The sequence below is a fragment of the Micromonospora echinofusca genome (genome assembly GCF_900091445.1).
Taxonomy (GTDB): Bacteria; Actinomycetota; Actinomycetes; order Mycobacteriales; family Micromonosporaceae; genus Micromonospora; species Micromonospora echinofusca.
On record NZ_LT607733.1, the window covers coordinates 4965276 to 5080618 of the forward strand.

The 115343-nt window shown below is 74.3% G+C and carries 69 protein-coding genes and 2 pseudogenes (2 of these 71 cut by a window edge); 30 read left to right on the top strand and 41 right to left on the bottom strand.

Going from position 1 to position 115343, the window contains the following annotated elements:
• From GA0070610_RS21125 to GA0070610_RS21135, 3 genes are all read right to left on the bottom strand, one after another.
• A protein-coding gene (locus GA0070610_RS21125) for a cysteine desulfurase family protein (protein WP_089001650.1) crosses the window boundary here: on the bottom strand, positions 1-1142 show its 5' portion. The gene continues 34 nt to the left of window position 1, outside the view; only the first 1142 of its 1176 coding nucleotides appear in the window; its start codon is at positions 1140-1142; its stop codon lies beyond the left edge, outside the window.
• A gap of 190 nt (positions 1143-1332) precedes the next feature.
• A complete protein-coding gene (locus GA0070610_RS21130) occupies positions 1333-1998 on the bottom strand; it encodes a class F sortase (protein WP_089001651.1) in 666 nt (221 codons plus the stop codon).
• Positions 1995-2825 carry a DUF4397 domain-containing protein gene (locus tag GA0070610_RS21135; protein ID WP_089001652.1) on the bottom strand — a complete coding sequence of 277 codons (831 nt, stop codon included), beginning with the start codon at positions 2823-2825 and terminating at the stop codon, positions 1995-1997. Before GA0070610_RS21135 ends, GA0070610_RS21130 begins: the two co-directional genes overlap by 4 nt.
• Before the next feature lie 231 nt (positions 2826-3056).
• Between GA0070610_RS21135 and GA0070610_RS21140 the strand changes: the two genes are divergently transcribed.
• The gene (locus tag GA0070610_RS21140; protein WP_089001653.1) at positions 3057-3659 is read left to right on the top strand and encodes an RNA polymerase sigma factor; all 603 of its coding nucleotides are present in this window, start codon (positions 3057-3059) and stop codon (positions 3657-3659) included.
• Positions 3613-4410 carry an anti-sigma factor gene (locus tag GA0070610_RS21145; protein ID WP_089001654.1) on the top strand — a complete coding sequence of 266 codons (798 nt, stop codon included), beginning with the start codon at positions 3613-3615 and terminating at the stop codon, positions 4408-4410. The genes GA0070610_RS21140 and GA0070610_RS21145 overlap by 47 nt, the downstream gene beginning before the upstream one ends.
• 130 nt (positions 4411-4540) lie before the next feature.
• On the opposite strand, the gene GA0070610_RS21150 is transcribed toward GA0070610_RS21145, so the two are convergent.
• The 3 genes from GA0070610_RS21150 to GA0070610_RS21160 form a co-directional block, all read right to left on the bottom strand.
• Entirely contained in the window at positions 4541-7249 is a 2709-nt protein-coding gene (locus tag GA0070610_RS21150; protein ID WP_089003639.1) for an HAD-IC family P-type ATPase, read from the bottom strand.
• A gap of 176 nt (positions 7250-7425) precedes the next feature.
• Entirely contained in the window at positions 7426-8385 is a 960-nt protein-coding gene (locus tag GA0070610_RS21155) for an electron transfer flavoprotein subunit alpha/FixB family protein (RefSeq protein WP_089001655.1), read from the bottom strand.
• 11 nt (positions 8386-8396) lie between these two features.
• Entirely contained in the window at positions 8397-9176 is a 780-nt protein-coding gene (locus tag GA0070610_RS21160) for an electron transfer flavoprotein subunit beta/FixA family protein (RefSeq protein WP_089001656.1), read from the bottom strand.
• A gap of 218 nt (positions 9177-9394) precedes the next feature.
• Between GA0070610_RS21160 and GA0070610_RS21165 the strand changes: the two genes are divergently transcribed.
• Complete coding sequence (locus GA0070610_RS21165; protein ID WP_089001657.1) at positions 9395-9658, top strand: hypothetical protein; 264 nt, start codon at positions 9395-9397, stop codon at positions 9656-9658.
• Here GA0070610_RS21165 and GA0070610_RS21170 read toward each other — a convergent pair.
• The gene (locus GA0070610_RS21170; RefSeq protein ID WP_089001658.1) at positions 9646-10053 is read right to left on the bottom strand and encodes a hypothetical protein; all 408 of its coding nucleotides are present in this window, start codon (positions 10051-10053) and stop codon (positions 9646-9648) included. The genes GA0070610_RS21165 and GA0070610_RS21170 overlap by 13 nt on opposite strands.
• A gap of 2 nt (positions 10054-10055) precedes the next feature.
• On the bottom strand, positions 10056-10853 hold the full coding sequence (locus tag GA0070610_RS21175; protein WP_089001659.1) for a GNAT family N-acetyltransferase: 798 nt from the start codon (positions 10851-10853) through the stop codon (positions 10056-10058).
• A gap of 40 nt (positions 10854-10893) precedes the next feature.
• On the opposite strand from GA0070610_RS21175, the gene GA0070610_RS21180 reads away from it, so the two are divergent.
• Genes GA0070610_RS21180 through GA0070610_RS21190 form a run of 3 tightly spaced genes read left to right on the top strand, consistent with a single transcriptional unit; the run spans position 10894 to position 12104 of the window.
• Positions 10894-11277 carry a YidH family protein gene (locus tag GA0070610_RS21180; protein ID WP_089001660.1) on the top strand — a complete coding sequence of 128 codons (384 nt, stop codon included), beginning with the start codon at positions 10894-10896 and terminating at the stop codon, positions 11275-11277.
• Positions 11274-11642, top strand: a complete 369-nt coding sequence (locus GA0070610_RS21185; RefSeq protein WP_089001661.1) for a DUF202 domain-containing protein — start codon at positions 11274-11276, stop codon at positions 11640-11642. The genes GA0070610_RS21180 and GA0070610_RS21185 overlap by 4 nt, the downstream gene beginning before the upstream one ends.
• Positions 11643-11669: 27 nt before the next feature.
• Entirely contained in the window at positions 11670-12104 is a 435-nt protein-coding gene (locus GA0070610_RS21190; RefSeq protein ID WP_089001662.1) for a PLD nuclease N-terminal domain-containing protein, read from the top strand.
• Between the two features lie 52 nt (positions 12105-12156).
• On the opposite strand, the gene GA0070610_RS21195 is transcribed toward GA0070610_RS21190, so the two are convergent.
• Both GA0070610_RS21195 and GA0070610_RS21200 read right to left on the bottom strand, forming a co-directional pair.
• Positions 12157-13779: an acetolactate synthase gene (locus tag GA0070610_RS21195; protein WP_089001663.1), complete on the bottom strand. Its 1623-nt coding sequence runs from the start codon at positions 13777-13779 to the stop codon at positions 12157-12159.
• 118 nt (positions 13780-13897) lie between these two features.
• Positions 13898-14671 carry an enoyl-CoA hydratase-related protein gene (locus tag GA0070610_RS21200; RefSeq protein WP_089001664.1) on the bottom strand — a complete coding sequence of 258 codons (774 nt, stop codon included), beginning with the start codon at positions 14669-14671 and terminating at the stop codon, positions 13898-13900.
• A 99-nt stretch (positions 14672-14770) separates the two neighbouring features.
• Between GA0070610_RS21200 and GA0070610_RS21205 the strand changes: the two genes are divergently transcribed.
• Entirely contained in the window at positions 14771-15247 is a 477-nt protein-coding gene (locus tag GA0070610_RS21205) for a DUF6232 family protein (protein WP_089001665.1), read from the top strand.
• Here GA0070610_RS21205 and GA0070610_RS21210 read toward each other — a convergent pair.
• Entirely contained in the window at positions 15244-15645 is a 402-nt protein-coding gene (locus GA0070610_RS21210) for a nuclear transport factor 2 family protein (protein WP_231925753.1), read from the bottom strand. The two genes, GA0070610_RS21205 and GA0070610_RS21210, sit on opposite strands and share 4 nt — an antisense overlap.
• Positions 15646-16014: 369 nt before the next feature.
• Here GA0070610_RS21210 and GA0070610_RS21215 point away from each other — a divergent pair, with 369 nt between their 5' ends.
• Together GA0070610_RS21215 and GA0070610_RS21220 are read left to right on the top strand one after the other, a co-directional pair.
• Positions 16015-16494, top strand: coding sequence for a DUF6232 family protein (locus tag GA0070610_RS21215; RefSeq protein ID WP_089001667.1), 480 nt, complete (start codon positions 16015-16017; stop codon positions 16492-16494).
• A 58-nt stretch (positions 16495-16552) separates the two neighbouring features.
• Entirely contained in the window at positions 16553-17302 is a 750-nt protein-coding gene (locus GA0070610_RS21220) for a hypothetical protein (protein ID WP_089001668.1), read from the top strand.
• 31 nt (positions 17303-17333) lie between these two features.
• Here the strand turns inward: GA0070610_RS21220 and GA0070610_RS21225 are convergent, their stop codons facing one another.
• Both GA0070610_RS21225 and GA0070610_RS21230 read right to left on the bottom strand, forming a co-directional pair.
• Complete coding sequence (locus GA0070610_RS21225) at positions 17334-18230, bottom strand: ribokinase (RefSeq protein WP_089001669.1); 897 nt, start codon at positions 18228-18230, stop codon at positions 17334-17336.
• A 13-nt stretch (positions 18231-18243) separates the two neighbouring features.
• Positions 18244-19050 carry an ABC transporter ATP-binding protein gene (locus GA0070610_RS21230; protein ID WP_089001670.1) on the bottom strand — a complete coding sequence of 269 codons (807 nt, stop codon included), beginning with the start codon at positions 19048-19050 and terminating at the stop codon, positions 18244-18246.
• 119 nt (positions 19051-19169) lie between these two features.
• On the opposite strand from GA0070610_RS21230, the gene GA0070610_RS21235 reads away from it, so the two are divergent.
• Together GA0070610_RS21235 and GA0070610_RS21240 are read left to right on the top strand one after the other, a co-directional pair.
• Positions 19170-20180, top strand: coding sequence for an ABC transporter ATP-binding protein (locus tag GA0070610_RS21235; protein WP_089001671.1), 1011 nt, complete (start codon positions 19170-19172; stop codon positions 20178-20180).
• Complete coding sequence (locus GA0070610_RS21240) at positions 20177-21205, top strand: ABC transporter permease subunit (RefSeq protein WP_089001672.1); 1029 nt, start codon at positions 20177-20179, stop codon at positions 21203-21205. Before GA0070610_RS21235 ends, GA0070610_RS21240 begins: the two co-directional genes overlap by 4 nt.
• A gap of 195 nt (positions 21206-21400) precedes the next feature.
• Here the strand turns inward: GA0070610_RS21240 and GA0070610_RS21245 are convergent, their stop codons facing one another.
• Complete coding sequence (locus GA0070610_RS21245; RefSeq protein WP_089001673.1) at positions 21401-22576, bottom strand: ROK family transcriptional regulator; 1176 nt, start codon at positions 22574-22576, stop codon at positions 21401-21403.
• A gap of 167 nt (positions 22577-22743) precedes the next feature.
• Between GA0070610_RS21245 and GA0070610_RS21250 the strand changes: the two genes are divergently transcribed.
• Positions 22744-24195 carry a glycoside hydrolase family 3 N-terminal domain-containing protein gene (locus GA0070610_RS21250; protein WP_089001674.1) on the top strand — a complete coding sequence of 484 codons (1452 nt, stop codon included), beginning with the start codon at positions 22744-22746 and terminating at the stop codon, positions 24193-24195.
• A 75-nt stretch (positions 24196-24270) separates the two neighbouring features.
• Positions 24271-25473 carry a PP2C family protein-serine/threonine phosphatase gene (locus tag GA0070610_RS21255; RefSeq protein WP_089001675.1) on the top strand — a complete coding sequence of 401 codons (1203 nt, stop codon included), beginning with the start codon at positions 24271-24273 and terminating at the stop codon, positions 25471-25473.
• Between the two features lie 6 nt (positions 25474-25479).
• Here the strand turns inward: GA0070610_RS21255 and GA0070610_RS21260 are convergent, their stop codons facing one another.
• The gene (locus tag GA0070610_RS21260; RefSeq protein ID WP_089001676.1) at positions 25480-25836 is read right to left on the bottom strand and encodes an STAS domain-containing protein; all 357 of its coding nucleotides are present in this window, start codon (positions 25834-25836) and stop codon (positions 25480-25482) included.
• A 167-nt stretch (positions 25837-26003) separates the two neighbouring features.
• On the opposite strand from GA0070610_RS21260, the gene GA0070610_RS21265 reads away from it, so the two are divergent.
• The 3 genes from GA0070610_RS21265 to GA0070610_RS21275 are packed head-to-tail and all read left to right on the top strand — an operon-like array spanning position 26004 to position 27686.
• A complete protein-coding gene (locus tag GA0070610_RS21265) occupies positions 26004-26534 on the top strand; it encodes a hypothetical protein (RefSeq protein ID WP_089001677.1) in 531 nt (176 codons plus the stop codon).
• Positions 26531-27025 (top strand): thiol-disulfide oxidoreductase DCC family protein, encoded by a 495-nt coding sequence (locus GA0070610_RS21270; RefSeq protein ID WP_089001678.1) that lies wholly within the window; start codon positions 26531-26533, stop codon positions 27023-27025. The genes GA0070610_RS21265 and GA0070610_RS21270 overlap by 4 nt, the downstream gene beginning before the upstream one ends.
• Positions 26988-27686 carry a TetR family transcriptional regulator gene (locus GA0070610_RS21275; RefSeq protein WP_089003640.1) on the top strand — a complete coding sequence of 233 codons (699 nt, stop codon included), beginning with the start codon at positions 26988-26990 and terminating at the stop codon, positions 27684-27686. Before GA0070610_RS21270 ends, GA0070610_RS21275 begins: the two co-directional genes overlap by 38 nt.
• Before the next feature lie 200 nt (positions 27687-27886).
• Here the strand turns inward: GA0070610_RS21275 and GA0070610_RS21280 are convergent, their stop codons facing one another.
• On the bottom strand, positions 27887-28549 hold the full coding sequence (locus GA0070610_RS21280) for a GNAT family N-acetyltransferase (protein WP_089001679.1): 663 nt from the start codon (positions 28547-28549) through the stop codon (positions 27887-27889).
• A gap of 332 nt (positions 28550-28881) precedes the next feature.
• On the opposite strand from GA0070610_RS21280, the gene GA0070610_RS21285 reads away from it, so the two are divergent.
• The gene (locus tag GA0070610_RS21285; RefSeq protein WP_089003641.1) at positions 28882-29073 is read left to right on the top strand and encodes a DNA repair protein; all 192 of its coding nucleotides are present in this window, start codon (positions 28882-28884) and stop codon (positions 29071-29073) included.
• Positions 29074-29197: 124 nt separating this feature from the next.
• Complete coding sequence (locus tag GA0070610_RS21290; RefSeq protein ID WP_089001680.1) at positions 29198-29716, top strand: hypothetical protein; 519 nt, start codon at positions 29198-29200, stop codon at positions 29714-29716.
• A gap of 6 nt (positions 29717-29722) precedes the next feature.
• Here GA0070610_RS21290 and GA0070610_RS21295 read toward each other — a convergent pair whose 3' ends face one another.
• Positions 29723-30448 (bottom strand): Clp protease N-terminal domain-containing protein, encoded by a 726-nt coding sequence (locus tag GA0070610_RS21295; RefSeq protein WP_089001681.1) that lies wholly within the window; start codon positions 30446-30448, stop codon positions 29723-29725.
• 198 nt (positions 30449-30646) lie between these two features.
• Here GA0070610_RS21295 and GA0070610_RS21300 point away from each other — a divergent pair, with 198 nt between their 5' ends.
• Positions 30647-31615, top strand: coding sequence for a peptidoglycan DD-metalloendopeptidase family protein (locus GA0070610_RS21300; RefSeq protein WP_089001682.1), 969 nt, complete (start codon positions 30647-30649; stop codon positions 31613-31615).
• 9 nt (positions 31616-31624) lie between these two features.
• Here GA0070610_RS21300 and GA0070610_RS21305 read toward each other — a convergent pair whose 3' ends face one another.
• From GA0070610_RS21305 to GA0070610_RS30610, 6 genes are all read right to left on the bottom strand, one after another.
• Positions 31625-32230, bottom strand: a complete 606-nt coding sequence (locus tag GA0070610_RS21305) for a response regulator transcription factor (protein WP_089001683.1) — start codon at positions 32228-32230, stop codon at positions 31625-31627.
• Positions 32227-33420 carry a sensor histidine kinase gene (locus GA0070610_RS21310; protein ID WP_231925755.1) on the bottom strand — a complete coding sequence of 398 codons (1194 nt, stop codon included), beginning with the start codon at positions 33418-33420 and terminating at the stop codon, positions 32227-32229. The genes GA0070610_RS21305 and GA0070610_RS21310 overlap by 4 nt, the downstream gene beginning before the upstream one ends.
• Positions 33417-34247, bottom strand: a complete 831-nt coding sequence (locus tag GA0070610_RS21315) for an ABC transporter permease (protein ID WP_089001684.1) — start codon at positions 34245-34247, stop codon at positions 33417-33419. Before GA0070610_RS21315 ends, GA0070610_RS21310 begins: the two co-directional genes overlap by 4 nt.
• 8 nt (positions 34248-34255) lie before the next feature.
• Positions 34256-35239 carry an ABC transporter ATP-binding protein gene (locus GA0070610_RS21320; RefSeq protein WP_231925756.1) on the bottom strand — a complete coding sequence of 328 codons (984 nt, stop codon included), beginning with the start codon at positions 35237-35239 and terminating at the stop codon, positions 34256-34258.
• A gap of 133 nt (positions 35240-35372) precedes the next feature.
• Positions 35373-36848 (bottom strand): amidase, encoded by a 1476-nt coding sequence (locus GA0070610_RS21325; protein ID WP_089001685.1) that lies wholly within the window; start codon positions 36846-36848, stop codon positions 35373-35375.
• A gap of 1 nt (position 36849) precedes the next feature.
• The gene (locus GA0070610_RS30610) at positions 36850-37068 is read right to left on the bottom strand and encodes a hypothetical protein (protein ID WP_157747197.1); all 219 of its coding nucleotides are present in this window, start codon (positions 37066-37068) and stop codon (positions 36850-36852) included.
• A 232-nt stretch (positions 37069-37300) separates the two neighbouring features.
• Here GA0070610_RS30610 and GA0070610_RS21330 point away from each other — a divergent pair, with 232 nt between their 5' ends.
• The 8 genes from GA0070610_RS21330 to GA0070610_RS31240 all read left to right on the top strand — a co-directional run bounded on the left by GA0070610_RS21330 (position 37301) and on the right by GA0070610_RS31240 (position 60039).
• Positions 37301-38245: an ABC transporter ATP-binding protein gene (locus tag GA0070610_RS21330; RefSeq protein WP_089001686.1), complete on the top strand. Its 945-nt coding sequence runs from the start codon at positions 37301-37303 to the stop codon at positions 38243-38245.
• Complete coding sequence (locus GA0070610_RS21335; protein ID WP_089001687.1) at positions 38245-38982, top strand: ABC transporter permease; 738 nt, start codon at positions 38245-38247, stop codon at positions 38980-38982. Before GA0070610_RS21330 ends, GA0070610_RS21335 begins: the two co-directional genes overlap by 1 nt.
• Before the next feature lie 71 nt (positions 38983-39053).
• Entirely contained in the window at positions 39054-39875 is an 822-nt protein-coding gene (locus tag GA0070610_RS21340; protein WP_089001688.1) for a hypothetical protein, read from the top strand.
• Positions 39876-39879: 4 nt separating this feature from the next.
• Positions 39880-41670 (top strand): non-ribosomal peptide synthetase, encoded by a 1791-nt coding sequence (locus GA0070610_RS21345; protein ID WP_089001689.1) that lies wholly within the window; start codon positions 39880-39882, stop codon positions 41668-41670.
• A gap of 2 nt (positions 41671-41672) precedes the next feature.
• Positions 41673-44672: a condensation domain-containing protein gene (locus tag GA0070610_RS21350; protein ID WP_089001690.1), complete on the top strand. Its 3000-nt coding sequence runs from the start codon at positions 41673-41675 to the stop codon at positions 44670-44672.
• 50 nt (positions 44673-44722) lie between these two features.
• On the top strand, positions 44723-45718 hold the full coding sequence (locus tag GA0070610_RS21355; protein ID WP_231925757.1) for a TauD/TfdA family dioxygenase: 996 nt from the start codon (positions 44723-44725) through the stop codon (positions 45716-45718).
• Positions 45719-45858: 140 nt separating this feature from the next.
• Positions 45859-47031: a cytochrome P450 gene (locus GA0070610_RS21360; RefSeq protein WP_157747198.1), complete on the top strand. Its 1173-nt coding sequence runs from the start codon at positions 45859-45861 to the stop codon at positions 47029-47031.
• Between the two features lie 54 nt (positions 47032-47085).
• A complete protein-coding gene (locus GA0070610_RS31240; RefSeq protein WP_089001692.1) occupies positions 47086-60039 on the top strand; it encodes a type I polyketide synthase in 12954 nt (4317 codons plus the stop codon).
• A gap of 301 nt (positions 60040-60340) precedes the next feature.
• Here the strand turns inward: GA0070610_RS31240 and GA0070610_RS21370 are convergent, their stop codons facing one another.
• The 11 genes and pseudogenes from GA0070610_RS21370 to GA0070610_RS21420 all read right to left on the bottom strand — a co-directional run bounded on the left by GA0070610_RS21370 (position 60341) and on the right by GA0070610_RS21420 (position 103349).
• Positions 60341-60661: a ferredoxin gene (locus GA0070610_RS21370; RefSeq protein ID WP_231925758.1), complete on the bottom strand. Its 321-nt coding sequence runs from the start codon at positions 60659-60661 to the stop codon at positions 60341-60343.
• 1 nt (position 60662) lies between these two features.
• A complete protein-coding gene (locus GA0070610_RS21375) occupies positions 60663-61589 on the bottom strand; it encodes an FG-GAP repeat domain-containing protein (RefSeq protein WP_089001693.1) in 927 nt (308 codons plus the stop codon).
• A gap of 83 nt (positions 61590-61672) precedes the next feature.
• A complete protein-coding gene (locus GA0070610_RS21380; RefSeq protein WP_089001694.1) occupies positions 61673-62869 on the bottom strand; it encodes an alpha-hydroxy acid oxidase in 1197 nt (398 codons plus the stop codon).
• A gap of 63 nt (positions 62870-62932) precedes the next feature.
• Positions 62933-72184, bottom strand: coding sequence for a type I polyketide synthase (locus GA0070610_RS21385; protein WP_089001695.1), 9252 nt, complete (start codon positions 72182-72184; stop codon positions 62933-62935).
• Between the two features lie 26 nt (positions 72185-72210).
• Positions 72211-83058 (bottom strand): type I polyketide synthase, encoded by a 10848-nt coding sequence (locus tag GA0070610_RS21390; protein ID WP_089001696.1) that lies wholly within the window; start codon positions 83056-83058, stop codon positions 72211-72213.
• A gap of 22 nt (positions 83059-83080) precedes the next feature.
• Positions 83081-93418, bottom strand: a pseudogene (locus GA0070610_RS21395) (SDR family NAD(P)-dependent oxidoreductase); the annotation flags it as partial.
• A gap of 19 nt (positions 93419-93437) precedes the next feature.
• Positions 93438-98624: pseudogene (locus GA0070610_RS31725) on the bottom strand (SDR family NAD(P)-dependent oxidoreductase); the annotation flags it as partial.
• 51 nt (positions 98625-98675) lie between these two features.
• The gene (locus GA0070610_RS21405) at positions 98676-100085 is read right to left on the bottom strand and encodes a carboxyl transferase domain-containing protein (RefSeq protein WP_089001699.1); all 1410 of its coding nucleotides are present in this window, start codon (positions 100083-100085) and stop codon (positions 98676-98678) included.
• Positions 100086-100090: 5 nt separating this feature from the next.
• The gene (locus GA0070610_RS21410; protein WP_089001700.1) at positions 100091-101659 is read right to left on the bottom strand and encodes a long-chain-fatty-acid--CoA ligase; all 1569 of its coding nucleotides are present in this window, start codon (positions 101657-101659) and stop codon (positions 100091-100093) included.
• Between the two features lie 36 nt (positions 101660-101695).
• Positions 101696-102268: an FcoT family thioesterase gene (locus tag GA0070610_RS21415; protein ID WP_089001701.1), complete on the bottom strand. Its 573-nt coding sequence runs from the start codon at positions 102266-102268 to the stop codon at positions 101696-101698.
• A gap of 55 nt (positions 102269-102323) precedes the next feature.
• Positions 102324-103349: an AfsR/SARP family transcriptional regulator gene (locus tag GA0070610_RS21420; RefSeq protein WP_089001702.1), complete on the bottom strand. Its 1026-nt coding sequence runs from the start codon at positions 103347-103349 to the stop codon at positions 102324-102326.
• Positions 103350-103641: 292 nt separating this feature from the next.
• Here GA0070610_RS21420 and GA0070610_RS21425 point away from each other — a divergent pair, with 292 nt between their 5' ends.
• From GA0070610_RS21425 to GA0070610_RS21435, 3 genes are all read left to right on the top strand, one after another.
• A complete protein-coding gene (locus GA0070610_RS21425; RefSeq protein WP_089001703.1) occupies positions 103642-105945 on the top strand; it encodes a TOMM precursor leader peptide-binding protein in 2304 nt (767 codons plus the stop codon).
• 45 nt (positions 105946-105990) lie between these two features.
• Positions 105991-107460: a SagB family peptide dehydrogenase gene (locus GA0070610_RS21430; RefSeq protein ID WP_089001704.1), complete on the top strand. Its 1470-nt coding sequence runs from the start codon at positions 105991-105993 to the stop codon at positions 107458-107460.
• 140 nt (positions 107461-107600) lie between these two features.
• A complete protein-coding gene (locus GA0070610_RS21435) occupies positions 107601-108197 on the top strand; it encodes a response regulator transcription factor (protein WP_231926225.1) in 597 nt (198 codons plus the stop codon).
• Here the strand turns inward: GA0070610_RS21435 and GA0070610_RS21440 are convergent.
• The 7 genes from GA0070610_RS21440 to GA0070610_RS21470 all read right to left on the bottom strand — a co-directional run.
• The gene (locus GA0070610_RS21440; protein WP_089001706.1) at positions 108093-109292 is read right to left on the bottom strand and encodes a histidine kinase; all 1200 of its coding nucleotides are present in this window, start codon (positions 109290-109292) and stop codon (positions 108093-108095) included. The two genes, GA0070610_RS21435 and GA0070610_RS21440, sit on opposite strands and share 105 nt — an antisense overlap.
• A 466-nt stretch (positions 109293-109758) precedes the next feature.
• Positions 109759-110403, bottom strand: coding sequence for a sigma-70 family RNA polymerase sigma factor (locus tag GA0070610_RS21445; RefSeq protein WP_089001707.1), 645 nt, complete (start codon positions 110401-110403; stop codon positions 109759-109761).
• A gap of 256 nt (positions 110404-110659) precedes the next feature.
• Positions 110660-111439, bottom strand: a complete 780-nt coding sequence (locus GA0070610_RS21450; protein WP_089001708.1) for an ABC transporter ATP-binding protein — start codon at positions 111437-111439, stop codon at positions 110660-110662.
• Positions 111436-112527 carry a FecCD family ABC transporter permease gene (locus GA0070610_RS21455; protein ID WP_089003646.1) on the bottom strand — a complete coding sequence of 364 codons (1092 nt, stop codon included), beginning with the start codon at positions 112525-112527 and terminating at the stop codon, positions 111436-111438. Before GA0070610_RS21455 ends, GA0070610_RS21450 begins: the two co-directional genes overlap by 4 nt.
• A gap of 14 nt (positions 112528-112541) precedes the next feature.
• Entirely contained in the window at positions 112542-113570 is a 1029-nt protein-coding gene (locus GA0070610_RS21460; protein WP_089001709.1) for an ABC transporter substrate-binding protein, read from the bottom strand.
• A complete protein-coding gene (locus GA0070610_RS21465; RefSeq protein ID WP_089001710.1) occupies positions 113567-115048 on the bottom strand; it encodes an MFS transporter in 1482 nt (493 codons plus the stop codon). Before GA0070610_RS21465 ends, GA0070610_RS21460 begins: the two co-directional genes overlap by 4 nt.
• On the bottom strand, positions 115045-115343 hold the end of the coding sequence (locus tag GA0070610_RS21470) for a non-ribosomal peptide synthetase (RefSeq protein ID WP_089001711.1). 3535 nt of this gene lie beyond the right edge of the window; 299 of the gene's 3834 nt are visible here — the last part of the coding sequence; the start codon falls outside the window, past its right edge — the gene reads right to left on this strand; it ends in the stop codon at positions 115045-115047. Before GA0070610_RS21470 ends, GA0070610_RS21465 begins: the two co-directional genes overlap by 4 nt.

The following is a 115343-nucleotide window of genomic DNA, read 5'->3' on the forward strand; positions in this document are numbered from 1 at the left end:
GCGCGGTCGACGGCGGCCGGAAGGGCGGCGATCAGCGCGTCCACGTCGGCCGCCGTGCTGGTGTGGCCGAGGGTGAAGCGCAGTGAGGAGCGGGCGCGGTCGTCGTCGGCGCCCATGGCGATCAGCACGTGCGACGGCTGGGCCACCCCGGCGGAGCAGGCGGAACCCGTCGAGCAGGCGATGCCCCGCGCGTCCAGCAGGAGCAGCAGGGCGTCGCCCTCGCAGCCGGGGAAGGAGAAGTGCGCGTTGCCCGGCAGCCGGTCGGTCGGGTCGCCGTTGAAGACCACCTCGGGCACCGCGTGCCGGACCCGCTCCACCAGGTCGTCGCGGAGCGCGGCGATGCGGGCCGCGTACTCCTGCTGGCCCTTGACCGCCGCCTCCACGGCGACCGCGAAGGCCACGATGCCGGCGGTGTCGAGGGTGCCGGAGCGTACGTCCCGTTCCTGGCCGCCGCCGTGCAGCAGCGGGGTGGCCGACACGTCGCGGGCCAGCAGCAGGGCGCCCACCCCGGTGGGCCCGCCGAGCTTGTGCCCGGTGACGGTCAGCGCGGCGACCCCGGCGGCGGCGAAGTCGACCGGCACCTGCCCGACCGCCTGGATGGCGTCGGTGTGGAACGGCACCCCGTGCTCGGCGGCGACGGCGGCCAGCTCGGCGACCGGCTGCACGGTGCCGACCTCGTTGTTGGCCCACATCGCGGTCACCACGGCGACCCGGTCGCCGTGCGCGGCCAGCTCGGCGCGCAGCTCGTCGGGGCTGAGCCGGCCGGTGGCGTCGACGGTGAGCCAGCCCACGCCGGCGTCCTCGTGCTCGACGAGCCAGTCCACCGCGTCGAGCACGGCGTGGTGCTCGACGGCGCTGGAGACCACCCGGTCACGCCGCGCGTCGGCGGCGCGGCGGGACCAGAAGATGCCCTTCACCGCGAGGTTGTCGCTCTCGGTGCCGCCGCCGGTGAAGACGACCTCGGAGGGGCGGGCGCCCAGCGCGGCGGCCACCCGTTCCCGCGACTCCTCCACCCGCCGCCGGGCACGGCGGCCCGCCGCGTGCAGTGAGGACGCGTTGCCGACCTCGCGGGCGGTGGCGACGTACGCCTCGAGTGCCTCGTCGAGCATCGGAGTGGTCGCCGCGTGATCCAGGTAAGCCATCGCCGTTCAGCCTACGACCGGTTGGTGGCGGCCCGGATGCCGGAGGGCCCCGTGCGAGGGCCACGGATGCCGGCGCCGGGCGGGGAGGGCGCTCCTCCCCGCCCGACGCCGGGCCTGCCCGGTGCGAGGCCCCGCCGTGTCGCAGGCACCGCCGTGCGCCCGGTCGGGCGGGCACCGCCGTGCGCCCCGGTCAGGCGGGCACCGCCGTGACGACGATGTTGTCGCGGTACTTGCGGACCTTCGCGTCGAACGGCCCACCGCAGGTGATCAGGGTCAGCCGCGGCTTGCCGTCGCGGGCGAAGTACCGGTCCAACGGGATCCGGGTCTTGTCGTACTCCTCCCGGGCGACGACCCGGTACCGCCGGGCCTCCCCGTCGCTGCCGGTCGCGGTGAGGGTGTCGCCCTCGTCGAGCTCACGCAGGCGGTAGAAGGCGCCCTTGCCCTGCGTGGCGCTGTCCACGTGGCCGGCGACGACCACCGAGCCGGCGTCGGTCTCCAGGCCCGGCCCGTACCGGTACCAGCCGATCTGGTCGACGCTGGGCGGCACCTCGAACTCGTTGGTGCGCTCGTTGATGCCGACCGCGTTCACCGTGGCGGTGACGTCGATCGTGGGGATCTCCAGCCGTACCGGCGGGACGACCTTCGTACCGGCCGGCAGTTCCCCCGTGGTGACCGGGACGCTGGCGGCGTCGCCGGTGGTGACCGACGGGGCCGGCGTGGGGCTGGCCAGGGCCGCCGCCTCGTCGGCGCCGACGTCCTCGGCCGGCCGGGAGCCGCAGGCGACGAGGGTCGCGACGGTGAGCGCGGCGACGCCGGCGGCCATGGCCGCCAGCGCCCCGCGGTGGCGCACCGTCACCTGCGACCGGTCCGGGCGGTGGCCACCCGCGCCCCGCCGCCGATCAGCAGCAGCGCGCCGGCGCCGGTCAGCACGTACCACCAGGTGTCCACGCCGGTGCGGGCCTGGCCGCCGTCGCCGCTGGGCACCCCGGCCGGGGCCGAGTGCAGGCCGGTGATGGTCTGCGCCACGACGCCGAGGTTCTTCGCGTCGGCCGAGCCGATCGCGTACACGATCGTCGCGGTGCCCTCCTTGAGGTCGAGGTCCGCCGGCCCGATCGCCACGGTGTCGGTGCCGGCGAGCACCACGTCGGCCTTGACGGCACCCGCGTCGACGTCGCCCTTGGCCTCGTTCGGGTTGGTGAGGCCCTCGAAGACCGGGGTGCCGCCGGCGCGCACGTCCACTGCCGGGGCGGCCGCGGTGTGCCGGACGATCAGCCGGGCCTTGCCGGCGGCGACCTTGCCGGTGTCGTTGACGAACGGCGTGATCTTCGGCTTGCCGGCCGCGTCGAGGTGGGCGGCGATGCTGATGTTCGCGCCGCCCGGCACCGCGGCGTCGTCGACGCTGAGGATGGCCTGGGCGATCGGCTCGCCGGGCTTGGTGAGGGCGATGTCGTACGCGCCCTCCTCCAGGTTCAGCGGGCCGGCCACGTCGCCGGGCTTGAAGTTGTCCAGCGTCTTCTCGCCGTTGACGTACACGTCGACCGGGGTGTCCGGGATGCCGTGCACGACGGAGACCTTGGACGAGGCGGCGTACGCGGGGGTGGCGGTGAGGGCGCCGGCTCCGGCGAACGTCAGCGCGGCGACCGCGCCGCCCGCGGCGACCCGACGGAAGTACGAGAGCTGCATGTCTGCCTCCTGGTAGTTGGTACTGATTCGTCAGGCCTGGTGTGCAAAACGAGTTACGCCCGGCCCACCGTCGCCGGATGCGCCCGGGAGCAACTTCTTTTCGTCCGCCTGATCCGCATCCGGCGGCCGCCTCCGGAGCGAAGAGCTACCGAGACCAGACCGACCGGAAAGGCGGGGGCGATGACTGTGGGAGTTACAGTCGGGCATGCCCCCTGGAAGGCGAGCCGCCCTGTGACAGCGGCACGGCAGGAGCCGGACCCACCCGAGGACGACCTGGCCGCGCGTTTCCGCGCAGGCGACGAACTGGCGCTCCGGCAGGCGTACGACCGGTACGGCCGCGCCGTCCTGCACCTGGCCACCAGCACCCTGGCCAACCGCAGCGACGCCGAGGACGTGACCCAGACCACCTTCGTCGCCGCCTGGCTGGGGCGGGACACCTTCGACCCCGGCAAGGGCTCGCTGGTCGGCTGGCTGCTCGGCATCGCCCGCCGCAAGGTGATCGACCGGCTGCGGGCCTCGGCCCGCGAGACCCGGGTGGTCGAGACGGTCCGGCAACTGCCGGAGCAGGCGCGCACGGGCCCGGATCCGGACACCGTGGTCGACCGGCTGGTGGTCGCCGACGAGCTGGCCCGACTGCCCGACGACCAGCGGCGCATGCTGGAGTTGGCGTTCTTCGACGACCTCACCCACCAGCAGATAGCGACGGTGACCGGGGTGCCGCTCGGCACGGTCAAGAGCCACATCCGCCGCGGTATGGCGAGCTTGAAACGCAGATGGGAGGTGGACGGTGCCGCACCTGGACCACGACCGGCTGGTCTTCCTGGCGCTCGGTGAGACCGAGGCGGACGCCACGGAGACCACCCACCTCGACACCTGCGCGCACTGCCGGGCCGAGATGGACACCCTCCAACACGTCGCCGGCCTCGGCGCCGGCACCCAGGGCCTGCACGACCTGCCCGATCCGCCGGAGCACGTCTGGCAGGGCATCGTCGCGGAGATCCGCGCGGCGGAGGCCCTGCCGGCGCTGCCCGGGCCCCGCGCCGAGCGGTCCGCCGACGAGCGCCCCCCGACCGACCGGCCGGACGACGCCGACGGGGCGGGCGGCGTGGTCCTCGCCCCGGCCCGCCGGCGGGGCCGGTGGTCACGCTGGGCAACGACCGCCGTGACCGCGACGGCCGCCGCCGTGGTCGGCGTCGTCGGCACCCTCGTCGCGATCGACGGGACCGGGCCGGCGCCGGAGCCCGCCCCACCGCAGGTGGTGCTGGCCAGCGCGCCCCTGAAGGCGTACGGCGAGACGCCGCCGGACGCCAACGGCGAGGCCCGGGTGTTCGACAACGGCCGACTGCACCTGCACCTGGCGAATCTCCCGGACGTCCCGGGGTACTACGAGGTGTGGCTCATCAACCCGCGGAACATGCAGATGTTCTCGGTCGGTGTGCTCGGCGACGCGACGGACGAGCTGCTGCCGCTGCCACCGAACGTGGACCTTGAGGCATACTCGGTTGTCGACGTCTCCGCCGAGGCGTACGACAACAACACCGCCCACTCCGGCAAGAGCCTGTTGAGGGGCACCCTGACGGGCTGATCGGCGGGCCGGCTCAGCTCCCCGGCCCGCCGATCAGCTCCCATCGCGGCCCGGCCGCCGCCACCTCCGCAGGTCAGCCGAGGCGGCGGCCGGACCCACGCCCGGCCCGCTCGGCGGCCGGAGCGGAAGATCAGCCGAGGCGGCGGCCGAACCGGCCGAACCGCTTGTCGAGCGCGACGACGGCCGAAGCCACGACGGCTATGCCCAGGATCCGCAACCACGCCTGCCCGTCGATGGGCGCCGTACGGAACAGGTCGTTCATGACCGGCAGGTAGGTAAGGGCGAGCTGGCCGAGGGCCTGCACGAGCACCCCGGCGATCAGCCAGCGGTTGCTGAACAGGCCCAGGCGCCACGGCGAGCGGGTCAGGGAGCGGCAGCTGAACAGGTAGAACGCCATGACGGTGACGAAGAGGTTCACCGCGGCGGTCCGCGCCTGCGCCAGGTCGGCCCCGCCGGAGCGCTCCCACTCGAACAGCCACCAGGCGCCCACCACCAGCAGCGCGGAGACCAGCAGCACCCGGACCACCAGCGCGACGGTGAGCAGGGGCTGACCGGGATCGCGGGGCGGCCGGTCCATGATCCCGGGCTCCTTCGGCTCGAAGGCGAGCGTCAGGCCGAGGAACACCGCCGTGGTCATGTTGATCCAGAGGATCTGGCTCGGCAGGATCGGCAGCGCCGAGCCGAGCACGATCGCGACGAGGATGACCAGCCCCTCCGCCGCGTTGGTGGGCAGCGTCCAGGTGATGAACTTCGTCAGGTTGGCGAAGACGCCCCGCCCCTCCGAGACGGCCGCCTCGATGGTCGCGAAGTCGTCGTCGGTGAGCACGACGTCGGCGGCCTCCTTGGCCACCTCGGTGCCGCTGCGGCCCATCGCCACCCCGATGTTGGCCGCGCGCAGCGCGGGGGCGTCGTTGACCCCGTCGCCGGTCATCGCGACCACCTGGCCGTCGGCCTGCAACGCCTCCACCAGCCGGAGCTTCTGCTCGGGCGAGACCCGGGCGAACACCGACGCCCCCCGTACGGCCGCGGGCAGCTCCCCGGCGGGCAGCGCCGCCAGGTCGGCGCCGGTCAGCACGTCGCCCGGACCGGGCTCGGCGCGCAGCAGCCCGATCCGGCGCGCGATGGCGCTGGCGGTGGCGAGGTGGTCCCCGGTGATCATCTTCACGTCGATCCCGGCGCGGTGGCAGGACGTCACGGCCGCCGCCGCGGCGGCCCGGGGCGGGTCGAGCATCGCGTGCAGCCCGGTGAAGACCAGCGTGCCGGCCAGTTCCTCCTCGACGAGCCCGTCCGTCGGACCGACCGCCCGCATCGCGGTGGCGAGCACCCGCAGGCCCTCGCCGGCCAGCTCGTGGGCGGCGGCCAGCACGGCCGGGGCGTCGAGCGGTCCCGTCGAGCCGTCGGGGCGCAGGGCCGAGCCGGACCATTCGACCACCCGCTCCACCGCCCCTTTGACGAGCACCACCCGCCCGCCCTCGGGACGCTCGTGCAGGGTCGCCATGAACTGCCGCTCCGAGGTGAACGGGACGGCGGCCACCCGGGGCAGTTCGGCGGCGACCTCGTGCGCGTGCAGCCCCACCTTGGCGCCCGCCACGAGCATCGCGCCCTCGGTGGGGTCGCCGAGCACGACCCAGCGGCCGTCCTGCTCGTCGAGGCGGGCGTCGTTGCAGCCCACGCCGGCCAGCAGCGACCAGCGCAGCGGGCCCTCCCCCGTCGGGGCCGGGCCGCCCGCCGGATCCCGGATCTCGCCGGTGGGGACGTAGCCGGTCCCGCCGACCTCGTAGCGGCCCTGCGGGGTCCACAGCACCTGGACGGTCATCTGGTTCTCGGTGAGGGTGCCGGTCTTGTCGGTGCAGATCACCGTGGTGCTGCCCAGCGTCTCCACCGCCGGCAGCCGCCGGATCACCGCCCGGCGGCGGGCCATCCGGGACACGCCGATCGCCAGGGTGATCGTCACGGCGGCGGGCAGCCCCTCCGGGATCGCGCCCACGGCGAGTGCCACGGCGGCGGTGAACGTCTCCCCGGCGTCCTGCCCCCGCACCAGACCGATGCCGAAGGTCACCGCCGCGAGGAGCAGGATCGCCGCGGTGAGCAGCCGGCTGAACCGGGCGAGCTTCACCGTCAGCGGCGTGTCCAGCACCTGCGCGCCGCCGACCAGGCGGTGGATGCGGCCCAGTTCCGTGTCCGCCCCGGTGGCCACCGCGACGCCGACCGCCGTGCCGCCGGTGAGCAGGGTGCCGGAGTGCAGCAGGTTGCGGCGGTCGGCCACCGGCGCGTCGGCCGGCACCACCAGCTCGTCCTTGCGTACGGGCAGCGACTCGCCGGTCAGCGCCGACTCGTCGGCGCGCAGCTCGGCGGCGCGTACGAGCCGCAGGTCGGCGGGGACCTTCTCCCCCGCCTCCACGAGCACCACGTCCCCGGGGACCACGTCGTCGGACGACACGTGGCGTTGCCGGCCGGCGCGCAGCACCCGGGCCTGCGTACGCACCATCGCCCGCAGCGCGTCGAGGGCCGCCTCCGCGCGGGACTCCTGGAGGAAGCCGACGACGGCGTTGACGAGCACCACCCCGAAGATCACCGCCGAGTCGACGTACTCGGCGAGCAGCAGGGTGACCACGCCGGCGGCGACCAGCACGTAGATCAGCGGGTTGTGGAACTGCCGCAGCAGCCGGCGCAGCGCCCCGCCCTCGGCCGCGCTGGGCAGCACGTTGGGCCCGTACCGCTCGAGCCGCGCCGCCGCCTCCTCGTCGGTCAGCCCGTGCTCGGTGTCGGTGCCGAGCAGCAGCACGACCTCGTGCACGGCGAGCGCGTGGTGATCGCCCTCGGGCGTCCTGGCCGGCATCGGCACACTCCTGTTCGACACGGGGACGGCCGCGCTGGGGCACTCCGGGTAGAGCGCCTCCATGGTCGCAGGCCGACGCGGGACCCCGCGGGTCGTTCCGGGGTGCCGCCTGCGGAAAAAGGCGCGGGCCGGGAACCGCGTCGCGGTTCCCGGCCCGCGCCCGGACGGGCGTCAGCTCACTTGCGCTTGCGGATCTCGTCCGCGGCCTGCGGGACGATCTTGAACAGGTCACCCACCACGCCGAAGTCGGCCAGCTCGAAGATCGGCGCCTCGCCGTCCTTGTTGACCGCGACGATGGTCTTCGAGGTCTGCATGCCGGCCCGGTGCTGGATGGCGCCGGAGATGCCGAGAGCGACGTAGAGCTGCGGGGAGACCGTCTTGCCGGTCTGTCCCACCTGGAACTGGTGCGGGTAGTAGCCGGAGTCGACGGCCGCGCGGGACGCGCCCACGGCGCCGCCGAGCAGGTCGGCCAGCTCCTCGACCAGCTTGAAGTTGTCGGCGTTGCCGACGCCCCGACCACCGGAGACGACCACGCCGGCCTCGGTGAGCTCCGGGCGGGAGCCCTTCTGCTCGGCCACCCGGTCGACGACCTTGGCCAGCTTGTCGGTGTCGGCGACCGCGACGGTGAGCTGCTCGACGGCCGGGCTGGCCGCCGCCGGGGTCGGGTTGACCGAGTTGGGCCGGACGGTGACCAGCGGCAGGCCGCGGGTGACCTTGGACTTGACGATGGCGGAGCCGGCGAAGGCCACCTGGGTGGCGGTGCCGTCGGCGGCCAGGCCCACCACGTCGGTCAGGATGCCGTTGTCCAGCTTGACGGCCAGCCGGGCGGCGATCTCCTTGCCCTCCTGGGAGGAGGCGAGCAGCACGGCGGCCGGCTGCACCCGCGAGACCAGCTCGGCCACCACGGTCGCCTTGGGGGCCACCAGGTAGCCGTCGATCTCCTCGCTCTCGGCCGCGTAGATCTTCTCCGCGCCGTACTCGCCCAGCTTGGCGCTCAGCGCCTCGGCGGCGCCGGGGCCGCCGAGCACGACCGCGCTCGGGGTGCCCAGCTCGCGGGCGAGGGTGAGCATCTCCAGGGTGACCTTCTTGACGCCGAATTCCCGGGTGGCTTCGACGACGACGAGAACCTCAGACATGTCCAGACCTCTCACACGAACTTCTCGGTGGCGAGGAACTCGACCAGCTTCACGCCGCCGTCGCCCTCGTCGGTGATCTTCGCGCCGCCGGAGCGCGGCGGACGCTTGCTGTGCTCCAGCACGGCGCTGGTCGCGCCCTCGAAGCCCACCTCGGCCGGGGCGACCCCGAGGTCACCCAGGGAGAGCGTCTGCACCGGCTTCTTCTTGGCGGCCATGATGCCCTTGAAGGACGGGTAGCGCGGCTCGTTGATGGTGTCCCAGACGGAGACCACGGCGGGGGTGGTGGCGGTGACCACCTCGTAGCCCTCCTCGGTCTGCCGCTCGACGGTCAGGGTGGAGCCGTCGACCGTGAGCTTGCGGGCGCCGGTGAGCGCCGCGACGCCCAGCCGCTCGGCGAGCATGTGCGGCATGACCTGCACCCGGCCGTCGGTCGACTCGCTGCCGCAGAGCACCAGATCGGCGTTGAGCTGACCGAGGGCGGCGGCGAGCACCTTCGAGGTGGCCACGGCGCAGGAGCCGTGCAGGGCGTCGTCCACGACGTGCACGGCCTTGTCCGGGCCCATGGAGAGCGCCTTGCGGATCGACTCGGTCGCCCGGTCCGGACCCATGGTCAGGACGGTCACCTCGCCCCCGTGGGCCTCCTTGATCTTCAACGCCTCCTCGATGGCGTACTCGTCCATCTCGTTGATGACGTTGTTCGCCGAACCGCGGTCGACGGTGTTGTCGTCACTGCGCAGGTTGCGGTCCGCGCCCGAATCGGGCACCTGCTTGACGAGTACGACGATGTTCATCGCGCTTCGACGACCCTCCTGTTGGTGTTGCGATCGCTCGCCCGGTCTGGGGCGCAGCCTCGCGCTTCCGTTGACGCCGGTCAACCGCGCGGTGCTGTGCAGTTGCCCACGGCGCAATGTTACCTGCCAGTAGCATCCGGCTCCGGCGCCCTCAGGGTGACACAGCTCACCGGCGGCCATGCGGGCGGGTAATCTGACGAATCGGGAGGTGTCACGAAATGTCAGAAAACACCAGTACCGGCCGCGCCGACACGCCGCGGCACCGCTGTCGCCGGACCCGACCCGAGGCGTACCGGTGCGCCTGTGGCCGGCTGCGCGAGCGGTGCGTGCGGGCCGCCGTCCGGGCGCTCTGGTCGCCGACCCGACGCACCGCCCACGGCGAGTACGCCCACCCCGGCGCGCCCCGCGCCCCGGGCCCGGGGCGCGGGGGCGACCACGGCGGCCGCCCGCACCGGGACGCCGGCGCGGCTCACGCCGGCTGATCCAACGCGTCCCTGATCCGCTCGATGGCCGCCGCCTCGGCCGGGGCGACCCCCCGGTGCGCGCCGGCCACCCGCTCGGCCGCCGAGAGCACCACCTCGCGGTAGCCGGCCACGTCCCGGGGCGACTTCTCCCGCAGGATCCGCACCGAGCGGCCCAGCGCCGGCAGCACCACCGCCTCGATCTCCAGGGCCGAGTCCCGGGGCAGCTTCGGCAGCGGACCGCTGGTCAGCGCCTCCTTGACCACCCCGCTGCTGTCGGCCATCGCGCCGGAGGCGGCGAAGCTCTCCCGGAACAGGGCGAGCATCCCCGGGTCCGCGTTGGCCACCAGGAACACCGCCCCGAACGCGCCCGTCTTGAGGGTCAGCCGTTCCTCGGCCGTCAACCGCTGCTCCATGATCACGGAGTGTAGACGTACGGGGTGGTGGTCGTGACCGGGACGAGACCGAGCCGCTGGAGGATCGGCCGGCTCTCCGGCGAGCAGTCCACCTGGAGCAACGTCCTGCCACGCTGCTCGGCCAGGCGCGCCCGGTACGCGACCAGCGCCCGGTAGACGCCCCGCCGCCGCCACTGCGGCAGGGTCGAGCCGCCCCAGAGGGTCGCGAAGCCGGTATTCGCCTGGTAACGGACCCAACCGGCGCTGACCACCGTCTCGTCCGCCTCGGCGACGACGACCGTGATGCACTGCGGGTCGGCCTCGATCTCCCTCGCCAGGCCGGTCACCAGGTGGCTGCGGTCGTCGTGCCAGACCGCCTCCTCCATCGCGGCGATGCGCTCCAGGTCCTCCCGGGCACTGACCTCGCGCAGGCGTACCCCCTCGGGCAGCACGGGCACGGCGGCGGCCAGCGCCGCGACCGGACCGACCACGACGGTCTCCTCCGCCTCCGCGACGAACCCGGCGGCGCGCAGCCGATCGGGCAGGTCGACCGGCTGGTCGTGCCCGTTGAGCTTCCACTCCACCGCCTCGCCGCGCCGGCGGAAGAACTCCACCTGCCGGGCGATCAACGCGTCCAACTCGGCCCCGACGAGCCCGTCCAGCGTGCGGTACGTGAGGAAGCCGCGCTGGTCGAGACCGAGGACGCGGACCAGCGGGCCGTCCCGTTCGACGGTGACCCCGGCCGGCAGCGGATCCGGAATCTCCGGGCGGATCTGGGCGTCGTAGGCGTCACGCAGCGTGCGGGCGTCAAGATCGGTCATCCCACGAGGCTACGGCCGGCCGGAAACGGATAATGGTCACGTGTGGCAGGCGATCAGGCGGTGGTTCGACCCGCGCGAGCTGCGGGCGGTGGGCAGCACCCCCGACTACCGCTTCTCGCTGGCCAACGAGCGGACGTTCCTGGCCTGGCTGCGTACCGGGCTGGCGCTGGTCGCGGGCGGGCTGGCCGCCGCGCAGTTCCTGCCGCCGGCGCACCTGCGGGAGGTGATCGCCATCGCGCTGCTGCTGCTCGGGGGCACGGTGGCGGTGCGCGCGGTCGACCACTGGGCGCGTACGGAGCGGGCCATCCGCCTCGGCGAGGAACTGCCCGCCTCACGCTTCCCGGCGGTGCTCGCCCTCGCCGTCGGCCTCGGCGCGCTGCTGCTGGTGGCGGCGGTGCTGGCCCGGGCGGTCGGTGGCCGGTGAACCGGCCCGGCGGAGCCGGCGGCCACGGGACGCAGCCGCCGGGGCGGGACCGGCCGGCGCGCGACCCCGGGCTGCAACCCGAGCGCACAAGGCTGGCCTGGCGGCGTACGGCCCTGGCGCTCACCGTGATCATGGTGCTGACCGTGCGGCTCGCGCTCACCGGGCCGCCCGCCGGCGGGGCGTTCGGCGCGCTCGTCGCCGGGGCCGCCGTGCTGGGCTGGGGCGCGGCGCTGACGGTCTGCTGGCGGCGGGCCACCGGCACGGGCCCGGCCCCCGGCTACGGGCGCTCGCTACCCCTGGTCGCCCTCGCCACGGCCGGCTTCGCGCTGCTCGGCACCCTGCTGGCGGCGCGCGGACTGGGTTGACGGGAGCCGGTGCGCCATGATTGACCCATGGCCCGGCTCTACGTCCTCCTCTTCGTCGTGCAGATCGTCCTCGCCGTCTGCGCGCTGATCAGCTGCCTCTCCGCCGAGGAGGGCGAGATCAAAGCCCTGCCCCGGATCGCCTGGGTGCTGATCATCCTGTTCTTCCCGCTGCTCGGCTCCCTCGCCTGGTTCGCCGCGGGGCGCGAGCGCGTCGCGGGCCGACCCGCCGGCGGAGCGCCGAAGGGTCGGCTCCTGCCGCCCCGGGAGCGGCCCCGCCCGGTCGCCCCCGACGACGACCCCGAGTTCCTCCGCTCCCTCGGCGAGCGCTCCCGGCAGGAGGACGGGGAGCTGTTCCGCCGCTGGGAGGAGGATCTGCGCCGCCGCGAGGACGAGATGCGCCGCCGCGACGGCGAGCCGCCGCGCGAGGAGGACCGCCCCGAGGGTTCCACTCCCGGCGCCTGAGCCCCGCCGCCGCCGCCGTCGCCGGTCGCCCGGCGACGGCGGCGGGCCCGACTCAGGCCAGGTTCGACGAGCGGGGGTACGCGTCCGCCGGGTCGGTGAGCACGTTGACCAGGTACGGCACGCCGGCGTCGAACGCCCGCCGCAGCGCCGGCCCGAGGTCGCCGGCCTTCGCCACCGTCTCGCCGGCCCCGCCCAGGGCGCTCACCACGTGGTCGTAGCGCAGCTCCGGCTGGAGGTCGGCGGCGACGTCGTAGCCGTACATGGCGCGCATCGGGTGCTTCTCCAGCCCCCAGATGCCGTTGTTGCCGACCACGATCACCACGGGCAGCTTCTGCCGGGCGAGGGACTCGACGTCCATCAGCGAAAAGCCGGCCGCGCCGTCGCCCATGAGGACGCAGATCTGCCGGTCGGGGTGGCTGACCCGGGCGCCCATCGCGTAGCCCATGCCGGTGCCGAGGCAGCCGTACGGGCCGGGGTCGAGCCAGGTGCCGGGCTGCGCGGGCTCCAGGTAGCGGCCGGCGTACGAGACGAAGTCGCCGCCGTCGCCGATGGTGATGGCGTCGCGGGCGAGGACCTTGCGCAGCTCGCCGTAGACCCGGGCGGGCCGGATCGGGTCGGACTCGGCGGCCATCTCCTCGGCGTCGCGGGCCTTGGCGGCGTCCTCGGCCGTACGCAGCTCGGCGATCCAGTCGGCGTGGTCGGCCCGGTCGCCCGGGTGGTCGGCCAGCGCGGTGAGGATCAGCCGGAGGTCACCGGCGGGGGCGGCGGCCGGCTGCACGTGCCCGGCGCGCTGGCTGGGCGCGTCGACGACGTGCACCACCTTCGCGTCGCCGAAGTCGCCGAAGCTGAGCCGGAAGTCGAGCGGGGTGCCGATCACGACGACCACGTCGGCGCCCTTGAGCGCCACGCGACGGGCCTTGGCGAAGGCGAGCGGGTGCTCCGGCGGCAGCGCGCCCCGGCCCATCCCGTTGGTGAAGACCGGCACCTGGAGCGACTCGGCGGCCGCGCGCAGGGCGTCGACCGCGTCCCCGGCGTAGACGTCGGAGCCGGCGATGACGACCGGGCGGTGGGCGGCGGCGATCAGGCCGGCCGCCTTCGTCACCTCGTCGGGGTCGGGCTCGACCGGCGCGATGCCCGGCAGCGGGGGCAACTCGGCGTCGGAGACCGAGAAGACGGCCTCCAGGGGGAAGTCGAGGAAGACCGGGCCCCGGTGCGGGGTGAGCGCGGTGGTCAGCGCCGCGGTCACCGCGCGCGGGATGTCGTCGGGGCTGAACACCGTCTCGGCGTGCTTGGTGACCGGGGCGACCAGCGGCAGGTGGTCCATCTCCTGGAGGCTGCCCGAGCCCCAGCGGAACTGCGGGGCCCGGCCGCCCAGCACCAGCACGGGCGAGGCGTTGAAGTAGGCGCTGGTCAGTCCGGAGACGCCATTGGTGACGCCGGGGCCGGCGGTGAGCACGGCGAGGCCGGGGCGGCGCTGGAGCTTCGCCACCGCCTCGGCGGCGAAGACGGCCGACTGCTCGTGCCGCACGTCGTAGATGGGGAAGCCGGTCTTGTGCGCGGCGTCGTAGAGCGGAAAGACGTGCCCGCCGGAGAGGGTGAACATCTCCCGCACCCCGTACGCGCGCAGCGCCGCGAGCGCGAGCTCCCCGCCGTGACCTTCGATCCGCTCCGTCATCCCGCTCTTCCCTTCGTCCGCGTGGCCGGGGTCACACGCTACTCACCGGTAGGAGAAATGTGAACAGTTCTCGTTCGACGCCCGGGGGCCGGCGGGTCGCCCCGCCGGCCCGGGCCGGTCAACGGCCGGTGAAGTCCGGCTTGCGCTTCGCCACGAACGCCGCCATGCCCTCGCGCCGGTCCTCGGTGGCGAACAGTGCCGCGAAGAGCTGGCTCTCCCAGGCCAGACCGGAGTTCAGGTCCATGTCCAGGCCGCCGTCGACGGCGAGCTTGGCGGCGCGCAGCGCCTGCACGGGCCCGGTGAGGTACGGGCGGACCAGCTCGACCGCGGTGTCGTAGACCTCAGCCGCCGGGGCGACCCGGTCGGCCAGGCCGATCCGCAGGGCCTCCTGGGCGTCGACCATCCGGCCGGACATGATCAGGTCCTTGGCGCGGGCCGGGCCGACCAGGCGGGCCAGCCGCTGGGTGCCGCCCGCGCCAGGGATGATGCCGAGCTTGATCTCCGGCTGCCCGAGCTTGGCGTCCTCGGCCACCACCCGCCAGTCGCATGCCAGCGCCAGCTCGCAGCCGCCGCCGAGGGCGTAGCCGGTGATCGCGGCGACGACCGGCTTGGGGATCCGGGCGATCGCGCCGAGCGCGCTGGACAGGTCGGCCGCCCGGTCCGCCATGTCCACGTAGGACATGTCGGCCATCTCCTTGATGTCCGCGCCGGCCGCGAAGACCTTCTCCCCGCCGTACACGATGACGGCGCGGACGCCCGGGTCGGCGGTGGCCGCCGTGGCGGCGGCGCGCAACTCCTCCTGCACCTGGGTGTTCAGGGCGTTCATCGGCGGCCGCTCCAGTCGGATGGTGCCGATGCCGTCCTTGGTCTCCAACCGCACGAACTCGCCCACGCTGGCCCTCACTTCCTCGTCGAAGTCGCGTGCCAACCTTACGGCTCGGATCGTTGGGGTAAGTAGTGTGGTGTCAGGCCCGCCACCGGGAGTACCGCCATGATCACGTACTACGACGACAGGTCCGTGCAGGTCACCTCGACCGCCGTCCGGGTGGACGGCCGGACCTTCCGGCTGGCCGAGATCAGCATGGTGTGGCATCGGCGTGGCAGCCGGTCCTGGCGGGTGCTCGCCGGACGCGGCGCGATCGGCGCGGCGCTCGCCGGCCCCCTGGTCGCCGCCGCCCTCGGCATCGCCCTCGCGCTCTGGCTGGACCGCTCCCTGACCGTCACCATCGCCGTCGTCGGCGCCTCGGTGCTGGTCGGGCTCGCGGTCGGCCCCGTCGCGGACTTCCTCTTCGAGCACCTCGACCGCTCCTACGCGCGGGGCAGCCGGCAGTTGGAGATCTGGGCCCGCTGGCGCGGCCAGCCGGTGCGGCTGCTGTGCACCCGCGACGCGCTGCGCTTCGGCCAGATCTACCGGGCGGTGCAGCGGGCGGTCGAGGCGGGGCAGCCGGTGTCGCCCCGCCGCCGCTAGAACCCGATCGGCCCGTCCGGCAGCATGCCCAGGCCGCGCAGCAGTCCGAACAGGTCCTGCTCGCCCCAGAACTGCACGATCCGGCCACCGTCCAACCGGTACATCTTGCACGCGCTCTGCACCGCCGTCGCGCCGGTCGCGTCCCGCCGGTAGGTCTGCGCCAGCGACACCACGACGCGGTCGCCGGCGGCGAAGATCTCGACGATCTCCTGGTCGAGCACGGTCAGCCCCGGCGAGGCGACGGCCCCCTCGACGTGGTGCCGTCCCCGGACCCCGGCCCCGGAGCCGTAGATCAGCACGTCCTCGTCGACCACCGCGCGCAACTCCGCCAGGTCCTTGGTGACGAAGGTCCGCAGGTAGCGGCGGACCACCTCGACGTTGCGCACCTGCTCCGTCATGACGGTCACGCTAGCCATCCCGCCCGTCCCGCGCTGCCCCGAACCGCCGGACCCGGCACCGCCCGAACCGTCTCGCCCGGCGCCGCGCCTGTGGGCGCAGTCGCCTCGCTCGCGCTGTCGAGCTGCCCCCATGGACGGGGCAGGGCGGCCGTCCCGGACTCCCGGTGGCGCGGCGGCACCCGGCGGTGACGATCGGTCTCATCGACGGGGCAGCTCGACAGCGCGGACACGGCCACTCCGCGCTCCGGGCCCTGGCCTCACCAGACCTCGCATCCCGGTTCCTCCGGCTGCCGCCCGCCGCTTCCCCGAAGCCGACACCCGCCCCGGCCGGGACCGGCGGCGGTTGCCCGCCAGCGGTTAGGCTTAGTGATGACCATCTATTACCGGGACGACGCGGTGCAGGTGACCTCGGAGTCGATCCGGATGGGCGGCCACGCCGTGGCGATCGCCGACGTGACGTACGTCTGGCACGCGCAGGGGCCGAAGACGCTGGCGGTACGGGGGCGCGTGCTGGGCCGCGGCGTCCTGGTCCTGCTCCTCTCGCTGCCCCCGCTGGTCGCGGTGGTCTGCGTGCTGTCGCTGGCCTGGTCGGCGCAGGACCGGGGCGAGTGGCAGCTGGCGCTGATCATCCTCGCCGCGTGCGCGGTCGGCGCGCTGGCCCTGACCCCCTTCCTGGAGATCCCGCTCGGCTGGCTCGACCGCTCCTACGAGCGGGGCAGCAAGGTGCACGAGCTCTGGGTCCAGCACCACGGGCGGGAGATGCTGCTGCTGCGTACCCCCGACGCGCTGCGGTTCGGGCAGATCTACCGGGCGGTGCAGCGCGCGGTGGAGCAGCACACGGACTCCTGACCTCCCGGCCCGGCGGCCCGTCCGGCGGTCCGGGCGCGGACGACGCACACTTGGTGCCATGGTGATTCCCCTCCCCCGGCCCGGCGCGGTCGTCGGCCTGACCCGCTCCGCCCTCGACCAGGCCCTCGGCTCGGCCGCCTCGTTCGCCGCCGTGCCCGCCCGTGCGTTCGCCGTGCTGGACTCGGTGGAGGCCCTGCTGAAGCGGGTCGACGGCGTGGTGGGCCGGATCGACGGCGTGGTGGACCGGATCGAGCAGACCCTCGACCGCACCGACCGGGTGCTCACCGACGCCGAGGGGGCGGTGCGGGAGGTGGCCGTCGTCAGCGCCGCCGCGACCGCCGCGATCGACACGGCAACCGAGGTGGCCGCCGCCGCGGCCGTCGTGGTCGGCGAGGCGGAGAAGGTGTCCCGCGCGGCCGGCGCGGTGGTCGCCGAGGCCGGCGCCGTGGCCGGCCGGGCCGCCGGCACCGTGGGCACCGCGGCCGAGGCGGCGGCCACCGCCGCCGAGCTGATGACGGCGTACGAGCCGGCGCTGCGCCGGGGCGCCCCGATGGCGAACCACTTCGTCGAGCAGCTCAGCCACGAGGAGGTGACCGCCGCGATCCGGCTCGTCGACGAGTTGCCGAAGCTCAAGCGGCACCTGACGGCGGACGTCCTGCCGATCCTCGCCACCCTGGACCGGGTCGGTCCCGACCTGCACGACCTGCTCGACGTCACCCGCGACCTGAAGCTCGCCGTCGCCGGCATCCCCGGGCTCGGCATGCTCCGCCGCCGGGGCGAGAAGCTCACCGACGACGCCGAGGCCTGACCGAAGGACGTACGGCCCGTGGCCGGGCGGCTCAGGCGGGGACGTACAGCTCGTCGATCTCCGCCCGGCTGGGCAGCGCCACGGAGGCGCCGAGCCGGCGGGCGCAGGCCGCCCCGGCCGCCGCCGCCCAGCGCACCGCGTCGACCACGTCCCGGCCCTCGCCCCAGGCCACCGCGAGCGCGGCGGTGAAGGCGTCCCCGGCGGCCGTGGAGTCCACGGTGTCCACCTTGACCCCCGGCACGTGCACGGCGGTGCCGGCCCGGTCGCCGTACCACGCGCCCTGCGCGCCGAGGGTGAGCACCGCCCGGGGCGCCAGGTCGAGCAGGGCCGACGGCTCGTCCCGGCCGCGCCCGGTGAGCGCCTGCGCCTCGGTCTCGTTGACCACGAGCAGGTCGGTGGCCGCCAGCAGCTCCGGCGGCACCGGCACGGCCGGGGCGGCGTTGAGCACCACCCGGGTGCCGGCCGCCCGGGCGGCAAGGGCCGCCTCGGTCACCGTCGCGACCGGGATCTCCAGCTGCGCGAGCAGCACGTCCGCCCCGCGTACGGCGGTCAACTCGGGCTCGGTCAGGCCGGTCATCGAGGCGTTGGCGCCCGGGCTGACCAGGATCGCGTTCTCGCCCTCGGCGTTGACCATCACCAACGCCACCCCCGACGTGCCGTACGTCGTGCGCAGCTGCCCGGTGTCGACCCCGGCGGCGGTGATCCGCGCCCGCAGGGTGACGCCGAACGAGTCGGAACCGATCGCCCCGAGGAAGGCGCAGGAGGCGCCGGCCTTGGCCGCAGCGACGGCCTGGTTGGCGCCCTTGCCGCCGGGCACCATGACGAAGTCGGTGCCGAGCAGGGTCTCCCCCGGCCGGGGCAGCGCGGGGGCGGTGCCCACCAGGTCCATGTTGGCGCTGCCCACCACGACGACCCGGGTCTGCCGCATCGCCACCTCCCCGTCAGGCCGCGCGGGCGGTGAACCGGTCGCCGGAGCGCTGGACGACCAGCGGCAGCCCGAACGTCTTGGAGAGGTTGTCCCCGGTCAGCGTGTCGTCGAGGAGCCCCTGCGCCACCACGCCGCCCTCGCGCAGCAGCAGCGCGTGGGTGAAGCCGGGCGGGATCTCCTCCACGTGGTGGGTCACCAGCACCAGCGCCGGGGCGTCCGGGTCGTACGCCAGCTCGGCCAGCCGGGCGACCAGGTCCTCCCGCCCGCCCAGGTCGAGCCCGGCGGCGGGCTCGTCGAGCAGCAGCAGCTCCGGGTCCGTCATCAGCGCGCGGGCGATCTGCACCCGCTTGCGCTCGCCCTCGGAGAGGGTGCCGTAGGTGCGCTCGGCGAGGCCGCCGATGCCGAGCTGGCCCAGCAGGGCGCGGGCGCGGGCCTCGTCGCTGCTGTCGTAGCTCTCCCGCCAGCGCCCGAGCACCGACCAGGCGGCTGTGACGACGACGTCGCTGACCCGCTCGTCGGCGGGCACCCGCTCGGCGAGGGCGGCGGTGGAGAGCCCGATGCGGGTCCGCAGCTCGTTGACGTCGGTGCGGCCGATCCGCTCGCCGAGCACGTGGGCGGTGCCGGTGGTGGGGTGCAGCCGCCCGGCGGCGAGGTTGAGCAGGGTCGTCTTCCCGGCGCCGTTCGGCCCGAGCACCACCCAGCGCTCGTCCAGCTCGACCCGCCAGTCGACGTCGTGCAGCAGTGCGGTGCCAGCCCGGCGTACGCCGACGCCGTCGAGGCTGACCACCAGATCCTCGTCCCCAGTCACCCGCCCATCCAACCACGCAACGCCGGGGCTCCCCCCACGGGCGGCGTCCCGGCCATAGGGTGGGGCGCCGTGTCGTTGGTCACCACAACCGGAGGACGGTCCATGCCCGGTCGCAGCGGGGAGCCGCGCCGATGAGCGCGGTCATCGAGATCGAGGGTCTGCGCAAGACCTTCCACAGCGTGCGGCAGGGCCGCCGGGTGGCGGTCGACGGCTTCGACCTGCTGGTGGAGGCCGGCGAGATCCACGGTTTCCTGGGCCCCAACGGGTCGGGCAAGACCACCACGCTGCGCGCCCTGCTCGGGCTGGTGCGCGCCGACGCGGGCCGGATGACGGTGCTGGGCGTCCCCTCGCCGGGCGGGCTGCCCCTGGTGGCCGGGCGGGTCGGGGCCATCGTGGAGAGCCCGCAGTTCTTCGGCAACTTCACCGGCCACCGCACCCTGCGCCTGCTCGCCCGGGCCGGCGGCGTGCCGGTCGCCCGGGTCGACGAGGTGCTGGAGCGGGTGGGTCTGCGGGACCGGGGCGACGAGCGGGTGAAGGGCTACTCGCTGGGCATGAAGCAGCGGTTGGCGGTGGCGTCCGCCCTGCTCAAGGACCCGGAGCTGCTGATCCTCGACGAGCCGGCGAACGGGCTGGACCCGGCCGGCATCCGGGAGATGCGGGACCTGATGCGTTCGCTGGCGGAGGCCGGCGTGACCGTGCTGGTCTCCAGCCACATCCTCGCCGAGATCCAGTTGATCTGCGACCACGTGACGATCATCTCGCGGGGCCGGCGGGTGGCCGCCGGGCGAGTCGACGAGGTGCTGGCCGGCTTCGACCGGCACGAGTTGCTGGTACGGGTGGACGATCCACAGCGGGCCGTGGAGCTGCTGACGGCGGCCGGGCTGGCGGCGACCGGGCACGACGACCACCTGGTGGTGGGCGACGTGGACGACGCCACCGAGGTCAGCCGCACCCTCGGCGAGGCGGGCCTCTGGGTACGCGAGCTGACGCCGCTGCGGCCCGACCTGGAGAGCGCCTTCCTCGAACTGACCGGCACGGCGGCGCACCCGGCGCTGCCCCGGCAGGTGGACGACTCGGTGCTGCCCGAGAGCGGGTCCCGGGAACCGGTGATCGACCTCGACGTACGGGGAGTGGACGCGTGAACCTGGTCCGTGCCGAGCTGGAGCGTCTCGGCGCCCGGCGCTTCGTGCAGCTCATGCTCGTGCTGCTGGTGCTCGCGTTCGGCGTCACGGCGGCGACCACCCTGGCCAACTCCCACCGGCCCAGCGCCGAGGAGATCTTCGAGGCCCAGCGTGGCGCCGCCGCGGCGCGCAGCGAACTGGAGCACGCCTACCAGCGCTGCCTGGAGCAGCGTCGCGGGCTCGCGACCGCGGACGACATGGACGAGCAGGAGGAGCCGGAGTACTTCCCCGCCGACTGCAGCGAGGTCGACCCGGCCCTGATGGAGCGGGCGCCCGTGGCGGCCGACTTCCTCGCCGGGGTGTTCACCTTCGCCGAGCAGGCCGGCCCGCTGCTCTACTTCCTCATCGCCTTCCTCGCGCTCTTCGGGTTCCTGGTCGGCGCCTCCTACATCGGCGCAGACCTGAACTCGGGGGGCGTGGTCAACCTGCTGCTGTGGCGCCCCCGGCGGATGACGGTGCTCGGCGCCAAGCTGGGCACGCTGCTCGGCGGGACGGCGCTGCTGTCGGTGCTGGCCTCGGCGGCGTACCTCGGGACGTTCTGGCTCATCGGTCGGTTCGCCGGGCGGCCAGGGCGGCTCGACGGGGAGTTCTGGGGCTCGCTGGGCGAGACCTGGGGGCGCGGCATGCTGCTGGTGCTGCTGCTCACCGTCGTCGGGTTCGCCGTGGCGACCCTGGGGCGGCACACCTCGGCGGCGCTCGGCGTGGTCGCCGGCTACGTGGTGGTGTGGGAGCTGGGCGCCCGGCTGGTGATGGAGATCCTGGACGTCGTCAAGGTGGACCGGTACATGCTCTCCAGCCACGTGGCCGCCCTGCTCAACGGCCGGATCGAGTTCTGGGACCACCAGGCGTGCGACAACGGGGTCTCCAATTCCTGCACCGGCCTCTACGTGATCACCTGGCAGTCGTCGCTGGTCCTGCTGCTCGGGCTGACCGCTGCCCTGACTGCCACCGCCTTCGTGGCGTTCCGCCGCCGCGACCTGATGTGACGCCCGGCCGCCGGCGACGTCGCGGGCACGGGGCGCGGGGCACGGGGCGGGAGCCGCGCGGACGCGGCAAGACCTTGCAGCATGCCCGCCCGCGATGAAATATTCCTTCACATGTCGCCCGCCCGCCGCCGCACCCGCCGAACCCGGTCGGCGGCCGGCGGCGCGCGGCCCGCGCCGACGGGCGGCCGGTCCCGGTCAGCCGACGGTCGAGCCGAAGACCTCGTCGCGGACGGCGTCCAGGGCGGTACGCAGCGCACCCCGCAGGATCGGCTCCTCGGTCAGCCCGGTGGGCACCACCCGGGGGCGGACCAGCGTGATCGCCGCGACCTCGTGCTGCACCCGCTCGGCCAACGCCGCCCCGCCGGCCTGGCCGACCTCGCCGGCGAGCACCACCAGCGGGGGGTCCAGCACCACGCAGGTGCTCGCCACGCCCAGCGCCAGCCGGCGGGCCACCTCGTCGAGCATCGGACCGCCGGCCGTGCCGTCGGCCACCGCCGCCCGCACCGCGGCGGCGGCGCTGTCGTCCGGGTAGCCGTGGGCGCGGGCCAGCTCGCGGACCGCGTCCCCGCCGATCAGCTGCTGGAACGCCGGCTTCGCCCGGCGGGAGACGTCACGCGGGATGGGCGCGCCGGGCACCGGCAGGTAGCCGATCTCGCCGGCCGCGCCGCTGCTGCCGTGGTGCAGCCGGTTGCCCAACACGATCGCCAGGCCGACACCGGCACCGACCCAGACCAGGACGAAGTCCGTCAGCCCCTGGGCCGCGCCCGACTGCGCCTCGGCGACGGCGGCCAGGTTCACGTCGTTCTCGAAGACCACCGGGGTGTGCAGGTCGTCCCGGAGCGCCGCGAGCAGACCGGTGTGCCAGCGGGGCAGGTTGAAGGCGAACGTGATGTCCCCGGTGCCGGGGTCGACGAGGCCCGGGGTGCCCAGCACGATCCGCCGTACGCTCGACAGCTTCGCCCCGGCGCTGCTCGCGGCCTGGACCACCGCGTTGTGCACGACCCCCACGGGGTCGTCGGTGTCCTGGGTCGACTGCTCGACGCGGCCGATCACGGCCCCGGTGATGTCCGCGCAGGCCGCGACCACCCGGTCGGCGCCCACGTCCACCCCGACCACGTGCGCGCTGCCCGGCCGCACGGCGTAGAGCTGGGCGTTCGGCCCCCGCCCGCCGGCCTGCTCGCCGACGCGGGTGACCAGCCCCCGCTCCTCCAGCCGCTCGACGAGCTGCGAGGCGGTGACCTTGGACAACCCGGTCAGCTCGCCCAGGCGGGCCCGGGTCAGCGGCCCCCGCTCCAGCAGCAGCTCCAACGCCGCGCGGTCGTTGAGCGCCCGCAACAGGCGGGGGGTGCCGGGCAGCCGGGTCGCACTCATGCCACGTCCTCTAGTTTTGATAAACCTTGCTAACTGTAAACCGACCTGCGAGCGGGTAGCCGATAGCGTATCGGCCGCCCGGGAGCGGGGCGCTCGGCCGACCCGGTACGTCACCGACCCCCGCCGGTACGGACCTTCGTACCGCGGGGACGAAAGGGGAAGATCACGTGGGGCTGGATCCAGGACTGCGCCGGCTCGCGCTCGGCACGCTGCTCGCCGCGTACCCGGGGCCGGTTCCCCCGGGCTGGGCGGTCGACCTGGTCGCCGAGGGGCTCGCGGGGCACACCCTGTTCGGCACCAACGTCCACGACCCGGCGCAGGTGGCGGCGAGCACCGCCGCCCTGCGGGCCGGCCGCCCGGACGTGCTGATCGCGATCGACGAGGAGGGCGGTGACGTCACCCGGCTGGCGCACGCCACCGGCAGCCCGTACCCGGGCAACGCGGCGCTCGGCGCGATCGACGAGGTGGCGCTGACCCGACGGGTCTACGAGGCCATCGGCGCGGAGCTGGCCGCCCTGGGCGTCACCGTCAACCTCGCGCCCACCGTGGACGTGAACACCGCCGACGAGAACCCGGTCATCGGCACCCGCTCGTTCGGCGCCGACCCGGCCCGGGTCGCCGCGCACTCCGCCGCCGCCGTGACCGGGCTCCAGGCCGCCGGGGTCGCCGCCTGCGCCAAGCACTTCCCGGGGCACGGCGCGACGGTCGCCGACTCCCACCACGAGCTGCCCACCGTGGACGTGCCGCTCGACGTGCTGCGCTGGCGCGACCTGCCGCCGTTCGCCGCGGTCGTCGAGGCCGGCGCGCGGGCCGTGATGACCGCGCACATCCGGGTGCCGGCGCTGACCGGCGACGGCCCCGCCACGTTCAGCCGGGCGGTCCTGGTGGACCTGCTGCGCGGCGAGTACGGCTTCACCGGCACGGTCATCACCGACGCGCTGGAGATGAAGGGCGCCGCGGTGGCGGCCGGCGGGGTCGGCCCGGCCGCCGTCCGGGCCCTCGCCGCCGGCGCCGACCTGCTGTGCATCGGCGCCCAGGTCGACGCCGAGCTGGTCGAACGGGTGGTCGCGGAGATCGTCGGCGCGCTCGGCGACGGCCGCCTGGACCGGGCGCGGGTGGAGGAGGCGGCCGGCCGCGCCGCCGCGCTCGCCGCCTGGACCCGGGCCGCCGGCGCGACGTCGACCGCCCCCGACGGACTCGGGTACGCGGCGGCGCGCCGCGCCGTCCGCGTGGAGGGCGAGCTGACCGGCCTGGACCGCCCGCTGGTCGTCCAGCTGCACGCCACGTCGACCATCGCCGAGGGACGGGTGCCGTGGGGCCTCGGGCCGCACCTGGACGGCGCGGAGGAGCTGCGGGTGGTCGCCACCGAGACCGGGCCGGCCGCCCTGCGCCAGCTCGCCGGGGACCGGCCGATCGTGCTGGTCGGCCGCCACCTCCACCGGTTGCCGGGCGGCGCGGACCTGGTGACCGCGCTGGCCGCCGAGCACCCGGTGACCGTGGTCGAGATGGGCTGGCCCTCCCGGTGGCGCCCGGCCGGCGTGCGGGCGTTCGTCACCACGTACGGCGCGAGCCACGCCTGCGGCCGCGCGGCCGCCGAGGTGCTCGGCCTGGCCGGCTGACGCCGGCGCCCGCCGTCGCATACCCCGAGCTGGCCCGATCGGCTTCGACCGGGCCCGGTCGGGGTATGCGACGGCATGACCGCCACCGATCCCTGGCACCGGGCCCTGGCCGACCTCGTGTCCCGGTCCCACCGGTTGCCGCCGGACGAACTCGCGGCCACGGTCGACGCCGCGCTCCGGCCGCTGGGCGCGGCGGCGACCGTCTACCTGGTCGACGCCGAGCAGCGCGACCTGCGCCCACTGCCCGATTCGCAGCGGCCGGCGCCGGCGGTGCTGCCGATCGACACGAGCCTCGCCGGCCGCGCCTTCACGCAGGTCGAGGTGCACGCGAGCCCCGGGCCGCCGCCCCGGCTGTGGGTGCCGATCGTCAACGGCACCGACCGGCTGGGGCTGATGGAGGTGTTCCCGCCGCCCGACGCCGACCTCGCCGACGAGGCGCTGCGCGACGGCTGCCGGCTCGTCTCCGGACTGGTCGGTCACCTGGTCACCAGCAAGCGGGACTACGGCGACGTCCTGCACCGGGCGCGGCGCAGCCGGCCGATGGCGGTCTCCGCCGAGCTGCTGTGGCACCTGCTCCCGCCGCTGACCTTCGCCACCGGGGAGGCGGTCGTCAGCGCCCTGCTGGAACCCTGCTACGAGGTCGGCGGGGACGCCTTCGACTACGCGGTGCACGGCGGGGTCCTGACCCTGGCGATCCTCGACGGCGTCGGGCACGGCCTGCCGGCGGTGCTGACCACCTCGGTGGCGCTGGCGGCGCTGCGAGCCGCCCGGCGTGCCGGCGCGGGCCTGCCGGCTCTGGCGCGTGCGGTGGACGCCGCGATCCTCGCCGAGTGGCAGGACGCGCGGTTCGTCACCGCGGTGCTCGCCGAGTTCGACACCGGCAGCGGGCTGCTGCGCTACGTCAACGCGGGGCACCCGCCGCCGGTCCTGCTGCGCCGGGGCCGGGCCGTGCGGGAACTGGCCGGGGGCCGTCGGCTGCCGCTGGGCCTGCCGGGCGGCGACGTCGAGGTGGCCCGTGCCCGGTTGGAGCCCGGTGACCGGCTGCTGCTGCACACCGACGGGGTGACCGAGGCGCGCGACCCGGCGGGCGAGATGTTCGGGCTGCCCCGCCTGGCCGACCTCGCCGAACGGCACATCGGCTCCGGGCTGCCGGCTGCGGAGACGCTGCGCCGGCTCAGCCACGCGGTGACGGAGCACCAGGGCGGTACGCACCAGGACGACGCGACGCTGATGCTCGTCGAGTGGTCCGCAGCGGCGTCGGCGAACGCGGAGCCCTGAGCCCGGTCAGTCCAGCCCGCGCCACCCGCGCGCGACGGGCCGGCCCGTCTCCGCGTCGGCGAACCCGAGCAGGGCGCCGACCCCGGTGATCCGCAGGACCCGCGCCACCCCCGGCTGCGGGGCGGTCACCCGCAGCGGCACGTCGCGCTCGCGGCCCACGGCGGCGCCGTGCACCAGGACGCGTACGCCGCTGGAGTCCATGAAACGCACGTCGGCGAGGTCGACGACGACCTCCCGGACGCTGGGCCGGCGCAGCGCCTCGGTGAGCGTCGCCTCCAACTCGGGGGCGTTGGCCATGTCGATCTCACCGGCCGGGCGCAGGACGACCCGCCCCGGCTCGGTGTCCCGCGTATCCGGGTCCATGGCCCGCCTCACCGTCGAAGGGACGCGCCGGCACCGGCGCGCCTCGACGATACCGGCCCCCGCCCGGCCGGGGCGCTTCGAGGGCCCGGGGAGCTACTTGAACACGTTCAAGAAGTCGCCTACGCTCAGGCGGCAAGAGTTGAACACGTTCAAGAAGGGCGTCCGCGATGGACACGAAGGTCTGGATGTACCTGGTCTACCTGGCGATCAGCATCGGGTTGATCGTGTGGGTGGCCCGGGCGCTGTCGCGCAACGGGTTGGTCTTCCTCGAGGAGGTGTTCGCCGACGAGCGGCTGGCCAAGGCCGTGAACAGCCTGCTCGTCGTCGGCTTCTACCTGCTCAATCTCGGCTACGTCACGGTGGCCATGAAGCACCCCGACCCGGTCGGCTCGACCGCCCAGGCGATGGAGGAGCTCTCCCTCAAGATCGGTCTCGTGCTGCTGGTGCTCGGGGCGCTGCACTTCTTCAACGTCTTCGCGCTCGGCCGGTACCGCCGCGGTCGGCTCCGCCAGTACGCCACCCACCCGCCCGTCGCCCCGGTCGGCCGGCTGCCGATGCCACCCGCGCCGCGCGACGCCCAGCCCGCCGGGGCCCGGCCCGTGGGGCCGTACCCCACGGGGGCGCAGCCCACCGCCGGGCCGCACCCCGCCGGGCCGGGGGCGGGGACCGGGCCGGCCGGCGGACCGCCGGCCCGATGAGCGCCCGCCCCACGGGCGGGTCGGGCGGAGTCCCGGACGCCACCGCGCACGGGGGCGGTGGCGTCCGGGGGTTCACCGTCCTCTACGACGCGCACTGCCCGCTCTGCCGCTCCGCGCGGCGCTGGCTGGCGTCCCGCGCCCAGCTCGTACCCCTGGAGTTCGTGCCGGCCGGCTCGGCCGAGGCCCGGCGGCGCTTCCCCGGCCTGGACCACGACGCCACGCTGCGGGATCTCACCGTGGTCGCGGACACCGGCGAGGTGTACGCGGGCGACGGCGCCTGGTTCGCCTGCCTCTGGTCGCTCGCCGACCACCGGGCGACGGCGGAGCGGCTGGCCCGCCCGCACCTGCTCCCGCTGGCCCGGCGGGTGGTCGCCGCCGCCTCCTCGGTCCGCCAACGGGTGCGCGAGCCGTGGGCGGAGCCGGCCGACGACCCGGCGGGATACGGTGGCCCCGATGACCGAGCAGACTGCGCCGACGACCGCTGCGGGTGAGCCGGCGACCGCGCGCGGCGAGCAGACCCGGCAACTCATCCTGGACACCGCCATGCGGCTGTTCCGCGAACGCGGTTACGCCCGGACCACCATGCGCGCCATCGCCCAGGAGGCCGGGGTGGCGGTGGGCAACGCCTACTACTACTTCGGCTCCAAGGAACACCTGATCCAGGAGTTCTACGCCCGCGCGCAGACGGAGCACCGGGCGGCGGCCGGGCCGGTGCTCGCCCGCGAGAGCGACCTCGCCGCCCGGCTGGCCGGGGTGATGCACGCCGGGATCGACGTGCTCACCCCGTCGCACTCCTTCGCCGCCAGCTTCTTCAAGACGGCGGCGGAGCCGACCTCACCGCTGAGCCCCTTCTCGGCCGAGTCCTCCGGGCCGCGCGAGGCGGCGATCGGGCTCTTCGCCGAGGCGCTGGACGGCTCCACCGCCCGGGTCGACCCGGAGTTGCGCCCGCACCTGCCGGAGCTGCTCTGGCTGGCGTACATGGGGGTGGTGCTCTACTGGGTCTACGACCACTCGCCCGGCCAGGCCCGCACCCGGCAGCTCATCGACGGCGCGGTGCCGCTGGTCGACCGACTGGTGGGGCTGTCGCGGTTGCGCGTACTGCGCCCGGTGACCCGGCAGGTGCTCGACCTCATTCGTACGCTGCGTCACTGACCGCCGGACGCGGCCATCCCCCGAGTAGTCGCAGGTCAGAGTCCGTTAGTCGACACCCGGATCGCAACAGTGGCACCTTGCCGACGCCCCCACCGATACGTAGCGTGATGGGTGCGCACACCACCTGCGGGCCCTGGGGGAGACTGCGGACCGTGGATCCGGCCCGGGAACCACGGTCCGCGCCCCGCCCTCGGGCACGCTCAGGGCGGATAGACGCCGAACGACCGCCAGCCCCGGTCGGCGAAGCCGGCAGCGGTCGCCACCCGGGCGGAGGCGGTGTTGGCGGGGTCGTGCAGGTACGTCGGGACGGCTCCCTCGTCGAGCACCCGGCGCGCCGCCTGGGCGACCAGCCGCCGGGCCAGTCCCCGCCCCCGGGCCGCCGGCACGGTGCCGACCGCCAGCTCGTGGCCGTACGCGTCGTGCCGCTTGATCCCGACCCCGGACAGGTAGCGGCCCTGGGCGTCGCGTGCCACCAGGACCGGACGGTCGAACAGGCGCAGCCAGGACGGCAGCCCGGCGGCGGTCGGGGCCGTCCACTCCCCCGCGTCCGGCAGCGGGGTCGGCGCCACGCTCCACCGGAACACGTCGTCGTGCACCGCCCAGCCGGGTCGGCCGACCGCGGCGGGCAACGCCGCGAGCGGCGGGCCGCCCGGCCGCCGGGCCAGCTCGCGGACCGCCGCGACCCGGTCGGGGGCGACGGAGAGCACGGTGCTGGCGCCGGCGGCCACCGCGACGGCCGGCCGGAGCCGGCCGTCCCAGGCCGGTCGGGCCCGCCGGTGCGAGCCGACCACGTGCAGCCCGGGCCCGGCCGGCCACTGGCCGAGCCAGCTCGCCAGGTGCAGGTGCAGCCGCCGGTCGAGCATCGCCGGTCACCTCCCACGGCCGTCGGTCGTCACCCGGAGGTCGGGCCGCCGACGCCGCCCGCCTCGCCGACGATCACCGTACGCGGGCGCGGGGCGGCGCGCGCGCGAACCCGTCGGGGGTGGACCGGCGCGGAGCCCCGTGAACCGACGGAACCCGCCCCGCGCAGCGGGGACGCGCGCGATGATTGGACGGCGTGCCGGGCGGGTAGACGTATCGACACACCGATGACCGCCGATTCATGGGACGAGGGTCGATCACGGGAACCAGACGCATCGATCGGCCGTCATATTCATTTTCATACATGGACAACTTTGTTTGGGACGGTATGGTCATGCCGAATCAGCCGAACGACCGGTACCACCAGGACCCGGAGCGACTCTGGCGATGCACCGAGGCCACCGGATGGTTCCCGGCCCAGTCGGCGTACCGGGGCCACCGCGCCGGGCCCGAGGCGCTCCCGTGGAGCGAGGTCGACAAGCAGCCCGCCGGCGCCGCGTCGCGCGGCGGCCGGAACTTCCGCTGACCACCCCGCGCGCGGCCCGGTCGTCCCGCGACACACCCGGACGGTCCACCGGCGGCTTTCGCACACCTGTCGGGTAATTTCTTCTGGTCCGGCATCCCGGCCTACGACAGGAGAAGCTCCGCGCATGGGCAAGAAGACGATCCACGTCTCCGACTTCAGCGGCACGGTCATCCAGCCCGACGACGAGGTGGTCCGCGTCGTCGTCCTGGAGCACCCGGACCTGGTCGCGGGGCCCGTGCGGCTGGACGCCACCCCGGTCGAGGTGGAGAGCATCGACGACGCCGCGCTGGACGTCGCGGTGGTCGAGATCCACGACCGGCACGGCGACGGCGAGCCGCGCCGGGTGGTGCTCACCGCGAGCGAGTTCGACGCGATGGCGACCGACGTGCCGATGGCGCAGCTGCTGAAGACCGCCGAGCGGGTCCGCCCGCCGAAGGCCCGCAAGGGCGCGGAGCGGGTCGACTACGGCACGATCGAGCACGCCGGCCGGCCGCACCGGGGCCGGGTCACCGAGGAGGAGGCCCGGCTGGTGCGCGAGCGGCTCGACGAGGTCAACAAGCGGCTCGCCGACGCCGGGATCCGCCAGGTGGACCCGACGGACCCCGAACACGCCGCCCGCTACGGCTTCCCCGCCGCGCCCTGAGGCGGGTCATTCCCGCATCTGGACGGCCCGCAGGGCCGCCGCCACCCACTCCTCGGTCGCGGCCTTGCTGACGCCGAGCCCGCTGAGGACCCCGGCGCCGTTCTCGTGCTCCAGCAGCGCGAGCAGGATGTGCTCGGTGCCGATGTAGTTGTGCCCGAGGCGCAGGGCCTCCCGGAAGGTCAGCTCCAGCGCCTTCTTGCCCTGGGCGTCGTACGGGATCAGGTCGGGCACCTCGGCGGACGAGGGCGGCAGCGCCGCCGTCGCGGCCTCGCGTACGCGCTCCAGCGGCATCCCCTGGGCGACGATCGCCTTCGCGGCCAGGGCCTCCGGCTCGCTGAGCAGCCCCAGCACCAGGTGTTCGGGGCGGATCTCGGCGTGCCCGGTGGCCCTGGCCTCGTTCTGCGAGGCCATCACCACGTTGCGCGCGCGGGGGGTGAACCGGGAGAAGCCCTGCTGCGGGTCGAGCGGCGTCTCGTCGGCCTTCGGGACGAAGCGCTTCTGCGCCGCCTGCTTGCTGACGCCCATGCTGCGGCCGATCTCGGTCCAGGACGCGCCGGAGCGGCGTGCCTGGTCGACGAAGTGGCCGATCAGGTGGTCGGCGATCTCCCCGAGGTGGTCGGCCGCGATGACTGCGTCGGTGAGCTGGTCGAGCGCGTCGGTGTGCGCCTTCTTGATCGCCCGGATCAGGTCGTCCAGGCGTACGGGGTTGGTCATCTGCACTGGATCCGTCATGCGTCAACCATAGGTTGACGGGTGAGCATCGTCAACCAAAAGTTGACGGTCAGGGTCGGCGAGCCTCGTCCACCTCGACGGATGACGGCCGGTGACCACGCGTAGGAAAGTTTCACCATTGCCTCGCTCGATATAGAAGTTTTACGATTCGGCCCTCATCGTCCGCCCTCCCGCACGGTACGAACATCGGAGGCAACAATGTGTGACACACCGGAGCCAGGCAAGCTGCTCCACGTACCGGCCCGGCGCCGCGCCCTGTTCACGGCGCTGGGCGTCGGCGCCGGCATCGGGGTGCTCGGTCTGCCCAGCCCCGCGCTGGCCGCCGTCGCCGGCTGGAGCAACCCGACCCGCGGCACACTCACCTCCGGCTACAAGAGCCCCAGCCGGCCCGGTCACCTGGGCTGGGACGTGGCCAACAGCCAGGGCACCCCGATCTACGCCACCGCCGACGGAACCGTCCGGGACGTCAAGACCAACTCGTACCCGGGCGACACGACGAGCGGCCCGCTGGCCGGCCGCACCGGCAACAGCGTCCACATCAACCACGCCGACAGCTACTTCTCCTACTACGGCCACCTGCACCGGGTGCTGGTCAGCGCCGGCCAGCGGATCAGCTGCGGGCAGCTGATCGGCCTCATGGGCAACACCGGCAACTCGACCGGCCCGCACCTGCACTTCGAGATCCACCGGCCCCGGCTGACCTCGCTGGACCCCCGGGTCTTCCTGGCCAACCGGGGCATCACCCTCGGCTCGACGGCCCCGGTGGGCAGCACCGGCTACCCGAGCGTCAGCCAGGGCGCCTCGGGCTGGGTGCCCCGGGTGATCCAGTACCTGGTGCGGGCCCGCGGCATCTCCGTCGTCGTGGACGGCATCTACGGACCAGGCTGCACCGCCTCGGTCAGGTCGTTCCAGAGCAGCCGGGGCCTCTACGCCGACGGCATGGTCGGCCCGATCACCTGGACCGCGCTCGTCCTGCCCCTGCGCGAGGGCAACTCCGGCGACCTGGTGCGCGGCCTACAGACCGCCCTCAACGCCCGGGGTGCCAGCCTCCTCGTCGACGGCGGCTTCGGCTCGGTCACCGCCAGCGCGGTGCGCGCCTTCCAGAGCCGCAACGGCCTCGTCGCCGACGGCCTCGTCGGGCCGGTGACGTGGAGCGTGCTCATCTGAGCGGCACCGTCAGAGCCAGCCGTTGTCCCGGGCGGTGCGGAACGCCTCCGCGCGGTTGGCCACGCGGAGCTTGCTGACCGCGGCGGAGAGGTGGTTGCGGACGGTGCCCGCCGACAGGTGGGTACGCCGCGCCACCTCCGCCACCGGCGTGTCGTACTCGGCCAGCCGCAGCACGTCCAGCTCGCGGGGCGTGAGCGGGCACTCCGGCGCGGTGAGGGCGTCCGCGGCCAGCGCCGGGTCGACGTACCGGCCGCCGGCGTGCACCCGGCGGATGACGTCGGCCAGCGTCCCGCCGGGCGCGCCCTTGGGCAGGAACCCCTTGGCCCCGGCGGCCAGCGCGCGTTGCAGGTGGGGCGGCCGGCCGTGCCCGGTCAGGATCACCACCTTGCAGGCGGGCAGGACGCGCGCCAGCTCCGCGGTCACCTCCAGCCCGTCCAGGGCCGGCATCTGGAGGTCCACCACGGCCACGTCCGGCCGGTGGGCGAGCGCGGCGGTCACCGCGGTCCGCCCGTCCGACGCCTCGGTCACGACCTCCAGGTCGGACTCCAGACCGAGCAGGGCGGCCAGCGCCGCCCGGATCAGGTCCTCGTCGTCGGCGAGCAGCACCCTGATCACGGGCGGGTCCGTACCGTCACGTCGAGGCGGAACACCCCGTCGTCTGTCCGGTGCCGCAGCGAGCCCCGCGCCTCGGCCATCCGCTCGGCCAGCCCGCGCAACCCGAAGCTGTGCCGGTCAGGCGACGCACCCTCGGCGCCGTCGTTCGTCATGGTCATCCGTACCTCGTCCTCGTCCTGGCTGATCTCGATGGTGCACCAGGTGGCCCGGCTGTGCCGCAGCACGTTGGTGCTGGCCTCCCGCAGCACCGCGACGAACTGCCGGGCGATCTCCGACGGTACGTCGTCCGGCGGCAACGCGACCGCGCAGCGGATGCCGGAGGAACGCAGCACCTGCTCCACCGCGGCGATCTGGTCCCCGAGGTCCACCGCACGGTACCCGTGTACCACCTCGCGCAGCTCGACCAGCGCCGACGCGGCCAGTCGCTGCACCTCGGCCGCCTCCGAGCTGGCCCGCCCGGCGTCCGTCGCCGCCAGCCGGGACGCCAGCTCCGCCTTGAGCGCGATGACCGAGAGGCTGTGCCCGAGCAGGTCGTGCACGTCGCGCGCGAAGCGCAGCCGCTCCTCGGTCGCGGCGAGCCGCCCCTGGGCGGCCCGCCCCCGCTGCGCCTCGACGAGCAGCCCCCACAGCCAGAGCTGGAGGGCGTTCCACGCGGCCATGGAGACGCCGGCGACCAGCACGATGGTGACCTGGCTGCGGACGGGAGCCCCATTCCAGGCCGCCACCCCGGCGGCCACCGCCACGGTCAGCAGCGCCGCCGGGCCGGCGGCCCACCAGCGCGACAGCATCGGTACCGAGCCGATCACCGACGCGCCGAGGAAACCCCAGGTCGCCCACTCCGGCGCCCCCACCGGCCCCACCAGGGGTACGGAGACCACGGCCGCCACGACGAACACGACGAGCAGGCGGCGCCGCACGGCCCCCGCCAGCCACGGGGTGATCGCACCGTAGAGCGCGCCGGCCTGCGCGACGACGAACAGGACGATGCCCACCGCCCCGGCTGCCGTCCACCCCGGATCGTCCTCCCGCGACAGCCCGGCGGCGGCCAGCAGCAGCGTCCCCAGGACCCCGCTGCCGACGGTGGTGAGGGTGACGACGCGGGCGCGGCGCAGGCCGAGATCCCGCTCGACCTGCGCCCGGTCCATGTTCACGTCCCCGTGGCCGGGTGACGCGATCGCTGCCCCGATCATCCGTGCCGGGGCTCCCACCGGAAGTACCGGCCCGCCAGGAACACCGACACCACCAGCCAAACCAGCAGCACCCCGAACGAGGGCAGCGTCTCGACGATGGTGCCGGCGAAACCCAGGGTCTGGCCCTCGTCGGTGCGGCCGAGCCAGCCGACGCGCATGACCTCGGTGAACGGACCGTTGGGCAGGAACCAGAGCGCCCGCTCCAACGACTCCGGCAACACGTCGAGCGGCAGCAGCGCACCCGGCGTGGCGAGGAAGATCACCACAGTCGGCATGGTGGTCAGCATGGCCGCCTCGGAGGTGCGGGTGATCGCGGAGAGCGCGGCCGAGAACGCCGCCATGATCGCGGACCCGAACAGCAGGGCCAACGCCATGACCAACGGGTTCCTGGGCAGCGGCAGGTCGAGCACCAGCAGGGCGTAGAGGGCCAGCAGGACGAACTGGACCAGGAAGATCACGACGGTGCTGGTAGCCGTGCCGATCAGGATCGTGCGGTCCGAGGGGAGCCCGGCACGCAGCCGCTTGAGCACCAACTCCTGGCGGCGCGCCGCGTACACGGTGGTCAGGTGGTGGTGCACCAGGAAGACCATGATCAGCGTGGTGACGCTAGCGACCCGGCGGACGCCGGGCACCGTCTGGCCGGCGTGCTCGCTGACCAGCAGCAGGGCGATCAGCAGCGGCGTCACGACGGACATCACGGTCGACGTCCAGTTGCGGCGCAACGCCAGCGACTCCATCTTCAGCATCGCGACCACCTGCCAGAACGGCTTCCGGCCACGGTCCCCGCGTGCGGCAGGGGCGGTGGTGGTGGGGTCCTGCGTCGTCATCGTCCCGCTCATCGGACGGCCTCCGGTTCCGCAAGCTGATCGGTCAGGTCATGGTCAGCGGCGATGTCCAGGAAGACATCCTCCAGGGTCGCGGGTCGGGCCGACAGAGCTGCCAGCCGGATGTCACCCGCGTTGGCCCACTCGAGCAGCCGGGTGAGATCGGCTTGGAGCTGGCGGGACTCGTAGACCACCCGGTCGCCGTCGACCAGGCGGGTGGCGTGCGGCAGGTCGGGCAGCACGTCCGTCCCGAGCAGCCGGAAGCTGATCCGGGCGGGCAGGGTGCGGACGACGTCCTCCGGAGCGCCGGTGGCGACGATGTTTCCGCCCCGCATGATCGCCACCCGGTCGGCGAGTACCTCGGCCTCCTCCAGGTAGTGCGTGGTGAGCAGGACCGTGGTCCCACCCTTCTGGAGCTCACGGACGACGTCCCAGGTGCGGCGCCGCGAGGCCGGATCCATCCCGGTGGTCGGCTCGTCGAGGAAGAGCACCTCAGGCCGGCCGAGCACGGCCAGCGCCAGCTCCAGCCGCCGGCCCTCGCCGCCGGAGAGCTGCTCGACGGCCACGTTCATCCGGTCGCCGAGGTCGACCAGGTCCAGCACCTCGGCGGTGCTCTGCGGCCGGACGGTGAGCGACCGCCAGATCTCCACCGTCTCGCGGACGGTGAGCGAACCCGTGAACCCGCCGTGCTGGAGCATCACCCCCGTGCGGGGGCGCACCGAGTTGCGGTCCCGGACCGGGTCCAGCCCGAGCACCCGGACCCGGCCGGAGGTGGCCGGTTGCAGCCCCTCCAGCACTTCGATGGTGGTGGTCTTGCCGGCACCGTTGGTGCCCAGCAGGGCGAACAGCTCGCCCCGGCGGATCCGCAGCGAGATGCCGCGCACCGCCTCGAACTCCCCGTAGCTGCGGCGCAGCCCGTCCACTTCGATCACGACGTCATCCATGCTCATCAGGCTGCCGTCGGTGGGCGACAGTTCCAACCCCCGTCGCGTCATGTTCCCACCGTGTCGTACGCATGCCCGACCCGTGTGTCCCCCACGTCCGGAGCAGGCGGGCCGCCCGGTAGCAGCGGACGCGCGAACGCGGACACGACGCCGAGCGGCCGGTGGCCCGGTGCTCCCCGGGGGCTCAACCGGCCGGGTGGGCGGCGAACGGCGGCACGTCCACCGGAAGTTCCGGCAGCACCCCGGCGAGCGCCTCGACCTTCGTCCACGTCATGGTCACCTGGTCGAGGTCCCCGTCCCCCAGCGGGACGCCCAGCTCGCCGAACGCCCGCGCCAGCCGCTCCCGCCGTACGGGGTCGACGCCGTCGGCCGGTGCCTCGGGCACGCAGACGGACGCGAGGTCCGTCACGACCTCCAGCTTCGGCTCCCGCTCGTGCCAGCCCGTACGCCGCTGGTAGACGTCGGCGACGGCGGCCAGCTCGAAGTCGCGGCCGGGCGCGGCGGCGAGTTGCAGCGACAGCGGCATCCCGTCGCCGTCGACGCCCATCGGCAGCGCCAGCGCGGGGAAGCCGACCGCGCTCCAGGCGCTGGGCAGGAAGGAGATCATCTGGAGGCTGGCCTGGTCGTCGTAGCGGGGGGCGCCGGACGGCCAGGCGGGCGTGGCGACGACGTCGACGTCGCGCAACCGCGCCCGCAGGGCGTCGGCGCCCCAGCCGCGCACCCGCTGGGCCCGCAGGTACGTCTCCGCCGGGAGCACGCCGCCGAGCGCGACGTTCCACCGGAAGGGTCGCCCGTAGTCGCTCCAGCGCGCCCGCAGCTGCGCCCCGTGCACCTCGAAAGCCTCCACCAGCATCGTCACGAGCTGCGCGGCGAAGAGCGGGAACGCCTCGTCGAACGGCACGTCGACGACCTGCGCCCCGGCGGCCCGCAGCTCGTCGAGCGCGGCGTCGAAGGCGGCGGCGGTGTCCTCGGTCAGCGCGGCGGCGTAGCGCACCAGGTCGCCCGGGACGCCGACGCGTACGCCCGCGAGGTCGGCCAGCGGCGGCCGGGACAGCTCCGCGGGCCGGTCCGCCATCACGGCGAGCAGCCGCGCGCACTCCCGGGCCGTACGCGCCAGCGGGCCCGTGGTCTCGACCGAGCGCGCCAGCGGGCGGACGCCCGTCGCCGGCAGGAGGCCCTGCGTCGGCTTCAGCCCGGTGACGCCGCACAGCGCGGCCGGGATCCGGATGCTGCCGTTGCTGTCGGTGCCGATGCCCGCGTCGAAGAACCCGGCGGGGATGCCGTTGGCGCTGCCGCAGCTCGACCCGCCGGTGAACCGGTGGGGGTCCCACGGGTTGCGGGGCACCGGGAAGGGCGCCTCCGGGTCCGGCCGGGACAGCGCGTGCTCGCCCATCGTGGTCTTGCCGACGATCAGCGCGCCCGCGGCGCGCAGCCGTGCCACCACGGTCGCGTCGCGGTCGGCCCACCAGTCCGCGTCGTGCACGACGCTCTGGCAGGTGCTCGGCGCGCCGGCCACGGCGACGACGTCCTTGACGCCGATCAGCGTGCCGCGCAGCGGCCCGTCCGCGCCTGCGTCGACGGTCGGGAATCGGTGCAGGAAGGTGCCGAGCATCGGCCCGAGCCGGTCGGCCCGCTCGGCTGCGGCGGCGACGTGGTCCATGTCAGCTCACCGCCGCGTGGCCCGGCCGGCCGGTCGCGACGACCCGCGGCGAGGGCCGGTCGCCGGCCAATTCCGATTCCGTGCCCATTCTTGTGTGCCGGAAGAAGTCGCTGTACGGAAAAACAAACGGCTCGGCCGTGACATCGTCACGGACCATGACGTCCGTCTTCGCGTCACCGTTCGACGAATGACGGCCACTGTTCCGCTTCTGGCGTGCCACGAACACCTCCCCGCACCGGCCACAAAAAAATGCGCGGCCCAGGACCACGACAACTCCGACGATGGCGGCGCGGCCGTCGCGGGGTAACCCCTACGGTCACCCCTCACCACCCCGGAATGAGGCGCCTCGGACGCCGATCCTCGCGGCGACGGCCCCGGAGTTCCTGGCTCCCCGCTCCGCGGCGCTGATAAATACTATTCGCATACCCGCACCGATCTAAATGGGGAAATCAATGAGCAACGCAATCGCGAACCTCGTGGCGACACCCACGGCCGGTGCGGTGGAACCACAGGCGATCGACGTTTCGGCCGTGCACAAGAGATACGGCGACGTGCGGGCCGTCAACGGCATCGACCTGCGGATCGCGCCCGGCGAGGTGGTGGCGCTGCTCGGGCCCAACGGCGCGGGCAAGTCCACGCTCGTCGACATGATCCTGGGGCTCACCCGCCCCGACCGCGGCGAGATCCGCGTCTTCGGGCACACCCCCCGGGAGGCCATCGCCCGGGGCGTCATCGGGGCGACGCTCCAGGACGGCGCGCTGCTCGACGACGTGTCGATCCGCGAGCTGCTCACGATGGTGGCATCGCTGCACGCCGCCCCGCTGCCGATCGCCGAGGTGCTGCGCCGCACCGACCTGACCGACATCGCCGACCGCCGCAGCCGGCTCTCCGGCGGTCAGCGCCAGCGGCTGCGGCTGGCGATGACTCTCGTGTCCGACCCGAAGCTGCTGGTCCTGGACGAGCCGACGGTGGCGATGGACGTCGAGTCGCGCCACGTGTTCTGGGCCGCCATGCGGGAGTTCACCGACTCCGGGCGCACCGTGGTGTTCGCCTCCCACTACCTGGAGGAGGCCGAGGAGTTCGCCGACCGGGTGGTGCTCGTACAGGCCGGGACGGTCATTGCCGACGGCACGGTCGCGGAGATCCGTTCCGTGGTGGCGGGCCGCTCGCTGGCGGCCACCGTCCCGGACGCGACGGTGGAGCAGCTGCGCCTGCTGCCCGGCGTGCTGAGCGCCGAGTCCCGCGGCCAGCGCTTCGAACTCGTCTGCTCCGACTCCGACGCCGCCGCCCGGGAGCTGTTCGCACGCCATCCCCGGGCGTACGACGTCGAGATCGGCGCCCTCGGCCTGGAACAGGCGTTCCTGGCCCTCACCTCCACGAAGGGCGGGGCCGCCTGATGAGCACGGGCTTCCTCAAGCTCGAAGTGAAGCGGGTGATCCGTGCCCGCAAGTTCTGGATCGTCGCGTTCCTGTTCCCGACGCTGCTCTACCTGATGCAGGCCAACCTGTTCCGCGGCGAGGTCGTCGAACGCACCGGCATCAACTTCAGCGAGCACCTGCTGGGCGGGCTCGCCGCCTTCGGCGCGCTCTTCGTGGCGTTGAACGTCGGCACCCGGGTGGCGATCGAGCGGTCGACGGGGTGGCAGCGCCAGTTGCGCATCACCCCGCTGTCGCCTACGTCGTACCTGACCGCGAAGCTGGCCGCCGCGATGGTGGTGGCGCTGCCGGCGATCACGGCGGTGGCGCTCACCGGCGCGCTGTTGCAGGGCGTCCGGCTGCCGCTGGGCGGCTGGCTCCAGCTGGTGCTCGGGGTCTGGGTCGGCACGCTGCCGTTCGCGCTGCTGGGCGTCTTCATCGGCCAGGTCGCCACGGCCGAGAGCGTGCAGGTCCTCACCTCCGTCTCGCACATGCTGCTCGGGGTGCTCGGCGGCGCGCTGTTCCCGTCGGTCGCGTTCCCCGAGTGGCTCCAGGCGGTGTCCGCCGTCATGCCGAGCCACTGGCTGGCCGTGGTCGGCCACAGCCCGTTCGAGGCCGACTCCCGCCTCGGGCTCGCGGCCCTGGTGCTCGCGGGCTGGACCGTCGTGCTCGGCGCCGCCGTGACCCTGCGGTACGTGCGCGACAGCGCCCGCGTCTGAGCCGGGAGCCGACGGACCTCCCACACCCCCACACGACGAACGTACGCACCGCTACGACGAGGGATTGCATCGTGAAGAAGAACTCCTGGCAGATACTGCGCAAGGGCGGACCGGGCGGCCTCACGCTCACCGTCGACTTCACCAGCACCGGCCGCACCCAGGCGTGTTTCCGCGACCTGGTCCCCCTGTTGAGCGCACCCGGCGAGATCTGGGAGACCGTGGCACCCGCCTCCGGCGCCGAGGACACCATGTCCGGCGCCGACTACGTCGAGCGGTGGGCGAAGGGCGTCCGCCGGCGTGAGCGCACCGTCGACACCGTGATCGGCTACTGCGTGGGCGCGGTCTTCGCCGCCGGCCTCGCGTCCCGGCTGGCCGAGAGCCAGGACGAGGCCCCCAGGCTGGTCCTGCTCGACCCGGAGCTGCCGAACATCGTCGGGCTCTACCGGGACTTCCACGCCGCCGCGGACGCGCTGCGCACCATCCTCTCCCCGGAGGAGATCGCCGCGTTCCACGCCGACGGCCAGGCGGTGCAGGAGAAGTACGGGCTGGACGACCTGACCCTCATCGGTCCCGCGCTCGCCGGGATCTTCCGCGACGCGATCGACGTGGCGGGCCGCAGGCTCGGGCTGGACGACGACGTCCGGGGCGAACTGGGCGGCAGCTTCGCCTCGTTCGTCGGGTACCTGCGGGCGGCGACGGAGATCGACCCTCTCCCGGTGTGGCAGACGGCGACGGCGATCACCTCCGCGCACTCCACCCAGCGGGGACAGGTCTTCGGGCGCACCATCGCGCTCGACGTCGACCACGACCAGATGCTGCGCCACCCCGACGTCGCCGCGGCGGTCTCCGGCCTGATGACCGGCGCGGACGCCGGCCTGCGGATCGCGGGGTAGCGCGGTGGCACCGGGCCCGGCGGGCGGCGAGCCCGCGCTCTTCACCGACCTGTTCGCGCAGCAGGTGCGGCGCACCCCGCACGCGACCGCCGTCGTGTGGGGCGAGCACCGCAGGACGTACGCCGAACTGGACGCCGAGGCGAACCGGCTCGCGCACCGGCTGGTGTCGCTCGGCGCGGGCCCGGACCGGCTCGTCGCGATCGGCATCCGCTCCGCGCATCTGGTGGTGGCCGCGCTGGCCACCCTCAAGGCCGGGGCGGCCTACCTGCCGCTGGACCTGAGCTACCCGCCGCAGCGACTGGAGCACATGCTCAGCGACGCGCGGCCCATGCTCCTGCTGACCACCGGCGACGACCAGCACGCGCTGCCGGCGTCCGACACGCCACGGGTCCTCCTCGACGATCCGGACGCGTACGCCGGCCAGCCGGACACCGACGTCACCGACACCGACCGGCTCACCCCGCTGCGGCCCGCCAACACCGCGTACGTCATCTACACCTCCGGCTCCACCGGCAGCCCCAAGGGCGTGGTGATCGAGCACCGCCAGCTCGGCACGTACCTGCGTCACGTGGTGGCGGCCTACCCGGGCGTACGCGGGCGGGCGCTGCTGCACTCCTCGTTCGCGTTCGACCTGACGGTCACCGCGTTCTACGCGCCGCTCATGACGGGCGGCTGCGTGCACGTCGGCGCCCTGGAGGAGATGGGCACGCCCGCCGCCGGACCCTCCGGGCAGGAGCGGCCCACGTTCGTCAAGGTGACGCCCTCGCACATCCCGCTGCTCACCGCGCTGCCCGCCGAGGCGTCCCCGAGCGGGGAACTGATGGCCGGCGGCGAGCTGCTGCTCGGCGAGACCGTCGACGCCTGGCGCCGCCGGCACCCCCGCGCACGGGTCGTCAACGAGTACGGTCCGACGGAGACGACCGTCGGGTGCAGCACCGTGGTCATCGAGCCCGACCAGCCGGTGCCGCCCGGACCGCTGCCCATCGGCCAGCCCATGCCCGACGTGCGCTTCCACGTGCTGGACGAGGAACTGCGCCCGGTCGCGCCCGGCGAGATCGGCGAGCTGCACATCGCGGGGACCCAGTTGGCCCGGGGCTACCTGGGCAGGCCGGCGCTGACCGCCGAGCGTTTCCTGCCGGACCCGTTCGGCCCGCCCGGCTCGCGCATGTACCGCTCCGGCGACCGGATCCGGCCCACCGAGGACGGCGAGTACGAGTTCTGCGGGCGGGTCGACAACCAGGCGAAGATCCGCGGCTACCGCATCGAGCTCGGGGAGATCGAGGCGGCGCTGCTGCGCCGTCCGGAGGTGCGGCACGCGGCGGCGGTGATCCGCACGGACGCCCCGGAGGTCAAGCAGCTCGTCGCGTACGTCGTGCCCGGGGAAGGCGCGAGGATCGACGCGCAGCAGCTGCGCAAGGACCTCGCCGAGACCCTGCCGGAGTACATGGTGCCGAGCGCCGTGGTGAGCCTCCCGGCGCTGCCGCTGACCGTGAACCGCAAGCTCGACACGGCGGCCCTGCCGGCGCCGGAGGTCTCGGCGACGCCGGGCGGGCGGGCGCCGGCCGACGAGTTGCAGGCGCTGCTGTGCGAGCTCTTCGCCACCTACACGGCCGTCTCCTCGATCGGCGTCGACGACGACTTCTTCGTCCGGGGCGGCACCAGCCTCGGCGCCGCCCAGCTGGTCAACGAGGCACGCCGGCGCGGGCTCACCCTGTCGCTGCGTGACGTGCTGGAAAACCGGACCGTGGCGCGTCTCGCCGAGGTCTGCGCCGACACCGACCGAGGGGACGAGTGAGCATGAGCATCGCGGCCAGCAGGAAGGAAGCAGCCATGTGGCTGCTCGAGCGGCTGGTGCCGGACACCGGGGTCAACAACGTGGCGGTCGCCTTCGAGGTGGCCGGCCGGATCGACCGCGAGCTGTTCACCGCGGCGCTGCGGGCGGTCCTGGCCCGCCACGAGGTGCTGCGCACCGTGTTCCGCACCGACGACGCGACGCTGACCAGGGAGGTGCTCGCCGCCGACCGGCTCGACGTGCCGGTGGTGGACGTCCCGGCCGGCGACGACGGGATGGACGCCGACCTGACCGCGTTCGCCGCCGAGCCCTTCGCGATCGACGGCCGCCCGCTGGTGCGGGCGGGCATCCGCGCGGGAGCCGACGGCGACGTGTGCTGCGTCGTCGTGCACCACCTGAACTTCGACGCCATGTCGACCACGATCCTGCTCCGCGAGCTGCTCGTCGCCTACGAGACCCTCGCGGCGGGACGCCGGCCGGACGACGCCCCGGTGGCGGCGCTCGCGGAACGCCCGCCGAACGAGCGCAGCGTCGCGTACTGGCGGAAGAACCTCGACGGGCTGCGGCCCGCCGAGGCGGGTCTGTGGTGCGCCCGCCCGCCCGTCGGGGCCCCGTCCCTGCGCGCGCGGACCGTCCACCACGAACTCTCCGGGCCGGCCCGCGCCGTGGTACGCCGCTTCCAGCGCGAACTGCGCGCCTCGGAGGCGGTGGTGCTGCTCGCGGCGTACTCGGTGCTGCTCGCCCAGCACGGCGCGGGTGCGGACGTGGTCATCGGCACCCCGGTGAACGTCCGGGACCAGCGCAGCATGAACGCCATCGGCTACCACGCGAACCTGGTGCCGCTGCGGGTCCGGCTCGACGCCGACGCCGACTTCCGCGCCGTCGTGAAGCAGACGCGCAGCACCTTCCTGGAGGCGATCAGCCACGCCGACGTACCGCTGGAGCACGTGTCCCCCGCCGTGCTCGGCGACGCGCCGTCGTCGTGGCGCAGCTCGTTCTTCCGGCACCTGTTCAACTACGTGCCCGGCACCGTCGACACCTCCGCCGCGCTGACCGGGATGCCGGTGCGCCACGTCATGGTGGAGAACGGGTACAGCCGCTTCGACCTGGAATTCTTCATCATGCCGGGCGAGGACTCGACCACCATTCGCGCGGCGTTCTGCGTCGACGCCTTCGACGCGGCCGACGTCGTGCTGCTGCTGCAACGCTACGACGCGCTGCTCGTGCAGCTGGGCGAGGAGGTGGACCGGCCGGTGGCCCAGCTGTCCCGCAGGGGCGCGAGCGACCTCGCCCTGCCGGCGTCGCCGTCGGCGACGGCCGCCACGGCGTCCGTGCTCGACGCGGTGCACGCGACGGTGGCGGCGAGCCCGGACCTCGTCGCCGTGCAGGACGGCGCGCACGCCGTGTCGTACGGCCGGCTGTGGTCGGCGGCGCTCGCCACCCGGGACCTGGTCGCGGCCTCGGGCGGCGGCACGGTCGCCGTCCTGGCGCCGCGCGGCGCGCAGCTGGCCGCCGCCTGGCTCGGCGTGTGGCTGGCGGGCGCGCGCTGCGTCCTGCTCGACCCGACCCAGCCGATCCCCGACCTCGCCGCCCGGCTGGCCGACTCGGGTGCCGCCCCGGTGCTGGCGGGCGACGGCCTCCCCGTGCCCGGCGCGGTGCCCATCCCCGCCGTCGCGGACACCACCGACGCGATCCGCACCGACGCGCCCGCTGGCGGTGACCTCGACGCGGTGGCCTACCTGGAGTACCACCGCGACACGCCCGCGCCACTCGCGGTGACGGTCACCCACCGGGCCCTGGCCGGCGCGGTCGCGCGACTCGTCGACCAGCTCGCCGCCTCGCCGGCCGTCACCCTGTGGCTGAGCAGCGCCGCCACGGACGCGGCGCTGACGGAGCTGCTGGTCGCGCTGACCACCGGCGGCCGGGTCGTCGTCGCGCCCGACGGGGCCCGGACCGACGGCCACGCGCTCGGCGAGCTGGTGCAGCGGCACGCCGTGGACGCGGTGCAGGCGCCGCCGACGGTGTGGCGCCAGGTGGTCGAGCACGCGGGCGACCGGCTCGCGGGCCGCGCCCTCCTGGTGGCGCACGAACCGCTCCCCCGCCCGCTGGCCGCGCAGCTGCGCGCCACCGGCGGCACGCCGAACCACGGCTACACCACGCCCGGCGTCGCCGGCTACGCCGCGCTCGACGGCGGCCGGGACGAGCCCGGCGTCCGCCCGGCGACCGGAGTGTTCGTCACCGAGCCCGGCACCGGGCACGAGCTGGGCATCGGCGTACGCGGTGAGCTGTGCGTCGCGGGCGACACCCTGGCCTCCGGCTACCACGGCCGGCCGGAGCTGACCGCCGCGCGCTTCGGCGAGCACCCGACGTACGGGCGGTTCCACCGCACCGGAGACCTCGCGCGTCTGCTGCCCGACGGCCGGATCGACGTGGTCGGCCCGCTGTCGGCCCAGGTACGGGTCGGCGGCCAGCTGATCCACCTCGCCGACATCGAGTCCGTCCTCGCCGCCCACCCGGACGTGGAGGCGGTCGCCGCCGTCGGCTCCGCCAGCGACGCCCAGGACGTCACGGTCGTCGCGTTCGTCGAGTCCCGCAAGCCCGACATCGCGGAGCGGCTGCGCGAGCACGCCCGCGCCGCCCTGCCGCTCACGCCCGAACTGGTCGTGCTGAACCAGCTTCCGGTCACCGTGGCCGGCACCGTGGACCGCGTGGCCCTCGTGGCGCTCGCCGCCGCGAGGGCGTCGGCCGACGCCGACCCGCCGGACGAGACGACCGTCGCCCTCGTCGGGATCTGGACCGAGATGCTCGACCGGCCGGGCCTGCACGCGGACTCGAACTTCTTCGCCAGCGGTGGCCACTCGCTGCTGGGCGCCCAGCTCGTGCAGCGGGTGCGGACCGACCTGTCGATGCCGGTCCAGCTCGCCGACCTGTTCTCCAACCCGACGCCCCGGCAGCTCGCGGAGCACCTGCAGAACGCGTTCTGGGACGACGAGGACGACGACTGACCGATCACTCAACCCCACACCGTCTCGAACCTCAGCAGAGGAGGCTCGGCGTGACCGTCGACGTCCAGCCCACCCGCGGCACCGACCGCATGATCACACTGACCAGAGAGGAGAACATCGAGGTCGACACGATCGCCCGCTACCTGGCGGGCCGGCCGCCGCGCCTGGTCGATGCGACCGCCTGGCTCGCATCGGCCCGCGAACTGTCCAGCAACCTGCCCGTACGACTGCGCCAGATGGTGCGGCACTTCGCGTGGGATCCCGGGCTCGACGCCGTGCTGCTCGTGCGGAACCTGCCCGTCGACATCGACGAGTTGCCCGCCACGCCCACCGTGCCCGGCTCGGTGCAGCGGGAGTCCACGGTGCCCGCCGCCGCCCAGGTGCTGCTCGGGCTGCAACTCGGCGAACTCATCGCCTTCAAGGAGGAGAAGAGCGGCGCGCTCGTACAGGACGTCGTGCCGGTGCCGGGCATGGAGAAGTTCCAGGGCAACGCGGGCTCGGTGGCGCTGTCCATGCACGTGGAGAACGCCTTCCACCTGCACCGCCCGGACTACGTCGGCCTGCACTGCCTGCGCAACGACCACGACAACGTCGCCGGGTTGCGGGTGACGTCCGTCCGCAACGCGCTGCCCCTGCTCTCCGAGCAGGTCCGGCGGGTGCTGCACGAGCCGCGGTTCGTCACCGAGCCGCCGGCGTCGTTCGGCGAACTGCGCAGCGCGCCGGAGCCGCACGGCATCCTCGTCGGCAGCTTCGAGGACCCGGACGTGCGGGTCGACTTCGAGAGCTCCTTCCCGCTCGACCCCGAGGCCACGCAGGCGCTGTCGATGCTCGGCGACGCGCTGCGCACCGTCCGCCGCACCTTCATCCTGGAGCCCGGCGACCTGGCGTTCGTCGACAACCGCCTGGCCCTGCACGGCCGCACCGAGTTCACCCCCCGCTACGACGGCCGCGACCGCTGGCTCCAGCGGATCTTCGTGCACCGCGACTTCCGGCGCTCCCGCGCCATGCGGCCGGCCGACGGCCACGTGCTCAGCAGCGCGAACTGATCACCCAACCCCGGGGCGAGGAGCGAATCGTCTTCGGGGCGCGGACCAGTTGAAACCAGATTCCGACAGCTGTTCCTTCCACCGATCACAGCGAGGACGACATGGCGAGCAAGTGCCCGGTACACGGATTAGAGAAGCTGATGGACGCGGACTACTTCGCGACCCCGTACGCGCCGTCCGAGCGCTTCGTGGCGCTACACGAGCGGGGCGCGGTCCACCAGACCTGCCTCGACGACCACGGCCGGGTATGGCTGGTCACCGGGCACGCCGAGGTCTTCGCCGCGCTGCGCGACAAGCGCCTCGCGCGCCCCCGCGAATACTCCAACGGGGACTTCGCCAGCCACCGGTTCCCGGAGGGCACGCCGACCGGCACGATCATCACCCTCGACCCGCCGGAACACACGCCGCTCAAGAAGATGGTCAACTTCACCTTCCTGCCCCGCCACCTGGAGACCTTCCGGCCCCGGATTCACGCCGTGGTCGCCATGCTGCTGGACAAGTTCGAGGCGAATGGCGGCGGCGACCTGGTAGAGGACTACGCGGCCATCGTGCCGATCACGATCGTCTGCGACGTACTCGGCCTTCCCGAGAGGTTCCGCAAGAACCTCAAGCAGTGGGCGGACCTCGGCTTCGGTAGTGACGACGAGACCAACGTCAAGATCCGGGAGAGCATGTTGGGGATGCTCGAGGAGGTCCGACAGCAGAAGACGGCGGAGCCCAGCGAAGACCTCTTCTCGTACTGGATCCACTACCGGGACGCCGACGGCAAACCGGTGCTGAACCCCCAGCAGTTGTTGATCATGGCCGCGCTGACGATCCTGGGTGGCTACGACACCACCGCAGGCATGATCAGCCGAGGCGCCCTGGCCCTGCTGGACTCCCCGGAGACGCTGGAGCGACTCCAGCGGGATCCCGATCTGTTCCCCGAGGCCATCGAGGAGCTGTTGCGCCGCAACGGCTCGGTGCACCACGGCTTCCGCCGCTTCGCCACCGAGGACATGGAGATCGACGGCAGGAAGATCAACAAGGGCGACACGGTGCTGTTGCACCTGACTGCCGCGGGCAACGACCCGAAGCGGTTCCCCGATCCGCAGGTGCTCGACATCGACCGCGCCGACAAGGGGCACGTGGCGTTCGGCGGCGGCCCGCACTTCTGCGCGGGAGCGGAACTGGCCCGGATGGAGATCAACATCGCCCTCCGGGAACTGTTCACCCGCTTCCCCGACATCAAGCTGGCCGTGCCCCAAGAGTCGCTGAAGTTGCGTGCCTACCCGTTCATTCCCGGGATCGTCTCGCTACCGGTCACGGTCTGACGCGTTCCGCCCCGGCCCGCAGCACAACTCCTGTCCGACAAGAGGTTGTTCAACATGCCGCGCACCGATCTGCTCCGCCCGCTGCCCGAACTGATCCAGACCAACGCCGCCGAGTCCAGCACCCGAATCGCGTACGTCGACGCACGGCGTGGCATCACCCACGGCGAGTTGGCGACGCGGACAGCGCGGCTCGCCGGGCACCTCGCCGACCTCGGTGTCTGGCCGGCGGACCGGGTCGTCGTCCTGCTGGACGGCGTCGCGGCGGTGGAGGGCGTGCTCGCCGTCGTCCGCGCCGGCGGGATCGCCGTGCCGCTGGACCCGGCTCTCGACGACGCCGAGCTGGCTCGGCTCGTCGCGGACTCGGGCGCCGACACCGTGCTCACCGACGCCGCGCACGCCGGCCGGGTACGGGTACCCAACCTCATCGTCGACGGCGGGTACGACGGCGACGCGCACTCGTTCGAGCAACTGGCGACGACCGAGCCGTCGTCGCCGCCCCGCGACGACACCGGCCTCGACGACCTGACGTTCCTCACCTACACGGCGGGGACGACCGGCGCCCGCAAGGGTGTGCTCGCCACCACCCGCAACGCGCTGTGGCCCGCCGTGGCGGCGCAGTTGGCCGGGCTCGGTTGCACCGAGGACGACCGGGTGCTGTGGATGCTGCCCGTGCACGTCTGGTTCGGACAACTCGTCGCCGCCGCGGCGGCGGGGGCGACGGTACGGCTCGCCGGCGACCTGTCCCCCGACGAGATGCGCGCCGCGCTCACCACGCTGGACGGCACCGTGCTGGTGGGCAGCGGCGCGACGCACCGCGCCCTGCTGGCCACGCCGCCCTCCGACGTGGCGGGGGTACGGGTCGGCCTGGCCGTCGGCCCCGTGGACCCGACGCTGCGCCAGCGGTTCGAGGCCGCGTTCTCCGCGCCGCTGCTCGCCGGCTACGTGACCGCCGAGACGTCCGGCCTGATCGCGGTGAGCTGGCCGGGCGGCGACGCGGAGCGGCGCTGCCTCCCCCTGCCGGGCCTGAACGTCCGGGTGGTCGACCCCCGCTCGGGCGCCGATCTCAGCCCCGGTCAGGAGGGTGAGGTCTGGGTCAGCGGCCCGAACGTGATGGCCGGCGGCTACCACAACCTCGCCGCCCGGACGGCCGAGGCGATGGGCGGAGGCTGGTACCGCACGGGTGACCTGGCCCGCCGCGACGACTCCGGGCACCTCACGGTCACCGGTCGGCTGGTCGACATGGCCGACGTCCGCGGTGAGCGGGTGCGGCTGGACCGGATCGACACCGTGCTGCGGGGCGTGTCCGGGGTCGTCGACGCGGCGACCCTGGCCGGGCCGGACGGGCCGGTCGCGTACGTGGTCGGCTCCGACGTGGACGCCGCGCTCCTGCTGGCGACGTGCCGCGCGGAGCTGTCCACCGCCGCGGTGCCGGTCGAGACGTACCTGGTCCGGCGGATCCCCCGCACCGCCCTCGGCAGCCCCGTCCGCCACCGGCTCCCCGAGCTGCCCGGCCGACTGCTCTGCGCGGCCGGGTCGCAGCACGACGCGCTGCACGCGCTGCGCTGGGAGCCGGCGCCGGAGCGGCCGGCAGGCCAGCTCACCTGGTCGGTCGTGGGCCCGCCCGAACTCGTCGCCGGCCTCACCGACGACGGACTCACCGTCGACAGCTACCCCGATCCCGTCACCCTGTCCGAGTTGCTGGAGCGGACGCTCGACGAGGACCGGCCGGCGGACTCGCGCCTGGTCGTGCTGACCCGAGGTGCCCTGCACGGCGCCGACGCCACCGCTGCTCGACAGGCCGCCGCGTGGGCGGTGGCGCGGGCGCACCAGCTCCGCCGTCCCGACCGGCTCGTGCTGGTCGACGCCGACGGGGTGAGCACCGACGTGCTGCGCGCGGCCGTGGCGTCCGGCGAGGACGTGCTGGCCGTCATCGCGGGTGAGCTGTTCCTGCCCCGGTACGCGGCCGTCCCCGCCCGGCCCGGCGGCGCACCGCAGCAGGGCACGGTCGTGCTCGTCGCCCGTTCGTACGACGCGGCGCTCGCCCGTCATCTCGTGGCGGCCCACGACGTACGCGAACTGGTCCTGGTGGGGACGGAGGACGTCCCCGCCGGCGCGCCGGCGGAGCTGGCGACGTTCGGCGCCGAGGTCTCCGTGCACCCCGGCGTGCCGTTCGACCGGGAGTCGCTGGTGGCCGTGCTCGGCGACCGGCCGGTCACCACCGTCGCGGCGGTGGACCTCACGGCCGAGGAGATGCTGGCGCTGCACGACGCGACGGTCGAGCGGGACCGGACCGGCCTCGTGCTGCTCTCGGACGGCCGGGACGCCGCCGTCACCCTCGCCGCCGACGCGCTGGTGCGGCACCGGCGCGCGCTCGGCCTGCCCGGGGTCTCCATGGCGTGGACCGCTCCGGGGTTCATCCGACTGCCGGTGGCACGACGTACCGCCCTCCTCGACGCCGCGCTGGCGGCGGCCGAGCCCTGCGTGGTCGCCGCGCGCCCCGTGCTGACCGCCGAGGGCGACGCCGAAGGTGCCCGGAGCGTCCTCGTCGAGCGGCTGCTGGCGACGCCCGAGAGCGACCGGCTCGACCTGCTGCGCGACGTCGTGCGGACCGCGACCGGCGAGGTCCTGCGAGACCAGGCGCCCGCGACGATCGACGGCGAGACGCCGTTCCGTCAGCTCGGCTACGACTCGCTCACCGCCGTGCAGCTGCGCAACCGGCTCTGCGCCGCGACCGGGCTGACCCTGCCGGCGAGCCTGGTCTTCGACTACCCGACGCCGGACATCCTCGCCAGCCACCTGCTGGACGCCCTGGGCCTGGGCGCGACCGAGACGGTGCCCGCCGCCGTCGAGGCGCACGACGACAGCGAGCCCATCGCGATCGTCGGCATGGCCTGCCGTTTCCCGGGCGGCGTCACCTCCCCGGACGACCTGTGGCGGGTGGTCGAGAGTGGGACGGACGCCGTCGGCGACTTCCCCACCAACCGCGGCTGGGACCTCGCCGCGCTGTTCGCCGGCGACGGTCCGGGCACCTGCAAGGCGACCGCGGGTGGCTTCCTGCACGACGCGGACGAGTTCGACGCGGAGTTCTTCGGCATCAGCCCCCGCGAGGCGCTGGCGATGGACCCGCAGCAGCGGGTGCTCATGGAGACCGCGTGGGAGGCGCTGGAGCACGCGGGCATCCCACCGACCTCGCTGCGGGGCAGCGACACCGCCGTCTTCACCGGCCTGCCGTCGCAGGACTACGGCCGGGTCGGGCACAGCGAGGAGGACGGCGTCGACGGCTTCCTCATCACCGGCATCGCGAACAGCGTGGCGTCCGGCCGGATCGCGTACGCCCTGGGCCTGGAGGGCCCCGCGATGACCGTCGACACGGCCTGCTCGTCGTCGCTGGTCGCGCTGCACCTGGCCGTACGCGCGCTGCGCTCCGGCGAGTGCGCGATGGCGCTGGCGGGCGGGGTGACCGTGATGTCCGGCACGGAGGCCTTCACCGAGTTCTCCCGCCAGAACGGCCTCTCCCCGGACGGCCGGTGCAAGGCGTTCTCCGACGACGCCGACGGCACCGGCTGGGCGGAGGGCGTCGGCGTGCTGGTGGTCGAGCGGCTGTCCGACGCCCGCCGCAACGGCCACCCGGTGCTGGCTGTCGTCCGTGGGTCGGCCGTCAACCAGGACGGCGCCTCCAACGGGCTCACCGCGCCGAACGGGCCGTCGCAGCAGCGGGTGATCCGGGCCGCGCTGGCCAACGCGGGCCTGAGCGCCGCCGAGGTGGACGCGGTCGAGGCGCACGGCACCGGCACCGCCCTGGGCGACCCGATCGAGGCACAGGCCATCCTGGCCACCTACGGGCAGGACCGCCAACGGCCGCTGTGGCTGGGCTCGCTGAAGTCGAACATCGGCCACACCCAGGCCGCCGCCGGCGTCGGCGGGATCATCAAGATGGTCCTCGCCCTGCGGCACGGGCTGCTGCCGCGCACCCTGCACGTCGACGAGCCGAGCAGCAAGGTGGACTGGTCGGCGGGGGCGGTGTCGCTGCTGACCGAGCCGGTGCCCTGGCCCGCCGGCGACCGTCCGCGCCGGGCCGCTGTCTCCTCCTTCGGAATGAGCGGGACGAACGCACATCTGATCATCGAGGAGCCGCCCGCCGACGCGGTCCCGGCCGCCGACGCCCCCGCGGGTGCGCAGCCGGTGGTGCCGTGGCTGCTGTCGGCGCGCTCCGAGCCGGCGCTACGGGACCAGGCCCGCCGGCTGCACGACCATCTCGTCGCCCACCCCGACCTGCGGGTCGCCGACGTCGCCCGCTCGCTGGTCACGACCCGGACCACCTTCGCCCACCGCGCCGCCGTCACCGGGGCCGAGCGGCAGGAACTCCTCGCCGGCCTCACCGCCCTCGCCGGCGGCAGCAGCGCGGACGAACTGGTCACCGGCACCCCCTCCCCCGGCGGGCTGGCCTTCCTGTTCACGGGGCAGGGCGCGCAGCGGGTGGGTATGGGCACCGAACTCGCCGCCGCCCATCCGGTGTTCGCCGCCGCGTTCGACGAGGTGTGCACCGCGTTGGACGCGCATCTGGACCGGCCGTTGCGGGAGGTCATCGACACCGACGACCTGCACCAGACCGGCTACACCCAACCCGCGCTGTTCGCCTTCGAGGTCGCCCTCCACCGCCTCCTCGAATCGTGGGGCATCCACCCCGACGCCGTGGCCGGGCACTCCATCGGTGAACTCGCCGCCGCCCACGTCGCCGGCGTCTGGAACCTCACCGACGCCGCCCGGCTCGTCGCCGCCCGCGGTCGGCTGATGCAGGCCCTACCCACCGGCGGCGCGATGGTCGCGGTCGAGGCCACCGAGGAACAGGTCAGCCCCCACCTCGACGACCACGTCGGCATCGCCGCGATCAACACCCCCACCAACCTGGTCATCTCCGGCGACGAGGCCGCCACGCTGGCAGCCGCGCAGGAACTGGCCCGCGCCGGACACCGGACCAAGCGACTCACCGTCTCCCACGCCTTCCACTCCCACCTGATGGACCCGATGCTCGACGACTACCGCGCCGTCGCCGAGTCCATCACCCACCACGAACCCCGGATCACCCTGATCTCCACCGTCGACGGTCAGCCGCTGCGTCCCACCCCCGACCACTGGGTCGACCAGGTCCGCCGGGCCGTCCGGTTCCACGACGCCGTCACCACCCTCACCAGCACCCACCGCGTCGGCACCTACCTCGAGGTCGGCCCCGACACCGTCCTCGCCACCACCACCGGCGACACCACCGGCATCGCCACCATGCGCCGGGGACAGCCCGAGACACACAGCCTCGCCAGGGCCGTCGGCCACCTCTTCACCACCGGCACCAGCCCCGACCCCGACGCGTACCTCGCCGACACCCAGCAGGTGGAACTGCCGACGTACCCGTTCCAGCGGCGGTCGTACTGGCTGCGGCCGACCGGCGCGGGCGACGTGAGCGCGGCCGGCCTCACCGTGACGCGCCACCCGCTGCTCGGCGCGGTGCTGAGCGTGACCGACACCGACCGGCTCGTGCTCACCGGGCGCCTCTCCCTGCGCGAGCAGCCCTGGCTGGTCGACCACGCCGTCCTCGACACGGTCCTGCTCCCCGGCACCGCGTTCCTGGAGCTGGCCGCGCACGCCGCCGAGCACACCGGCAGCACCATGGTCGAGGAACTCACCCTCCAGGCCCCGCTGACACTGACCGAACAGCAGCGGGTCAACCTCCAGGTGTGGGTCGGCCGGCCCGACGAGCAGGGCCGCCGCGAGTTCGGCGTCCACTCCCAACCGGCCGACCAGGCGTCGGACGCGGAGTGGACGTGCCACGCCTCCGGCATGCTGGCCGACGCGCCGGCGCCGGCACCGGCGGTGGAGGAGTGGCCACCGGCCGGCGCGGAGACGGTCGACATCGGTGACTTCTACGGCTGGCTGCTGGCCCGCGGATTCTGCTACGGCCCCGCGTTCCAGGGCGTCCAGGAGGTGTGGCGGCGCGGCGACGAGCTGTTCGCCCGGGCCACCCTGCGTACCGAGGAGGAACCGGCCGCCGTGCGGTTCGGTGTGCACCCGGCGCTGCTCGACGCCGCCATGCACCCGCTGGTGCTGCACGTCGACGGCGGCGAGGGCCCGGGCGGCCAGGCGTGGCTGCCCTTCTCCTGGCGGGGCGTGCGACTGCACCGCCGGGGGGCGTCGACGCTGCGGGTCCGCCTGACCCCGGCCGGCGAGAACGCCCTGCGGGTGAGCACCACCGACGACGACGGCAACCCGGTGCTGAGCGCGGACGCGGTCGCCGTCCGTCCGGTCGCGACGAGCGGACTGGCCGGCGCGAGCGGGCCCGCCCCGGCGCTGTACCGCCCGGAATGGGTTGCGGTGGCCGCCCCGACCGGCGCCGGCGCGCCCGACGTCGAGGTGTTCCGGGTCGAGTCGGGCGACACCGCCGACGCTGTACGGCGGTCCCTGCACGAGACCCTGGCGACCGTCCAGCGGACGGCGGCCGGCACCACGCGGCTGGCCGTGGTCACCCACGCCGGGGATCTCGCGGGCGCGGCGGCGTGGGGTCTGGTCCGCTCCGCCCAGGCCGAGCACCCGGACCGCTTCGTGCTCGTCGAGACCGACGGCGCCGAGAAGTCCGAGCGCGTCCTCGCCGCGGCGATCGACACCGGGGAGCCGCAGCTCGCCATCCGGGACGGGGCGCTGACCGTGCCGCGACTGGCCCGGTACGCCGTCTCCCCCGGCGCCAATCACAGGCTGTTCGACCCGTCGGGGGCCGTCCTGATCACCGGTGGCACCGGGACGCTCGGCGCCGCGCTCGCCCGTCACCTGGTCACCCGGCACGGCGCGGAACACCTGGTCCTCGTCTCGCGCCGGGGCCAGGACGCGCCGGGCGCCGCCACCCTGGCCGAGGAGCTGAGCACCCTCGGCGCCGCCACGGTCGACGTCGTCGCGTGTGACACCGCCGACCGCGAGGCGCTGGCCGCGCTGCTCGCCGGCCTCTCCCGGCCGCTCGTGGGCGTGGTGCACACCGCGGGCGTACTCGACGACGGCGTCCTGGAGTCCCTCACGCCCGAGCGGCTGGACGCCGTCCTGCGACCCAAGGTCGACGCCGCACTCAACCTGCACGAGCTGACGGGCGACGTCGAGCTGTTCGTGCTGTACTCCTCCGTCGCGGGCGTCGTCGGCACCGCCGGACAGGCGAACTACGCGGCGGCGAACACGTTCCTGGACGGCCTGGCCACGCGGCGGCGAGCCGGGGGCCGGGCCGCGACCTCCCTGTCCTGGGGTCTCTGGGCGGAGAGCAGCACGATGACCAGCCAGCTCGGCGAGACCGACCTGGCCCGGATCGCGCGCGGAGGGCTCCTTGCGCACAGCGTCGAGGAAGGACTCGCGCTCTTCGACGCCGCGACCCGCTCGGACGAGGCGCACCTGGTGCCCGTCACCATCGACGTCGCCGCGGTACGCGCCGCGACGAACGCCGCGCCACCGCTGCACGGCCTGGCGAAGGTGCCGCGCCGGCGGCAGGCCGCGAACCGGCCGGGCGCCACCGCGCTGGCGCGCAAGCTGGCCGGCCGCAGCGAGGAGGAGCAGCGCAGGCTCCTGCTCGACATCGTGCGTACGCAGGTCGCGACGGTGCTCGCCCAACCGGACGTGGACGCGGTCTCCGTGACCGCCCCGTTCCGCCAGCTCGGCTTCGACTCACTGATGGCCGTCGAGTTGCGCAACCGGCTCAACACCGCGACGGGCCTTCGGCTGCCCGCGACGCTGACCTTCGACTACCCCGTCCCGGACAGCCTCGCCGGGTTCCTGCTCAGCGAACTCAGTGGCCGGGAGGACGAGCGGCAGCCGGCCGTGCCGACGGTCGCTGCCCGCCCCACCGACGAGCCGATCGCGATCGTCGGCATGGCCTGCCGCTACCCCGGCGACGTCGACTCGCCGGACGAGCTGTGGCAACTGCTGGTCAACGGTCGCGAGGGCATCACCGGTTTCCCGACCGACCGTGGCTGGGCGCTGGACACGTTGTTCGATCCCGATCCGGACACCCCAGGCACCAGCTACGTCAGCCAGGGCGGCTTCCTGCTCGACGCGGCCGGATTCGACGCGGAGTTCTTCGGCATCAGCCCGCGCGAGGCCCTGGCGATGGACCCGCAGCAGCGGATGTTCCTGGAGACGTGCTCGGAGGCGCTGGAGAACGCCGGTCTGCGGCCGGACGCGCTGCGTGGCTCGGCCACCGGTGTGTTCACCGGCCTCATGACGCACGACTACGCAACCGGGTCGAGCACGGTGCCCGACGGCGTCGAGGGGTTCCTCAGCACCGGCACCGCGGGCAGCATCACCTCGGGCCGGGTGGCGTACACCTTCGGGCTGGAGGGTCCGGCGATCACCGTCGACACCGCGTGCTCGTCGTCGCTGGTGGCCCTGCACCTCGCGGTGCAGGCGCTGCGCTCCGGCGAGTGTTCCCTCGCGCTGACCGGCGGGGTGACCATCATGTCCACGCCCAGCCTGTACGTCGAGTTCTCCAAGCAGCGGGGTCTCGCCCGCGACGGCCGGTGCAAGTCGTTCGCCGCCGCCGCCGACGGCACCGCCTGGGCGGAGGGCGTCGGCGTGCTGGTGGTCGAGCGGCTGTCCGACGCCCGCCGCAACGGCCACCGGGTCCTCGCCGTCGTCCGTGGTTCGGCCATGAACCAGGACGGCGCCTCCAACGGGCTCACCGCGCCGAACGGGCCGTCGCAGCAGCGGGTGATCCGGGCCGCGCTGGCCAACGCGGGCCTGAGCGCCGCCGAGGTGGACGCGGTCGAGGCGCACGGCACCGGCACCGCCCTGGGCGACCCGATCGAGGCACAGGCCATCCTGGCCACCTACGGGCAGGACCGCCAACGGCCGCTGTGGCTGGGCTCGCTGAAGTCGAACATCGGCCACACCCAGGCCGCCGCCGGCGTCGGCGGGATCATCAAGATGGTCCTCGCCCTGCGGCACGGGCTGCTGCCGCGCACCCTGCACGTCGACGAGCCGTCTCCGAAGATCGACTGGTCGGCGGGCTCGGTCGCGCTGCTGACCGAGCAGGCCGAGTGGCGGCGGAACGGCCACCCGCGTCGCGCGGGAATCTCCTCGTTCGGGGTCAGCGGGACGAACGCGCACGTGATCATCGAGGAGCCGCCCGCCGCCGTCCCGGCCACCGCCGACACCCCGCCGCCGGTGGTGCCGTGGCTGATGTCCGCCCGCTCCGAGCCGGCCCTGCGGGACCAGGCCCGCCGCCTGCACGACCACCTCACCGCCCACCCCGACCTGCCGGACGCCGACGTCGCCCGATCCCTCGCCACCCGGGTCACCTTCACCCACCGGGCGGCCGTCACCGGGGCCGACCGGCAGGAGTTCCTCGCCGGCCTCACCGCGCTGGCCACCGGACAGGGCGCCACCAACCTGGTCACCGGCGTCCCCGAGACGGGCGGGCTGGCCTTCCTGTTCACGGGGCAGGGCGCGCAGCGGGTGGGTATGGGCACGGAACTCGCCGCCGCCCATCCGGTGTTCGCCGCCGCGTTCGACGAGGTGTGCACCGCGTTGGACGCGCATCTGGACCGGCCGTTGCGGGAGGTCATCGACACCGACGACCTGCACCGCACCGGCTACACCCAACCCGCGCTGTTCGCCTTCGAGGTCGCCCTGTACCGGCTCCTCGAATCCTGGGGCGTCCGCCCCGACCACCTGGCCGGGCACTCCATCGGTGAACTCGCCGCCGCCCACGTCGCCGGCGTCTGGAACCTCACCGACGCCGCCCGACTCGTCGCCGCCCGCGCCACCCTCATGCAGGCGCTACCCACCGGCGGCGCCATGGTCGCCGTGCAGGCCACCGAGGAACAGGTCACCCCCCACCTCGACGACCGGGTCGGCATCGCCGCCGTCAACACCCCCGCCGACCTCGTCATCTCCGGCGACGAGACCGCCACCCTCGCCGCCGCCGAACACCTCGCCGCCCAGGGCCACAAGACGAAACGACTGACCGTCTCCCACGCCTTCCACTCCCACCTGATGGACCCGATGCTCGACGACTACCGCGCCGTCGCCGAGTCCATCACCCACCACGAGCCCGCCATCCCCGTCATCTCCACCCGCACGGGCCAGCCGCTCGACCCCACCCCCGACCACTGGGTCGCCCAGGTCCGCGACGCGGTCCGCTTCCACGACGCCGTCAGCGCCCTCACCAGCACCCACCGCGTCGGCACCTTCCTCGAGATCGGCCCCGACACCGTCCTCGCCACCACCACCGGCGACACCACCGGCATCGCCACCATGCGCCGGGGACAGCCCGAGACACACAGCCTCGCCAGGGCCGTCGGCCACCTCTTCACCACCGGCACCAGCCCCGACCCCGACGCGTACCTCGCCGACACCCAGCAGGTGGAACTGCCGACGTACCCGTTCCAGCGCCAGCGGTACTGGCTGATCGCCGACGACGGTCCGGCGTCCGCCACCGGGCTCGGGCTCGGCACGGCGGACCACCCGCTGCTCGGCGCGGTGCTGGGGCTCGCCGGCTCGGAACGGACCGTCCTCACCGGACGGCTGTCCCTGCGCGAGCAGCCCTGGCTGGCCGACCACACCGTCCTCGACACGGTCCTGCTCCCCGGCGCCGCGTTCGTCGAACTCGCGCGGCGGGCCGCCGAGCACGTCGACCTCGACCTCATCGAGGAGCTGACCCTGCACGCGCCGCTGGTGCTGCCGGCGGACGGTGCGGTACAGGTGCAGGTCGAGGTCGGGGAACCCGACGAGTCCGGGCGCCGGTCGCTGCGGGTGCACTCCCGGCGTGAGGACGCGGCCGACGGCGAGCCGTGGACGCAGCACGCGAGCGGCCTGCTCGACACCGCCGCAGAGGCCGGCGGCGACTGGCCCGGCGAGTGGCCACCCGCCGACGCCGTCCCGGCACCGGTCGAGGACCTCTACGACCGGGTCGCCGAACTCGGCGTCGACTACGGGCCCGCGTACCGGGGTCTGGTGGCGGCCTGGCGACGCGGCGACGAACTGTTCGCTGAGGTCACGCTCCCCGCCGAGGCCCCGGCTGGCCGGTTCGGACTGCACCCGGCGCTGCTGGACGCGGCCCTGCACCCGATCTTCCTGGCCTCCGGCACCGACGGGCCGCTGCGTCTGCCGTTCAGCTGGCACGGCGTCCGGGTGCTGACCGCCGAGGCGACGTCGCTGCGGGTACGGCTCACCCCCACCGCCGGGGACGCGTACACCCTGGCACTCGCCGACGGCACCGGCATGCCGGTGGCCACGGTCGAGTCGCTGGTGGCGCGGCCGGTGACGCTCGAACAGCTGCGTACCGCCGCCGGCCCGAACGGGCTGCACCGACTGGAGTGGCTGCCCGTACCCGCGCCCGTGGCCCCCGCCGACGGGTTCGACGTCTTCGAAATCGGCACCGGCGCGGACGCCGAGGCGGTACGGACCGCCGTGCACCAGGCGCTCGCGGCGATCCACGAGTGGCTGCCCGGCGACCGCTCCCCGCTGGTGTTCGTCTCCCGGGGTGCGGCCGACGGCACGAACCCGGCGGGTGCGGCCGTCTGGGGCCTGGTCCGCTCCGCGCAGACCGAGCATCCCGACCGTTTCGTCCTCGTCGACACCGACGACCCGGCACTCGTCGGCGCGGCCGTGGCGACCGGTGAGCCGCAGGTGGCCGTCCGCGAGGGTGCGCTGTCCGTGCCACGGCTCGCGACGTTCGCGGCCGCGTCGGAGCGCCGCCTGTTCGACCCGGCGGGCACCGTGCTCGTCACCGGCGGCACGGGTGCCCTGGGCGCCGCGCTGGCCCGCCACCTGGTCACCAACCACGGTGCCCGTCACCTCGTGCTGACCTCCCGTCGCGGGCCGGCCGCGCCGGGCGCCGCGGAGCTGTCGGCCGAGTTGGAGTCGCTGGGCGCCAGGATCACGGTGGCCGCCTGCGACGCCGCCGACCGGGCCGCGCTGTCGGCGCTCCTGATCTCCCTGCCCGACCTGGTCGGTGTCGTGCACGCGGCGGGCGTCCTGGACGACGGTACGGTCGAGACGCTCACGCCGGAGCGGGTGGACACGGTGCTGCGCGCCAAGGTCGACGCGGCGCTGAACCTGCACGAGCTGGCCGGCGACGTCGAGTTGTTCGTGCTGTTCTCCTCGGCGACGGGGGTGCTGGGCACGGCGGGTCAGGCGAACTACGCGGCCGCGAACGTCTTCCTCGACGCGCTGGCCACGCGGCGCCGGGCAGCCGGCCTCGCGGCGACGTCACTGGCCTGGGGCCTGTGGCGCAGCGGTGGCGAGATGACGAGTGGGCTGACCGATGCCGACCTGGCCCGGATCGGCCGCAGCGGCGTGCTGGCGCACACGGTCGAAGAGGGGCTCGCGCTGTTCGACGCGGCCTGCCGGACGGACGAGCCGTGCCTGGTCCCGATGAAGCTCGACGTGAGCGCCCTGCGGACGAGCACGACGGCGCCGCCACCGTTGCGGTCCTTCACCCGCCCGCGGCGCATCACCTCGACGGGTACCGCGCAGTCGCTGTCCAGCCGGCTGGCCGGGCTCGCCGAGCCGGAACAGCGCGACGTGCTGCTGACCCTGGTACGCGCGAACGTCGCCACGGTGCTGGCTCACGGGTCGGTGGAGACCATCCGGGTGGACCAGGCGTTCAAGCAGATGGGCTTCGACTCGCTGACGGCGGTGGAGTTGCGCAACCGACTCAACCAGGCCACCGGTCTGCGGTTGCCGGCGACGCTGATGTTCGACCACCCCACGCCTGCGGCGCTCGTCAAGCACCTGATGGAGGAGCTGGGCGGCAACGAGGCGAAGCTCAAGCTGCGCAGCCTGGTGGACACCATCGCCAAGTTGGAGGCGACGCTGGAGTCGGTGGACGCGGCGCAGACGGCGGAGACGGACATCGCCGCAGCCCTGCAACGGCTGCTGACCAAGTGGCGCGACAAGTCCAGCCCGGCCGAGGCCACGGACCTCGCCTCGGTCACGGCGGACGACCTGTTCGACATCCTGGACAGCGAGCTGGACAACGCCTGACCCGAAGCAAAAAGAAGATCATTCGATGCCTGGAGCGCCACGTGGTCCGTGAACGCTTAGGAGCACCCGGCGATCTGCGGACCGGCCTCCCACCTCTGGGCACGACCTGGGTGGGAGGCCGGCGACCGCGAGCGGCCTGCCCGCGTCCACCTGCCCGACGAGGAACGGCCCACCGGCTCCAGGACTGCGCCTGGTGCCGGTGGGCCGTTCGAACGTCTCCTGCGGTCACCGGTGGTTCGACCGGGCGTCCGACTCCTCCAGCCCTCCGCTGGGCCCTCCTCGGGCCGGACGGGTCGGGTGGCTACGCGGTTGGGGGCGGCACCAGCTTCGGGGCGATCTGCGTTCCGGTTCGCGCGTCGAGCACCAAGATGGCCTCCACCGGACAGCACTCGGCGGCCTCGACCACCGCGTCATCCGGCGCCACCACGTCGGCCGACGGCCGGGAGACCTGCTCCATCGTGAAGTGGTCCGGCGCGCTGCCGACGCAGAAGCCCGAGGTGACGCATCGGGCCGAGTCCACCGACAGCCGCCACCGGGTCTGGCTCTCCGCGTCCGCGCTCGTCGCTGCCTCGTCCCGTCGCACGTCCGCGGTGCTGGGCCCGTTGGTCACGAGTGGGTCCACGTCAGCTCACCACCGAGTACTTCTGCCAACCGGTCGCGATGACCTCCGGTGCGGACATCGTCGCGTCCGGCCGGTCCGGGGCGAACTTGCCGTTGTGCAGGTGGACCACGAGCGTGCCGTCGGCGCGTACGGCCAGCAGGTCCGGCCGGCCGTCGAGGTCGATGTCGGTCACCGAGATGTGCGCGAACTCCTGCCAGCCCCGGCCGAGCGTGTACCAACGGCCCTCGCCCTGCCACCATTGGCCCTCGCCGGAGGTGTTGTGCGCGAACTCGTACAGGTCGAGGTCGCCGTTGGCACGGCGGACCAGCAGATCGGGGCGGCCGGTGCCGGTGATGTCGGCCATTGCGAGCGGGAAGTCGTTGACGTCGACGGTCACCAGTCGGTGCGCGGTGCGGTCGTACGTCTCGTTCTGCTTGACCTCCCGCTGGTTGAAGAACGCGTCGACGTTGCCCGCGTTCTGTTCCCGGCCGAACATGTCGTCGCAGCCGTCCATGTCGACGTCCGCGATGCCCAGGGTCTCCCACTTCTTGTCGTCGCGTGCGCCGGAGATGCGGATCGGCTCGCCGAGGGTGTCGAGGCCGTTCAGCCCGCCCTTGTTCGGGTAGAGAAAAATGCCGTGGGTCGCGTTCGCATAGGTCATGCTGACGCCGATGACGTCGGCATAACCGTTACCGGTGACGTCGATGGGACGGACCACCACGTGGTTCCGCTGCGGATGGAAGCTGGTGCTGATCAACTCCGGCTTGTCGAAGGTCTCGCTGCCACGGAAGCTGCCGGTGTGCGGAAAGACCAGCAGATGGCCCGTGGCGTCGTCGCGGGCCATGATGTCCATCCTCCCGTCCCCGTTGAATGAACGGCAGTGGCCATTCCCGCTCATGCGTGCCACAAATACCTCCAGGTATGCTCCGAAATACGACAGTCCGATCATTACGAACGGGAGATGGGGCAGGTACCCCTACCCGCACCCCTCACCACCCGGGAAGGCGGCGTCCCGACCGCAGAGTCGCGAAATCAGCGGAACTTGATGTGGGAACGGTTCAACTCGTCCATTGAACCGACCCCGAGCAGCTTCATGGTGATTTCGATCTCCCGGCTGAGAATCTCCATCGCGCGTACGACGCCGCGCCGGCCGCCGGCCATCAAGCCGTACTGGTAGGCCCGACCGACCACCGCGGCGCTGGCGCCCAGCGCGATCGCGGCCACGATGTCCGCGCCCGAGGTGATGCCGGTGTCGACGAGCACCTCGACCCGGTCACCGACCTCGTCGACCACGTGCGGCAGCAGCTCGACGGGCACCGGTGCCCGGTCGAGCTTGCGCCCGCCGTGCGTGGACAGCCACACCCCGTCGACCCCGACGGCCGCGACCCGCTTGGCGTCCGCGACGCTCTGCACGCCCTTGGCGACGAGCTTTCCCGACCAGGCGCCGCGCAGCCACTCGACGTCCTCGATGGACAACCGCGGGTTGAACACCCGTTTGATCATGTCCGACGCGGACCCGCCGGTCGCCTTCAGCACCTGCGGCGACGGGGCGCCCGCCCGGAACTGCCGCACCCACCAACCCGGGTGCAGGCACGCCTCGGCGAAGGTGGCGACGCTCATCGACGGCGGGATGGTGAGCCCGTTGCGGATGTCGCGGCGGCGCGGGACGGAGATCGGCGTGTCCAGCGTCAGCAGGATCGTGTCGAACCTGGCCTCCTCCGCGAGCGCGAGCAGCTCCTTGACCATCGCCCGGTCCTCGGCGAAGTACAGCTGGAACCAGTGCCGGCCCTCCGGCGCGGCGGCGGCGACGTCCGCCAGCGACGTGGTGGCGAGGGTGGAGACCGAGTACGGCACACCGAACTGCTGCGCGACCGAGGCGACCGCCGGCTCGCCCTCGGCGTGCATCACCCGGTTGAACCCGACGGGCGCCAGGGCGAACGGCAGCTTCTGCCGCTTTCCCAGCACCGTACGGCTGGTGTCCAGTTTGGACACGTCGCGCAGAACCGACGGCTGGAACTCGATGTTCGCGAAGGTCTCCCGCGCGCGGCTGAGGCTGCGCTCGCTGTCCGCCGCCCCGTCGCAGTAGTCGAACACCATCCGCGGCACGGCCCGGCGGGCGACGGCGCGCAGGTCGGCGATGCCCGCCGCGCGCAGCAGCCGGCGATCCGTCGGGTTCCACGCCACCTTGGGCGGCTTGATCAGGGTGCTCATCCGAGCGGACTTGCTCATGTGGGCTTCCTTATGTGAGGGGGGTGAGGAAGGGGGCCGCTCCACGTCGTGGGGGGGGGTCGGCTACGCGACGAGGGCCCGCTGGGCGAGCAGTTCCTCGACCACCTCGGCGGGTGTCGGGTGGTCGTAGACGAGCGCGGCCGTCAGCTCCAGCCCGGTGAGGGCTTCGAGCCTGCGGCGCAGCTCCACGGCGGTGAGCGAGGAGAAGCCGATGTCGAGGAACTCCCGGTCCTCCTCGACGGTGGCCGCCGACGGCAGACCGAGCGTGTACGCGGTCTGTGCCCGCACCACGTGCGACAGCACCGTGCGGCTCTCCGCCTCGTCGGCGCCGTCGAGCAGCCGACGCACGGCGTCCGGGCTGTCCACGTCGAGCGTGTCCTCGGCGGACTCGGAGATGTGACGCATCGCGTCCGGCAGCTCCCGCAGCAGCGGGCTCGGCCGGTAGCGGGTGTAGTCGGGCACGAACGAGGCCCAGTCCACGTCGGCCGCGACCCGGCCGACGGCGCCCGCGCCCACCGCGGCGGCGAACCGCTCGACGGTGAGGTCCGGCCCGACCGCTACGCACACCGCCCCGTCACGCCGCTGGGCGATCGCGTCGAACACGGCCGCCGTCTCGGCGGCGCCGGCGACCCCGAACAGCTCGTCGACCGTGTGCACGAGCACGAGCCGCTCCGCCTCGGCGGCGAGGGCGGTCGCGACCGCGTCGTCGGCGTCGCTGGTGACGACCACCGTGTCGGCGGCGCCCGTGGTGACCGTCGCGCCCGCCGCCTCCAGCAGGGCGGCGATCCGCTCCGCCAGCGGCCCACCGTGCAGCGCGACCGTGCCGGCCGGCCGCCACGGGTCACCCGCGTGCGCGGGTGCCGCGACGAGCCGGCGGGCGAAGACGCCCGCCGGGCGCAGCGCCACCTGGTCCTCACCCGCGCCCCGGGTGAGCACCCGGCACAGGGCGCTCAGGGTCCGCTCGTCGAGCGCCTCCGGCAGGTCGACGACCCCACCCCAGGCGCGGGGCGTGGTGACGGCGGCGGCCCGGCCGAAGCCCCACGCCGCGGCCCCGGTCGGGTCGGCGACGCGTTCGCCGGGGGCGACCGCGACCGCCTGCCGGGTCAACGCCCACACCGGGGCGTCGATGCGGGCCTCGTCGAGGGCCCCGAGCAGCTCGGCGGGGGCGGGTCCGGTGGGCGTCGTCAGCACCCCCGACACCACGTGGTCCGGCGCGAGGTCGAGCAGTTCGTCGGCCGTGCCGGCGCGGTACACGCGGACGTCGGCGCCGTGCCGGGCCATCGCCTCGGCGATGGGATCGACGCCCTCCGGCACCAGCCAGACGCCCGGGAGCGCGGCGGTCGGCAGCGCGGTGACCGGGGACCACCGCAGCTGGTAGCCCGGCGCGGGCCCACGCCGCCACGTCGACAGGGCCACCGCCACGTCCTTGAGGGTCGCGGTGTCGTCCAGACCCAGCAGCGCGCCCAGGTCGTCGCGGTCGACCGCGGCCCAGAAGTCGTCGCCGGGCGCGGCGACGGCGGGCGCGTCCGGCCACAGGCGGGTGCGCTGGAAGGCGTACGTGGGCAGCGCCACCGGGCGCGCGCCGGCGAAGAAGGCCGCCCAGTCGACGACCACACCTCGACTGTGCAGGCGGGCGAGGGCCTCGACCACCACCAGCGCACCGTCGCGGTCGGCGCGCTGCGCGGGCACGAACTCGGCGTCCGCCACGCAGTCCCGGCCGAGGGCGGTGAGCACCGCGTCCGGACCCAGCTCCAGGAAGGTGCGTACGCCGCGTGCCGCCAGTGCCTCGACCGCCGCGGCGAACCGCACCGTCGCCCGCACCTGGGTGACCCAGTACTCGGGCGTCAGCTCGGCGACGTCGCCGGTGACCGTGGAGAGCACGGGGATCGTCGGCGGCTGGTGGGTGACGGACTCGGCGACCGCGCGGAACTCGGCCAGCATCGGCTCCATCAGCGGCGAGTGGAACGCGTGCGAGACGGTCAACCGCTTCGTCTTGCGACCGCCGCGGGTCAACTCCTCGGCGACCGCCAGGGTGGCCGCCTCCTCGCCGGAGAGCACCACCGACTGCGGTCCGTTGACCGCGGCGATGGCCACCCCGCCGGAGAGCAGCGGCGCGACCTCGTCCTCCGTGGCCCGCACCGCCACCATCGCCCCGCCGGTCGGCAGCGCCTGCATCAGTCGGCCGCGGGCGACCACCAACCGGGCGGCGTCGGCCAACGTGAAGACCCCCGCCACGTGCGCCGCCGCCAACTCACCGATCGAGTGCCCCGCCACGAAGTCGGGCCGCACACCCCACGACTCGAACAGCCGGAACAACGCGACCTCGACCGCGAACAACGCGGGCTGCGTCCACCCCGTCTGGTGCAGCTCCTCGCTGTCGAGGATCTCCCGCAACGGCCGGTCCAGATGCCCGTCCAACTCCCGGCACACCTCGTCGAACGCCCGCGCGAACACCGGGAACGCCAGCAGCTCCCGCGCCATCCCCGCCCGCTGCGCCCCCTGACCGGTGAAGATCAGAGCGGTCGCCCCGGCGGTGTCGGCGACCCCGCCGACGACCCCGGAGGCGTTCTCGCCGCGCGCCAGCGCGGAGAGGCCGGCGCGCAGCTCGTCGAGGTCCCCGCCGAGCACGGCCGCCCGGTGCCGCAGCGCGGTCCGGGTGGTGGCGAGCGAGTAGCCGACATCGACGGCGGACGCCTCGTCGGTGAGGCGCGCGGCGAGCCGGGCCGCCTGGTCGCGCAGCGCGGCCTGGTCGCGGCCGGACACCAGCAGGGGCACCACCGGCACCTCGGCCGTCGAGTCCACCACCACCGGCTCCGGCGCCTGCTCGATGATCGCGTGCGCGTTGGTGCCGGAGATGCCGAACGAGGAGACGCCGGCGCGGCGCGGGCGTCCCGTCTCCGGCCAGGGCACCGCCTCGGTCAGCAGCCGGACGGCCCCGTCGGCCCAGTCCACGTGCGGCGACGGCGCGTCGACGTGCAGCGTCTGCGGCAGCACGCCGTGCCGGATCGCCTCCACCATCTTGATCACCCCGGCGACACCGGCAGCGGCCTGCGTGTGCCCGATGTTCGACTTGATCGAGCCGACCCAGAGCGGCTGCTCGCCCCGGTCGCGGCCGTACGTCGCGATGAGCGACCGGGCCTCGATCGGGTCGCCCAGCGTGGTGCCGGTGCCGTGCGCCTCCACCGCGTCCACGTCGGCGGGACGCAGCCCCGCGTCGGCGAGCGCCTGGTTGACCAGTCGCTGCTGGGAGGGGCCGTTCGGCGCGGTCATGCCGTTGCTCGCGCCGTCCTGGTTCACGGCGGTGGCGCGGACGACGGCGAGCACCGGATGGCCGTTGCGGCGCGCGTCGGAGAGCTTCTCGAGCACCAGTACGCCGACTCCCTCGCCCCAGCCGGTGCCGTCCGCGCCGGCGGCGAAGGACTTGCACCGGCCGTCCGGCGCGAGGGCCCGCTGGCGGCTGAAGTCGATGAACGCGTTGGGCGTCGCGAGCACGGTCACGCCGCCGGCGAGGGCGAGGGCGCACTCGCCCCGACGCAGCGACTGGGCGGCCAGGTGCAGGGTGACCAGCGACGACGAGCACGCCGTGTCGACGGTGACGGCCGGCCCCTCCAGCCCCAGCGCGTACGACACCCGACCGGAGACCACGCCGCCGGCGACGCCGGTGCCGATGAACCCGTCGAGCTCGGCGGACAGGTGCTGGAGGTGGGCCACGTAGTCGTGGTACATGAGGCCGGCGAACACGCCGGTGCGGCTGCCGCGGAGGCTGGTGGGATCGATGCCGGCGCGCTCGACGGCCTCCCACGAGGTCTCCAGGAACAGCCGCTGCTGCGGGTCCATGGCCAGGGCCTCGCGTCGGGAGATGCCGAAGAACTCGGCGTCGAACAAGGCCGCGTCGTACAGGAACGCGCCCTCCGCGCAGTACGTGCGGCCGGGCTTGTCCGGGTCGGTGTCGACAAGGTTGTCGATGTCCCAGCCCCGGTCGGTCGGAAAGCCGGCCACCGCGTCGACGCCCCCCGCGACCAGGTCCCACAGCTTCTCCGGGGAGCTGGCGCCGCCGGGGAAGCGGCAGCCCATGCCGACGATCGCGATCGGGTCGTCGCCGCCGTCGGAGGAGGCCACCACCATGGCGGCGGCCGGCCCGCCGTCGAAGAGCTCCGCGTCCAGGTGCTCGGCGAGCACCGTCGGGTTGGGGTAGTCGAAGACCAGGGTGACGGGCAGCCGCAGGCCGACCACCGCGTTGAGTCGGTTGCGGAACTCGACCGCGGTGAGCGAGTCGAAGCCCAACTCCTTGAAGGCCGTCGTGGCGCCGACCGCGTCGCCGCCGCCGTGCCCCAGCACGACCGCGACCTGCGCGCGGACGATGTCCACGAGTTCCTTGCGGCGCTCCGCAGGGCCCCGCCCGGCCAGGGTCGCGACCAGGTCGGAGGCCGCCGCGGCGTCGGCCGAGACCTGGCGTCGCGCCGGGGTGCGGACCAGGCCGCGCAGCACCGTGGGCAGCACCCCGCCGGTCGCCTGCTCCCGCAGCGCGGCGAGGTCCAGGTGGATCGGCACGAGGGCGGCCTCCGGCGCGCCGAGCGCCTCGTCGAACAGCGCGAGACCGTCCTCCGTGGACAGCGGCCGTACGCCGGAGCGCCGCATCCGGGCCAGGTCGGCGTCGTCGAGGGCGCCGGTGAGGCCGGTGCGCTGCGCCCACATGCCCCACGCCAGCGAGACGGCGGGCAGGCCCCGGGCACGCCGGTGGGCGGCGAACGCGTCGACGAAGGCGTTGGCCGCCGCGTAGTTGCCCTGCCCGGGGCCGCCGAGGACGCCCGCCGCCGAGGAGAACACGACGAAGGCGCTCAGGTCACCGGCCAGCTCGTGCAGGTTGACCAGCGCGTCGACCTTGGGGCGCAGCGCGGTCGCGAGCCGCTCCGGCGTGAGCGACGCGATCATGCCGTCGTCGAGGACGCCGGCCGTGTGCACGACCGCCGTGGGCGGGTGCTCCGCGACGAGCGCGGCCAGCGCCTCGCGGTCGGCGGCGTCGCAGGCGGCCACCGTCACGTGCACGCCCTGGGCGGTCAGCTCGTCGTGCAGGATCGCCAGGTCCTCGGTCATGCCGCGGCGGCCGGCGAGCACGAGCCGGCGGACGCCGTGGCGCGCGACGAGGTGCCGGGCGACGAGGCGGCCGAGCGTGCCGGAGGCGCCCGTGACCAGGACGGTTCCGGTGATCTCCGGCGGCGTGCCCGGTTCGCCCGCCGCCTTGGCGAGGCGGGGCGCGAGCACCTCGGCGTCGCGCAGGACGAGCTGCGGTTCACCCGTACGCAGCGCGGGCACCAGGTTCGCCTGCCACCGCTGACCGGCGACGTCGACCAGGACGAACCGGCCGGGGTTCTCGGACTGCGCCGAGCGCACGAGCCCCCACACGGCGGCGAGCGCCGGGTCGGTGCCGTCCGTGGCGCCCTCGGTGAGCAGGACCAGCCGGGCGTCGGCGAACCGGTCGTCGGCGAGCCACTCCTGGACGGCGGCGAGGGTGCGCTCCGCCACCCGGTAGGTGTCCCCGACGAGGTCGTCGCCGTCGCGGGTGATCGGGAGGACCACGTGGCCGGGAACCTCGGTGATCGCGGCGAGGCTGTCGTACGTGGTGGCGCCGGGCAGGTCGCCGCCGACGACCGCGACCGTGGCCGCGCCGTCGGCCACCGGGACCGGCACCCAGTCGAGCACGTGCATCGCCTGGTGGCGCGGGTTGGTCAGGGCGGCGAGCGCGCCCGCGGGCAGGCGGCGCACCGCCAGCGCCTCGATCGCGGCGACGGGCGCACCCGCATGATCTGCGACGGCCACCGCGACGGCGTTGGGGCCCGCCGGCCGGATGGTCACCCGCAGCCGGGCGGCACCGGTGGCGTGCAGGCTCACCCCGTGCCAGGCGAACGGCAGCCACGGCCCGCCCGCGCCGTCGTCCGCGGTGAAGACGCCCAGGCCGAGCGGGTGCAGCCCCGCGTCGAGCAGGGCGGGATGCAGGCCGAAGCCGGCGACCTTCGCCGTGTCGGGCGCGGTGACCTCGGCGAACAGCTCGTCGCCCCGCCGCCACACCGAGCCCAGGCCGCCGAAGGCGGGGCCGTAGGTCACGTCGAGCGACGCGAACCGGTCGTACAACTGCGCGGTGTCCACCGCCTCGGCGCCCTCGGGCGGCCAGACACCCGCCGGGGTCGCCGCACGGTCGTCGGCGCCCGCCGCGCCGGTGGCGAGGGTGCCGGTGGCGTGCCGGGTCCACTGGCCGTCCGCGTCGGGCCGCGAGTGGACCGTCAGCCGCCGGACGCCGTCCGGGCCGGGCTCGCCGACGCGGAGCTGGACCTGCACCGCACCCCGCTCCGGCACCACCAGGGGCGCCTCGAGCGTCAGCTCCTCGATCCGGGTGGCGCCGACCTCGTCGCCCGCCCGGATCGCCAGCTCGACGAAGGCGGTGCCGGGCAGGAGGATCCGGCCCGCCACCCGGTGGTCGGCGAGCCAGGGGTGCGCCGAGGTCGACAGTCGGCCGGTGAGCAGCACCCCGTCCGCTCCGGCGAGCGACACGGTCGCGCCGAGCAGCGGGTGCCCGGTGGAGCCCAGGCCGAGGCCGGTGGCGTCGACCGGGCCGCCCGCGCCGCTGGGCCAGTAGGTGCGCCGCTGGAAGGCGTACGTCGGCAGGGCGACCCGCCGGGCGGGGGCGGTGACGAGCGTGGCCCAGTCGGGCCGTACGCCCCGGGTGTGCGCCTGCCCCAGCGACAGCAGGAACCGGCGCAGGCCGCCCTCGTCGCGGCGCAGCGTGCCGACGACGGAGCCGCCCTCGGCCTCGTCGAGCAGGTCCTGCACGGCCGGTACGAGCACGGGGTGCGAGCTGACCTCGATGAAGGAGTCGACGCCGTCGGCGACCAGGCCGCGTACGGTCTGCTCGAACTCGACGGTCTGCCGCAGGTTGCGGTACCAGTAGTCGGCGGTCAGCTCCGCGGTGTCGAGCAGTTCGCCCGTCACGGTCGAGTAGAGCGGGATGTCGCCGGTGCGCGGGCGGACGGGGGCGAGGATCCGGAGCAGTTCGTCGCGCATCGACTCCACGTGCGCGGAGTGCGAGGCGTAGTCGACGTCGATCCGCCGGGCCCGGACCTCATCGCGCTCGCACTCGGCCAGCAGCTCGTCGAGCGCCTCGGGCGACCCGGAGACCACCACGGTGGCGGGCCCGTTCACGGCGGCGACCGACAGGCCGGGCCGCAGCCGCCGGGCGGCCTCCGCCACCGGCTGCGACACGGACACCATGCCGCCCCGGCCGGCGAGTTCCACGGCGATGAGCTGGCTGCGCCGGGTCACCACCAGGGCGGCGTCGTCGAGGGAAAGCGCGCCGGCCACGCAGGCGGCGGCGATCTCGCCCTGGGAGTGCCCGACGACGGCGGCCGGCTCGACCCCGTACGAGCGCCACAGTGCCGCCAGCGAGACCATCATGGCGAACAGCGCGGGCTGGACGACGTCGACCCGCTCGAGGGAGGCCGCGCCCGGTACGCCGCGCAGCACGTCGAGCAGCGACCAGTCGGTGTGCCGGTCCACGGCGGCGGCGCACTGCGTCATCCGGTCGGCGAAGACCGGCGAGGTGTCGAGCAGTTCGGCGGCCATGCCCAGCCACTGCGAGCCCTGCCCGGGGAAGAGGAACGCGGTGCGGTCGCCGACGTCGGCGAGGCCGGTGACGAGGTTGCGGGCGGCGTCGCCGTCGGCGAGCGCGTCGAGTGCGGTGGACAGCTCCGTCCGGTCGCCGACGAGCACCGCGCGGTGCGGCAGGCGGGCCCGGGTGGTGGCGAGGGCGTGCGCGACGTCGTGCTCGGCGTGGTCGTCGGTCAGGTGTCGGCGCAGCCGGACCGCCTGCTCACGCAGCGCCGCCTCGGTGCGGGCCGACAGTACCCACAGGGTCGGGCCCTCGGCCGGCGCGGCGTCCTGCGGGGCCTCGACGGCCGGGGGCTCCTCGATCAGCACGTGGGCGTTGGTGCCCGAGATGCCGAACGACGAGACGCCCGCCCGGCGCGGGGTGTCGCCCCGCGGCCAGCCCACCGGCTCGTCCAGCAGCCGCACCGCGCCGTCGGTCCAGTCCACGTGGTGCGACGGCTTGTCCACGTGCAGCGTGCGGGGCAGTTCCTCGTGCCGCAGCGCCATGACCATCTTGATCACGCCCGCGACGCCGGCGGCGGCCTGGGTGTGCCCGAAGTTGGACTTCACCGAGCCCAGCCACAGCGGCCGGTCGCGCTGCTGACCGTAGGTGGCGATGAGCGACTGGGCCTCGATCGGGTCGCCCAGCGTGGTGCCGGTGCCGTGCGCCTCCACCGCGTCCACGTCGGCCGGGGTGAGCCCGGCGCTGTCCAGGGCCTGCCGGATGACCCGCTGCTGCGACGGCCCGTTGGGCGCGGTCAGGCCGTTCGACGCGCCGTCCTGGTTGACCGCCGAGCCCCGTATCACGGCCAGGATCTGGTGGCCGTTGCGGCGCGCGTCGGAGAGCTTCTCCAGCACGAGTACGCCGATACCCTCGCCGAACGCCGTGCCGTCCGCGGCCGAGGCGAACGCCTTCACCCGCCCGTCCGGGGCGAGCCCCTTCTGGCTGGAGAACTCGATGAACGTGCCCGGCGTGCCGATGACGCAGCTGCCACCGGCCAGCGCGAGGTCGCAGTCGCCGCTGCGCAGCGCGTGCGCCGCCACGTGCATCGCCACCAGCGACGACGAGCACGCCGTGTCGACGGTGACGGCCGGTCCCTCCAGCCCCAGCACGTACGACACCCGGCCGGACACCACACTGCCGGCGACCCCGGTCATCGTGTAGCCGATCAGCGCGTCCATGTCCTGCTGCATCGCCGACAGGTACTCGACGCTGTTGGCGCCGACGAACACGCCGGTCCGGCTGCCCCGCAGGGATTGCGGGTCGATGCCGGCGTGCTCGAACGCCTCCCACGACGTCTCCAGCATCAGCCGCTGCTGCGGGTCCATCGCCAGCGCCTCACGAGGGCTGATCCCGAAGAAGCCCGCGTCGAAGTCGATGGCGTCGGAGATGAAGCCGCCGCGTCGTACGTAGCTGGTGCCGGTGCCGCTGTCCGGGTCGAACAGGTCGTCCAGGTCCCAGCCCCGGTCGGTGGGGAAGTCGGTGATGCCCTCCCCGCCGGCCGACACCAGCTCCCAGAGCTCTTCGGCGGAGCGCACGCCGCCCGGGAAGCGGCAGCCGATGCCGACGATGGCGATCGGCTCCCGCTCCGTCGCGGTCCGCAGCTTGCGCCGCGTCTCGTGCAGGTCGGCGGTCACGCGCCGGAGGTACTCGACAAGCTGTTCTTCGTTCGCCATCAGTAGCCCTCCTCAGCGCCTCCGGCTCAACCGGTGCCGAGTTCGTCGTCGATGAACCGCAACAGGTCGTCGGCCGATGCGGTCTTCAGCGCCAGGCCGACGTCCAGTCCGTCGGGTTCGGTGTCCACGTCGGACCTGCCACGCCAATTCGACATCACCGCGTGCAACCGATCGGTAATCCGTGCCTTGACCGCGTCCGCCAGGCCCGCCGCTCCGGCCTGGGCGAACGACCGCTCCAGCCGGTCCAGCTCGGCCAGCAGCCCCGCCGCCGGGTCCGCCTCGGCCGGGGCCAGCCCGGCCAGCAGGTGGTCGGTGAGCGCCCCGGCGGTCGGGTGGTCGAAGACCATCGTGGCGGAGAGCTTCAGGCCGGTGGCCGCCTTCAGCCGGTTGCGGAACTCGACCGCCGTCAGGGAGTCGAAGCCCAGCTCGGTGAAGGGCCGGTCGGGGTCGACGGCGCTCGCGCTGGCGTGCCCGAGCACGGCGGCGGCCTGCGCCTTGACGAATTCCAGCGCGGTGTGCCGCCGCTGCGGGCCGCTCTGGCTCGCGAGGTGGTCCCGCAGGGCGCCGGGCGACTGCGCCGCCTGCTCCACCGCCCGCCGGGACGTGCCCCGGACCAGGCCGCGCAGCAGCGGGGGCAGCATGCCGACCCGGCCCAGCTCGCGCAGGGCCGCCGGGTCCACCGGCATCGGCACCAGCAGCGCCTCGTCGATCAGCTCCGCCGCGTCGTAGAGCGCCATGCCCTGCGCCACGGACAGTTCCAGCAGCCCGACGCGGGCCATCCGGGCCCGGTCGGTGGCGTCCAGGTGCGCGGTCATCCCGCTCGCCTCGCCCCACAGTCCCCAGGCGAGCGAGCGGGCGGGCAGCCCGGCCGCGCGCCGGTGGGCCACGAGCGCGTCGAGGAAGGTGTTCGCCGCCGCGTAGTTGCCCTGCCCGGGGCCGCCCATCGTGCCGGCCGCCGCGGAGAACACCACGAACTCGGCCAGCTCGGCGTCGAGCGTCAGCTCGTGCAGGTTGACCGCCGCGTCGACCTTCGGCCGCAGCACCGCGTCGACCTGCTCCGGGGTGAGCGCGGTGACCAGGCCGTCGTCGAGGACGCCCGCCGTGTGCACCACGGCGGTCAGCGGGTGCGCGGCGGGGACGCGGGCCAGGGTCTCGGCCAGCGCGTCGCGGTCCGCCGCGTCGCAGGCGGCGACCGTGACCTGCGCCCCGTACCCGGTCAGCTCGGCCACCAGGTCGGCGGCGCCGGCGGCGTCCGGGCCCCGGCGGCTGGTGAGCAGGAGGTGCCGCACCCCGCGCCGGGTCACCAGGTGCCGCGCCAGCAGCCCGCCGAGGGTGCCGGTGCCGCCCGTGACGAGCACCGTGCCGTCGGGGTCGCGCCGGGGCGGCGTGGTGAGCACGAGCTTGCCGACGTGCCGGGCCTTGGACATGGTCCGGAACGCCTCCGGGGCGCGGCGCACGTCGTACGTGCGCACCGGCAGCGGGGTGAGGCGGTCCTCCACGAAGAGCGCGAGCACGTCCCGCAGGATCGCGCCGACCCGCTCCGGGTCGATGGCGAGCAGGTCGAACGCCTGGTACTCGACCCCCGGGTGGTCCTCGGCGACCCGCCCCGGGTCGCGTACGTCGGTCTTGCCCATCTCGATGAACCGGCCGCCGCGGCCCAGCAGCCGCAGCGAGGCGTCGACGAACTCCTTGGCCAGCGAGTCGATCACCACGTCGATGCCGGCCCCGCCGAACCGCTGCTCGAACTCCAGGGTGCGGGAGTTGCCGATGTGCGAGTCCGGCAGCCCCATCGCGCGCAGCGCGTCCCACTTGCCGGTGCTCGCCGTGCCGTACACCTCGGCGCCGAGGTGCCGGGCGAGCCGGACCGCGGCCATGCCGACGCCGCCGGACGCGGCGTGCACCAGGACCCGCTCCCCCGGCTTCACCTGGGCCAGGTCGACCAGCGCGTAGTAGGCGGTGCAGAAGGCGATCGGGGTCGACGCCGCCTGGGCGAACGACCACCCCGCCGGTACCGGCACGACCATCCGCGCGTCGGTGACGACGTCGGTGCCGAAGGCGCCGTAGAACAGGCCCATGACGCGGTCGCCGACCGCGACGCCGCTCACGTCGGGTGCGGCCTCGACGACCACGCCCGCGCCCTCGCCACCCATCACCCCGCCGCCGGGGTACATGTCGAGGGCGATCAGCACGTCGCGGAAGTTCAGGCCGGCGGCGCGCATCGCGATGCGCACCTGCCCCGGCGCCAGGGCGGGGGCCTGTTCCGCCTCGGGCAGCAGGGCGAGGTTGTCCAGCGTGCCCCGCTCGGTGACGTCCAGCCGCCAGCGATCGGCCGTGGGCGCCGTCAGCGCGGGGCTGCTGGCCGCCCGGGCGAGCCGGGGCGCCAGGGCGACGCCGTCGCGGATCGCGAGCTGCGGCTCGTCGGCCGCGAGCACCGCCGCGAGCGCCCGGTGCGGTTCGCGGTCGTCGACGTCGAGCAGGACGAAGCGGTCCGGGTTCTCGCTCTGCGCCGAGCGGAGCAGACCCCACACCGGCGAGCCGGCCAGGTCCGCCGCCGCCTCGTGCACGCTCACCGCGTCCCGGGTGACGACGACCAGCCGGGCGTCGGCGAACCGCTCCTCCGCCAGCCACTCCCGCAGCACCGCGAGGGTGTCGTGCACGGCCCGGTGCGCCGCCCCGGCGAGGTCGCCGGCGGCGTCGGCCGCGCAGGCCAGCACGACCAGGGCGGGCATCGGCGCGCCGTCGGCCACGCCGGCCCGCAGCGTCGCCAGATCCGGGTACGCGTCGGCGACGAGGCCGGCGTCCTGGGGCAGGGTGCAGCCGCCGAGAGCCGCCCAGCGGGCGTCCGGCGGGGTCGCCGGGGTGGCGGCCGGGGTCCACTCCAGGCGGAACAGGGCGTCGTGGTGCGTACTCGGCTGCGCGGGGGCGGCGGCCTCCCGCAGCACCAGCGACTCCACCTCGGCGACCACGGTGTTGGTCTGGTCGGCGACGGTCACCTCGACCGTGTTCCGGCCGCGCGGACGCAACCGGACGCGCAGCTCCGTCGCCCCGACGGCGTGTACGGACACACCGCTCCACTCGAACGGCAGCAACGCCTCGGTGCTCGAGGTGGCGAGCGCGATCGGGTGCAGCGCGGCGTCGAGCAGCGCCGGGTGCAGGCCGTAGCCGGCCGCCGCGCGGGCGGCCTCCGCCGGCAGGGCGACCTCGGCGAGGATCTCCTCGCCCCGGCGCCACACCCGGCGCACCCCCTGGAACGTCGGGCCGTACGCGAGACCGGCCGAGGCCAGGGTGGCGTACAGCTCGTCGGCCTCGACGGGCTCGGCCTCCGGGGGTGGCCACGTGGCGTCGAAGTCGCCCGCCGGCCCGCCGGGGGCGAGGAGGCCGACGCCGTGGCGCACCCACGGCGTCGCGTCGGTGGCGACCCCGTCCGGACGGGAGTGGATGGTGACCTGCCGCTGCCCGTTGTCGTCGGGCGCGTCGACGCGCATCTGCACCTGGACGCCGCCCCTGTCGGGCAGCACCAGGGGCGCGGTCAGCGTCAGCTCCTCGACGCGGCCGCAGTCCACCTCGTCGCCGGCCCGGACGGCGAGGTCGACGAACGCGGTCCCGGGGACGATCACCTGACCGCCCACCCGGTGGTCGGCCAGCCACGGGTGCGCGGCCACCGACAGCCGGCCGGTGAACAGCAGGCCGTCGGTGTCGGCCAGGGCCACCGCCGCGCCGAGCAGCGGGTGCTCGGTGGCGCCGAGTCCCAGCCCGGCCGCGTCGGCGGCGACCGTCGCGGCTGCCGGCCAGAAGCGCTCGTGCTGGAACGGGTAGCCGGGCAGCCGGACCCGACGCGCCCCATCGTCGTCCCAGCGGACGCGTACGCCGTGCGCGTGCGCCTCGCCCAGGGAGAGCAGGAAGCGCGCCATGCCCCCCTCGTCGCGGCGCAGCGAGCCGACCACCGTGGCGGGGGCCTCCGCGTCGTCGACGACGTCCTGCACGCCGATGGTCAGCACCGGGTGCGGGCTGACCTCCACGACCGTGGTGACGCCCGCGTCGAGCAGGGCGCGGATGGCCGGCTCGAACCAGACCGTCTGGCGCAGGTTGCGGTACCAGTACTCGGCGTCCATCGGCTCGTCGTCGAGCCAGCGGTCGTCCACCGTCGAGTAGAGCGGCACCTCGGGCCGGCGGGGCTCCAGCCCGGCCAGCACGTCGAGCAGCTCGTCGCGGATCTCCGCCACGTACGCCGAGTGCGACGCGTAGTCGACGTGGATGCGCTTGGCGCGCACGCCGTCGCGCTCGCACTCGGCCAGCAGTTCGTCGAGGCCGTCCAGCTCGCCGGCCACGACCGTCGTCCGGGGCCCGTTGACGGTCGCCACGGTCACCCGGCCGGCGAAGCGCTCCAGCCGGTCGCGCACCTCGGCCGCCGGCAGCGGCACGGACACCATGCCGCCCTTGCCGGACAGGCGCAGCAGGGCCCGGCTGCGCAGGGCCACGACCCTGGCCGCGTCCGAGACGGAGAGGGCGCCCGCCACGCAGGCCGCGGCGATCTCCCCCTGCGAGTGCCCCGCCACGGCGGCGGGCTCGACGCCGTGGTGGCGCCACAGCTCGGCCAGCGACACCATCACGGCGAACAGGACGGGCTGCACGACGTCCACCCGGTCCAGGTCCCTGCCCTCGCGCAGGACGGCCTCCAGGGACCAGTCCACGTGCGGCGCCAGGGCGTCGGCGCACTCGGCCATCCGCGCGGCGAACACCGGCGAGGCGTCGAGCAGTTCCACGGCCATGCCGATCCACTGCGAGCCCTGCCCCGGGAAGGAGAAGGCCACCTTGCCCGGCGTGCCGGCGGCCCCGGTGACGAGGTTGGGCGCGGGCTCCCCCGCCGCGAGCGCGGCGAGGCCGGCGCGCAGCTCGTCGGCCCCGCCGACCACCACCGCGCGACGCGGGTGCGCGCTGCGCCGGGCCAGCGAGTACGCCAGGTCGCGCGGCGGCACGTCGGCCAGCAGCGGCGCGATCCCGGCGGCCTGCTCGCGCAGCGCGCCGTCCGAGCGGGCGGAGAGCACCAGCGCGACGGGCCCGTCGTCGGGCGTCCGTTCGGTCTCGGGCGCCTCCGGGGCCTCCTCCACGAGGACGTGGGCGTTGGTGCCGCTGAACCCGAAGGACGAGACGCCGGCGCGGCGCGGGTGCCCGTTGCGTCCCCACGGCTGTGCCTCGGCCAGCAGCCGGACGCCGCCCGCCCAGTCGACGTGGGCCGTCGGCTCGGCCACGTGCAGGGTGCGGGGCAGTTCGCCGTGCCGCAGCGCGAGCACCATCTTGATCACTCCGGCGACGCCGGCGGCGGCCTGGGTGTGCCCGATGTTCGACTTCACCGAGCCGAGCCAGAGCGGCCGGTCGCCGGCACGGTCCCGGCCGTAGGTGGCGAACAGCGCGTCGACCTCGATCGGGTCGCCCAGCGTCGTGCCGGTGCCGTGCGCCTCGACCACGTCCACGTCGGCCGTGGAGAGCCCGGCGTCGGCCAGCGCCTGCCGGATGACCCGCTGCTGCGACGGCCCGTTGGGGGCGGTCAACCCGTTGGACGCGCCGTCCTGGTTGACCGCGCTCCCGCGCACCACGGCCAGCACCTCGTGGCCGGCGGCGAGCGCGTCGGAGAGCCGTTCGAGCACGAGCACGCCGATGCCCTCGCCCCAGTTGGTGCCGTCCGCGCCGGCCGCGAACGCCTTGCAGCGCCCGTCCGGGGCGAGCCCGCGCATGCGGCTGAACTCCAGGAACGCGCCCGGCGTCGCCATGGCGGTCACGCCGCCCGCCACCGCCATCGCGCACTCGCCCGAGCGCAGCGCCTGCACCGCCAGGTGCATGGCGACCAGCGACGAGGAGCAGGCGGTGTCCACCGTCACCGCCGGGCCCTCCAGCCCCAGCACGTAGGAGAGCCGGCCGGAGAGGATGCTCGCGGCGTTGCCGGTGGCCATGAAGCCCTCGGCGCTCGTCCCCGCGCCGCCGGTGATCCGGGCGTAGTCGACGTTGTTGGCGCCGACGTACACCCCGGTGGCGCTGCCCCGCAGCGCGGTGGGGTCGATGCCGGCGTCCTCGAAGGCCGCCCAGGACGCCTCCAGCACCAGCCGCTGCTGCGGGTCCATGGCCTCCGCCTCGCGAGGGCTGATGCCGAAGAACGCCGCGTCGAAGCCCGGCAGGTCGGCGAGGAAGCCGCCCTCGCGGACGTAGCTGGTCCCGGAGTGCTCCGGGTCGGGGTGGAACAGGCTGTCGAGGTCCCAGCCGCGGTCGGTGGGGAACGGGCCGATGCCGTCGCGGCCCTCGCGCAGCATCGCCCACAGCTCCTCGGGGGAGCCGACGCCGCCGGGGAACCGGCAGCTCATGCCGACGATGGCGATCGGCTCGTCGGCGGCGACGGCGCCGACGAGCACCTCGGTGCGGCCGGTCTCCAGCAGGTGCTCGGCCAGCGCGACCGGGGTCGGGTAGTCGAACGCGACGGCCGCGGAGAGCCGTACGCCGGTGGCCTCCACCATCCGGTTGCGGAACTCGACGGCGGTGACCGAGTCGAAGCCCAGCTCCTTGAACGCCGACGTCGGCTCGACCGCCTCCGGGCCCGCGTAGCCGAGCGTGAGCGCCACCTGCGTACGCACCAGCCCGACGGCGTGCTCCAGGCGATCCGCCTCCGGCAGGGCGGCGAGCCGGCGGGCGAAGTCCGAGGAGGTGGACGTCGCGGTCGGCTCCGCGTCGGCGACCGCCTCACCGATGGCGTCGAACAGCCGGCTCGGCCGCAGCGCGGTGAACGACGGCGCGAAGGCCGACCAGTCCACGTCGGCGAGCACGACGTTCGTGTCCCCGGTCCCCAGGGCGGTACGCATGGCCGCGACGGCGCGCTGCGGCGCCATCGGCGCCAGGCCCCGCTTGCGCAGCGAGGCCGAGATCTCGTCGTCCACCAGGGTGCTCCCGGCCCACGGGCCCCAGGCGAGGGCGGTGGCCGGCTGTCCCCGGCCGCGCCGCGCCTCGGCGAGGGCGCACAGGTGCGCGTTGCCGGCGGCGTAGGCGGCCTGGCCGCCGCTGCCCCAGACGCCGGCCACGGAGGAGAAGAGCACGAACTCGTCGAGGTCGCGATCCGCGAAGATCGCGTCGAGGTTGGTGGCGCCGGCGACCTTGGCGGAGACGACGTCGGTGTACTCGGCGTGGTCCATGTCCGTGATGGCGGTCAGCTGCGCCAGCCCCGCCACGTGCACCACGGCGCGTACGTCGGGGTAGCCGTCGACGACCGCCGCCAGGGCGGCCCGGTCGGCCACGTCGCAGGCGACGACGTCGACCTGTGCGCCCAGTTCGCGCAGCTCGTCGAGGGCCTCGGCGGGGGCGGTGCCGCGCCGGCTCAGCAGCACGACCCGCTCGGCGCCGTGGCGCGCGTACAGCCGGGCGGCCTCGATGCCGAGGGTGCCGGTGCCGCCGGTGACCAGCACGGTGCCGGACGCGCCGCGCCAGCGCGGGGTGCCGGTCACCGGCGCGCGGTGCAGCCGGCGGACGAACACCCCGTCCGGGCGCACCGCGACCTGGTCCTCCCCGCTGCCGGCGAGGACGCCGGCCAGCGCGGCGGCGGTGCGCCCGTCCAGCTCGGCGGGCAGGTCGACCAGGCCGCCCCAGGTGTCGGGCAGCTCCAGCGCGGCGACCCGGCCGAGGCCCCACACCTGCGACTGCGCCACCCCGGTCACCGGGTCGGCCGGCGAGGTGGCGACGGCGCCACGGGTGACGCACCACAGCCGGACGCCCCGCCCGGCGAGGACGCGGATCAGGTCGAGGGTGGCGGCCGCGCCCGCCGGGACGCCGGGGCGGCCGGGCAGGAACGTCTCGTCGAGCGCGAGCAGGGAGACCACGCCGGCCGGCTCGCCGTCGAGGTGGCCCGGCAGGCCGTCGGGGTCGGTGGTGACGACGGTCGCGCCGTGCGCGGCGAGCGCGTCGGCGACGGCGGCGCCCGCGTCCCCGGTCGCCGCCGGGTCGCCGGCCACCAGCAGCCAGGTCCCGCTCAGCGCCGCCGGGGTGCCGCCGGGGAGGCGCTCCCAGCGCGCCTGGTAGCGCCAGCCGTCCAGCGCGGAGCGCTCCTGCCGCCCCCGGCGCCACGCCGACAGCGCGGGCAGCACCGACGCCAGGGGCGCCTGCGGGTCCACGTCGAGCGTGGTGACCACCGTGTCGAGGTCGCCGCTGTCCACGGCCGCCCACAGGCCGTCGTCGTCGCCGGAACCACCGGCGGCGGCCGGCTCGACGCTGTCCTGCCAGAACCGCTCGTGCTGGAAGGGGTACGTCGGCAGGTCGACCAGGGACGGTCCGGACCGGTGGTAGAACGCCTCCGGGTCCACGGTGACGCCCCGGGTCTCCAGCCGGGCCAGCGCCTCGATCAGGGCCCGCGGCTCGTCGCGGTCGCGGCGCAGCACCGGCGTGGCCAGCACGTCGCCATCGAGGCAGTCCGCCGCCATGGTGGCGAGCACCGAGTCCGGGCCCAGCTCCAGGAACGTGGTGGTGCCGGTCGCGGCGACGGCGCGTACCGCGTCGGCGAAGCGTACGGTCGCGCGGACCTGCCCGACCCAGTACTCCGGCGTCGCCAGCTCGTCGCCCACGGGCGCGCCAGTGACCGTCGAGACCAGCGGGATGGTCGGCGGCGCGTACGACACCGTCTCGGCCACCGCCCGCAACTGCGCGAGCATCGGGTCCATCAGCGGCGAGTGGAAGGCGTGCGACACGGTCAACCGTCGGGTCCGGCGGTCGGTGAACCGGGCGGCCACCGCCGCCACGGCCTCCTCGGTGCCGGAGACGACCACCGAGTCCGGGCCGTTGACGGCGGCGAGGTCGACGTCGGAGCCGAGCAGCGGCGCGACCTCGGCCTCCGTGGCCTGGACGGCGAGCATCGCGCCGCCGGTCGGCAGCGCCTGCATCAGCCGGCCCCGGGCCGCGACCAGGCGGGCCGCGTCGGCGAGCGGGAACACGCCCGCGACGTACGCGGCGGCCAGCTCGCCGATCGAGTGCCCGGCCAGGACCGACGGGGTGACGCCCCAGGACCGGACGAGCCGGTACAGGGCCACCTCGACGGCGAACAGGGCGGGCTGCGTCCAGCCGGTCTCGTGCAGTTCCTCGGTGTCCAGGACCTCGCGCAGCGGTCGGTCCAGGTGCGGGTCCAGCGCCGCGCACACCCCGTCGAACGCCACCGCGAACTCCGGGTACGTCGCGTACAGCCCACGGCCCATGCCGAGGCGCTGCGCGCCCTGCCCGGAGAAGAGCATCGCGACCCGGCCGTCCGCCGCCCGGCCGCGTACCAGGTTGGCGGCCTGCTCGTCGCGGCCCAGCGCGGCCAGGCCGGCGGCCAGTTCCTCGTTGGAGGTGCCGAACACGGCGGCCCGGTGCGGGAAGCGGGACCGGGTGGTGGCCAGGGCGTAGCCCAGCTCGGCGGGCTCGACCCGCGACACCACGGCGGACAGTCGTCGCGCCTGGTCGCGCAGCCCGTCGGCGTCGCGGGCGGTGACCAGCAACGAGGTCACCGGCGCGGAGGCCGGTGCGGGCGCCTCGGCGTGCGGCGCCTGCTCCACGATCACGTGGGCGTTCGTGCCGCTGAACCCGAACGAGGAGACCGCCGCGCGGCGCGGCTGCCCCGTCTCGGGCCACGCGACGGCCGTGGTCAGCAGCCGCACGTTGCCGGCCGTCCAGTCCACCTGGTCCGACGGCTGGTCGGCGTGCAGCGTCGCGGGCAGGACGCCGCGCCGCATCGCCTCCACCATCTTGATGACCCCGGCCACCCCGGCGGCGGCCTGGGTGTGCCCGATGTTCGACTTCACCGAGCCGAGCCACAGCGGGTCCGCACGGTCCTGGCCGTACGTGGCCAGCAGCGCCTGCGCCTCGATCGGGTCGCCCAGGGTCGTGCCGGTGCCGTGGCCCTCGACCACGTCGACCTGGCGCGTCGACAGGCCCGCGTCGACCAGCGCCGCCTCGATGACGCGCTGCTGCGACGGCCCGTTGGGCGCGGTGAGCCCGTTCGACGCGCCGTCCTGGTTGACCGCGGAGCCCCGGACGACCGCCAGGACGCGGTGGCCGCGCTCGATCGCGTCCGACAGCCGCTCCACCAGCAGCACGCCGGCGCCCTCGGCGAAGCCGGTGCCGTCGGCGTCCGCCGAGTACGACCGGCACCGCCCGTCCGGCGACAGGCCGCGCTGGCGGGAGAACTCGACGAACGTCAGCGGCGTCGCCATCACCGAGACGCCGCCGACGAGCGCGAGCGTGCAGTCGCCCCGGCGCAGGGCCTGGATCGCCAGGTGCAGCGCCACCAGCGACGACGAACAGGCGGTGTCGACGGTGACCGCCGGTCCCTCCAACCCCAGCGTGTAGGCGACCCGACCGGAGACCACGCTGCCCGAGCTGTTGCTGCCCGCGTAGTCGTGGTACATCAGGCCGGTGAAGACGCCGGTGGGGCTGCCGGCGAGCGAGCCGGGTTCGATGCCGGCGCGCTCCAGCGTCTCCCACGCGACCTCCAGCAGCAGCCGCTGCTGCGGGTCCAGCCCGACCGCCTCGCGGGGGCTGATGCCGAAGAACGTCGGGTCGAAGTCCGCAGCGTCGTACAGGAAACCACCGCGCGAGGTGTAGGAGGTGCCCTCCCGGCGGGACTCCGGGTCGTACAGGGACTCCAGGTCCCAGCCGCGGTCGGTCGGGAACGCGCCGGTGGCGTCGGTGCCCGACTCCACCAGCCGCCACAGGTCCTCGGGGCTGGTCACGCCGCCCGGGTAGCGGCAGGCCATGCCGACGATCGCGACCGGCTCGTGCGCGGACGCCTCCACCTCGTGCAGGCGCTGCCGGGTCTTCTGCAGGTCGACCGTTACCCGCTTGAGGTAGTCCCGGAGCTTGTCCTCGTTGGCCACTACAGTCGCCCTCCTCGCACTGTCATGAGATGCCGAGTTCGCTGTCGATGAGAGCGAAGACCTCGTCGTCGGTCGCGGAATCGATGTCGTTGCCGGTGGGGGCGGGCTCGCCGCCCAGCTTCGAGAGCACGTCGCGCAGCCGCAGCGACAGCCGCGTACGGGACTGCTCGTCGACGTCCGACAGGACCGCCTCGAGGCGGTCGAGTTCGGCGAACGCGGCCAGCACCGCGTTGGTGTCGGCCGCCTCGCCGGCGAGTTCGGCGCGCAGGTGCGCGGCGAGCGCGTTCGACGTCGGGTGGTCGAACACCAGCGTCGCGGACAGCCGCAGCCCGGTGGCGGCGTTGACCCGGTTGCGCAGCTCGACCGCGGTCAGCGAGTCGAAGCCGAGCTCGTTGAACGGCCGGTCGGCCGCGACGGCGCCCGGGTCGGGGTACGCCAGCACGCCCGCCACGTGGGTACGCACCAGGTCGAGCAGGATGGCCTCGGCCTCCTCGACGTCCCGGCCCGCCAGCCGCTGCCGCAGCGCGTCGACCGCACCCGCGTCGGCGTCGGCCGCCCGCCTGGCGGGCACCCGGACCAGGCCGCGCAGCAGCGGCGGCACCATGCCCGCGACCGCGCGCTCGCGCAGGGCCCGGTGGTCGAGCCGGATGGGCGCCACCATGCCCCGGTGCGACAGCGCCGCGTCGAACAGGGCCAGCGCCTCCTCGGCGGAGAGCGCGCCGATGCCCGAGCGCGACATGCGCCGCAGGTCGGCCTCGGTGAGCTGCTCCGCCATGCCCGCCTGCTCCCAGCGGCCCCAGGCCAGCGACACGGCCGGCTGGCCGTTCGCCCGCCGGTGCTGGGCAAGCGCGTCCAGGTAGGCGTTGCCGGCCGCGTAGTTGCCCTGGCCGGGCCCGCCGAGCACCCCGGAGGCCGAGGAGAACAGGACGAACGCGGTCAGGTCCCCGGTCAGCTCGTGCAGGTTCGTGGCGGCGTCGACCTTGGGTCGCAGCACCCGGTCGACACGCTCCGGGGTGAGCGAGGAGATGACGCCGTCGTCCACCACACCCGCCGTGTGCACCACCGCGCGTACCGGGTGTGCGGCGAGCAGCGCGGCGAGCGCTTCGGAGTCGGCGACGTCGCACGCCGCGACGGTGACCTCCGCCCCGAGGGCGAGAAGTTCGTCGCGCAGCTCGCCCGCGCCCTCGGCGGCGGGGCCGCTGCGGCTGACCAGCACCAGCTCGCGTACCCCGTGGCGGTCGACCAGGTGCCGGGCGACGAGCCGGCCGAGCACGCCGGTGGCGCCCGTGACCAGGACGGGCCCCGCCAGCCCGGCGGCGGGGGCGGGCGTGACGGCCGTCCGCGCGAGGCGGGGCACGAGGACGTCGGCGCCCCGGACGGCCAGTTGCGGCTCGTCGCAGCCGAGCGCTGCCGGCAGCCCCGGGCAGTCCTCGGCGTCGACGTCGACCAGCACGAACCGGTCGCCGTGTTCGGACTGGGCGGAGCGGATCAGGCCCCAGGCCGCGGCCCCCGCGAGATCGGTGACGTCGGCGTCGGGGCGGGTGGCCACCGCGCCGCTGGTCAGGACGGCGAGGCGGGAGGTGGCGAAGCGCTCGTCGGCGAGCCACCGCTGCGCGAGGGCGAGGATCTGGTGGGTTGCCGTGTGCGCGCGTACGTCCTGCGCCACGCCCCGGTCGGGGGCGCATCGCGCCACCACCACCTCGGGCACCGCGGCGCCGGCGTCGACGGCCCCGGCGAGGGCCGCCAGGTCCGGGTACGCGGTGGCGTCGACGCCGCCGATGCCGTCTCCGAGCACCGCGACGGTGAGCGGTCGGGGCGCGGCGGTCAGCGGCGTCCACTCCAGGTGCAGCAGCGACTCGTGGCGGTCGCGGCGCAGGGCGGAGAGCTGTTCCGGCGACACCGGGCGCACCGCCAGCGCCTCGACGGAGGCGACCGGGGCGCCGGCCGCGTCGGCCAGGGTGACCGTCGCCGTGCCGTCGCCCGACACGATCCGGGCCCGCAGGCGGGTGGCGCCCGTGGCGTGCAGGGTGACGCCGCGCCACGAGAACGGCAGCACGGGTTCGCCGTCGCCGGTCGACGCCGCCGCGTGCAGGGCGGCGTCCAGCAGCGCCGGGTGCAGGCCGAAGCGGGCGGCGTCGTCGTGCGCCTGCTCGGGCAGGGCGATCTCGGCGAACACCTCGTCCCCGCGCCGCCACGCCGCGGTCAGGCCCTGGAAGACCGGGCCGTAGCGCAGGCCGCGCGCGAACAGGTCGTCGTAGGTCGTGGAGACGTCGACCGGGTCGGCGTCCGGCGGCCAGGCCCGCAGGTCGGCGCCGAGGGTTTCCGCCGGGGTCAGCCGGCCCGCCGCGTGGGTCGTCCAGCCGTCCTCGTCCTCGACCCGCGAGTGGACGCCCACGTCCCGGCCACCGTCTGGCGCCGCCTCGCCCACCGACACGCGCACCTGCACGCCGCCGGCGTCCGGCAGCACCAGCGGCGCCTCCAGCGTCAGGTCCTCGACGCGCGGGCAGCCGAGCTCGCGGCCGGTGTGCGCCGCCAGCTCGACCAGCGCCGTGCCGGGCAGCAGCACCAGGTCCGCGACCGCGTGGTCGGCCAGCCACGGGTGGGTGGCCAGCGCGAGCCGGCCGGTGAACACGGCGCCGCCGTCCGGCAGCTCGACCGCCGCGCCCAGCAGCGGGTGGTTCGTCCGCGTCTGACCGAGCCCGCTCGCGTCGCCGGTGCCGGCGCCCGCCCGGGGCCAGTACGGCTGGTGCCGGAACGCGGAGGTGGGCAGCTCCACGGTCCGCCCCGGCACCACCGTGGACCAGTCGATGGTCGCGCCGCGCGCCGCGAGCCGGGCGAACGCGGTCGCCACGGTCTCCGGCTCGGCGTGGCCCTTGCGGCACACCGGGATCCACTCGCCCTCGGCCACGTTGCGCCCGAGCGCGGTGAGCACCGCGTCGGGGCCGAGTTCCAGGAAGGTGGTGGCCCCGGACGCGGCCAGCGTGGCGACCGCGTCGGCGTAGCGGACGGGCTCGCGCACCTGCCGCACCCAGTAGTCGGCGTCGAGAGTGGTGACGTCGCCCGTCACCGTCGAGACCAGCTCGATGGCCGGCTCCCGGCACTCCACCTGAGCCACGACCGCGCGGTACTCGTCGAGCATCGGATCCATCAACGGCGAGTGGAACGCGTGCGACACCGTCAGCCGCTGCGCCTTGCGGCCCCGCCCGGTCAGCTTCTCGGCCACGGCGAGGGTGGCGGCCTCCTCGCCGGAGAGCACCACCGACTCCGGTCCGTTGACGGCGGCGATGGCCACGCCGCCGGAGAGCAGCGGCACGACGTCGTCCTCGGTGGCCCGTACGGCCACCATCGCGCCGCCGGCCGGCAGCGCCTGCATCAGCCGGCCCCGCGCCGCGACCACCTTCGCGGCGTCGGCGAGCGACCAGACCCCGGCGACGTGCGCCGCCGTCAGCTCACCGATCGAGTGCCCCGCCACGAGGTCCGGCCGCACACCCCACGACTCGAACAGCCGGAACAGCGCCACCTCGACCGCGAACAACGCCGGCTGGGTCCACGCGGTCTGGTGTACCTCCTCGGCGCCGAGCACCTCCCGCAGCGGCCGCTCCAGGTGCCGGTCCAGCTCACCGCACACCTCGTCGAAGGCCCGCGCGAACGCCGGGAAGTCCATCAGCTGCGCCGCCATACCGACCCGCTGCGCCCCCTGGCCGGTGAAGACCATCGCGAGCTTCCCGCCGTCGACCGTGCCGGTGAGCACCTGGTCACCGAGCAGCACCGCGCGGTGCGGGAACCCGGCCCGCCCGGTGGCGAGCGTGTACGCGACGTCGACCGGGCGCAGCGTCGGATCGGCGGCGACGTGGGCACGCAGCCGCGGAATCTGCTCGCGCAGCCCCTCCTCGGTCCGGGCGGAGAGCAGCCACGGCGTGAACGGGACGTCCGGCTCTTCGACCGGCGCCGCCGGCTCGACCTGTTCCAGCACGACGTGCGCGTTGGTGCCGCTGATGCCGAAGGACGACACGGCGGCGCGCACCGGGCGGTCGGTGGCGGCGAGCGGCACCGGCGTCGCGGCGACGCGTACCGCGCCTGAGGTCCAGTCGACGTGCGGCGTGGGCTCGTCCACGTGCAGGGTCGGCGGCAGCAGGCCGTGCCGCAGCGCCAGCACCATCTTCATGATGCCGGCCACCCCGGCGGCGGCCTGGGTGTGCCCGAGGTTCGACTTGACCGAACCGAGCAGCACCGGTGCCGCGCGCTCCTGGCCGTACGTGGCGAGGACGGCCTGCGCCTCGATCGGGTCGCCCAGGGTCGTGCCCGTGCCGTGCGCCTCGACGACGTCGACCTCGGACGGGGACAGCCGGGCGTCCGCCAGGGCGGCCCGGATCACCCGCTGCTGGGCCGGCCCGTTCGGCGCGGTGAGCCCGTTGGAGGCGCCGTCGGAGTTCACCGCCGAGCCCCGCAGCACGGCGAGCACCGGGTGCCCGTGGCGGCGGGCGTCGGAGAGCCGCTCCACCACCAGCACGCCGACGCCCTCCGAGAGCGAGGTGCCGTCGGCGGCGCCCGCGAACGACTTGCACCGTCCGTCGGGGGCGAGGTTGCGTTGCCGGGAGAACTCCAGGAACGTGCCGGGCGTCGACATCACCGACACGCCGCCGGCCAGCGCGAGGGAGCACTCCCCGTTACGCAGCGCGGAGATGGCGAGGTGCAGGGCGACCAGCGACGACGAGCAGGCGGTGTCGACGGTCATCGTCGGGCCCTCCAGCCCGAGCGTGTACGAGATCCGGCCGGAGATCACCCCGCCGGAGTTGCCGGTGGACAGGAACCCGTCGACGGACTCGGCGGAGCTGCTCAGCACGCTGCCGTAGTCGTTGTACATCACGCCCGCGTACACGCCGGTGCGGCTGCCGCGCAGCGTGGTCGGGTCGATGCCGGCCCGCTCCAGCGCCTCCCACGAGGTCTCCAGCAGCAGTCGCTGCTGCGGGTCCATCGCCAGCGCCTCGCGGGGGGAGATGCCGAAGAAGCCGGGGTCGAACTGGGCGGCGTCGTAGAGGAAACCGCCCTGGTCGACGTAGCTGGTGCCGGGGTGGTCCGGGTCGGGGTCGAACAGCGCGTCGAGGTGCCATCCCCGGTCGGTGGGGAACGGCCCGATCGCATCCGCGCCGCCGGACAGCAGCCGCCACAGGTCCTCCGGCGTACGCACGCCGCCCGGGAACCGGCACGCCATCCCCACGATCACGACCGGCTCCTGGTCGTGCCGCGCCAGCGCGACGTCCGTCGTCGCGGTGCGCCCGCCGCCCAACTGCTCCACGAGGTGCCCGGCCAGCACCTCCGGCGTCGGGTAGTCGAACACCAGCGTCGCGGGCAGCCGCAGCCCGGTCGTCGCGTTGAGCTGGTTGCGCAGGTCGAGCGCGGTGAGCGAGTCGAAGCCGAGCTCCTTGAAGGCGCGCCCCGCCGGTAGCCGGTCCGCGCGGGCGTAGCCGAGGACGGAGGCGACCCGGGTGAGCACCACCTCCAGCACGACCTCGTGCCAGCGCTCGGCGGGCACCTCGGCCAGCCGCTGCGCCAGCGACGAGCCGCCCACCGCCCGGCGGGCCGGGGCGCGGACGAGGCCGCGCAGCAGCGCCGGCGGTTCGCGGTCGCCGCGGCCGAGCACGGCCAGGTCCATCGGCACCGGTGCCAGCAGTGCCTCGGTCGAGCGGACCGCGGCGTCGAAGAGCGCCAGACCGTCCTTGCTGGACAGCTCGGCCATGCCGCTGCGGGCCATCCGGCCGAGCTGCGCGCCGTCCACATCGGCGGTCATCTCGCTGCGCTCGGCCCAGAGCCCCCAGGCGAGCGAGTGGGCGGGCCGTCCCGCCGCCCGCCGCTGCGCGGCGAGCGCGTCGAGCAGCGCGTTCGCCGCCGCGTAGGCGCCCTGGCCGGGGCTGCCGAAGATGCCGGCGGCCGAGGAGAAGAGCACGAAGGCGCTCAGCTCACCGGCCAGCTCGTGCAGGTGCCAGGCCGCGTCGACCTTGGGGCGCAGCGCGGTGGCCAGCCGCTCGGGGGTGAGCGTGGGGATGGTGGCGTCGGCCATCACGCCCGCGGTGTGCACGACGCCGGTGACGGGGTACGCCGCGAGCAGCGCGGCGACCTGGTCCCGCTCCGCCACGTCGCACGCCGCCACGGTCACGGTCGCGCCCAGCTCGGTGAGTTCGTCGCGCAGCTCGGCCGCGCCCTCGGCGGCCAGGCCACGGCGGCTGGTCAGCACGAGTTCGCGTACCCCGTGCTCGGTGACCAGGTGGCGGGCGACCAGCGCGCCGAGGGTGCCGGTGCCGCCGGTGACGAGCACCCTGCCGTCCGGGCCGAACACGGTGGGCCCGGCGACGTCGGAGTCGGGGACCCGGGCCAGGCGCGGCGCGCTCACCACGCCGTCGCGGATGACGAGCACCGGCTCGCCGGTCGCCAGCGCCGCGGCCACCAGGGCGTCGGCGGTGTGGTCGGCCTCCAGCAGGACGATCCGCTCCGGGTTCTCGGCCTGCGCGGAGCGGGCCAGTCCGTGCACCGCCGCGCCGGCCAGGTCGTCCGGGCGGGTCACCACGACGAGCCTGGTGTCGGCCAGGTCCGGTGCGGCGAGCCACTGCTGGATCGTGGTCAGCGCGTACGCCGTGAGGTCGGCGACCGCGGCGACGCCGGGCGCGTCGGCGAAGCACGGCAGGAACAGCGTGTCGGCGGACGCGTCGGCCAACGCCACCGGCGGCGCGTCGAAGACCGGCGCGGCGCCCAGCGTCTGCCAGGCGCCCCGGTCGCCCCGACCGACGGTCAGGGGCGCGTGCTCCAGCCGGAACAGCGACTCGACGAAGCCGCTGCGGCCGCGCAGCGCCTGCGGGGCCACCGGGCGTACGGTGAGCGCCGCCACCGTGGCGACCGGGGCGCCCGCGTGGTCGGCGACGAGCAGGGCGGCGCTGTCCGCTCCCTTCCGGGTGAACCGGACGCGCAGGTTCGTCGCGCCCGCCCCGTGCAGCGTCACGCCGCTGAAGAGGAAGGGCAGCTGCGCCGTGCCGTCGGCGACGTCGCCGGCGAGGGCGTGCAGGGCCGCGTCGAACAGCGCGGGGTGCAGGCCGAAACCGTCCACGTCGGTGCCCTGGGGCAGCGCCACCTCGGCGAATGTCTCGTCGCCCCGGCGCCACGCGGCCCGCAGGCCCTGGAACACCGGCCCGTAGCGCAGGCCGAGCCCGGCGAGCCGGTCGTAGAGGTCGCCGAGGTCGACGGCCTGCGCGTCGGCGGGCGGCCACTCGGCGAGGCGCTCCCCCTCCGTCGTGGCGGGGGCGAGGACGCCGGTGGCGTGCCGGGTCCACATGCCGACCGTCGCCTCGGCGTCGGTCTGGCCGTAGACGCCCAGCGCGCGGCGGCCGTGCTCGTCGGGTGCCTCGACGGTGAGCCGCAGGGCCACCCCGCCCTGGGGCGGGAGGACCAGCGGGGTGGTCAGGGTGAGTTCCTCGACGGCCGGGCAGTCGACCTCGTCACCGGCGCGCACGGCGAGTTCGACCAGCGCCGTGCCGGGCAGCAGGACCGTGTCCAGGACGGCGTGGTCGGCCAGCCAGGGGTGCGTCTCCAGGCTGATCCGGCCGGCGAGCACGACCAGGTCCCGCTCCGGGACGGTCAGCGCGGCGCCGAGCAGCGGGTGGCCGACGACGTCGATGCCGAGCCCGCGCGCGTCCACGGCGGACGCCGCCTCCAGCTGCCAGTACCGCTGGTGCTGGAACGGGTACGTCGGCAGCGGGGCCGGCACCCCGTTGGTGTGCCGGGACCAGTCGACGGCGACACCGCGCACGTACGCCTCGGCGAGGGAGAGCAGGAACCGCGACAGGCCGCCCTCGTCGCGGCGCAGCGACGCGACGAGCGCGGCGGGGGCGTCGGCGCGGTCCAGGATCTCGCGTACCCCCATGCCCAGCACCGGGTGGGGGCTGATCTCGACGAGGACGTCGTGCCCGTCGGCGAGCAGGCGGTCGATCGCCTCCTCGAACCGGACCGTGCCGCGCAGGTTCGCGTACCAGTAGTCGGCGTCGAGGGTGGCGGTGTCGGCGACCGCGCCGGTGAGGGTGGAGTACAGCGGCACGTCGGCGCTTCGCGGCCGGACGTCGGCGAGGACGCTCAGCAGTTCGTCCCGGATGGCCTCGACCTGCGCGGAGTGCGAGGCGTAGTCCACCGGGATCATCCGCATCCGCACGCCGTCGGCCTCGCACGCCGCCAGCAGTTCCCGCAGGGCGTCGGGCTCGCCGGAGACGACGGTGGCGGCGGGCCCGTTGACGGCGGCGACCGAGATTCGCTCGCCCCACCGGGCCAGGCGCGCCTCCACGTCCGCGCGCGGCGCCGCCACGGAGGCCATCCCGCCGCGTCCGGCCAGGCCGGCGGCGATCGCCCGGCTGCGCAACGCGACGACGCGGGCACCGTCGTCGAGGGTGAGCGCGCCGGCGACGACGGCGGCCGCGATCTCGCCCTGCGAGTGCCCCACCACGGCGGCGGGCTCGACGCCGTACGACCGCCACAGCGCCGCCAGCGACACCATCACGGCGAACAGCACGGGTTGCACCACGTCCACCCGGTCGAGCGAGGGCGCGCCGGGCACGCCCCGCACGACGTCGAGCAGCGACCAGTCGGTGAACCCGTCCACCGCCTTGGCGCACTCGTCCATCCGGGCGGCGAACACCTCGTGGGTGTCCATCAGCTCCACGGCCATGCCCGCCCACTGCGAGCCCTGGCCGGGGAACATGAAGGCGACCCGCGGCTCGGTCTTCAGGGCGGTGCCGGCGGCCACGGCGGGCGCGGGTTCGTCCGCCGCGACGGCGGCCAGGCCGGCCCGCAGCTCGGCGGGGTTCGTGCCGACCACGACCGCCCGGTGCTCGAAGCGGGTGCGGGCCGCCAGGGCGGCGGCGACGTCGGCCGGGGCGGCGGGGTGCCGGTCGAGGTGGGCCGCCAGCCGGGCCGCCTGGTCGCGCCGGGCGTCTGCGGTACGACCGGACAGCACCCAGGGCACCGGTCCGGTCGCTTCGACGGCCGGCGCCGCCTCCTGCGCGGGCGGTTCCTCGAGGATCACGTGGGCGTTGGTTCCGCTCACTCCGAACGACGAGACGGCGGCGCGGGACGACTCCGCGCCGCGCGGCCAGGCGACGGCCTCGGTCAGCAGCGAGACCGCGCCCTCCGTCCAGTCGACCTGGTCGCTCGGTGCGTCGACGTGCAGCGTCTTCGGCAGCAGCCGGTGCCGCATGGCGAGCACCATCTTGATGATCCCGCCGACGCCGGCGGCGGCCTGGGTGTGGCCGATGTTGGACTTGACGGAGCCGAGCCACAGCGGCCGATCCCGGTCCTGGCCGTAGGTGGCGAGGATGGCCTGGGCCTCGATGGGGTCGCCCAGGGTGGTGCCGGTGCCGTGCGCCTCGACCACGTCGACCTGGTTGGCCGACAGCCGCGCGTTGGCCAGCGCCGACCGGATGACCCGCTGCTGCGCGGGCCCGCTCGGAGCGGTCAGGCCGTTGGAGGCGCCGTCCTGGTTGACCGCCGTGCCGCGCACGACGGCGAGCACCCGGTGCCCGTTGCGCCGGGCGTCGGACAGCCGCTCCACGACCAGCATGCCGGCGCCCTCGGCGAAGCCGGTGCCGTCGGCGGCGGCGGCGAAGGACTTGCACCGGCCGTCGGGCGCCAGCCCGCGCTGCTTGGAGAACTCGACGTAGGTCAGCGGGGTCGCCATCACGGTGACCCCGCCGGCCAGCGCCAGCGAGCACTCGCCGTTGCGCAGCGCCTGCACGGCCAGGTGCAGGGCGACCAGCGACGACGAGCACGCCGTGTCGACGGTGACGGCGGGCCCCTCCAGGCCGAAGGTGTACGCCACCCGGCCCGAGACGACCGCGCCGGCGGCCTTGTTGTCGGCGTAGTCGTGGTACATCATGCCGGCGAAGACCCCGGCGTCGCTGCCGCGCAGGCCGGTCGGGTCGATGCCGGCGTTCTCGAACGCCTCCCAGGAGACCTCCAGCAGCAGCCGCTGCTGCGGGTCCATCGCCAGCGCCTCGCGGGGGCTGATGCCGAAGAACTCCGGGTCGAACTGGCCCGCGTCGTGCAGGAAGCCCCCCTCGCGGGTGTACGAGCGGCCCGGCGTACCGGGCGTGGGGTCGTACAGCTCGGCGACGTTCCAGCCGCGGTCGGTGGGGAACCCGGTGATCCCGTCGCCGCCGGCGGCCACCAGGTCCCACAGGTCGTCCGGGGTCCGGACCCCGCCGGGGTAGCGGCAGGCCATGCCCACGATGGCGATGGGTTCGCGCAGCACCGAGTCGAGCTTGCGGTTCTGCTCCCGCAGCCACTCGTTCTCCTTCAGCGAGGCCCGCAGCGCGGTGACGAGCTTCTCCTCCGAGTGCGCCATGTGGTCAGCTCCCCGCTTCCGTCGTCGCGTCACCGAGGTCGGCGAGCGCCATGCTGATCAGTGCGTCGGCGTCCATGTCGTCGATGGACCCGGTCGGTGCGGCGTCGGGCTCGCCGGTGGCGACCCGTACGCCGCCCAGTTCGAGCAGGCTGTCCATCAGGCCGGCGTCGCGCAGCCGGCTGATCGGGATGGCGAGCAGGATGCGGCGGACCTCGTCCTCCGGCAGCCCGCCGTCAGTGCCGGTGTCCGGCACGAGCCGCTCGTGCAGCAGGTCGGCTACCGCGCGGGTGTTCGGGCGGTCGAAGGTGAGCGTGGCGGGCAGCCGCAGGCCGGTCGCGGCGTTGAGCTGGTTGCGCAGTTCCAGCGCGGCGAGGGAGTCGAAGCCCAGTTCGGTGAAGGCGCGGGCGGGATCGACGGCGTCGGGGTCCCGGTGCCCGAGCACCCCCGCGACCTTCGTTCGGACCAGGTCCAGCAGCAGGTCCGCGCGCTCCGGGGCGGGCAGGCCGAGCAGCCGGGTGGCGAGGCCGTTGCCGGCGGACGCCGCCCGCCGCGTCCTGGCCCGGACCAGGCCGCGGTAGATGGGGCCGTCGACCACGCCGAGGTCGAGCCCGACGGGTACGAGCACCGGCGCGGCGCAGGTGCTCGCGGCGTCGAAGAGGCGCAGGCCCTCGTCCACCGACAGCGCCCGTACGCCCGCCTGGGCCAGCCGCTGCCGTTCCGCGGCGCCCAGCTCTCCCGCCATGCCCCCGTCCCACATGCCCCACGCCAGGGACTGCCCGGGCAGGCCGGCCGCCCGGCGGCGCACCGCCAGCGCGTCCAGGAAGGCGTTGGCCGCGGAGTACGCCGACTGGCCGGCGTTGCCGAACACGCCCGCCGCCGACGAGAACGTCACGAACGCCGACAGGCCCGCCGTGGCCGTCGCCTCGTGCAGGTGCCAGGCCGCGTCGACCTTCGGCGCGAGCACCCGGTCCAGCCGCTGGGTCGTCAACGACGTCAGCAGACCGTCGTCCACCACACCGGCGACGTGCACCACCGCCGACAGACCCGCGCCGGCGACCAGCGCCGTCACCGCGTCCCGGTCGGCCACGTCGCACGCCGCCCACCGCACGGCGGCGCCCGACGCCGTCAGCTCCGCCGCCAGCTCCGCCGCGCCCGGCGCCGCCGCGCCCCGGCGCGACACCAGCAGCAGGTCACGCACCCCGTGGGCCGCGACGAGGTGCCGGGCCAGGACCGCACCCAGCGCGCCGGACGCGCCCGACACCAGCACGGTGCCGGAGCCGAAGTCCGCCGGCACCGGGTCGGCGGTGGCCGCCCGGGCCAGTCGGGCGGCGTGCGTGACGCCGTCGCGGACCACGAGCTGCGGTTCGTCGTCGGCCAGCACGACGTCGCCGTCAACGAGGACGACGCGGTCGGGGTGCTCGGCCTGGACCGAGCGGACGAAGCCCCACACGGCGGCGCCGACGAGGTCCGTGACGTCCTCGCCGGGCAGGGCGACCGCACCCCGGGTACGCACGACGAGCCGGGAGCCGGCGGGGTCGGCCAGGAACGACCTGATCTCGTCGAGTACGCGGTGCAGGGCGGTGCGTACGGCGGCCGGGGTGTCCGTCGCGGTGGGACCGGGCGGGAACGTGGTGGTGTCGAGCACCGTCACGTCCCCGGCCGGCCCGCCGGTGGCCGGCACCGGCACCCAGGTCAGCTCGTACAGCGAGTCGTGGTGGGTCGGCCGCACGTCGAGCCCGGCGACCGGCCGGGTCTCCAGCCTGCCCACGGACACCACGGGCGCGCCCGTGGCGTCGGTCGCGGTGAGCGCCCAGCCGGAGTCGACGGGGACGATCCGGACCCGCAGGGCGGTGGCGTTCGTGGCGTGCAGCACCACCTGCTGCCACGAGAACGGGAGCAGGGTGTCGCCGGTGCCGTCCGGGTCGGCCAGCAGCGGGGCGTGCAGCGCCGCGTCCAGCAGGGCGGGGTGCAGCGCGAACCGCTCCTCGGCCTCGGAAAGGGTGACCTCGGCGAACAGTTCGTCGCCGCGTCGCCACACGGCCGTGACGCCCCGGAACACGCGCCCGTACCCGTAGCCCCGGTCCGCGAGCCGGTCGTACGCGTCGGTCAGGTCGACGGGCCGGGCGTCGACGGGTGGCCACTCGGCCACGGTGTCCGGCGTGGCGACCGCGTCGGCGGTGACGAGCCCGGTGGCGTGCGGCGTCCAGCTCTCGGTGCGCTCGCCGCGGGAGTGGATCTCGACCTTGCGGCGCCCCTCCTCGTCCGGCTCGCCGACCCGCAGCCGCAGTTGCACCGCGCCGTCCTCGGGCAGGACCAGCGGGGCGACCATGGTCAGCTCGTCCACCACCGGGCAGCCGACCGCGTCGGCGGCGTGTACGGCGAGTTCGACGAGCGCCGCTCCGGGAACGAGCACCCGGCCCGCGACGACGTGGTCCGCGAGCCACGGGTGCGTGCCGGTGGACAGCCGGCCGGTGTAGACGACGCCGTCGAAGTCGGGCAGCGCGACGGCCGCTCCGAGCAGGGGATGGTCGGTGTCGGCGAGGCCGAGCCGGCTGGCCGCCCCCGTCGCGGTCGCGTTCTCCGCCCAGTACCGCTGGCGCTGGAAGGGGTAGGTGGGCAGGTCGGTGGTGTGGGCACCGGCGAACCAGGTGGGCCAGTCGACGGGGAAGCCGAGGTTGTGCAGGTCGGCGACGGCCCTGGTGAGGGTCGCGGTCTCGGGCTGGTTGCGGTGGGTGGTGGCGATGGTGGTGGTGTCGCCGGTGGCGGCGGCGGTGGCGAGGACGGTGTCGGGGCCGACTTCGAGGTAGGTGTCGACGTGGTGGTCGGTGGTGAGAGCTTCGACGGTTTCGTGGAAGCGGACGGTGTGGCGTAGTTGGGTGACCCAGTAGTCGGGGGTGGAGCGCAGTGGTCGGCCGTCGACGGTGGAGATGACGGGGATGGTGGGTTCGTGGTGGGTGATGGATTCGGCGACGGCGCGGTAGTCGTCGAGGACGGGGTCCATCAGGTGGGAGTGGAAGGCGTGGGAGACGGTGAGGCGTTTCGTCCGGTGGCCCTGGGCGGCGAGTGCTTCGGCGGCGGTGAGGGTGGCGGTTTCGTCGCCGGAGAGGACGAGGTCGGTGCCGGTGTTGACGGCGGCGATGCCGACGGTGTCGGTGAGGTGGGGGGTGACCTGTTCCTCGGTGGCTTGCACGGCGATCATGGCGCCGCCGGTGGGTAGGGCTTGCATGAGGCGGGCGCGGGCGGTGACGAGCTTCGCGGCGTCGGTGAGATCGAAGATGCCGGCGAGGTGGGCGGCGGTGAGTTCGCCGATGGAGTGTCCGGCGAGGGCGTGGGGGTGGATGCCCCAGGATTCGAGGAGTCGGTGCAGGGCGACCTCGAAGGCGAACAGGGCGGGTTGGGTGTAGCCGGTCTGGTGCAGCTCGTCGGTGTCGATGACCTTGCGCAGTGGTTGGTCGAGGTGCGCGTCGAGGGCGGTGCAGACCTCGTCGAACGCGGCGGCGAAGACGGGGTACGCGGCGGCGAGTTCGGCGCCCATGCCGAGTCGTTGTGCGCCCTGCCCGGTGAACAGGAACGCCAACCTGCCGGGGGCCGCCACGGTCGGCTGCACGCCCGCCCGCAGGGCGCGGACCAGCTCCTCGGTGTCGCGGCCCACCACGGCGGCACGGTGCTCGAACGCGGTCCGCCCGACCGCGAGCGTGAAGCCGACGGCCAGCGTGAACCCGACGTCGTCGGGGTCCCGGCCGGCCACCGCGTCGGCCAGGCGCGTGGCCTGGGCCCGTACGGCCTCCGGCGTCCGTCCGGAGAGGACCCACGGGATCGCCGGCGGTCGGACGGCGTACGCCGGCTCGGGCGAGCCGTCCGGCTCGGGCTCCTCGATCACCACGTGCGCGTTGGTGCCGCTGATACCGAACGACGACACGGCGGCCCGACGCGGCCGGTCGCCGGCGGGCCACGCCACCGGCTCGGTCAGCAGCGACACCGCCCCCGCCGACCAGTTCACCCGCGGCGACGGCTCGTCCACGTGCAGCGTGCGCGGCAGCAACCCGTTCCGCAGCGCGCCCACCATCTTGATCACGCCGGCGACGCCCGCCGCGGCCTGGGTGTGGCCGATGTTCGACTTGACGGAGCCGAGCCACAACGGCCGTTCCCGGCCCTGCCCGTACGTGGCCAGGACCGCCTGGGCCTCGATCGGGTCGCCCAGCGTCGTGCCCGTGCCGTGCGCCTCGACCACGTCGACCTGGCTCGCCGACAGCCGCGCGTTGGCCAGCGCGGCCCGGATCACCCGCTGCTGCGACGGCCCGTTAGGCGCGGTCAGCCCGTTCGACGCGCCGTCCTGATTGACCGCCGTGCCCCGCACCACCGCCAGCACCCGGCGGCCGTTGCGCAGCGCGTCCGACAGCCGCTCCACCACCAGCATGCCGACGCCCTCGGACCAGCCGGTGCCGTCGGCGGCGGCGGCGAAGGACTTGCACCGGCCGTCCGGCGACAGACCACGCTGCCGGGAGAACTCCACGAACGTCTCGGGGGTCGCCATGACCGTCACGCCGCCGGCCAGCGCCAGCGAGCACTCGCCGCCGCGCAGCGCCTGGGCGGCGAGGTGCAGGGCGACCAGCGACGACGAGCAGGCCGTGTCGAGCGTGACCGCCGGGCCCTCCAGGCCCAGGGCGTACGCGACCCGGCCCGAGGCGATCGCGCCGGTGGAGCTGTTGCCCGCGTAGTCGTGGTACATCATCCCGGCGAACACGCCGGTGTCGCTGCCGCGCAGGGACGCCGGATCGAGGCCCGTCCGTTCCAGCGCCTCCCACGACGTCTCCAGCAGCAGCCGCTGCTGGGGGTCCATGGTCAGCGCCTCACGCGGGCTGATCTCGAAGAACTCCGCGTCGAACTCCGCCGCGTCGTACAGGAAGCCGCCCTCGCGGGTGTACGACTTGCCCGGCGCGCCCGGCGTCGGGTCGTACAGGTCCGCCACGTTCCAGCCCCGGTCGGTGGGGAAGCCGCCGACCCCGTCCCGTCCGGCGGCGACCAGCTCCCACAGGTCCTCCGGCGTGCGCACGCCGCCGGGGAACCGGCACGCCATGCCGACGATGGCGATGGGCTCGTGCGCCGCCTCCTCCGCGTCGCGCAGCTTCCGCCGCGTCTCGCGCAGCTCCGCTGTCGTCCGCTTGAGGTAGTCGAGCAGCTTTTCCTCGTTGTCGGGCATCGACGTCACTCCAGGGGCGGACCGGTGGGGGGGATCGGGGTGCTAGAGCGGGATGTTCCCGTGCGTGCCGCGCCGGCGGACGGGGCCGGCGGCGTCGGCGAAGACGGAGACCAGGCGGGCCCGGGTGTCCTCGGGGCGGACGACCTCGTCGACCACGCCGAGGTCCAGCGCGCGGCCGAGGCCGCCAGCGACCTGCCGGTGCTCCTCGACGAGTCGCGCGACGAGTTCGCCGCGCCCGGTCTCTCCGGCGGCGGCGATCGTCCTGCGGTGGATGATGCCGACGGCCGCCTCGGCGCCCATCACCGCGACCTCGGCGTCCGGCCAGGCCAGCACCGACGTCGCACCCAGCGCGCGCGAGTTCATGGCGATGTAGGCGCCGCCGTACGACTTGCGGGTGATCAGCGTGACGCGCGGGACGGTGGCCTCGGCGAAGGCGTACAGCAGCTTGGCGCCGCGCCGCACCACCCCGCCCCACTCCTGGGCGACGCCGGGCAGGTAGCCGGGGACGTCGACCACGACGAGCAGCGGTACGCCGAACCCGTCGCACATGCGCACGAAGCGGGACGCCTTCTCGGCCGCGACCGAGTCGAGGCAGCCCCCCTTGCGCAGCGGGTTGTTCGCGACGACGCCGATCGTGCCGCCGCCCAGCCGGCCGAGGCCGACGACCATGTTCGGCGCCCACTTCGGTTGCAGCTCCAGCAGGTCGCCGTCGTCGAGGAGCGCGGTGAGCAGCGGCCGCACGGGGTAGGCGCGCACCGGGGAGTCCGGCAGCAGCGCGCGCAGGTCTCGCGGCGCGCCGGCCCGGGCGGGGTCGAACGCCCCCGGCCGGGCGAGCAGCGCCACGAGCCGCCGCGTCTGGTGGTAGGCGTCCTCCTCCGAGTCGGCGGGCACGTGCGTCACGCCCGACTTGCGCACGTGCGCGTCCGGCCCGCCGAGCCCGGCCATGTCGATCTGTTCGCCGGTGACGCTGCGCACCACGTCCGGCCCGGTGATGAAGATCCGGCCGGCGGGCGCCTGGACGACGATGTCGGTGAGCGCCGGTCCGTACGCGGCGCCGCCCGCGGCCGGGCCCAGCACGACCGAGAGCTGCGGGATCCGCCCGGACGCCCGGACCATCGACGCGAAGATCGCGCCGATGCCGTGCATCGACTCGACACCGCCCGCCAGCTTCGCGCCGCCGGAGTGCCACAGGCCGATCACCGGCACACCCTCGGCCAGCGCCAGCTCGATGGCGTCCCGGATGCGCAGGCACTCCGGCAGCCCCAGCGCGCCACCCTTGACCGTCGCGTCGGTGCAGAAGGCGATCACCTTCTCACCGGCGATCCGGCCACGGGCCACCGTGGCGGCGACGTCGTCCGGATCGTGCAGCAGGGTCAGGGATTCGTCGTCCAGCAGCCGGGGCAGCCGGTGCAGCGGGTCGCGGGTGTCCCGCTCGCTGATCACCGCGGTCATCGCGATCAGCTCACCCTGCGCTCGTGACCCTGCCAGAACCGCTCCCGCAGCTCGCGGCGCAGGATCTTCCCGCTGGGGTTGCGCGGCACCCGGTCGATGAACTCGTAGTGCAGCGGCTGCTTGAAGCCGGCCAACTGCCCACGCAGGTGCAACGCCAGGTCGCGCTCGGTGAGCTGCTGGCCCTCCACCGGCACCACGAACGCGTAGACGGCCTCGCCCCAGCGCTCGTCCGGCACCCCCACGACCGCCGACTCGGCGACCAGCGGGTGCCGGCCGATCACGTTCTCGACCTCCGCCGGGTAGACGTTCTCCCCCGCCACGATGATCATGTCCTTGATCCGGTCGCGGATGAACAGGTAGCCGTCCTCGTCGAGCACGCCCGCGTCACCGGTCACGATCCAGCCGTCGACCAGCGTCTTCGCCGTGGCCTCCGGCATGTTCCAGTACTCCACCATCGCCGCCGGCGTACGCAGCCAGACCTCGCCCACCTCGCCGGGTGGCAGCGGGTTGCCCTTGTCGTCGGCGACCTTGACCTCGAAGCCCGGGTAGGCGCGCCCCGCCGCCTGCATCTTGCCGCTGTCGGGCGTGTGGTCGGCCGGGGGCAGGCAGATGGCGGTGTTGCCGGTCTCGGTGAGCCCGTAGATCTGGGCGAACTCACAGCCGAAGCCCTCGATGCAGCGGGCGAGGAGCGCGGCCGAGATGGGCGCGCCGCCGTAGACCACCTTGCGGAGCGAGGCGAAGTGTTCCTTGGTGACGCCGGGCTCCACCAGCAGCAGCCGCAGCATCGCGGGCACCAGGATGGCGGTGCGGACGCGGAGCGTCCTGATCAGCTCGACCACGCCCGCCGTGGTGAACTCGCGCAGCACCACGTTCGTGACGCCCGAGACGAAGCCCTGGGTCGCCCACCACAGGCCGCCGATGTGGAAACCGGCCATGCCGACGAGGTTGACCTCGCCCTCGCGCCAGTCGAGCCAGTCCAGGTCGGCCGAGGCGAGCGCGTCGCGTACCGCGAAGAAGCTGCGGTGCGCGAGGACGACGCCCTTCGGCAGGCCCGTCGTTCCGCTGGTGTACATCTGCACCAGCGGCGTGTCCGGCGTCACCCTGGTCAGGACGTTCGCGTCGGGCTGGGCCGACACCCAGGCCGCGAAGCCGGCCCGGGCCACGCCGTCGGAGTCCAGCGCGACCACCTGCTTGAGCATCGGCAGTTCCGGCGCCAGCTTGTCGGCGACGGCGGCCGAGCCGGAGTCGACGAACAGCAGCGCGGCACCGGAGTCGCGCAGGATGTGCTCGACCTCGGCGGCGGCCAACCGCCAGTTGATCGGCACGAGCACCACGCCGGTCTTCGCCGCGCCGAAGAGCAGGTCGTAGAAGTGCTCGGTCTCCCTGCCCAGGTAGGCGATGCGGTCGCCGGGGCCGAGCCCCGCCGCCTGGAGGCCGCGCGCCACCTGGTTGCTGACGCGGTGCAGGGTGGCGTAGTCGACGCGCCGGCCCTCACAGATCGTGGCGACGACGTCCGGCTGCTGAACGGCGTGCCTGCGTACCACGTCGACGAGCGTGCGCAACTGAACAGTCACCGGGTCCTCCTCAGTGGGCGTACGGGTGGGGGCAGCTCACGCCGCGTCGGCCTGGCGACGCATGCCGGGCGGGTTGACCAGGGCCATCCGCACCTCGCCCTCGGCGAGGCCGCCGTTGTCGTCCCAGAAGCGCCAGGGCATGTCGAGGATCTGGACCGGCTTGCTGCGGTTGCGCTCGCTGAACTCCGCGAAGACCACCTCGCCGTGGAACGACGACGAGTCGATCGGCCGCCGGAACTTGCTGGAGAAGTGCGTGATGAGCATGTCCGGGAGCTGCTTGGCCCAGTAGTCGTCCATCGTCCACGCCGACAGCGCGGGGACGGCCTGCTCCTGGACGCTCTTGGCGACCAGGTAGTAGTAGAGCTGGTTGAAGCAGATGTTCACCTCGACGGAGTTGAGGTGACCGGTGTCGTCGATGTAGCACGGGTACGGGATGGCGAACTCGCCCTGCGCGCTCGCCAGCCCGTTGGCCGCGGTGAAGGTCGCGGACTTCAGGTACTGGGTCTTCGCACCGGCGTACGGACGCAGGACGTCCGCCAGCAGTACCGGGTCGTTGGCAAATGTCGCCCGCCCGATCGGCGCGCTGTTCTTGACCGGCGATGTTGTCATCGCTATTCCTCCTTTGCGCACGAGTGCGAAATTGAACGTAATCGGCGCATGTCCATCACCCGGTAACAGTGGAAGAACTGGCCGCGCGGGCCCGGGCGACCAATCGGTCCAGCAGCATGTCGGAGGTGAGCGACAGGTCGGTGAGCAGTGGTTCGGTCGACAGCAGTGCCAGGTGCATCGCCTGGATCCGTTCCGAGGGCTCGATGCCGAGTTCGCCCAGCATCCGTCGCCGGAACCGCCGGTAGACCTCCAGCGCCGCCGGCGTACGGCCGGAGCGGTGCAGCGCGAGCATCAGCATCGCGTGCGCCGACTCGTGCAGCGGGTGCTCGACGACCAGCGACGCGAGCTCGGAGGTCGTCTCCCGGTGCCGGCCCAGGCACAGGTCGGCGTCGATCCTGGTCATGTACGCGTAGAACCGGCGCTCCTCCAGCCGCGCCGCCTGGGCGCGCAGCTGCGGGCCCCACTGGCCCTGGTGCACGACGTTGCCGCGCCACAGCGCCAGCGACCGGCGCAGGTGCGCTCCCGCCTGCTCGTAGTCTCCCGCGCGCATCGCCGCGGTGCCCGCCGTGACCAGGTCGTCGAACTCGAAGATGTCGAGCTGGTTCGGGTCCACCCGCAGCGTGTAGCCCCCGGAGCAGGTGAGCAGGACCTCCCGTGCGACGTCCTCGACGGACCCGCCGAGCACCCCCCGGAAGAGCTTGCGCACCTTGAACATGTACGTCTGGAGGGTGGCGTGCGCGGTGCGCGGCGCCCCCGAGCTCCACAGCTCCCGGACGAGCACCGACGCGCCGACCGGCTGGTTCGCGTTGAACAGCAACGCGGACAGGACCAGCCGCAGCTTCGGCGCGCTGGGCGCGATGTCCACCCCGTCGTACCGGATGACGAGCGGACCGAGCAGCTCGAACCGCACGCCGGCGAGCGGGTTCTCCGTCGACCGACGCGCCGGCGGTGCGGCCGGTGGCGGGTCGGGGCTGCGCCCGGCCCCCGGTGCGGGGCCGGCCGCCGACTCCAGCAACGCGGCGAGGAGTGTCAGTTTCTCCTCGTGCGACATCGAGCCCAGTTCCGCAAACTTGGTAACCATTTCGCCGACCTCGCTATCAATCGGATCCACCGCACTTTCCACCGCCGACGAGTGGCGTCGGCGTACTGGATCCGCGACGGGAGCGACGATTCCGACCAGGGGGAGTCAGGACAGGCTTCCACGCTATTCCCAGCGAGGGTCGAGCCGATAGTGACCGCGTCATGGACCGACGTGACCAAACGAGGGGCCACCCTGTGACGGCGGCACTTGCCCGCAGCCCGCGCCGCCGGGAGGCTGACTGGAGGCACGCTGGAGCGCCGCTGGAGCGGTGCTGGTCGAGCAGGGGGCAGCCATGTCGGATGGGGACGCGCAGCTTCGGGTCGGGTTCAGACGACACCTGAGGACCCACGTCGTACGCGGGGACGCCGTCTACGTGCTCTCCGAGCGCGGTGCCACCTCGGTCAGCGGCGCACACGTGGAGGCCCTGGCGCCGCTGCTCGACGGCACCCGTGGTCTCGCCGAACTCGTCCGGGACAGTCCACCCGGGATCTCGTCGGCCGAGATCGGCACGGTCGTCCGGCGGCTCGTCGACGCCGGCCTGGTCACGTTGCGACCCGCGGCGCAGGCGGCCGCCGGGGAGCCCGCGCTCGCGTACTGGGAGGCGGCGGGCCTGGACGCCACCGCGGCCGTGCGGGCCACGGCCGCCGCCCGGGTGGAGCTCGTCCACGTCGGCGGCGACCCGGTTGGCGCCGGGGCGGCAGAAACCGCGCTGCGGGCGGCAGGATTGACGGTGACCCAGGTTTCCGGGAACTATTCGGGCTCCCCCGCCGACTTATCGATTGTGCTCTGTGCGGACTATCTCGACGAGGGGCTGGCGGCCGTCGACGCCGCGCATCGCGCCGCGCGCCGGCCCTGGCTCCTCGCGAAGCCCGGCGGCGCACAGGTGTGGGTGGGGCCGGTGTTCGACCCCGCCGCCGCGACCGCGTGCTGGCACTGCCTGGCGCACCGGCTGCGCGGGCACCGTCAGGCCGAGACGCGCCTGCGCGCCGTCGCCGGGCCCGGCACGGAGGTCACCGCTCCCCCGGTGTCGCTGCCCCCGCTCGGCGCCGCCGCCCTGCACCTGGTGGCGCTGGAGGCCACCAAGTGGACGGCCGGTCTCCGCCACGACGGGCAGCGCGCGGTGTGGACGCTGGACAGCCTCACGATGCACGGCACCCACCACGAGGTGCGCGCGCGGCCGCAGTGCCCGGAGTGCGGCGATCCCGGCATCGAGCGCGACCGGGCCTTCCGCCCGGTGCCGCTGCGCAGCCGGCCGAAGGCGTCGCGCTCCGGCGGCAGCCACCGCGCCCTGCCCCCGGAACGGGTGCTGCACGACTACGGGCACCTGGTCAGCCCGGTCAGCGGCGTGGTCAAGGAGATCAGCCGCGACGGGCGGGGCCCGGCCTTCCTCAACTCGTTCCGCTCCGGGCCGAACCTGGCGATGACGACGCGCAGGAACGCCGAGCAGATGCGCTTCGCGCTGCGTGCCGAGAACGGCGGCAAGGGCGTCACCCCCCTGCACGCCGAGGTGAGCGCGCTCTGCGAGGCCGTCGAGCGGCACAGCGCCTACTTCCACGGCGACGAGGCCCGCGTCACGGGCAGCTACGCCGAGCTGGCCGGCACCGCCATCCACCCCGACGAGTGCCTGCTGTTCGACGAGCGCCAGTACGCCGACCGGGCCCGCTGGAACGCCACCTGCTCGCCGTTCCAGTACGTCTGCGCGCCGTTCGACGACGCCGCCGTGACGAGCTGGACGCCGGTGTGGTCGCTCACCGGGCAGCGGCACCGGCTGCTGCCCACCTCGATGCTCTACTTCAACGTGCCGGAGGAGCACGGCGGCGCATCGCTGTGCGCGGACTCCAACGGCAACGCCGCCGGCAGCAGCCTGGAGGACGCCCTGCTCCAGGGCCTGCTGGAGCTGGTGGAACGCGACGCGGTGGCCCTGTGGTGGTACAACCGCACCCGGGCCCCCGCGGTCGACCTGGACAGTTTCGGCGACCGCTGGATCGACGAGCTGCGCGAGGTCTACGCGGGCCTGCACCGCGAGGTCTGGGTCCTCGACGTGTCGTCGGACGTGGGCGTACCCACCATGGCCGCGCTGTCCCGGCGCACCGACAAGCGGTGCGAGGACATCATGTTCGGATTCGGGGCGCACCCGGATCCGCGTGCGGCGTTGGCCCGCGCGCTCACCGAGATGAACCAGTTGATGCCGACCGTGGCGGAGGTCGGCGACGACGACGGCGGGTACGGCTGGTCCGATCCCGACGCCGTACGGTGGTGGCGCACCGCCACCTGGGCCGGGGACGCCTACCTGCGCCCCGATCCGGCGGTGCCGGCGCGCCGGCTCACCGACTACCGCCACGCCCCGACGGACGACCTGCTGTCGGACGTCCGCTCGGTGCAGCACAGGCTGGAGGCGCTGGGGCTCGACGTGCTCGTGCTCGACCAGACCCGTCCGGACGTCGGGCTCCCCGTGGTGAAGGCCATCGTGCCGGGGATGCGCGGCTTCTGGGCGAGGTTCGCGCCGGGCCGGCTCTTCGACGTCCCGGTGCAGCTCGGCAGGCTCGACCGTCCCACGGAGTACGAGAACCTCAACCCGATACCACTTTTCGTGTAGAGCGGGCGCACGCGGCGTCACCGCCACGCCCGTCGAGGAGCCAGGTTGCCATCCGACGCCGACACCTCCCGCCCCGGACCGAGCCTGTCGCTGTGGTCCTTCCGGGACGACGTGACCATCGAGACGGCTGAGGACGGCGGTCTGACGGTCCTCAGCCGCTGGGGCGACGTCCCGGTGGGCCGTCCCGCGCCCTCGGTCGAGGAGGTCCTGCACCGGATGACGTACGGGCCGGTCGCGCTCGGCAACGTCGCCGGGTTGGACGCGCGTGCCCTCAGGTCGGTCTTCGACCGGCTGCCGGGCCGGATAGTCCGCTCCCTCGGCTCGCGGGACTCGCCGGTGCCGCTGCTGTCCGTGCAGCCGGTGTCCCCGCTGGGGGTGCTGGAGCTGCCGGAGGTGGCCGGGGACCGGCCGTTGCGGCTGTCCCGGTTCGCGTTCGCGCACCAGCGGGACGGCGAGCTGGTGATCGAGTCCCCGCTGTCGCACCACCGGGTGGTGCTGCACCGGCCGCAGGCGGCGCTGGTGCTGGGCGCGCTTCCCCGCGCGACCACCAGCGTCGATGTCGCGCGGAGGGTCGACCTGGCGCTGCCGGTCGTGGCCGACGTCGTCGCCCACCTCGCCGGCGCGGGCATGGTCGTCCTCGGCGAGGACGGCACGTCGGTGTTCCGCGAGGACACCGATCCCGCGCTGCTGCTCTGGTCGCCGTACGACCTGTTGTTCCATTCGCGCAGCAGACTCGGCACCCACGACGAGCCCGCCGGCGCGACGTTCCGGCACGTCGCGACCCTGCCTCCGCCGGCCGCCGCGAAGCCGGCGCCCGACGGGCCGCGGATCCCGATGTACCGCCCGCCCGCGGCGGTCCCGCACGGCATGACCCTCACCGATGCCATCGACGGCCGCCGCTCCGTGCGGACGTTCGCGGACGCGGCTCCGTCCGCCCGGGAGCTCGGGGAGCTGCTGTTCCACGCGGCGCGGGTCCGGATGCAGGCCACGGCCACCGCACCCGACAACGTGCGGTACACGGTGACGCGGCGTCCGTACCCCAGCGCGGGTTCGCTGTACGAGCTGGAGCTGTACCTGACGGTGGACCGCTCGCCGGACCTGCGGCGCGGCATCTACCACTACAGCCCGGCGGAGCACGCGCTGACGCTCGTCAACGCCACCCCGGCCGACGTCGACGAGCTGCTCGACAATGCGCGCGTGTCGATCGGCGGCCGGCGGCCTCCACCGGTGCTGATCACCATGACGGCGCGCGTGGGACGACTCTCCTGGGTGTACGACAGCATTTCCTACGCCACCACCCTGAAGCACGTCGGCATGCTCCAGCAGACGCTCTGCCTCGTGGCGACGATGCTCGGCCTCGCCACGAGCGCCCTCACCATGGGCGACGCCAGGGTTTCCGCGTCGGCGTTCGGGCTCGACTGGCCGGCGGAGGTCGGGGTCGGCGAATTCGCCATCGGACTACCCGAAAACGACATTTCCTGTAACGAGGAGTATCTGGGCGTGCACGGAATGTGAATGAGCCGATCGGCCTATGGTAAACGGCTTTGCGGCAGTTCACGCGAAGGCGTGGAAAAAGAGCATTCATGATACGAGCGGACGCGTGATAGAACGGGGTTAATTGCGCCGGCCCGACAGGGGATGCCAAGTTGATCAAGGTGTTGTTGGCCGAGGACATGCACATGGTCCGCGATGCGCTGGTGGCGTTGCTCAACCTCGAGCCGGACATCGAGGTCGTCGCCGCGGTCGCCTCGGGCACGGAGATCCTGCCCATGGCGCAGCGGTTCCGGCCCGACGTCGCGGTGATCGACATCGACCTGCCGGGCAAGGACGGGCTCTCCGCGATCGGCGACATCCAGGCCCACCTGCCGGAGATCCGCACCCTGGTCCTGACCGCGCTCGGCCGGCCCGGCACCCTGCGCCGGGCGCTGTCGGCCAAGGCGACCGGCTTCCTGCTGAAGGACGCCCCGACCGAGCAGTTGGTCGAGGCGATCCGCAGCGTCGCCGCCGGCCGCCGGGTCGTCGACAGTCAGCTCGCGATGTCGGCCTGGGACAGCGCCGAGTGCCCGCTCACGGCGCGCGAGACGGAGGTCCTGCGCCTCACCGCGGAGGGGCTCCAGGCCGTCGACATCGCGGCCCAGATGTTCCTGTCAGTCGGGACCGTCCGCAACTACCTCACGACGATCGTCAACAAGCTCGCCGCGCGCAACCGCGTCGACGCCATCCGCCTCGCCCGGGAGGCCGGCTGGCTGTGACCGGGACGGCTGCTGACGCTCCTGGCGCAGCGGCACCTCGGCGTGCAGCCGGAACCGGTCCGGCTGCTGCTCGACCGTCAGCGATCCGCCGATCTCCTGGGCGCGTACGGACAGGTTGCGCAGGCCGTTGCGGCCGCTGCTCGGATCCCGGCGCGGCCCGACGGCCAGGTCGTCGTTGACGATCTCGATCCAGGCGTCGTCCTGCGTCTGGCGGATGGTGATGTCGCAGCGCCTGGCCTTGCTGTGCCGCAGGATGTTGGTGACCCCCTCCCGCAGCACCGTGGCGAGCACCGTGCTCACCTGGACCGGCAGGTCGAGGTGGTCGCTGTCCAGTTGCACCTGGATGTCCGCGGCGCTGAGCACCGACACGGCCGAGCGGCACTCCTCCTCCAGCGACAGTTCCCGGTAGCCGCTGGCGACGGTCCGTGCGTCGGAGAGGGCGACCCGCGATATCTCCAGGATCTCCAGCAGGTGGTCGCTCGCCTCCTGCGGGGACTTCTCCATCAGCCGGTGCACCAGCTCGATCTTGAGCGAGATCGCGGAGAGGCTGTAGCCGAGCAGGTCGTGCAGGTCGCGGGCGAAGCGCAGCCGCTCGCGCAGTACCGCCATGCGCGCGATCTCCGCGCGGCTCTCCTGCACCTCGACGACGAGCGCGGTCAGCCGGGACAACCCGTACACCACGAGCCCCGTCGTGACGGTGGAGATCGCGGTGTAGAGCATGTCGATCGGCGCGCGGGTGAACAGCCACTGGGCGAGGGCCATCGACAGCACGATGAAGGAGAAGGCCGTCCAGGCCGGGATGGCCCGCAGCACGAGCAGCACGCTGCCGGCCAGGAAGCCCGGCATGCCGACCCACGCCTGGCCGAAGATCAGGATCGGCAGGTAGACCAGCGCCGCCTGGGCGGCCAGGAGGCCGAAGCCCAACGGCGACCGGAGGCGCCCGTGGTCCCGGCCGTACCACAGCAGCTGCATGGCCATCAGGGCGGCGATGCACGTGAACGACAGTGCGATGGCGACCGGGCCGACCGGCAGGAACATGACGTGGAGGAAGCCGATGAGACTGATGCTGGCGAAGACGGCGGTGACGACGCCCATCGCGAGACGCGGCGCCGGTAGCGGCGCGGCCCCTTGCGATGATGAGCGCCCTGGTGTGACGGTGAGGTTCACGGCAGCAGCGCTCTCGTGTGCTCTAGCGCAGCCGGCGTACGTCCCGAGGCCAACTCGCCCCGCATCTCGTTCGGCCGGCCCCCCGCCGACCGCGATGCCCGCTGGCGGGCGTCGGTCCAACAACCACGGCACACTCTCCCCAGTGATCGACCCGACGGCGGGAATGGTCCTCGTCAGCCCGCGCGAGCCCGTGCGGGCGAGTGGACGCCCGCCCGGCGCCCAAAGCCCACAGAGTTGTTACGCAACGCAAACGTTTTTGAACGGATTCCCGACCGCGAATTGCAATGTGCCCCTACGGACACCTTCCCCCTTGAGGGTCGACCTTTCCACAAAAAAATGACGATCGTCAAGCACTCACCCTGCCCACCGCAGCGCGAAAGGGTCCTAATCGATGCTAGGGAACATTTGCCGCCGTCACGTCATATCCTCTAGTCGGGACATTTGAGGCGGTGACCAGTGTGGGCCGCCGGGGCAGCGCCGGACGCGGTCGCGAGGCCGGTGCCAGCACCGATGCGAGGTCGCGGCGGGCCCGCGCGACGCGGGAGCGGATCGTGCCCACGGGGCAGCCGCACAGCTTGGCCGCCTCCGCGTATCCGAGGCCGACCACCTGCGTCAGTACGAACGCGGCGCGGCGGGCCGCGGGCAGCGTACGCACCGCGAGGTTGAGCGCGACCGTGTCGTCCGGGCCCGGCAGGTGGTGGGCCCTCGACCGCTCCGCGCTGGCCTGCCAGTCCGGAACGGACACGGTCCGGGGCCGGCACGCGGCGGCGCGGAAATGGTCGGCGGCCACGTGCCGCGCGATGGCCAGCAGCCAGGCCCGCGCGTGGTGGCGCCCGGTGAACTGGTGCGCGCTGCTCAGCGCGCGTACGAACGTCTCCTGCGTCAGGTCCTCGGCGTCGGCGTGCCCCACCAGGTAGACCAGGAAGCGCCAGATGTCACGCTGCGTGCTGCGGACGAGCGGGTCCCCCGCGGAACGGTCGCCCCGCCCGACGGCCAGGACCAGAGCCGTTACCGCGCTTTCTCCCAGTGGCTCCGACATGTATTCACGTTATCGGTCCCGAATGCGGGGAAGAACGGCTTCCAGTGGTAGTCCAGCCGACCTCATCGCCGGGAACCAGAATTCGTTGGAACCGTCTGACCAGGGTGCTTCGCACAGCGGGGATCGCGCGGGGGACGGCTGCGCACGGGCGCGGGCAGACACGGCGACGGGGCCGCCGTCGGACGCGCGCCCGACGACGGCCCCACCTCCGCGCCGCCGCACAGCACGGCGCGGACGCTTACGCCGACCCCTCGACTCAGCCGGCCCGGGCCAGGGGCCGGGCACCGTACGTGACGCGGACGACCCCGTCGTCGTGACGTTCCGTCTCGGCGGTGACCCCGAAGACCCCGGAGAGCACCTGGGGCGTGAGCGCCTCCAGCACCGGCCCGGAAGCGACCACCTGCCCGCGGTCCAGCACGACGAGGCGGTCGCAGCTGCGCACCGCGAGATCCAGGTCGTGCAGCACCGCCAGCGTGGTGACCGCCAGCGTGTGCACCAGTTCCAACAGCTCGAAACGGGCCCGGATGTCCAGGTGGTTGGTCGGCTCGTCGAGCACCAGCAGTTGCGGCTGCTGCGCGAGCGCCCGGGCGAGCAGCACGCGCTGCCGCTCGCCGCCGGACAGCGAGCCGTAGATCCGGTCCGCGTGCCCCAGCATGCCGGTGCGCTCCAGCGCGTCGGCGACGATGTCGTGGTCATCGGTCGTCTCGCGGGCGAACACCCCCTTGTGCGGCGTACGGCCCAGCGCGGCGACCTCCCGCACGGTCAGCCCCGGCGGGGTGGGGCTGTTCTGCAACACGGCGGCGGTGCGCCGCGCGGCCGCCCGCGCCGACAGCGACCAGACGTCCTCCTCGCCGAGCAGCACCTGCCCACCGGCGGGCCGGACCGACCGGTAGATGGTCCGCAGGAGCGTGGACTTGCCGCTGCCGTTGGGACCGATCAGGCCGACGACCTCGCCGGGCGCGACCTCCATGCTGACGTCGCGGAGGATCGGCGTGGCGCCGATGGAGACACATACCTGCTGCACCTGAAGCTTCATGAGTGGGACAGGCTCCTATCCCGGCGCATCAGCCAGATGAAGAACGGTGCGCCGAAGAGGGCGGTCAGGATGTTGAGGGGCAGCTCGTTCGGCGGATCGACCGTCCGGCACAGCAGGTCGACGACCACGAGGTAGACCGCGCCGACGAGCGCGGCGAGGGGCAGGACCCGGCGGTGGTCCACGCCGAACGCGAGCCGCACCAGGTGCGGCACCATCAACCCGACGAAGCCGATGCCCCCGGCCACGGCGATGAGCACGCCCGCGAGCAGCGACGTCAGGACGATCGCCACGATCCGCAGCCGCTTGACGTCGATCCCCAGGGCGGTCGCCGACTCGTCGCCGGTGACGAGCGCGTTGAACTGCCGGGCGTACAGGGTCAGCAGCAGGGTCACCGCGAGGACGACCACGCCCGCGACCTGGAGTTGCTCCCAGCGGGCGCCCGCGACGCTGCCCAGCAGCCAGAACATGATCTGGCGCATGTTGTTGGGCGTCGTCTGCAACTGGAGCAGGCTCGTGATCGAGGTGAACACGTAGCTGATCGCGACCCCCGCGAGCACGAGTCGGACCGGGTTGAGCCGGCCCTGCTGCTGCCCGAGGGTGAAGACCAGCGCCACCGCCAGCATCGCGCCGACGAACGCCGCGCCCGACACCCCGAGGCCGCCGGCCGCGCCCGCGCCCAGCGCCATCACGGTGACGGCGCCGACCGAACCGCCCGCCGACACCCCGAGGATGAAGGGGTCGGCGAGCGGGTTGGCCACGAGGGCCTGCAACACGACGCCCGCCACCGCGAGCCCGGCGCCGCAGAGCGCCGCCAGCAGCACCCGGGGAATCCGGAAGGTCCAGACGATCTGGTCGTGGGCCGGGTCCACGTCGGCGGTCGAACCGGTCAGGTGCGCCCAGACGATCCGGCCGGTGTCGCCGACGGAGACCTGCACCGACCCGACGGCCGCCGCGACGAGGACCAGCACGACAAGCAGTACGCCGAGCACGAGCAGACACAGCGGAAGGGGCGCGCCGTGCAGTGGGGCCGGGCGGGCGACATTGCCCTTCGGCGCGGCCGTCGCCCGACCCTTCACGGAACGTGACATCGTGGTCATGGCGCTCAGAACGCCTCGGGGTGGGCGGCCTGGGCGATCTTCTCCACCGCGAGGTGGTTGCTCGGGCCGAGGAATACCGAGTCGGAGAGCACCACGTAGCGCTTGTTCTTCGCGGCGTCCCACTGCGGGAACTGGGCGAGCAGCTTCTGCGCGTCCGCGTCCGGGTCCTTGGACATGTAGTTGACCACGAGCAGGGTGTCCACGTCGGCCTTGGCGACCTGTTCGCGGGAGAGGTTGGCGAACGTCTGGTCCGTGGCGCCCTCGAAGGCGTTCACCGCCCCGGCCTTGGCCATGACGTCGTTCCAGAGCCCGTTGCCCCCGACGGAGCTGAACTCGCCACCCATCGCCATGCCCGGGATGATCATCATGACGTTCTGCTTCGGCAGGTTCGCGGTCTTCGCCCCGACGGCCGCGATCCGCGCCTGGGAGTCGGCGATGACCTTCTCGGCGCGCTCCGACACCCCGAAGATCGCCCCGAGGTCGCGCAGCATCCCGTAGCTGTCCTCGATGGTCGGCTTGCCCGTGACCGTGCCGACCTCGCCGCACGAACTCTTCGGCGCGTACGTGTTGGCCCCGACGGCCGCGAGGTCGTCGCGGGTGGCGAAGCCCGCCTCGGCGCGGAAGCCCCCGTCGTACGTGGAGATCACGAAGTCGGGCGTAAGCCCGATCATGGCCTCGCGCGGGATGTCCGACATGTCGTTGAGCTTGATGTTCCCCGACGGCAGTTGCTTGATCGCGTCGACCCGGCCGTCCACCTCGGAGGCGCCGTAGGACTGCGCGTTCGCCACGATCCGGTCGGCGACGCCGAGTTCCAGCAGCGCGGAGACCTCCGCCACCGACCCGCCGTTCATCACGACCACCCGGCTCGGCGCCTGCTTGTAGGTGTACGACTTGCCGCAGTTGGTGATCGTCACCGGGTAGCCCGCCTTCGGCGGCTCGTTCGACAGTTCGGCCTCGCTCCTGGCCGCCGTGCAGGCCGTCGAGAACAGCAGGGCGGCGACCGCCGCCGCGAGGGGGAATCGCTTGAGTTTCATCCGGTCCTCCGAGCAGTTGACGTGGCGACGGGCGTCGGCGCCGCCGCCCCTTCCGGTTCCGCTGCCGCGGCAGTGGGCTTGGGCAGGTGGTGCAGACGGACACTGACCAGGCCGGCGCAGGTCGCGGAGGCCGCGAGCAGGAGCGCGGTGGCCGCGAAGGCCGTCGCGTGGTCGGCGAAGGGCACGCCGGGGTCGCCGGGCGTCGCGCCGAGCACGGTGCGGTACCAGACGCCGGCGACCGCGACCCCGAGGGCGAGGCCGAACTGGGTCACGGTGGTCGCCATGCCGGATGCCGCGCCCGCCTCGGCGGGCCGGACCCGGCCGAGGATCCCGGCCACCAGCGGCGAGACGACCAGCCCCTGCCCGAAGCCGGCCAGCGTGACCACCGCGACGAGCATGGGTGCCTGCGCGGACTCGGGCGCCTGGACGACGGCCGCGCTGGCCAGCAGGACGGCGGCGAGCAGGCCGCAGCCCACGGCCGGGGTCGGCGCCGGGAACAGGCGTCCCACCCGGCGGCTCGCCGCGGAGCCCAGCGAGAAGCCGATCCCGAGCGGCACGAACATCAGCGCCGCCGTGAGCGGCGTGAACCGCAGGCCGGTCTGGAGGTAGTAGGTGAACACGAGGAAGAGCCCCGAGTTCGTGGCGAACAGCGCCAGCACCGTCAGCAGGGACAGCCGCATCCCGGGGGCGGTGACGACCCGCGGCGGGAACAGCGGCTCGCCGCCCTCGCGGTGCAGGCGCCGCTGCTGGTTGACGAGCACGACGGCCACGACGAGCGCGATGGGCACCCCGAGCCAGAGCCATGCCGGGCCGCCCGGCCCGAAGACCAGGGGCACGAGCAGGGCGGGGGCCGCCACGATGGTGAGCGCCGCGCCCGCGAGGTCCAGGCGGTGCGGGGCCTTCGGAACGGTACGCGGCAGGATCCCGCCCAGCGCCAGGATCGCGATCCCGACGGGCACGTTGACCAGCAGCGCCGGCCGCCAGCCGAGGCCGAGGATGTCGGCCTCGACGATGAGCCCGCCGCCCGCGATGCCGCTGATCACGCCCAGGCCGATGACGACGCCGTAGACGCTGATGGCCCTCGCCAGCCGATCCGGGTCCTGCATCGTGGCCCGGATGATCGCGAGCACCTGGGGTGCCATGAACGCCGCCGTGGCGCCCTGCAGGAAGCGGGCCACGATGAGCAGGTCGGCGTCCGGCGCGATCCCGCACAGCAGCGAGGTGACGGTGAAGCCGGCGACGCCCCAGAGGAACACGGTGCGGTGCCCCAGCCGGTCGCCGAGCCGCGCGCCGGTGACCATCAGGGCCCCGAACGCGATCACGTACGCCGCGCCGACGAACTGGATCTGGTCGAAGCCCGCGTCGAGGTCGCGCTGGATGGACGGGCTGGCCACGTTGACCACGAACCCGTCCACCTGGGTCATGAACGTCGCGGCGAGGACCGCGCCGAGTCCGAGCCACTCGCGCCGTTCGCTCATGCTGACCTCCGAAGGTCGTCGACAGGTGGGAGCACGGCGCCGACCCGCGCCAGGGGACCGGCGGCGAGCATCCCGTCGTGGGTGCAGTCGAGCCGGTGCACGTCGATCCGCCCGTCGACGTGTGGCTCCCAGCTCGCCGGTCCGGGCCAGTCCGGTGTCTTGCCGTCGGTCGCCTCGACGACCAGCACGTCGCCGGTGAGGCGGCGGGGCGTCCAGTCGGCGATGAGCCGCGAGTTGCGGGCGAAGGCGTCGTACGCGAGGCGACGCCCCGGCTCGTCGAGGCCGCCCAGCGCGG

Excerpts from the sequence above, each read along its gene's own strand:
- GA0070610_RS21460 (WP_089001709.1), bottom strand. The coding sequence starts at position 113,570 with ATGAAACTCAAGCGATTCCCCCTCGCGGCGGCGGTCGCCGCCCTGCTG.
- GA0070610_RS21205 (WP_089001665.1), top strand. The coding sequence starts at position 14,771 with ATGATCACGTACTACGACGACAGGTCCGTGCAGGTCACCTCGACCGCC.
- GA0070610_RS21215 (WP_089001667.1), top strand. The coding sequence starts at position 16,015 with ATGACCATCTATTACCGGGACGACGCGGTGCAGGTGACCTCGGAGTCG.
- GA0070610_RS21290 (WP_089001680.1), top strand. The coding sequence starts at position 29,198 with ATGGGCAAGAAGACGATCCACGTCTCCGACTTCAGCGGCACGGTCATC.
- GA0070610_RS21295 (WP_089001681.1), bottom strand. The coding sequence starts at position 30,448 with ATGACGGATCCAGTGCAGATGACCAACCCCGTACGCCTGGACGACCTG.
- GA0070610_RS21465 (WP_089001710.1), bottom strand. The coding sequence starts at position 115,048 with ATGAGCGAACGGCGCGAGTGGCTCGGACTCGGCGCGGTCCTCGCCGCG.
- GA0070610_RS21445 (WP_089001707.1), bottom strand. The coding sequence starts at position 110,403 with ATGTCGGAGCCACTGGGAGAAAGCGCGGTAACGGCTCTGGTCCTGGCC.
- GA0070610_RS21175 (WP_089001659.1), bottom strand. The coding sequence starts at position 10,853 with ATGACCGATCTTGACGCCCGCACGCTGCGTGACGCCTACGACGCCCAG.
- GA0070610_RS21150 (WP_089003639.1), bottom strand. The coding sequence starts at position 7,249 with ATGCCGGCCAGGACGCCCGAGGGCGATCACCACGCGCTCGCCGTGCAC.
- GA0070610_RS21285 (WP_089003641.1), top strand. The coding sequence starts at position 28,882 with ATGCCGAATCAGCCGAACGACCGGTACCACCAGGACCCGGAGCGACTC.
- GA0070610_RS21415 (WP_089001701.1), bottom strand. The coding sequence starts at position 102,268 with ATGACAACATCGCCGGTCAAGAACAGCGCGCCGATCGGGCGGGCGACA.
- GA0070610_RS21450 (WP_089001708.1), bottom strand. The coding sequence starts at position 111,439 with ATGAAGCTTCAGGTGCAGCAGGTATGTGTCTCCATCGGCGCCACGCCG.
- GA0070610_RS21380 (WP_089001694.1), bottom strand. The coding sequence starts at position 62,869 with ATGAGCAAGTCCGCTCGGATGAGCACCCTGATCAAGCCGCCCAAGGTG.
- GA0070610_RS21375 (WP_089001693.1), bottom strand. The coding sequence starts at position 61,589 with ATGATCGGACTGTCGTATTTCGGAGCATACCTGGAGGTATTTGTGGCA.
- GA0070610_RS21210 (WP_231925753.1), bottom strand. The coding sequence starts at position 15,645 with ATGACGGAGCAGGTGCGCAACGTCGAGGTGGTCCGCCGCTACCTGCGG.
- GA0070610_RS21165 (WP_089001657.1), top strand. The coding sequence starts at position 9,395 with ATGTCAGAAAACACCAGTACCGGCCGCGCCGACACGCCGCGGCACCGC.
- GA0070610_RS21405 (WP_089001699.1), bottom strand. The coding sequence starts at position 100,085 with ATGACCGCGGTGATCAGCGAGCGGGACACCCGCGACCCGCTGCACCGG.
- GA0070610_RS21160 (WP_089001656.1), bottom strand. The coding sequence starts at position 9,176 with ATGAACATCGTCGTACTCGTCAAGCAGGTGCCCGATTCGGGCGCGGAC.
- GA0070610_RS21325 (WP_089001685.1), bottom strand. The coding sequence starts at position 36,848 with ATGGACCACGTCGCCGCCGCAGCCGAGCGGGCCGACCGGCTCGGGCCG.
- GA0070610_RS21350 (WP_089001690.1), top strand. The coding sequence starts at position 41,673 with ATGAGCATCGCGGCCAGCAGGAAGGAAGCAGCCATGTGGCTGCTCGAG.
- GA0070610_RS21455 (WP_089003646.1), bottom strand. The coding sequence starts at position 112,527 with ATGTCACGTTCCGTGAAGGGTCGGGCGACGGCCGCGCCGAAGGGCAAT.
- GA0070610_RS21385 (WP_089001695.1), bottom strand. The coding sequence starts at position 72,184 with ATGGCGAACGAAGAACAGCTTGTCGAGTACCTCCGGCGCGTGACCGCC.
- GA0070610_RS21320 (WP_231925756.1), bottom strand. The coding sequence starts at position 35,239 with ATGACGCGACGGGGGTTGGAACTGTCGCCCACCGACGGCAGCCTGATG.
- GA0070610_RS21225 (WP_089001669.1), bottom strand. The coding sequence starts at position 18,230 with ATGCGGCAGACCCGGGTCGTCGTGGTGGGCAGCGCCAACATGGACCTG.
- GA0070610_RS21315 (WP_089001684.1), bottom strand. The coding sequence starts at position 34,247 with ATGACGACGCAGGACCCCACCACCACCGCCCCTGCCGCACGCGGGGAC.
- GA0070610_RS21155 (WP_089001655.1), bottom strand. The coding sequence starts at position 8,385 with ATGTCTGAGGTTCTCGTCGTCGTCGAAGCCACCCGGGAATTCGGCGTC.
- GA0070610_RS21135 (WP_089001652.1), bottom strand. The coding sequence starts at position 2,825 with ATGCAGCTCTCGTACTTCCGTCGGGTCGCCGCGGGCGGCGCGGTCGCC.
- GA0070610_RS21280 (WP_089001679.1), bottom strand. The coding sequence starts at position 28,549 with ATGCTCGACCGGCGGCTGCACCTGCACCTGGCGAGCTGGCTCGGCCAG.
- GA0070610_RS21170 (WP_089001658.1), bottom strand. The coding sequence starts at position 10,053 with ATGGAGCAGCGGTTGACGGCCGAGGAACGGCTGACCCTCAAGACGGGC.
- GA0070610_RS21275 (WP_089003640.1), top strand. The coding sequence starts at position 26,988 with ATGACCGAGCAGACTGCGCCGACGACCGCTGCGGGTGAGCCGGCGACC.
- GA0070610_RS21420 (WP_089001702.1), bottom strand. The coding sequence starts at position 103,349 with ATGGTTACCAAGTTTGCGGAACTGGGCTCGATGTCGCACGAGGAGAAA.
- GA0070610_RS21440 (WP_089001706.1), bottom strand. The coding sequence starts at position 109,292 with ATGGGCGTCGTCACCGCCGTCTTCGCCAGCATCAGTCTCATCGGCTTC.
- GA0070610_RS21425 (WP_089001703.1), top strand. The coding sequence starts at position 103,642 with ATGTCGGATGGGGACGCGCAGCTTCGGGTCGGGTTCAGACGACACCTG.
- GA0070610_RS21260 (WP_089001676.1), bottom strand. The coding sequence starts at position 25,836 with ATGGACCCGGATACGCGGGACACCGAGCCGGGGCGGGTCGTCCTGCGC.
- GA0070610_RS21265 (WP_089001677.1), top strand. The coding sequence starts at position 26,004 with ATGGACACGAAGGTCTGGATGTACCTGGTCTACCTGGCGATCAGCATC.
- GA0070610_RS21270 (WP_089001678.1), top strand. The coding sequence starts at position 26,531 with ATGAGCGCCCGCCCCACGGGCGGGTCGGGCGGAGTCCCGGACGCCACC.
- GA0070610_RS21235 (WP_089001671.1), top strand. The coding sequence starts at position 19,170 with ATGAGCGCGGTCATCGAGATCGAGGGTCTGCGCAAGACCTTCCACAGC.
- GA0070610_RS21220 (WP_089001668.1), top strand. The coding sequence starts at position 16,553 with ATGGTGATTCCCCTCCCCCGGCCCGGCGCGGTCGTCGGCCTGACCCGC.
- GA0070610_RS21255 (WP_089001675.1), top strand. The coding sequence starts at position 24,271 with ATGACCGCCACCGATCCCTGGCACCGGGCCCTGGCCGACCTCGTGTCC.
- GA0070610_RS21195 (WP_089001663.1), bottom strand. The coding sequence starts at position 13,779 with ATGACGGAGCGGATCGAAGGTCACGGCGGGGAGCTCGCGCTCGCGGCG.
- GA0070610_RS21335 (WP_089001687.1), top strand. The coding sequence starts at position 38,245 with ATGAGCACGGGCTTCCTCAAGCTCGAAGTGAAGCGGGTGATCCGTGCC.
- GA0070610_RS21360 (WP_157747198.1), top strand. The coding sequence starts at position 45,859 with ATGGACGCGGACTACTTCGCGACCCCGTACGCGCCGTCCGAGCGCTTC.
- GA0070610_RS21190 (WP_089001662.1), top strand. The coding sequence starts at position 11,670 with ATGGCCCGGCTCTACGTCCTCCTCTTCGTCGTGCAGATCGTCCTCGCC.
- GA0070610_RS21310 (WP_231925755.1), bottom strand. The coding sequence starts at position 33,420 with ATGATCGGGGCAGCGATCGCGTCACCCGGCCACGGGGACGTGAACATG.
- GA0070610_RS21245 (WP_089001673.1), bottom strand. The coding sequence starts at position 22,576 with ATGAGTGCGACCCGGCTGCCCGGCACCCCCCGCCTGTTGCGGGCGCTC.
- GA0070610_RS21330 (WP_089001686.1), top strand. The coding sequence starts at position 37,301 with ATGAGCAACGCAATCGCGAACCTCGTGGCGACACCCACGGCCGGTGCG.
- GA0070610_RS21300 (WP_089001682.1), top strand. The coding sequence starts at position 30,647 with ATGTGTGACACACCGGAGCCAGGCAAGCTGCTCCACGTACCGGCCCGG.
- GA0070610_RS31240 (WP_089001692.1), top strand. The coding sequence starts at position 47,086 with ATGCCGCGCACCGATCTGCTCCGCCCGCTGCCCGAACTGATCCAGACC.